Annotated in this window: 72 protein-coding genes, 7 tRNA genes and 1 riboswitch (1 of these 80 running past the window's edge); of the genes, 15 read left to right on the forward strand and 64 right to left on the reverse strand. The window is 61.1% G+C overall.

Translation table 11 applies throughout. The annotated features are described in order from the left end of the window. The 4 genes from cheD to MKD49_RS10020 all read right to left on the reverse strand — a co-directional run. Positions 1-358, reverse strand: partial view of a chemoreceptor glutamine deamidase CheD gene (gene cheD / locus MKD49_RS10005; protein WP_039788508.1) — the 5' portion only. It extends 248 nt beyond the left edge of the window; the window shows 358 of its 606 coding nt (coding positions 1-358); it begins with the start codon at positions 356-358; its stop codon lies off the left edge, out of view. After that, positions 355-1,227: a CheR family methyltransferase gene (locus tag MKD49_RS10010; RefSeq protein WP_034329518.1), complete on the reverse strand. Its 873-nt coding sequence runs from the start codon at positions 1,225-1,227 to the stop codon at positions 355-357. The genes cheD and MKD49_RS10010 overlap by 4 nt, the downstream gene beginning before the upstream one ends. Before the next feature lie 262 nt (positions 1,228-1,489). Next, positions 1,490-2,569, reverse strand: a complete 1,080-nt coding sequence (locus MKD49_RS10015; protein ID WP_121039707.1) for a glycosyltransferase family A protein — start codon at positions 2,567-2,569, stop codon at positions 1,490-1,492. A 412-nt stretch (positions 2,570-2,981) separates the two neighbouring features. Continuing rightward, a complete protein-coding gene (locus tag MKD49_RS10020) occupies positions 2,982-4,652 on the reverse strand; it encodes a methyl-accepting chemotaxis protein (protein WP_252696182.1) in 1,671 nt (556 codons plus the stop codon). A gap of 247 nt (positions 4,653-4,899) precedes the next feature. On the opposite strand from MKD49_RS10020, the gene MKD49_RS10025 reads away from it, so the two are divergent. Both MKD49_RS10025 and dmeF read left to right on the forward strand, forming a co-directional pair. Next, entirely contained in the window at positions 4,900-5,175 is a 276-nt protein-coding gene (locus MKD49_RS10025; protein WP_034330055.1) for a metal/formaldehyde-sensitive transcriptional repressor, read from the forward strand. A gap of 16 nt (positions 5,176-5,191) precedes the next feature. Then, positions 5,192-6,160, forward strand: a complete 969-nt coding sequence (dmeF, locus tag MKD49_RS10030) for a CDF family Co(II)/Ni(II) efflux transporter DmeF (RefSeq protein ID WP_252696183.1) — start codon at positions 5,192-5,194, stop codon at positions 6,158-6,160. Positions 6,161-6,249: 89 nt separating this feature from the next. On the opposite strand, the gene MKD49_RS10035 is transcribed toward dmeF, so the two are convergent. The 5 genes from MKD49_RS10035 to MKD49_RS10055 form a co-directional block, all read right to left on the reverse strand. Beyond that, positions 6,250-6,492 (reverse strand): hypothetical protein, encoded by a 243-nt coding sequence (locus tag MKD49_RS10035; RefSeq protein WP_034330072.1) that lies wholly within the window; start codon positions 6,490-6,492, stop codon positions 6,250-6,252. 118 nt (positions 6,493-6,610) lie between these two features. Beyond that, positions 6,611-7,906 carry an acyltransferase gene (locus tag MKD49_RS10040; protein ID WP_252696184.1) on the reverse strand — a complete coding sequence of 432 codons (1,296 nt, stop codon included), beginning with the start codon at positions 7,904-7,906 and terminating at the stop codon, positions 6,611-6,613. Positions 7,907-8,078: 172 nt separating this feature from the next. Further along, a complete protein-coding gene (locus tag MKD49_RS10045) occupies positions 8,079-9,719 on the reverse strand; it encodes a GMC oxidoreductase (RefSeq protein ID WP_252696185.1) in 1,641 nt (546 codons plus the stop codon). A 13-nt stretch (positions 9,720-9,732) separates the two neighbouring features. After that, positions 9,733-10,950, reverse strand: coding sequence for a glycosyltransferase (locus tag MKD49_RS10050; RefSeq protein WP_209580706.1), 1,218 nt, complete (start codon positions 10,948-10,950; stop codon positions 9,733-9,735). 64 nt (positions 10,951-11,014) lie between these two features. Continuing rightward, the gene (locus MKD49_RS10055; RefSeq protein WP_252696186.1) at positions 11,015-12,031 is read right to left on the reverse strand and encodes an NAD-dependent epimerase/dehydratase family protein; all 1,017 of its coding nucleotides are present in this window, start codon (positions 12,029-12,031) and stop codon (positions 11,015-11,017) included. A gap of 560 nt (positions 12,032-12,591) precedes the next feature. Here MKD49_RS10055 and MKD49_RS10060 point away from each other — a divergent pair. After that, positions 12,592-13,605, forward strand: a complete 1,014-nt coding sequence (locus MKD49_RS10060) for a sialate O-acetylesterase (protein ID WP_252696187.1) — start codon at positions 12,592-12,594, stop codon at positions 13,603-13,605. A gap of 95 nt (positions 13,606-13,700) precedes the next feature. Here the strand turns inward: MKD49_RS10060 and MKD49_RS10065 are convergent, their stop codons facing one another. The 5 genes from MKD49_RS10065 to MKD49_RS10085 all read right to left on the reverse strand — a co-directional run bounded on the left by MKD49_RS10065 (position 13,701) and on the right by MKD49_RS10085 (position 19,138). After that, positions 13,701-14,783, reverse strand: coding sequence for an acyltransferase (locus MKD49_RS10065; RefSeq protein ID WP_252696188.1), 1,083 nt, complete (start codon positions 14,781-14,783; stop codon positions 13,701-13,703). Positions 14,784-15,084: 301 nt separating this feature from the next. After that, the gene (locus MKD49_RS10070) at positions 15,085-17,199 is read right to left on the reverse strand and encodes an acyltransferase family protein (RefSeq protein WP_252696189.1); all 2,115 of its coding nucleotides are present in this window, start codon (positions 17,197-17,199) and stop codon (positions 15,085-15,087) included. 426 nt (positions 17,200-17,625) lie between these two features. After that, positions 17,626-17,702, reverse strand: a tRNA-Pro gene (locus MKD49_RS10075). A gap of 139 nt (positions 17,703-17,841) precedes the next feature. After that, a complete protein-coding gene (locus MKD49_RS10080) occupies positions 17,842-18,597 on the reverse strand; it encodes a hypothetical protein (RefSeq protein WP_240733885.1) in 756 nt (251 codons plus the stop codon). A gap of 286 nt (positions 18,598-18,883) precedes the next feature. After that, a complete protein-coding gene (locus tag MKD49_RS10085) occupies positions 18,884-19,138 on the reverse strand; it encodes a hypothetical protein (RefSeq protein ID WP_227022623.1) in 255 nt (84 codons plus the stop codon). A 291-nt stretch (positions 19,139-19,429) separates the two neighbouring features. Between MKD49_RS10085 and MKD49_RS10090 the strand changes: the two genes are divergently transcribed. Next, on the forward strand, positions 19,430-20,587 hold the full coding sequence (locus tag MKD49_RS10090) for a glycerate kinase (protein ID WP_252696190.1): 1,158 nt from the start codon (positions 19,430-19,432) through the stop codon (positions 20,585-20,587). A 29-nt stretch (positions 20,588-20,616) separates the two neighbouring features. Here MKD49_RS10090 and MKD49_RS10095 read toward each other — a convergent pair whose 3' ends face one another. Further along, positions 20,617-21,699, reverse strand: a complete 1,083-nt coding sequence (locus MKD49_RS10095; RefSeq protein ID WP_252696191.1) for an acyltransferase — start codon at positions 21,697-21,699, stop codon at positions 20,617-20,619. A 1,188-nt stretch (positions 21,700-22,887) separates the two neighbouring features. On the opposite strand from MKD49_RS10095, the gene MKD49_RS10100 reads away from it, so the two are divergent. Beyond that, on the forward strand, positions 22,888-23,445 hold the full coding sequence (locus tag MKD49_RS10100) for an FxDxF family PEP-CTERM protein (RefSeq protein WP_121039665.1): 558 nt from the start codon (positions 22,888-22,890) through the stop codon (positions 23,443-23,445). 120 nt (positions 23,446-23,565) lie between these two features. Here MKD49_RS10100 and galE read toward each other — a convergent pair whose 3' ends face one another. Together galE and MKD49_RS10110 are read right to left on the reverse strand one after the other, a co-directional pair. Continuing rightward, complete coding sequence (galE, locus tag MKD49_RS10105) at positions 23,566-24,591, reverse strand: UDP-glucose 4-epimerase GalE (RefSeq protein ID WP_209580722.1); 1,026 nt, start codon at positions 24,589-24,591, stop codon at positions 23,566-23,568. Positions 24,592-24,683: 92 nt separating this feature from the next. Continuing rightward, entirely contained in the window at positions 24,684-25,205 is a 522-nt protein-coding gene (locus MKD49_RS10110) for a serine acetyltransferase (protein WP_252696192.1), read from the reverse strand. Between the two features lie 373 nt (positions 25,206-25,578). On the opposite strand from MKD49_RS10110, the gene MKD49_RS10115 reads away from it, so the two are divergent. Genes MKD49_RS10115 through MKD49_RS10125 form a run of 3 tightly spaced genes read left to right on the forward strand, consistent with a single transcriptional unit; the run spans position 25,579 to position 28,834 of the window. Beyond that, complete coding sequence (locus MKD49_RS10115) at positions 25,579-26,913, forward strand: lipopolysaccharide biosynthesis protein (RefSeq protein ID WP_158601242.1); 1,335 nt, start codon at positions 25,579-25,581, stop codon at positions 26,911-26,913. Positions 26,914-26,957: 44 nt separating this feature from the next. Next, positions 26,958-27,908, forward strand: coding sequence for a polysaccharide pyruvyl transferase family protein (locus MKD49_RS10120; RefSeq protein WP_252696193.1), 951 nt, complete (start codon positions 26,958-26,960; stop codon positions 27,906-27,908). Continuing rightward, positions 27,905-28,834: a beta-1,6-N-acetylglucosaminyltransferase gene (locus MKD49_RS10125; RefSeq protein ID WP_158601240.1), complete on the forward strand. Its 930-nt coding sequence runs from the start codon at positions 27,905-27,907 to the stop codon at positions 28,832-28,834. Before MKD49_RS10120 ends, MKD49_RS10125 begins: the two co-directional genes overlap by 4 nt. A 120-nt stretch (positions 28,835-28,954) precedes the next feature. On the opposite strand, the gene MKD49_RS10130 is transcribed toward MKD49_RS10125, so the two are convergent. From MKD49_RS10130 to MKD49_RS10150, 5 genes are all read right to left on the reverse strand, one after another. Then, positions 28,955-30,292: a lipopolysaccharide biosynthesis protein gene (locus tag MKD49_RS10130; RefSeq protein ID WP_252696194.1), complete on the reverse strand. Its 1,338-nt coding sequence runs from the start codon at positions 30,290-30,292 to the stop codon at positions 28,955-28,957. A gap of 710 nt (positions 30,293-31,002) precedes the next feature. Next, positions 31,003-32,430 (reverse strand): mannose-1-phosphate guanylyltransferase/mannose-6-phosphate isomerase, encoded by a 1,428-nt coding sequence (locus tag MKD49_RS10135; protein WP_252696195.1) that lies wholly within the window; start codon positions 32,428-32,430, stop codon positions 31,003-31,005. Beyond that, positions 32,430-33,563, reverse strand: a complete 1,134-nt coding sequence (locus tag MKD49_RS10140; protein WP_039788631.1) for a sugar phosphate nucleotidyltransferase — start codon at positions 33,561-33,563, stop codon at positions 32,430-32,432. The genes MKD49_RS10135 and MKD49_RS10140 overlap by 1 nt, the downstream gene beginning before the upstream one ends. Before the next feature lie 133 nt (positions 33,564-33,696). Next, complete coding sequence (locus MKD49_RS10145; protein WP_252696196.1) at positions 33,697-34,857, reverse strand: WecB/TagA/CpsF family glycosyltransferase; 1,161 nt, start codon at positions 34,855-34,857, stop codon at positions 33,697-33,699. Positions 34,858-34,867: 10 nt separating this feature from the next. Further along, positions 34,868-36,058, reverse strand: coding sequence for a glycosyltransferase family 2 protein (locus MKD49_RS10150; RefSeq protein WP_252696197.1), 1,191 nt, complete (start codon positions 36,056-36,058; stop codon positions 34,868-34,870). Positions 36,059-36,569: 511 nt separating this feature from the next. Here MKD49_RS10150 and MKD49_RS10155 point away from each other — a divergent pair. Continuing rightward, positions 36,570-37,973 (forward strand): Atrophin-1 multi-domain protein, encoded by a 1,404-nt coding sequence (locus MKD49_RS10155; RefSeq protein WP_252696198.1) that lies wholly within the window; start codon positions 36,570-36,572, stop codon positions 37,971-37,973. 59 nt (positions 37,974-38,032) lie between these two features. Here MKD49_RS10155 and MKD49_RS10160 read toward each other — a convergent pair whose 3' ends face one another. The 8 genes from MKD49_RS10160 to epsL all read right to left on the reverse strand — a co-directional run bounded on the left by MKD49_RS10160 (position 38,033) and on the right by epsL (position 48,130). Next, positions 38,033-39,448, reverse strand: a complete 1,416-nt coding sequence (locus MKD49_RS10160) for an O-antigen ligase (protein ID WP_252696199.1) — start codon at positions 39,446-39,448, stop codon at positions 38,033-38,035. Positions 39,449-39,526: 78 nt separating this feature from the next. After that, positions 39,527-41,170, reverse strand: coding sequence for an exosortase B (gene xrtB / locus MKD49_RS10165; protein WP_252696200.1), 1,644 nt, complete (start codon positions 41,168-41,170; stop codon positions 39,527-39,529). A gap of 30 nt (positions 41,171-41,200) precedes the next feature. After that, complete coding sequence (epsG, locus tag MKD49_RS10170; protein ID WP_051156604.1) at positions 41,201-42,079, reverse strand: chain length determinant protein tyrosine kinase EpsG; 879 nt, start codon at positions 42,077-42,079, stop codon at positions 41,201-41,203. A gap of 48 nt (positions 42,080-42,127) precedes the next feature. Beyond that, positions 42,128-43,525, reverse strand: a complete 1,398-nt coding sequence (epsF, locus tag MKD49_RS10175) for a chain length determinant protein EpsF (protein WP_252696201.1) — start codon at positions 43,523-43,525, stop codon at positions 42,128-42,130. A 72-nt stretch (positions 43,526-43,597) separates the two neighbouring features. Continuing rightward, positions 43,598-44,383: a polysaccharide export protein EpsE gene (epsE, locus tag MKD49_RS10180; RefSeq protein ID WP_039786590.1), complete on the reverse strand. Its 786-nt coding sequence runs from the start codon at positions 44,381-44,383 to the stop codon at positions 43,598-43,600. A gap of 77 nt (positions 44,384-44,460) precedes the next feature. Then, positions 44,461-45,429, reverse strand: coding sequence for an EpsD family peptidyl-prolyl cis-trans isomerase (locus MKD49_RS10185; RefSeq protein ID WP_134135226.1), 969 nt, complete (start codon positions 45,427-45,429; stop codon positions 44,461-44,463). 90 nt (positions 45,430-45,519) lie between these two features. Then, positions 45,520-46,929, reverse strand: a complete 1,410-nt coding sequence (locus tag MKD49_RS10190) for an undecaprenyl-phosphate glucose phosphotransferase (protein WP_051057491.1) — start codon at positions 46,927-46,929, stop codon at positions 45,520-45,522. A 10-nt stretch (positions 46,930-46,939) separates the two neighbouring features. After that, a complete protein-coding gene (gene epsL, locus MKD49_RS10195) occupies positions 46,940-48,130 on the reverse strand; it encodes an XrtB/PEP-CTERM-associated polysaccharide biosynthesis outer membrane protein EpsL (RefSeq protein ID WP_134135224.1) in 1,191 nt (396 codons plus the stop codon). Between the two features lie 446 nt (positions 48,131-48,576). Here epsL and MKD49_RS10200 point away from each other — a divergent pair, with 446 nt between their 5' ends. Next, positions 48,577-49,179: a phosphatase PAP2 family protein gene (locus MKD49_RS10200; protein ID WP_209580736.1), complete on the forward strand. Its 603-nt coding sequence runs from the start codon at positions 48,577-48,579 to the stop codon at positions 49,177-49,179. An 81-nt stretch (positions 49,180-49,260) separates the two neighbouring features. Here MKD49_RS10200 and MKD49_RS10205 read toward each other — a convergent pair whose 3' ends face one another. The 16 genes from MKD49_RS10205 to MKD49_RS10280 all read right to left on the reverse strand — a co-directional run bounded on the left by MKD49_RS10205 (position 49,261) and on the right by MKD49_RS10280 (position 64,400). Next, positions 49,261-50,343: a collagen-binding domain-containing protein gene (locus tag MKD49_RS10205; protein WP_252696202.1), complete on the reverse strand. Its 1,083-nt coding sequence runs from the start codon at positions 50,341-50,343 to the stop codon at positions 49,261-49,263. Positions 50,344-50,568: 225 nt separating this feature from the next. Beyond that, the gene (locus MKD49_RS10210; protein WP_252696203.1) at positions 50,569-51,093 is read right to left on the reverse strand and encodes a GNAT family N-acetyltransferase; all 525 of its coding nucleotides are present in this window, start codon (positions 51,091-51,093) and stop codon (positions 50,569-50,571) included. 159 nt (positions 51,094-51,252) lie between these two features. Beyond that, positions 51,253-51,654: a MerR family transcriptional regulator gene (locus MKD49_RS10215; protein WP_034331538.1), complete on the reverse strand. Its 402-nt coding sequence runs from the start codon at positions 51,652-51,654 to the stop codon at positions 51,253-51,255. 3 nt (positions 51,655-51,657) lie between these two features. After that, positions 51,658-52,071 carry an integration host factor subunit alpha gene (locus MKD49_RS10220; RefSeq protein WP_051057415.1) on the reverse strand — a complete coding sequence of 138 codons (414 nt, stop codon included), beginning with the start codon at positions 52,069-52,071 and terminating at the stop codon, positions 51,658-51,660. A gap of 64 nt (positions 52,072-52,135) precedes the next feature. Continuing rightward, positions 52,136-54,562, reverse strand: coding sequence for a phenylalanine--tRNA ligase subunit beta (gene pheT / locus MKD49_RS10225; protein WP_252696204.1), 2,427 nt, complete (start codon positions 54,560-54,562; stop codon positions 52,136-52,138). 71 nt (positions 54,563-54,633) lie between these two features. Continuing rightward, entirely contained in the window at positions 54,634-55,662 is a 1,029-nt protein-coding gene (pheS, locus tag MKD49_RS10230; protein WP_034331543.1) for a phenylalanine--tRNA ligase subunit alpha, read from the reverse strand. A gap of 188 nt (positions 55,663-55,850) precedes the next feature. Beyond that, entirely contained in the window at positions 55,851-56,213 is a 363-nt protein-coding gene (rplT, locus tag MKD49_RS10235; RefSeq protein WP_006712690.1) for a 50S ribosomal protein L20, read from the reverse strand. Positions 56,214-56,238: 25 nt separating this feature from the next. Then, positions 56,239-56,436, reverse strand: coding sequence for a 50S ribosomal protein L35 (gene rpmI / locus MKD49_RS10240; protein ID WP_006712688.1), 198 nt, complete (start codon positions 56,434-56,436; stop codon positions 56,239-56,241). Between the two features lie 295 nt (positions 56,437-56,731). Continuing rightward, a complete protein-coding gene (gene infC / locus MKD49_RS10245; protein ID WP_083859511.1) occupies positions 56,732-57,253 on the reverse strand; it encodes a translation initiation factor IF-3 in 522 nt (173 codons plus the stop codon). A gap of 73 nt (positions 57,254-57,326) precedes the next feature. Further along, positions 57,327-59,234 (reverse strand): threonine--tRNA ligase, encoded by a 1,908-nt coding sequence (gene thrS / locus MKD49_RS10250; protein WP_252696205.1) that lies wholly within the window; start codon positions 59,232-59,234, stop codon positions 57,327-57,329. Between the two features lie 478 nt (positions 59,235-59,712). Beyond that, a complete protein-coding gene (locus MKD49_RS10255) occupies positions 59,713-60,120 on the reverse strand; it encodes a response regulator (RefSeq protein WP_121039606.1) in 408 nt (135 codons plus the stop codon). Between the two features lie 336 nt (positions 60,121-60,456). Next, positions 60,457-60,533 (reverse strand) — tRNA-Val (locus MKD49_RS10260). Positions 60,534-60,638: 105 nt separating this feature from the next. After that, positions 60,639-60,715, reverse strand: a tRNA-Val gene (locus MKD49_RS10265). A gap of 138 nt (positions 60,716-60,853) precedes the next feature. Then, positions 60,854-63,106 (reverse strand): bifunctional (p)ppGpp synthetase/guanosine-3',5'-bis(diphosphate) 3'-pyrophosphohydrolase, encoded by a 2,253-nt coding sequence (locus MKD49_RS10270; protein WP_209569113.1) that lies wholly within the window; start codon positions 63,104-63,106, stop codon positions 60,854-60,856. Between the two features lie 3 nt (positions 63,107-63,109). Further along, on the reverse strand, positions 63,110-63,460 hold the full coding sequence (locus MKD49_RS10275; RefSeq protein WP_008328017.1) for a RidA family protein: 351 nt from the start codon (positions 63,458-63,460) through the stop codon (positions 63,110-63,112). Positions 63,461-63,533: 73 nt separating this feature from the next. Further along, positions 63,534-64,400 (reverse strand): alpha/beta fold hydrolase, encoded by an 867-nt coding sequence (locus MKD49_RS10280; protein WP_134224070.1) that lies wholly within the window; start codon positions 64,398-64,400, stop codon positions 63,534-63,536. A 16-nt stretch (positions 64,401-64,416) separates the two neighbouring features. On the opposite strand from MKD49_RS10280, the gene MKD49_RS10285 reads away from it, so the two are divergent. Next, positions 64,417-64,578: a hypothetical protein gene (locus MKD49_RS10285; RefSeq protein WP_166675540.1), complete on the forward strand. Its 162-nt coding sequence runs from the start codon at positions 64,417-64,419 to the stop codon at positions 64,576-64,578. Positions 64,579-64,707: 129 nt separating this feature from the next. Continuing rightward, positions 64,708-64,794: transfer RNA gene (locus MKD49_RS10290), tRNA-Leu, on the forward strand. Between the two features lie 106 nt (positions 64,795-64,900). Here MKD49_RS10290 and MKD49_RS10295 read toward each other — a convergent pair. Continuing rightward, positions 64,901-65,074, reverse strand: coding sequence for a hypothetical protein (locus MKD49_RS10295; RefSeq protein WP_227022621.1), 174 nt, complete (start codon positions 65,072-65,074; stop codon positions 64,901-64,903). Positions 65,075-65,402: 328 nt separating this feature from the next. Here MKD49_RS10295 and MKD49_RS10300 point away from each other — a divergent pair, with 328 nt between their 5' ends. After that, positions 65,403-65,963: a DUF2242 domain-containing protein gene (locus tag MKD49_RS10300; RefSeq protein WP_121039598.1), complete on the forward strand. Its 561-nt coding sequence runs from the start codon at positions 65,403-65,405 to the stop codon at positions 65,961-65,963. A 111-nt stretch (positions 65,964-66,074) separates the two neighbouring features. On the opposite strand, the gene MKD49_RS10305 is transcribed toward MKD49_RS10300, so the two are convergent. From MKD49_RS10305 to MKD49_RS10350, 10 genes are all read right to left on the reverse strand, one after another. Further along, the gene (locus MKD49_RS10305) at positions 66,075-66,392 is read right to left on the reverse strand and encodes a hypothetical protein (protein ID WP_252696206.1); all 318 of its coding nucleotides are present in this window, start codon (positions 66,390-66,392) and stop codon (positions 66,075-66,077) included. Positions 66,393-66,616: 224 nt separating this feature from the next. After that, positions 66,617-67,141 (reverse strand): 6,7-dimethyl-8-ribityllumazine synthase, encoded by a 525-nt coding sequence (locus MKD49_RS10310; protein WP_121039592.1) that lies wholly within the window; start codon positions 67,139-67,141, stop codon positions 66,617-66,619. Between the two features lie 86 nt (positions 67,142-67,227). Further along, a riboswitch (FMN riboswitch) is annotated at positions 67,228-67,396 on the reverse strand. A 100-nt stretch (positions 67,397-67,496) separates the two neighbouring features. Further along, complete coding sequence (gene ybaL / locus MKD49_RS10315) at positions 67,497-69,137, reverse strand: YbaL family putative K(+) efflux transporter (protein WP_134135214.1); 1,641 nt, start codon at positions 69,135-69,137, stop codon at positions 67,497-67,499. A gap of 202 nt (positions 69,138-69,339) precedes the next feature. Beyond that, positions 69,340-70,218 (reverse strand): protease HtpX, encoded by an 879-nt coding sequence (gene htpX, locus MKD49_RS10320; RefSeq protein ID WP_252696207.1) that lies wholly within the window; start codon positions 70,216-70,218, stop codon positions 69,340-69,342. A 147-nt stretch (positions 70,219-70,365) separates the two neighbouring features. Beyond that, entirely contained in the window at positions 70,366-70,791 is a 426-nt protein-coding gene (locus MKD49_RS10325; RefSeq protein WP_134135213.1) for a hypothetical protein, read from the reverse strand. Positions 70,792-71,100: 309 nt separating this feature from the next. Continuing rightward, entirely contained in the window at positions 71,101-72,075 is a 975-nt protein-coding gene (locus MKD49_RS10330; RefSeq protein ID WP_252696208.1) for a GGDEF domain-containing protein, read from the reverse strand. Continuing rightward, on the reverse strand, positions 72,072-72,695 hold the full coding sequence (locus tag MKD49_RS10335) for a chemotaxis protein CheC (protein ID WP_252696209.1): 624 nt from the start codon (positions 72,693-72,695) through the stop codon (positions 72,072-72,074). The genes MKD49_RS10330 and MKD49_RS10335 overlap by 4 nt, the downstream gene beginning before the upstream one ends. Beyond that, complete coding sequence (locus MKD49_RS10340) at positions 72,692-73,075, reverse strand: response regulator (protein ID WP_034334120.1); 384 nt, start codon at positions 73,073-73,075, stop codon at positions 72,692-72,694. The genes MKD49_RS10335 and MKD49_RS10340 overlap by 4 nt, the downstream gene beginning before the upstream one ends. Positions 73,076-73,285: 210 nt before the next feature. Next, positions 73,286-73,471 carry a CstA-like transporter-associated (seleno)protein gene (locus MKD49_RS10345; protein ID WP_034334124.1) on the reverse strand — a complete coding sequence of 62 codons (186 nt, stop codon included), beginning with the start codon at positions 73,469-73,471 and terminating at the stop codon, positions 73,286-73,288. A 55-nt stretch (positions 73,472-73,526) separates the two neighbouring features. Beyond that, positions 73,527-75,596, reverse strand: coding sequence for a carbon starvation CstA family protein (locus tag MKD49_RS10350; RefSeq protein WP_252696210.1), 2,070 nt, complete (start codon positions 75,594-75,596; stop codon positions 73,527-73,529). A 278-nt stretch (positions 75,597-75,874) separates the two neighbouring features. On the opposite strand from MKD49_RS10350, the gene MKD49_RS10355 reads away from it, so the two are divergent. Together MKD49_RS10355 and MKD49_RS10360 are read left to right on the forward strand one after the other, a co-directional pair. Next, positions 75,875-77,266 (forward strand): cache domain-containing protein, encoded by a 1,392-nt coding sequence (locus MKD49_RS10355; RefSeq protein WP_121039580.1) that lies wholly within the window; start codon positions 75,875-75,877, stop codon positions 77,264-77,266. After that, positions 77,259-77,906 (forward strand): response regulator transcription factor, encoded by a 648-nt coding sequence (locus MKD49_RS10360; protein ID WP_034334115.1) that lies wholly within the window; start codon positions 77,259-77,261, stop codon positions 77,904-77,906. The genes MKD49_RS10355 and MKD49_RS10360 overlap by 8 nt, the downstream gene beginning before the upstream one ends. Here the strand turns inward: MKD49_RS10360 and MKD49_RS10365 are convergent. The 7 genes from MKD49_RS10365 to MKD49_RS10395 all read right to left on the reverse strand — a co-directional run bounded on the left by MKD49_RS10365 (position 77,903) and on the right by MKD49_RS10395 (position 82,169). Next, positions 77,903-78,520: a histidine phosphatase family protein gene (locus tag MKD49_RS10365; RefSeq protein ID WP_252696211.1), complete on the reverse strand. Its 618-nt coding sequence runs from the start codon at positions 78,518-78,520 to the stop codon at positions 77,903-77,905. The two genes, MKD49_RS10360 and MKD49_RS10365, sit on opposite strands and share 4 nt — an antisense overlap. A 3-nt stretch (positions 78,521-78,523) precedes the next feature. Continuing rightward, complete coding sequence (locus MKD49_RS10370; protein ID WP_252696212.1) at positions 78,524-79,354, reverse strand: adenosylcobinamide-GDP ribazoletransferase; 831 nt, start codon at positions 79,352-79,354, stop codon at positions 78,524-78,526. Next, positions 79,347-80,381, reverse strand: coding sequence for a nicotinate-nucleotide--dimethylbenzimidazole phosphoribosyltransferase (gene cobT, locus MKD49_RS10375; RefSeq protein ID WP_252696213.1), 1,035 nt, complete (start codon positions 80,379-80,381; stop codon positions 79,347-79,349). Before cobT ends, MKD49_RS10370 begins: the two co-directional genes overlap by 8 nt. Positions 80,382-80,533: 152 nt before the next feature. After that, a complete protein-coding gene (locus MKD49_RS10380) occupies positions 80,534-81,508 on the reverse strand; it encodes a chemotaxis protein (protein WP_121039568.1) in 975 nt (324 codons plus the stop codon). A 327-nt stretch (positions 81,509-81,835) separates the two neighbouring features. Continuing rightward, positions 81,836-81,911 (reverse strand) — tRNA-Gly (locus tag MKD49_RS10385). A 53-nt stretch (positions 81,912-81,964) separates the two neighbouring features. After that, positions 81,965-82,040, reverse strand: a tRNA-Gly gene (locus tag MKD49_RS10390). A 53-nt stretch (positions 82,041-82,093) separates the two neighbouring features. Further along, positions 82,094-82,169: transfer RNA gene (locus MKD49_RS10395), tRNA-Gly, on the reverse strand. Position 82,170: the final 1 nt, after the last annotated feature.

An 82,170-nucleotide genomic window follows, 5' to 3' on the forward strand; every position in this document is an offset into this window, starting at 1 on the left:
AGAAGCCGCGCAGCACATTGCCGCCGCCGAACACCTTGGCCTCCAGGTTCTCGCGCCGCGCGCCGGACTTGAGCACTTCGTTGATCAGCACTTCCATGGCATAGGTGCCGTAGCGCGCCGAGGCCGACACCGGGCTGCCATCGTCGCCGCCGCCATCGGGCAGCATGAAGTGATTCATGCCGCCGATGCCGGAGACGCGGTCACGGATGCAGGCCGAGACGCAGGAGCCCAGCACGGTGACGATCATCATGTCCTTGCTGGTGAAGTAGAACTCGCCCGGCAGGATCTTGGCCGCATCGCAATCGAAAGTGCGGTCGTAGTAGAGATTGGTCGCAATCTGCTCCGAGGCGTGGCTCATGGCTTGGCCCTCGCGACGCGCTGGTTGGCATTGAGCTCATAGACCGTCTTGCCCTTGAGCTTGAGGGCGTCGGAGACATACAGGAAGTTCTCCGAGTGGCCGGCGAACAGCAAGGCGTGAGGCTTCATCAAGGGTACGAATCGGGACAGGATCTTGCTCTGGGTAGGTTTGTCGAAATAGATCATCACGTTGCGGCAGAAGATCACGTCGAACTGGCCGCTGAGAGGCCAGCCATCGCCCAGCAGGTTCAGTTGCTTGAAGGTGATCAGCTTGCGCAATTCGGGACGCACGCGCACGTAACCCTCATGGCTGCCCTTGCCGCGCAGGAAGAACTTCTTGACGCGCTCGGGCGACATCTTCTCGATGCGCTCCATGGGATAGACGCCATTGGCACCGGTAGCGAGCACGTTGGTATCGATGTCGGTGGCCACGATCTGTACGGGCGGCGTCATCGAGCCATAGGCTTCACAGGCGGTCATGGCGATGGTGTAGGGTTCTTCTCCGGTGGAGGCAGCCGAACACCAGATGGTCGCGGGTTCCTTCAGGGTCTTGAGGAAGTCGGCGAGGATGGGGAAATGGTGCGCCTCGCGGAAGAACGAGGTGAGGTTGGTGGTCAGCGCATTGGTGAAGGCTTCCCACTCTTCGGAGTCGTGGGTGCGCTCCAGCATGTCCAGGTATTGCTGGAAGGAAGTGATGCCGGTGGCGCGCAGGCGTCGCGCGAGGCGACTGTAAACCATTTCCTGCTTGCTGTCGGCCAATGCGATGCCGGCCCGCTGGTAGATCAGGCCACGCACTCGCTCGAAATCACGGCTGTTGAAATCGAACTCCTTGCCGGATGATTCGCCCTTGCCTGGTACCGTCGGCTTCACTGTCTTCCCTTCCCTGGCGCAGCGCACGTCGCGGCGCTGCTTGCTATCTGTCGCCCGCCCCATCTGGGCGGACATCCCCTTGGCGCATAATCTATCAGCCGCCTGGCGGGGTCAAGCGAATCAGCCTTGGAAATGAAACGGTTTTACCCCCCTATTGCGACAAGTCAATCGGGGGCAGCCGTGCATAGACTTCTCAATCCTTGGAAATCCTCACGGGAAGCGTGGGACGGAGCGGGCTGGAGCGGCCCCGCCCGGTGCAACATCAGGCCGGAACACCTTCCGGCAGGACACTCATGCGGCGCTTGCCGGGCAGGCGGCGAATCAGCCAGGAACGGATCGCGTTCCACTCGCCGGTCTCCGGCACTTCGCGCGACTGGAACAGGAAGTAACGCCACAGCAGCAAGGCACTGTTGCGGGTGTCGGCGATCTTGCGGAAACGCAGTTCACGCTCGACCTCCGGCGATCCCTCGAACCCGGCACGTACGCTGGCTGCCATGCGTTCGAATTCCGCCGAGAAATCGCTGCGCCCTTCCAGCTCGAACAGGATCCCGCCATGATTGCAGAAAGGCGCGGGATCGAAATAAGGCTGCTGCTTCATCTGCGCAAAAGCGCGGGACAGATACCGCGAGATCTGCAGCGAGACTTTCATTTGATCATCGAAGCGACGCGCACTGACGTTGTTACCGTGCCAACGATATTTGATCAGCTTGTGCGGCACGTTGTTGCACTTGCCCTGCACGGCCAACTGCCCGAACAAGAAGTAATCTTCCGCCAGGTTCTTGACGACCATCTGCTGTTCGGGCGCGAACACGCCCATGAAATCGCTGCCGTAACGGATGCCGGCCTTCTGCACCTGGGCGAAATCCAGCATCGCCGTGGGGTGTGCAATCGGATTGCGGAACAGGCTGGCGGCACCGACGCGCAAGCGGCCGATGGGCATCGACATGTCGCCGATCGGCGCGCCGGCGGCATTGATCACGTCGGCCTGGCCACCGATGGCCACGCACTGGCGGTCCTGCTCGAAGGCTGCCAGCGATAGCGCCATGCGTTCCGGGTAGCAGACATCATCGGCATCATGCCGCATGACATAGCGGCAATCGCTGATCTCCAGGCCCTTGTTGAGCAGGCCGGACAAGCCATCCGCCTCGGGGAAGGAATGCAGTTCGATACGCGGATCGGCCTCGTGATAGCGCGCGGCCATTTCGGCGCTGCCGTCATCCGAGCCGTGATCCAGCACCAGGACACGCCAGTCCTTGAAACTCTGTGCCTTGAGGCTGTCCAGGGACTCTGCCAGGAAATCCACGCCATTCTTCACCGGCAACAAGACGTCGATGGTGGCCATCGTCACACTCCATAATCAAATGATTGAGATTCATCCGCGCACAAGACCTGGCGCGGGACAGTCGGCGCATTGCCCCGCCAGTCATCCTTGCAATGAGAGGCTTGGACGAGCCACCTGGCCAACAGTTCAGGGATGAGCTGACCAGCGCAAGCCATCATGCGGCAACCGGAGGCATCGCCGTCCTCACCCCGCTGGAGCGAAGCGCGATGCACCTCGGCCCCGAGGCTGAACAGCAGGCCGCAGACGCAAAAAGACAGCCACGCTGACCTCATTGCGATGGCGCAACAAGCAACGCGGCCTTCTGGCGGGCGGTTTATGCTGCACTGCAAATACTTGTCGAATAGTCTATCAAGCTCTACGGAGTGTCAAGCAAATCTGACGGGGTGAGGCATGGCCCCGCCAGGTCCCGCCCTCAGCGCCGCAGCGCGCGCGTGCCCGCGGACGCCAGCCGGGGTGCGGCTGCGGCAGGCACCGGCGTTTTGGCCGGCACCGTGTCGCCGGAGGCCGGTGCGTGGCTGGAGCGATACCCCACCCGGAAGCCGCCCCAGTGCTTGCCGTTCACGTAGATCGGCACCGACAGGTCGTGCATGACCTCGCCAGTGTCGCGCTTGTAGGTCTGCAGGAGGAAGGGCCTGGTATTGGCTCCGCAGCGCTTGCCGGTGCGGTCGCTGAAGATGCGTTTGGTGCGGTTGTTGACGAGATCGGTGTCGTAGTCGCCGGTCAGGGGCTGGGAGAACTTCTTGTTGTGGGTCGGGAAGTAGCCGTTGTTGTCCACGGCACCCGCGTAGGCCAGTTGCGGCATGCTGGCCAGCAGCGCTTCCTGGATCGCTGGCAGCACCCGATCGGTAAAGCCGTCGAACTGGCTGGAATGCTTCTGCGGCGAGGTGTTGGGGATAGGCTTGTAAGTACGGTCGAAAAGAGCCGCCTCACTGATCTGGCCGGAACGGATCGCGGTCTCGAACAGCTTGCCTACGGCCTGCGCCCCACCCGTGGCGGCGACACGGATATCGTCGTGTCCGCTGCGGGCGCCGCCATCGATGATGGCTTCGAACACCGCTTCGGCACGCTCTGACAACAACATGGCGGACGCCGCCACGCGCGGCAGTTCCTGATCGGTGTGCAGCATGCCGTTGCGGATGTCGGTGATGGCCTCGGCGATCTCCTGCGTGGTCTGCACGTGTTCGCGCGAGGCCACCGCGATCTCCTCGATCTGCTCCTGCGACTGGCTGGAAGAGCGTTCGATGCTGTTGAGCAGGCCGTGTACCTTCTCCACATTCTGGGCCGCCTCCAGCACCCGGCTGCTGAGCGAATTCATACCGGTCGCCGCGCGCTCGGCTTCTTCGGTGATGGCCCGCACCATCACGCCGATATCATCCGTGGCTTCCTTGGTCCGCTGGGCCAGCTGGCGCACTTCGCCCGCCACCACGGCAAACCCGCGCCCCTGCTCACCAGCGCGCGCCGCCTCGATGGCGGCGTTCAGGGCCAGCAGGTTGGTGCGGGCCGCGATCTCGCTGATGACTTCGGTGATGCCGTGGATGCGGCGCGACTTTTCCTGCAGCTGCGCCATCATCGAAGAGGCTGACAAGGCATCCGTGCGGGCCTGCCCGATCTGCTGCAGTCCGCGATCTACTTCAGAGCGGCCGCTGACACTCTCGGTACGCACCTCCGCCGCGATGGCCGAGGCGCGCTCGGCATTGGCGGCAATCTGTTCAGTGGTAGCGGCGTTCTGCTCCGCACTGGCCGCCATGCGGTCGGCGGCGACGACGTCCTTGCTGATCTTGGTCTTGATGGTATCGACAAAGAAGGAGGTCTCCGCCGCCCCGATCATGATGTGATCGATCTCGCCGCTGATCTTGTCGACCAGTTGTCCTTCTCCGGGCTGTGCACGCCGCTGCGCCAGGGCAAACCCGGCCAGCCCCAGCACCACGGCCACACCGCTGCAGCCTGGCGCACTCAGCCATTGCGCGGCACCGGCCGCATGCAAGGCCAAGGCCCCTGCCCCGCCCAGCACCAAGCCCGCCACCCAGGGCAATCCACCAGTCCATGCCCGGGCGGATGCACCGGCTCCCTTGTTCTTCCCCATCCTTGTCTCCTCGCGGATTTTCCGCTTTTCTTCACCTGATCCACTACAGGTTTGATTGCGGACGAAACACACCGCATTGTCCAGAGGCTATAGCGGCCAGCTTACGCGTAACTGAATGAACAAAGCTTCATATAGCCATATTGCCACAGCACAAGAGCGCCGGTACCCCTGCTCCAAGGCCAATTGCACTTGTCCAACGCAATGACGCTATAATCCCCTCCTTTAATAGGATAGGGGGGTATTGTATATGGCCCATCTCACACAACAGACGGATGCCCTGCTCAAGCGCGTGCGTCGCATCGGCGGCCAGGTGCAGGCACTGGAACGCGCACTGGAAGGCGAAGCCGACTGTGCCAAGACCTTGCATCTGGCGGCAGCCATCCGTGGCGCCGTGCATGGCCTGATGGACGAGCTGATCGAGGCGCATGCGCGGGAACACGTGGCCGCCCCCGGCCTGACCGATGAACAACGCCAACAGGGACTGGAAGAAGTCCTGGAGGCAATTCGGCGCTATGCCAAATGAAGTCGAAGGAGACGCCATGACCAGTCCCGCCACTTACCGCCACGAGCACATGTATCTGGGTGCCAACCATGACCGCAACACCCGTCGTACGCTGTGGGTGGTGGCCTTGACCGCCGTGATGATGGTGGCCGAGATCGCCGCCGGCTACTTTACGGGGTCCATGGCCTTGCTGGCCGACGGTTTCCACATGGCCACCCATACCGGCGCGCTGGCCATTGCTGCCGGCGCTTACGTGTTTGCACGCCGCCACGCGCATGATGGCCGTTTCAGCTTCGGCACCGGCAAGGTCGGCGACCTGGCCGGTTTTGCATCGGCGCTGGTGCTGGCGGTGATCGCCATCGGCATTGGCGGCGAATCAGTGTGGCGGCTGGCCAGTCCGAGCACGGTGGATTTTGGCGAGGCGATCCCGATTGCCATCGTCGGACTGATCGTCAACATCGCCAGCGCCTTGCTGCTCATGGAAGGACATCATGGACACGAGCATGCCCACGATCATCCGCACGGTCATGCGCATCACGGGCATGCGCACCAAGAACACCATGACCATCACGGCCATCACCATGACGGCCACGACAACAATCTGCGCTCTGCCTACCTGCACGTGGTGGCCGACGCCCTCACCTCGGTGCTGGCCATCGCCGCCCTGCTGGCCGGCCTCTACCTGGGCTGGACCTGGCTGGATCCGCTGATGGGCGTGGTGGGTGCGGTGGTGATTGCGCGCTGGTCGTGGAGCCTGCTGCAGAGCAGTGCTGCGGTGCTGCTGGATGTGACCGATGCACAGGTCGCGGCACGCATCGAGCAGGCGCTGGCGGACGAAGCGGTGCACATCGAGGACCTGCACGTCTGGCGCATCGGGCCGGCGGCGCGTGCGGCCATCGTCAGCGTGTCCGGAGGCCAGTCCGTCACGGAAGCACGCTTGCGGGAAAAGCTGGCGACAGTGAGCGAGCTGCGCCATCTGACGCTGGAACTGCATCAGGCCGGATGAGTGAGCGGCAGGCTGGCGTGAAACGATGAACAAAAAATGACAGCGGCCGAGGCCGCTGTCTTTACATCTGCCGGGTGCAGCGTGCTGGCTCAGCGCCAGCCGCGATGCCAGCCGTAGTGCGGGTGATGCCAGCCCCAGCCATAGTAGGAGTGATATTCCCAGACCCAGCCCGGACCGGGCGAAGCATAGGTGGGCTGCACGTACACCACCCCCGGCGGCGCAACGTAGGCCGGCTGGGCCACATAGGCCGGGCGTACCGTGGGCGGGGTCACCACGCAGCCGCTCAGGCCGAAGGCCGCGGCCAGTGCCGGGATCAATAGTAGGGATTTCATGGTCTTGCTCCTGATCTTGTTTGGCGGAATGTGACGGCGTGAGCAGACGCCGTTGACCACGATGGTGGTGAACAGATAACGAGCCAAATCAGAAGCGGGCGGACCTGAAATTGTGTGTTTATGTAACCTGCCGGGAGGCGGGATGTGTTTCTGCGCGCCACCATCTTTCCGCGAGACGCCGCGACCTGGCGCGCAATGGAGTTTCCACGAACCGCTGGACCAGGGCGGAAATGACCAGCACGATCGCGATCAGCAGCCCCCACGCAATGATCACTTCCACGACCGACAGCTGCGGCGTGCTTCGTTCGCCGATCATGGCTTCCGGTTTTTTCAGCACCACCCGCATGACCTGGCTCAGTACCCAGATCACTGCCACGTGCGACATGTATACGGCGTAGGAGACGGCACCCAGCCAGGTCAGCGCCTTGAGGTTGAGCAGGCGATTCAGGTAGCCATCCTTGACGGCGACCACGCTGGCGATGAGCAAGGCGCTGAGCAGATAGATCACCGCATCGTATCGCTCCGACGTCTTCCAGTGAAGAAACGCGACGATGGCGGCAAAGAGGATCAGGGAAAGCGCCCGCGGGAAAGCCAGCGGCAACCGTTGAACGGTAAAGGCTGTCAGGCAGCCGATGAAGAAACCCGCCAGACACTTCAGCAGATCACCAAACCCGAACGTGGCGTTGGTCACCAGCATCAGCAAGGAAGCCATGGCAAGCAAGGAAAACAGCAGGTTCTTGATCCGTGGCAGGCACAGCACGATCGCGCCAAAGATCAGATAGGTATAGAACTCCACGCTGATGGACCAGGCTGGCGTATTGAAACTGGTGGGATGACCGGCCGGCCCGATGGCCTGCACCAGGAAGATCTGCTGCACCAGGGCCGTCAAACTGTTTTCGCGGAACGGCTGCGAGTTGGGACTGACGATCCCCAGCCTGGCCTGGCCGACGTACTTGGCGACCTCGAACAGCACATAGACCAGCAGGAAGAGCAGGTGCACCGGATACAGCCGACCGAAGCGCAGGAACTGGAAGCGCATCAGATCCTGCGCACTGCCGATCCTGGCAGCATAAGCGTTGTAGATCACGAAGCCCGACAGCACGAAAAACAGGTGAACCATCAGGTAGCCGCTGCGGACGATGCCGATGTCAAACAGCGGGTTCCAGTTGGGGATGTGGTAGAACACCACCAATAAGGCGGCCATGCCGCGGATGCTTTCCAGCTCTTCGATCTTTGCCTGCCCCTGATACAGCGTCTGGACTGCCTTGTTCATGACTCCCCCCGGGGTGAAGTCCAGCTTGCACCCTTGCGTGCCGGCTGGAATTACGTGTATGAACTTCTCTGGCCAACGTTGCACTACGGTGTTCAGACTGCTTTGCCCCTCCCCCCGATATCCCTGCCGCCAGCCGGACAAGCGCTGTCGGAAACGGATACATGAAGCTTTTTGCAGATCTTGTGCCTAAGCCTCCGGCTTGTTTTATGGTCCCCTCACTGGTCCGACTGATTCACTGCTTCTCACTGCATTTCCACCTGGCCCGGATGCATGTCGTCGCGCGCTTGCGGACATGGCATCCAGTCCGGCATGCTCACTGCCCTCTACGCAAATGCTCCGCCATCCGCAAGGCCATCGCCACGATGCTCAGGGTCGGATTGGCATGCCCGTTGGTGGGGAATACCGAGGAACTGAGCACCAGCAGGTTGTCCACGCCATGCAGGCGGCAATCGGTATCGACCACACTGTCACGCACCGACGTTCCCATGCGCGTGCTGCCGATGTGATGCCCGCCCACGGGCAAGGCGCGTGTCACCTGCTCCCGGAGCTCACCCGGATCAAAGTCCAGGCGGCAGTGCCGGGTCTTGGCCAGCAGCGACTGCATGGTCGTGAAGGATTGGATACCGGACTCGATATCCTGCGCGGTCAGCCGCCAGTGGACATCCACCCGTCGCATGCCGTAGCGGTCGGTCGCATCGAGCAGGCGGATGCAGTTGCCGGCATCGCCCACCTGCTCGCTGTTGAATTCCAGCGGATAGGTGCCGTTGCGGTTGGGGATCAGCGTGTAAGGCAGCTTGCGCTTGGCCAGCTTGCGCTTGACCACCATGTCGTAGGCAAAGCCGAACACCGAACCCGCATCGAATATCACGTTGCGCAGATGCGCCAGCCGACGCGGATCAGCGGCTGCACTCTGGCTGCCGTGATTGAGAATGTCCTGATGTTCGGAAGGCAGAACCGACTTGGCGAGATAAATCGCCGACAGCACGCCACTGCCATGGCCCGGATCGCCATAGGAAGGAAAATGCAGCCGCAAGGTCGAATTGAGCAAACCCAGCTGGTTTTGCCATTGCGGCGTGAACTGCAGCTTGCGGCGTGCATAGACGCCATCCTGCGTCTTCTGGAAACTGAAGCGCGGCTTCTCGCCGGTGAGACGCATCTCGCCGAAGATCAGGTCGAAGTGGCAGGCGTAATAACGTCCCAGGCTGCCATCGAAGCGCTGCCAGGCAGGCAGCTCCTCGCGCGTACACAACAGCAGGCGGGTCGCCTCGATGGCACCGCCCGCCAGCACGAACTGTCCGGCCCGCACCGGAACCTGCTGCTTGCCATCGTGCAGCACGATGGACTCGATGTGCGAACCGTCGGCGCTGGCCACCAGCCGCGTGCAGCGGGCGCGCAGTACCACGGTCACCCGATCGGAGGCTTTCAGTTCCTCGGCGAACTTCGCCGCAAAATCGGTTGGAAGACTGTAGCGCTCGATGTATTCGGTGAGGGCCTCCTGCAGCTGAGGCAGCTCGGCAAACATCGGACCATTGCCCCCGGCCAGGCTGGCCGGCGTAAAGTCAGCCGCGCCCGCATCGCAGTACTGCATCGCTTCCGGAAGATAGCGTGCGTATTCTTCATAGGAAATCGGCCAGCCGCTGAGCGGGACGTGCGGGCGCGCCGCAAAGTCCGCCGGATCCAGCGGCACGCAGCGGCCACCCCACAAATGCGTGGTGCCGCCAAAACGCTGACGGCGGTATTCGGTGGTCGCCGGGTGTGGCGCAGCGGCGCTGCCCTGGTAGGCGTCGTCGTCGACCTGCTCTTCACGCCAGTCGCCGCCATCGACCAGCAACACCCGCTGGCCCTGGCGCGACAAGGCCACCGCCAGGCTGAGGCCGCCGGGGCCGCTGCCGACCACACAGACCGGGTAATCCTGCAGGCTTGCGCTGTCGCAATCGGAGAGATATCGGATCAAGCTGGCTCTCCCTTCAGGCCTGCGGGCGGCCGTGCGCGGCAAACAGCTGTTCCAGCTTGCCCACTTCGGTACCCAGATGATGCTTCTGCCGGACTGCCCGGGCGCCGTGCTGGCCCATCGCTTGCAGCTGCTCCACCGATGCCGAGGTCACCTCGTCGATGGCCGTGACCAGCGCATCGACCGAGCCGGGTGCCACCACCCAGCCATTGACGCCATCTTCAACCAGTTCGGGAATACCGGCGATGCGCGTACTGATGACCGGGCGCGACAAGGCCAGCGCCTCCATCACCACCACCGGCAGGCCTTCGGCAAAACTGGGCAAGACCAGCGCACGGCTGCGCTCGATTTCGGCACGCACTTCGGCACTGCTCTTCCAGCCAAGAATACGGATCACATTGGCCAGCGGACCGCCCGCCATGGCTTTCTCGATGAAGGGCCGCAGCGGGCCGTCACCGACCAGCACCAGTTCGCAGGGCTTGCCGGCGTTGACGTGCCGGGTGACCGCTTCAATCAGCAGCGGCACGCCCTTCTCTGCACACAGGCGGCCGACGAAGACCAGGCGCGGCACTTCCGGAATCGGCAAGGCCGGCGCATCCTCAAACGCGGGGCCGACGCCACAGCGCACCACGTTCAGACGCGGCCAGGCCTCGACCTCGGAAAACAGCATGCACTGGCTCTTGCAGAAATGCGTGATGGTGGCCGTGAAGGCCGAGCGCTGCACCTTCTCGCCCAGCGCCCAGGCCACCGGATGAAAGAAGATGCCCGGTCCGTGCACCGTCATGCTGTAGGGAATCCCCGAGAGCATGGAGGCATACATCGCCACCGTGGCCGAATTCTCGGCGATGTGATTGTGCAGGATCTCGATCTTCTGCTCGCGCAGTCGCCGTGCCAGGTAGCAGGCTTCGATCAGGTACAGCACGTGCAGCAAGGCAGGACGCAGACCGGCTGCGCGCGTGCGGCGGGCCAGCTTCAACACCTCCAGCACGCGGCCCGGCGATTGCAGCAAGGTCGTCAGCGCTACACCGAGCAGACGCGGCAGACCGTTTTCAAGGATGTAGTCGGTGCTGGCCTGCTCGCTCTTGACGTCGGCACTCACGGCGGCGTCACCGGCTTCACGGCGGATCGAGAAGGTATGCACCTCGTGACCGCGGCGGCGCAGTTCCAGAACTTCGTTGCGGATGAAAGTGTCGCTGGCGCGCGCGTAGATGCTGGTCAGGTAGGCTATTCTCATTTTTCAGTGTTGCAGGCAGGTTGAGGGGGCATCAGGGGACGCAAACGAGCGTTGCATGCATGGATCATCCGGGCGCCCGTGCGGTTCCAATTCCTTCACTCCGCGCCCATTGCGCCGACTCCGCCAACCCTTGGGCATAGGGACGCGGGGCAAACCCGAGGTCGGAGCGCGCACGCTGGCCATCAAGGCGCAACTGCTGCTGCCACAAGCGCAGGAAGGACGGCGACAGCGCCACCGGCAGGCCCCGGCCGGACTTTCCCGCCGCGCGCGCGAGCCGCTGCAGCACACGAATGAAGAGCGTACCGAGCCTGGCATCGAGCTTGAGGCGAAGCGGCGAGATCCGGGGGGCTGCTCCCGCACCCAGGGCCAGGGCCAGGTCGACGAAATAACGGTTCCAGCGCGGACTGTCATCGCCGGTGAGGTTGAAGACGGGCGCCGGCACCGGGCTTGTATCAGGAGAACGGGACGCGTATTGCAGCGACAGCAGCACGGCCGCGCAGACGTCATCGACGTGGACCAGATTGGACCAGCCCTCGCCGCTCGCCCCCAGATCACCCAGCCTGCCGGCGGCCACCAGACGGGCCATCTGCTCCACCCACATGTCGCTGCCGGGCCCGTACACGCAGCCAGGGCGCAACATGACCAACGGATGCCCCGCCGCTGCATAAACCTTCATATGTTCTTCGGCCTCGCATTTGGCCTGGGCGTACCAGCTGGCTGCGGGGTCCAGCTGGCTGTCTTCGTTCAGACACCCTTCCTGATTGCCATAGACGGCCATGGAACTCATGTGCACGATGCGCGGGCGAGAGGTCTGCAAGGCGGCCTCGACCAGCAACTGTGCGCCACGGCCAATGGCATCGCCGTGGCCGGCCACGCAATTGACGACTGCGTCGATATCGCCCAGCGCCTGGCGCAGGCTGGCGGCGTCAAGGGTATCGACCTGGCGGAACACCAGACAATCGGTCCGAGCGGCGGGCGCGCGACGCCCTGCCAAAACCGGCGTGGCCCAGCCACTGTCGCGCAGGCGCGTAACCAGCCGCTGTCCGATGAATCCGGTTGCTCCGAGCACTAGCACTTTCACATGGGCTCCCGTTGACTTTTTCAAAAATGAATGAGGGGTTATTGCGTTGTAGTTGCCTGCATAGTCAGCGTATGCAGGCCAGCCTGTTGCTGCAGGTGCCGCCAGGCCCGATGACGCCGAGGCACGCGGTCGAGGCCATGACGCTTGTTCTTGATTCTTTCCGACAGCCATGATGCGGCCATGGGCCGCTACCGGCCTGCAGCCCTCCGTATGAGACGCACCAACGGACAAGGTTTTTTGCGCCGCATCATTTTGAGTTGCCAATATTACACGGCTGACAATCTGTGAGCAATATTGGACACGAGGCAAACTGATCTACCGCATGCGGCCTGCCTTCAGCACTCAAGCTCCGCAGGATGCAGAATTTTATATTGCAATGCATCATTTAAATTCCTCGCATCAATATTTCCATAAGTCCATACCCATAAAGACTTTCCGCTTGACAATGCGATTGACAAAAGCCCTGACTTCGAGAGTTTTTATTGCAGACGCACAAAGCGAATGTTAGAGTTTCGACATCTTCTGCTCGGTGCAGTGGCAATGCGAACAGAAGGCGCTTGATGAAGGACCTGGCAGGTCCCGCGAGGGGTCGGCCGCCGTATCCGACGACCCGGGGGGGGCAGATGGAGAAAACACAAGCGGGCGCGAGAGCGCTCAAATACGCAGGTTTGGCCACCTTGCTTGGGCTGGCATGCCTGACGATGCTGGTCCTGGGCATCCAATCGGCCCTGAGCCAGAACCAGTTGTTCAACCTCGCGGTGAAGATCAAGCGCCATTTCGTGCCGCCGCAGACCTTGTCCTTCGGGTATACCCACACCCAGAGCAATGCGCTGGACCAATTGGTCAGAGACTCCTCTAAAGTGCCCGTCCCTGCGCCTGTTCTCACTGACAGGAGCATGGTCGCGTTCGCCTTTGGCCAAAGCAATTCGGCCAACAGCATCGGCGAGCGCCAGCAGGCTGCCACCGGCAAGGTTTTCAACTATTTCGAAGGCCGCTATTACAAGGCCGCCGATCCGCTGCTGGGCGCAACCGGCAGAGGCGGCAGCCTGTGGACCACACTGGCCAACAAGCTCATCAGCCAGGAGATGGCCGACCAGGTCGTCCTGATCTCAGCGGGGGTCGGCGGCAGTTCGGTGGCACAGTGGCGCAAAGGCGGCAACCTCAACGGCATGCTGGAAGCGCGGCTGCAGGACGCGCAGAAACAGGGGCTGAACGTGACCCACTTCTTCTGGCATCAGGGCGAGATTGACAACAACAATGCCTATCGGGACTACGCGGCAGGACTGACCGAGATCATCCAGCTGACCCAGCGCTACTTCCCGAATGCCCGCTTCTTCGTGGCGCAGGCATCGGCATTCTGCCCGCTACCCTCCTCGCGCGAGATCCTGGACAGCCAGCGCGCGGTGACACGGCTCAAGAATGTCTACCTGGGCCCCAATACGGACCTCATCGGGCCGGAAGACAGGTCGGATGGCTGCCACCTGTCGGGCCGCGGGGCGGAGAAGGTGGCATCAGAATGGGTTGAGCTGATTCGTCATCCGCAGAAGGCGGTGGGAAGTGCGGCGCGAAGCTGAAGCGCCAGCGATAGATTGGATTTTCGAAGAAAGCAGAAAAAGGCGCTGAGAATCTCGTGATTCCCAGCGCCTTTTTTCTGAGTCAGAACCGGCTGCTACGCCTGTGAGGCGTTGATCTTGGTCTTTTTGGACGAGATTTTCGTCAGCCACCTGCCGAGTGCATTGCGCACGGGTTCATCGTAGAAGTGGTGAAGCAACCAGGCGAGCAGTATCAGGAAGACGAGGATGATCACGCCACCCAGCGGCGCATAGGACTCCACACCTCGTCCTGTCACCGAAGGGAAAAGATGCCTGATGTTCTCAGCCAAGGGACTATGGATGATGTAGACCGGATAAGAAACCACCCCCAAGCACTCGCACAGCAAAGCCAGCAAGCCTGTGGGCTGGAAACGCATCCCTACATAGACCAGTGCCGGAAAGCCGATGGCCACGGCCAAAGCATCATAGACCGGCAGCATGCCGCGGGGGAACGTCGTACATAGCAACAGCGCCACTCCTACGAGACTCAGGAAGGCATTGCGGTTGCTGAACATGATGCCGCTTGCTCGGGTTGCATACCAGCGATACAAGACCACACCGGCTGCAAAAGAGAATCCGACGCGCAGGAAGCTCACGTAATAAGTGTTTCTCATGAACCCGGCGTCAAAGCCGTGAGCGGGCGAGATGACGGCAAACGCCGCCAGACAGAGCATGCAAACAGCCATGATGGAGAGCAGGACACGATTGCTGAGGCAACGAATTTTCCAAGCGTAGAGCAAATTGACGATCAGCTCGGCGGAGAGGGACCAAGCCGGCTCGTTGAGCGGAAAAAGTACCTTGTTGAATAAGGAAGGAAGGAGCAAGAAGCTGCATATGGCGGTGGCTGAAACAAACGCCTTGTGCGAAGCGGCCCAATCGGAAGCGGCGATCAGCCCTATGCAAATTCCGAGGAAGTAAAGCGGATACAGCCGCAGCAAACGAATCCTCAAGAACGCCCCAAGCCGCATCCCGTTCAGGAGTCTGGATTCATAAGAGCGACACAGGACAACGCCGCTCAACAAAAAGAAAAGATCTACAGCCAGATAGCTGGAAAAAAACGGGTTATTTCCGAAGAAAGGGGTTGTGTGTCGCAAGACAACCAGAATGGCAGCTATCCCCCTGAAACCGTCCAGCGTCAGGAAATGGTCCTTTTTGTTCATACGCTGCCCTTAAGTTGAGGATTAACTTTTCAACAAATTGAGGACAGACGATGAGCTCTTATAGTTGCAGTGAAACTTATGAAAATTGGAAGGGAACCGAGGCGCTGACGAGCGCCCTCGGGTGGAAGATGACGTGGACCTATATCCAAAGAAGCGCGTAGTACGCACATCTTCAGTAATTATCGATATTTATCAAAAGGCAATTGTCCGCGTTCTGAAAATGAATTTCCCATCGCGGCAACACACATAGCCAGTCACTTCGAAAAAGAGTGACCACACCTAGAGGAGCCGTTGGGAGTTGCTATGAAGACTTCAGAATCGCCATGATTTTTTCCGAGACCAACTCCGAACCCGCAGGTGTCAGGTGTGTCTCATCGCGATACATCAGCGTGCCGTTCAAAATACCGCGGCAAGCAGATTCGTCACAAAATGGCTCAGCCGCATCAACCAATTGGACATTGGGATACCGCTTGGCAAGCTCCATCACGCGCTGCCTGTAAAGTTCGTTGCGTTGATCAAAAATTGTGCGAGGGATTGAACAATCGCTGGATTTAACGCCTGATGCGTTGAAGAAGTGCATTGGCCGTGTATCGATGCAATCGCGCGTGTGGAAGCCCAATTCAGGATTATCGAGTACAAAGACGATGTGCTTTGATGCGTGGGTTAGCAACTGAAATGCCGATTCCAGGCTAGCCATGTAAGCCTCCTGATGCGACAGGCGGGGATTGGAAACTAAAATGGCACCGTATTGCTTATCCTTGGCCTTCTCAACCTCACCGAAGGCTTTTCCAAGCATGTAAATAGGCCCGCGGCCCGCCAAGACAACGGTCTTGGCGGGCGACCTGGCAGCTATTTCGAACGCAGCGTCCGTGTATTTCTGGCACTCCAGCTTCTGGAACCGCACTCCTGGCAATGGAGGGCAACCGTTGTTTCCCAGTAAAAGCAGCGTCTTGCCAGACTGATCCATAGCTTCAGACAAAGCGAGATAGGTGTGATCGGCATGGCTGTCGCCAATTATCACAGCATCAGGATTCGTATCGATGTGGCGACTGCGGCAGAGATCGCCATCGAACCTGTATCTTTGCTGGCAGGCAGCTTGCGGGGATGACTTCAGATCGAAAACGGCCGAACGTTGAACTACCGCACCGTCAATATGCCCAGGAAAACCTTTCTTGACTACTAGAAGTGTGCCGCCTCCAATCACCAACAGCGACACGATCAGCAACACAAGAGTCGCATTGCGGCGGGCAGTACCCCGCAACTGGCGAAGGGGCTTCTCCAAAAGAACAAAAGTCAGTATCGCCATCAAGAACGATAAAGCGATCGCCACGATACCGCTAGTGGGCGTCAAATCCCTATCCGCATTCCGCAGAAAAGCCATGATTGGCCAATGCCAGAGATAAAGGGGGTAACTGATCAAGCCTATTGCGACCATCAAGGGAGCCGCCAAGATGCATCGATTAATCAGAGCAGATGGCCCGGCAAGAATCAAGCAGACCGCACCAACAACGGGCAAAAGCGCATACCAGCCGGGGAACTCCACGTCAGCATCGAGTCCGAAAATCGCCACCAGCAATAGCGACAGTCCCAACAATGCAGCAATATCCGCATTCGAAATGGACTTTCCGTTAAAGCGCATGAGCGAATTACTCAGGAAATCGCGCACCCTTGCAGAAGGCAGATACCAGGCGAGAATCCCTCCAGCCATCAATTCCCAAAACCGAGTGGGCAACAGGAAAAAAGTGGCAACGGGCTTCAACTGCATCAAAACGATATTGCAAACAAACGACAGGACAGCCAAGCCGATCGCCATCCGAATCACCCGCATTTTCCAGCGCGCGGCACAGAGGACAATTACGGGCCAAAACAGATAGAACTGCTCCTCTACGCCAAGCGACCAGAGATGCAGCAGAGGCTTGAGCTCGGAGGTGACATCAAAATAGCCACTTTCGCGCCAGAGAAGGATGTTGGAAACGAAGACGACGCCCGCAACGACATGCTTGCCCAGCGTCGCGTACTCTTCAGCCAATAAGACAAACCAACCGGCCGCTGCCGAGCAAACCAGGACCAGCATGAGCGCAGGGAAGATACGGCGTACTCGGCGGGAGTAGAAGTCAGCAAACGTAAAAGTACCGGCCTGCACTTCGCGGAAGATGATGCCCGAAATCAGAAAACCTGAAATCACGAAGAAGATATCGACACCAACAAAGCCGCCAGGCAGCAGCGACGGAAATGCATGAAAAACCAATACCGAAAGAACCGCGACGGTGCGAAGTCCATCAATGTCCGCCCTGTACGCTTGGTGACCTCCGCCATGCATATCCGCATACGCGCTGACTTTTGGATTTTTAGCACCAGCCATCCCATCAGCCGTGGACACACGAAAGCGCCAAGCCCCCATTAATCTTTTCATCATTTCCCCACCCCTGTGTGTCGCGAACCCGAATGCGTTGGCGACTCAATCAGCGAGAGAGCAACGCAGAGGTTTACGCAAATTTATTGTTGGTATTTTAGTCACACTTCGCCGCTTTCGCGGGATTTTTTGCGATGCAATATCGCCACTAACACTCCCCGCGACCAATCGCCAAGAGCAGCGTTGCAATCGGCATCCGCCCTGCAATAGCAGAAATTATCTGGACCACGTCAGCATCCGATCTGTAACGATCCCGGCTGTGGCAACCAGCATGTCGACGCGGCCGCAAGGAAAACGTAGAAGTCCGGCAGCTACTACCCCTGATTTGAGTGATCAATTCTTCGGCACAAAGCAAAACGGCAGTGATATTAGAAAACTAATATCACTGCCGTTGTTCATGCAGCTTTCGCCGCAACTGCTTGATTCTATTGGTCGGGACGGTGTGATTCGAACACACGACCCCTTGCACCCCATGCAAGTACGCTACCAGGCTGCGCTACGCCCCGACTGAAGACAAAGATTATAGAGCGCTTATGTTATTAAATCAACTGTTTCTGCAAAACATTTTTCATCATTTCGCGAAACACCCCGGCCCGCCCTTCCCTGACAATTCAATCGCCATCGCCGCAGCGACATCACGCTCCGTCACCGCCCGGAAAAGAACTCATTGAGCAGGAAATTCTGCAGCCCCTTGGTATCTTCCTGCCGCGCCGACAAGGTCACCACGCGGCCCAGCTTCTGTGAATCGAAATTGAAGTCGCCCTGGTAGTAGCGGCGGATCAGCGCAATCATGCTGTTGACCACGGCCAGCTGCACATTGCCCCCAAACCCTGCGTCGACTTCGATCAGCTGGTTCTGGCTGCGGCGCTGGTCGGTGGTCCAGCCACGGAAACTGTACTGCGCCACGCGCGGACCCATGCTGATGATCTGAAATACGCCATTGGTGCCACGGCCACGCCGTTCCTGAAAGGCGATATTGGCGCGGGCAATGTCGTTGGCAGAGGGATTTTCCGCGGCACGTGCCGCAGCATTTTCCTGGGCCGCAGCCTGCTCGGCATCTTCTCGCTTCTGTTGATTGCGCTTCAACGACGCCATGAAATCTTCCGCAGGAGCCGCCGGCGCAGCGGCAGCCGCATTGCGGCTGGGTGCCTCGGTCACCGGCAACGGGGTCCGCTGGGGAACCGAAGGACGCGCCACCGGGGCGCTACGGCGAGGCGCCGGCTTGGCGACCGGCTTCTTCTGGACCGGCTCCGGCTTCTTGGGCTCCGGGGCGGGCTTGGGCGGTTCCGGTTGCACCACGGGTGCCGCAGGACGGATGAAGCTGACCTGCAAGGGCGCATCGGGACGGCCGGGAGACTCCAGCCTCGGAGGCGTTTCGTTCAGTTTTGCGCGCACGAACATGAACAACACCGCATGCACTAGTATGGACGAAGCAATACCCAGCGCAGTTCTGCGCCGGGAGCGGGCAAGGATGTCTGTTCGGGTCGACGAAACGATAAAACTCATACGGTGTGAAGACAGCGGCGAATAAGCGACTGCGGTCCATGCCCGCGCGCCCCGGATCAGGCCACTACTCATGCGCCCGTCCGCTCCAGCCCTGCCATGCTAACCCTTCAACAAAGGCGACATTTTAGCCGGTTTTGAACTGCTCACCGGCCTGATATCGCCCAGTTTCTCTGCATAACTCTCAGCGCCAGCGCCCGCGGCCACCCCATCCGCTGCTGTATCCGAAATAGAAGGACGACGACGGATAGCTATAAGCCGGATAGGCGGGATACGCCGGATAAGCAGGATAGGCGTAATACGGTGAATACACCGGCTGCGCCGGGTAGACCGCCGCTCCATTGTAGGGACTGGCAGGGACGGCCACACAGCCGCCCAGCAGCAATGCGGCGGGCAGCACGGCCATCAGCAAGGCAGAACGCGGTAAGGGCTTCATCATGAACTCCAGCGGCGCAACGGCACCAACATGACACTATGGCCCGGCGTCGCCGTGCCCGCCAATCTCCTTACCATTTGTTACTCGCTTCATTCATGTCGACGCGAGAATGCAGCAATCTTCACCAAGCGTTATTACTGCCTATACCAGTGTGGCCATAATGAAGCGCAGCGCTGCTTATATAATGTCGCGGCACCAAGCCGAGCCGGGCCACCCTCCGGCACCACAATCAAAACGAGACCCTCCGGCGCGCCCTGCCCTGCAGCGCGCCTGCATCAGGACAAGCCGATCATCATGACCACCCCTGCCTCCCGTCGTGCCCCCATCGTCGTCATCGCTCCCGACTCCTTCAAAGGTTCACTCTCCGCCGAGGAAGTGGCTGCGGCCATCGGTGCCGGGATCCAGGCAGCACTTCCCGAAGCTCAGCTCCGGCTGTGCCCGATTGCCGATGGCGGCGAAGGCACGCTCGACGCCCTCATGCACGCCGGCGGCGAGCGTCTGACCGTCGACTGCCGCAATGCCGCCGGCCAGCCAGCCTCGGCTCCGGTGGGCATCCTCAAGGACGGCAGCGCCGTCGTGGAATCAGCCGCCATCGTCGGCATCACTGATGCCGCCGGCATGGCCGTCGCGGTCAACCAGCGCACCACGCTGGGCGTCGGCGATGCCATCGGCCAACTGCTGGACCGTGGTGCCCGTCATTTCCTGGTGGCGCTTGGCGGCAGCAGCACCAACGATGGTGGCGCCGGGCTGCTGGCAGCGCTGGGCGTGAAGTTTCTTGACGCCTCCGGCGCGATCGTGCCGCCGGTGCCGGCACAACTGCAGCGCGTGACGCAGGTGGATGCTTCGGGGCTGGATGCACGGGTCAAGGAGGCCCATTTCGTGGCGATGTCGGACGTCGACAATCCCTTGTGCGGCGAAGAAGGAGCGACCGCCGTGTTTGGTCCGCAAAAAGGCGTGCAGCCCGCGCAGGTGGCCTTGCTGGACGGCGCACTGGCACACTTCGCCGGCGTGCTGGAACAGGCGCTCGGCCGCCATGCCGCCGACCAGCCCGGCGCAGGTGCGGCCGGCGGACTCGGTTACGCACTGCTGATGCTGGGCGCGCAATTCCGCTCGGGGGCCGAGACCGTGGCCGACCATATCGGACTGGATGAGGCGCTGGCGGGCGCAGACTGGCTCATTACCGGCGAAGGCCGCAGCGATGCACAAACCCTGCACGGCAAGGCCCCCTTCATCGCCAGCCAGCGCGCGCGCCGCGCCGGGGTGCCGACCACCCTGCTCTCGGGCGGGATCGATCGCAAGTCGCTGGAGAAGCTGCAGACCAGCTTCTCCGGTTGCTTCTCCATCACCTTCGGACCGATGAGCCTGCAGGACGCCATCGCCCAGGCACCGGGCTTGCTCAAGGAAAGCGGCGAACAGCTGGCACGCTTGTGGCAGGCTGCAGCCCCGCGTTGAGCAGGGGCTGACGCATCAGCGGCCCACACTCAGACCGGGGCCGCATTCTCGCCGGAGGCAACCGTCCGCGCTCCGCCGAAGCGGGCCATCAGGCGGCGTGTCAGGGGCTTTTCCAGCAGCAGGTAAGACAGGCAACCTACGGCCGTGGCCGTGAGCACGGCGGCCAGGCAGATCAGGCCGTAGGCATGCGGCATCCATTTCAGGCCGACGATCACGACGGAGGGCATGATGAAGCCGTGGGCGAGATAGGTGGAATAGGAGGCATCGCCCAGCAAGGCCAGGCGGCCGGCCTGCCGGCGCACCCATTCAAAACGCTCCATCCAGGCCAGGCCCAGTACCAGCATGGCGGACGGCACACCCAGAGCGATGAAGCGGTCTACCTGCAGCCGATGGACAAACAGCGCAAATACTGCCACCGCAATCAGCACGACCGGCACCCACACTGGCGGCTGCCTGAACTGCATCCACAACCGTGCCACCGCCATGCCCAGCAGGAATTCGAAGAGGACCGAGCGTCCGAAGAACTGCGCCAGGACGCCGGCACCCCAGGCGTGGGCCACGATGAAGAGCAAGCCGAGGATCACGGTCGCCGTCTTCAGGCGTGGCAGCCGCAATGCGATCACGCCAGCCAGCACGGCGTAAAACAGCATCTCGAAACTGAGGGTCCAGCCGGACTCCACCAGTGGCAGGAGCTCGCCACTGGCCGGTGAGACCATCGGGTAAAACAGCAAGGAGCCGAGCAGATACAGGAACGGCAATCCCTCCGCAAAGGCCCTGGACCCGATGGTCAGCACGATGGCCGCCTTGGACAAGGTATAGAACCAGTACATCGGCACAATACGGATCAGCCGCCGGCGAAAGAACATGCTGGCCGTAGCAACCGCATCCGCTGGCGCTGGCCTGCGGCGGGTCGACAGGTACATGACCAGCCCGCTGATGACGAAAAAGATGTCTACCCCTACTCCGCCAAACTCGTGCCAGTAGGACAGCAAGTCGCCCTGCCCGCTGCGCGCCCGCAGTTCCAGCGCCGCGTGCTGGGCCACCACCAGTGCGGCGGCCACACAGCGCAGGAATTGCACCGTCAACAGATGATTGCCCGATGATGTCAGCATGTTTTTCCCCGATTGAAGTCAAGCCTTCAACGTTCAGCCCCGGTTGCATGATCTGAACCGGCTGCGTGAACGCCCCCTGATGCCTTCCCGCAGCAAGCGGCCGCCCGGATGCGGTTGCCGGAACACCCCCACCGCTCGCCAGCCCCGCCCCCGATTCAGCGGCGAGGGACGAGCGAGCTCTGCACGGACCTGGCGGGCAGATCCTTGCGACGATGCGTTTCAGGGGTTTCCAGAGGTAGTGGCTCGCACTTTGAATGTCCGCCACTCCTCCCCAGGGGTGTCGGGCCAGCGTGCGCTACCAGTCAACAACGGCGATCAGGCAGACTTTGCTGCGGTGTAATGCATTCCTTTATTTTTCGAAAATGTAGATAAGCGGCAATTATTAACCATCAACAACGCGCAAAACACCTTCTTCGTCTGTCTACTATATTGCGCAGAGCAGCATTTGTCGATTTCATTTTATGCAATACAGCATAATTATTTTACAACAACACAAAACCGCCGTTCCGAGCGGTGGCGGTTGAATGCCGATAGCTGCCCGGCATCAATATCTCTTCCCAACTTCCCCTTCAACCTGATCCGCAAATAAGCAACGCAGCTTCCTGAACTCAGTAACGAGCTCCGCATGTGATTTTTTACGACAGTTTTGCAATGAGCTCTGACCCATGCCAGATCTGAACGAAAAAGATTGCAAATAAGTAATTAAATTCCGTCAGGAAAATGTAAGCATCATTTCCCCGCCCCGTGAAAATTCACGAACAAACAGCGCTAAATCATTGATTTTTAAACAATAAAATTGGCCATTTTTTGTTATTCAAAAGATAATTTTATTGCCGTACGGATCAGTTCATTTCCGCAGTGCACTACTCATCAGTAGTGCGCTGCGGAAACAGTGGAAATCCTTTACTGGCGCGGCTTTCCGGCCGATTAAAAAAAACGGGAAGTTTGTGTTTTTTGTCGTTTTTTTATTGCTTGCGCGAGAAAGCAAATGTTATAGTTCCGACATCAACGCATGTTTTGTTACAAGTGTCAGAGGTTGTCAGCAGAAATTGCATATCTGACAATTAGAAGATTGACTGCGACACAAGAGTCACGGGCAATCCAGCATCAAGTGAGTTGATTTGTTTGAATGGAAAGCGCCACGCGCAATCCTCTTCATTAATTGCCGCATCCCTAAGGATTGATCCCATGAAAAAACTTCTCGCTGCCTCGGCCATCGCAATGGCCCTGAGCTTTGCCGGTACCGCCGCGCAAGCTGCCCCCCTGACTTTCTCGTCCAATGGCGTAGCCACGTTCAGCAACGTCATCACGACCGGTGCTGGCTCGACCTTCAGCGACAACTACACCTTCTCGCTGCCTGGCAACAGCAGCGCATCGGGCTCGCTGACCACCATCACCCTGGGTCAACTGCTGGGTCTGGCCATCAACAGCGTCACCCTGACCAACACCACGACCAATACCGTGTTCAACGCCGTGCTCAATTCGAGCAGCTCGTCGACCGGCACCAACTACTCGATTCCCGTCACGCTGCTGACCGGTGGTTCGTACAAGCTCAACATCGCTGGTAGCGTGTCCGGCATCAGCGGTGGCTTCTACGCCGGCGGCCTGAACGTTGCAGCCGTGCCGGAAGCCTCGACCACCGCCATGATGCTGGGTGGCCTGGCACTGGTGGGCTTCGTGGCCCTGCGTCGCCGTCGCAACGAAGACAGCAAGTCCTTCGCAGCCTCGCAGATGACCGCTGCCTGACCTGCAAGACTGGCCTGCCAGAACTGCCAAAAGAAAACGCCCGATTCATATCGGGCGTTTTTTTGTTTGGAGCGACGCTGCTTAAAGACAGCGCCGGGAAGGACGCTGCCTCCCCGCTTCCTACTCTTCCGTAGCCAGCTTCTTGGCCAATGACTGCCAGCGCCAGGTATCGGCACACATGGCATCCACGTCACGCACGGCACGCCACCCGAGCTCACGCTCGGCGCGATCGGTGGCCGCATAGCACATGGCGATGTCGCCGGGACGGCGTGCGGTCAGTTGATGGGGCAGTTTCTTGCCACAGGCCTTCTCGAAGGCCGCCAGCATTTCCAGCACGCTGTTGCCGCGTCCGGTACCGAGATTGTAGATGCGCACGCCCGCGCCCTCGCCCAGCTTGACCAGCGTCTTGAGATGGCCCAGCGCCAGGTCCACGACGTGGATGTAGTCGCGCACGCCGGTGCCGTCCACCGTGGGATAGTCGCTGCCATAGACAGCCAGGCTGGCGCGGCGGCCATCGGCCACCTGCGCGATGAAAGGCAGCAGGTTGTTGGGAATGCCGCTCGGATCCTCGCCGATCAGCCCGCTCTCATGCGCGCCGACCGGATTGAAATAACGCAGCAAGGCAATGTGCCAATCGGGGTCCGAGACATGAATATCGCCCAGAATCTGCTCCACCATCAGCTTGCTGCGGCCATAGGGGTTGGTGGCCGACAGGGGAAAATCTTCCGTGATCGGCACCGAGGCAGGATCACCATAGACCGTGGCCGACGAACTGAACACCAGCTTCTTGACGCCGTGCCGTGCCATCGCGGCAAACAGCAGGTTGCTGCCGTTGACGTTGTTGTCGTAATAGCGTACCGGCTGCTGCACCGATTCGCCGACTGCCTTGAGACCGGCGAAGTGAATCACCGCATCGATGGCATGCGTGCTGAAGACCTGGTCCAGCAGGGCCGCATCGCGGATATCGCCTTCGATGAATACCGGCGCCCTGCCCGAGATCTGCGCCACCCGATCGATGACGCTGCGGCGGCTGTTGCAGAGGTTGTCCAGCACCACCACGTCGTAGCCCGCATGCAGCAGCTCCACGCAGGTATGAGAGCCGATGTAGCCGGCACCGCCGGTCACCAGGATCGTTTGCTTGGCCATCTTGTTCCTTGTAGTTCAGTGAAGAAGTCTGTGAAGCATCCATGGCCGGGCACATCCGCACCCGGCAGCGGTGCCTGAAACGCAGCGGCAGGTCAAGCCGCCGGCTCGCGCGCAACGACCTTCGCGGGCGCGCCCACGACGGTGGCACCGGCCGGCACGTCATGCAGCACCACCGACATGGCACCGATCTTGCTGCCATCGCCGACGTGAACGCCGCCGAAGACCTGCGCATAGGCACCAAACTCGACGTTGTCGCCGATGACCGGAACCGGACCATCTTCCCTGCGGTTGCCGATGGTCACGCCCTGGCGCAACGTGCAGTCCGCGCCAAGCACCACGTCGGCGTGCAGGAAGATGTTGCCAAAGTGCCAGATGCGCAGTCCTGGTCCGATGCGGGCAGTGCGGGGCAGGCTGATACCAAAGGCGGTTTCCACGAAACGGAAGGCCGCCCAGTAGAACACATTGCTGAGCTTTCTCTTGAGCCCGGGCGGGGCGGCTTCGATGCGGCGGCCCCAGCGGTAGACCCAGATTGCCCAGATCGATTGCTCTTTCAGGAAAGGACGGCGCATGTTGTAGCGACGAAGGTCGGCATCCCAGTCAGGATCCTTGCTCATCGGAAAATCCTTTCATATAGCGCTTGGCAAAGCTGCATGTTGTTTTGTCTGCTGCACCGAGCCTTCAAATGAAAGAAAGTTCTCTTTCAGTGCAGCAATTTTTTAAAATAATCTGGTTGAAATCAGCGCCATTTACACATCACAATATTATCTGTGCGCCGCAACAATATGATAAATTCGACGCGCTGGCTAGGGGCAGGACACAGGCCACACGTGCGTTTCCGGGCGGAAAGCTCATCCGGACAACGTGAAAATATAACGGAGGGCATGAACCCTCTTCACCGGTAACTCCCCCGACGCAATGTCCAAGAACAGCGTGCTGTGCGCGCTGCTCTTGTATTTGCGACCAGACCATTACAACTCGTCCAGACCGATGTCCTTCAAAGAGATAGTCAAATCCTCAGGCAAAACACTCCTCACCACGGTCGGCGTCACCGCGATCGGCTTCATCATCTCCGTACTGACGGCACGCATCCTTGGCCCTGAAGGCCGCGGCCTGCTCTCCGGTGCCCTGCTCATCATCAGCCTGTCCAGCTCCATCGCCACTTGCGGACTGGCTTATACCTACATCTACCATCGCGGTGCCGGGCAACAATTCGCCCAGAAACGTTTCGTGTTCCTGTCGGCGCTGTTCATCGGCCTGCTGGCCGCGCTGCTGGCCCTCGTCGGACTGATGTTCAACCACAACGTCGAACTGCGCGAGCACCTGCCGCTGATCATCGGCTTCGCCCTCATCACGGCGCTGCAAAATTACCTGATCAACCTGACGCAGATGCAACCGAGCCTGAGTTTCCTCAACGTCACCCGCATCGCCGGTGTGCTGCTCAACGTGACGGCGCTGGGCTTGCTGTACCTGCTGCTGCGCCCGGTAGATTTCGTCCAGATCCTGATCGGGCAACTGGTATGCGCCCTGCTGCTGATCGGCCTGTGCCTGAACTGGGCACGCAGCAACGTGTTCAGCACTGCTGCGCCGAACCCGCAGCAAGCGGCCGCGCCGCAGGCAAAAACCAGCCAGATGCTCAAGTACGCCTTCAACCAGCACGGCACGGTGCTGGTCGGGCTGGCGCTGACCAATTTCGACAAGGTCTATCTGCTCAAGGTGGCGACCATCGTCGAGTTCGGCTACTACTCGCTGGCCTTTACCACCTCGCGTCTGATCGGGGTGCTCTACGACGCCATGAACACCGCACTTTATTCGCGCTATGCCGGCAAGGAAGAAGGAGAACTCAGCCGCAGCATCAACATGGCCTTCCGCTTCACGCTGCTGCCCATGCTGCTGCTGGCCGCGCTCGGTGCGGTACTGGCACCGTGGCTGATCCACCTGGTCTATGGCCCCAAGTTCGCCTCGGTGACGCCGACCTTCATCATCCTGATGTTCGAATGCGTGATCTCGGGTGCCGGCTGGACGCTGGCCCAGCGCTTCAATGCGGCAGGCCGGCCCGGACTGGTGCTGGTGCGCCAGCTCATCTCGATCGTTCCGGTAGTCGCCCTGCTGCCCTTCCTGCCGAGCGAAAACATCGCGGTCTACCTGGCGCTGCTGATGTTGCTGGGCGCGTCGCTGCGCATGGCCATCACCCTGGTGATCTATCCCTACGTCCTGCATGAACCCATTCCACGCCTGTTCCCCTCGGCCGATGAAGTCCGCAAGGTCATCGCGATGGCACGCGCACAGTGGCAACGCCGTATGCATAAAGGAGAATCCGCATGAACCGCTCATTCCCCCTCTCGATCTCGTCACAAGAAAGTCAAGTAATGAACAAGCATTCTGAAGTCATGGAAGGCCTCAAGGCACATCACGCAATCATCGCCGGGATGCTCAAGGGGAAGCGATTCCATTACATCGACATCCCGATTCACGACAACATTGGGGACTTGCTCATCATGCTGGGGACCCTGCGGTTCTTCGAGACCAATCACCTGAAGCCCGCTACCATCTCGACCACGCATTCCTTCAAGCACGAGTGGGTCAAACCTGGCGATGTCCTCGTATTCCACGGGGGTGGCAACTTCGGTGACCTCTATGGCCACATCCACCAGGATCGTGAAAAAGTGATCATGGACTTCCCCGGCAACCAGATCATCCTGATGCCGCAGACGCTGTTCTTCTCGTCCGACGCGGCACGGGCACAATCGGCAGCCAATCTCTCCAGGCACCCGGATCTGCATCTTTTCGTGCGTGACCTGGTTTCCCAGAAGATGGCCTACGAGTTCACCCCCCACGTCTATCTCGTTCCGGACATGGCGCATCAGCTTTACCCTGTCGCCACCCCGGACAAGCAAGGCCAGGGCATCGTGCGCATTCAACGTGTGGACAAGGAAAAGCCCAACACTCCTGAAAGCCTGCGCCAGCTGTCGATCCGGACCACGACCGATTGGATCGAAGTCATCGGGGAAGATCGCAAGCTGATCAATCTCTTCGAGAAGCTCGAGTGGCGACTCAATCATCACGGCTGGCATTCCGGCCTGACCGCCCTGGCCAAGTGGTACTGGGCTCCGGTTTCGCGGCGCTACGTGAAGAAGGCAATCAAGGTGTTCGCCGACCATGAAAGCGTGGTCACCGACCGGTTGCACGGCCACATCCTGGCCTGCCTCATGGACAAGAAACACGTCGTCATCGACAACAGCTACGGCAAGAACTCCACCTACATGAACCAGTGGACCATCGAAAGCCCGCTGACCACGCTGGTGCGGGAGAGCACGTGAAAATCGCCTACCTCATCCTCGCGCACAACAACCCCAGGCTACTGGAACGGCTGATTGCCGAACTCTCCAGCGAGCGTGCCACTTTCGTTCTGCACATCGACAGCAAGGCCGATATCACGCAGTTCGAACGGCTGCGCGCGATGCCGCGGGTCCTGTTCTGCGACAAGCGCATCAACGGGGCATGGGGTGATTTTTCGCTGGTGCAGGCCACCCTGAACATGATGGAACTGGCCCTGCAGCACGAGCCGCAAACCGGCCGCGTAGTTCTGCTCAGCGGCAGCACCCTGCCGATCCAGCCAAGGTCGTACATCGAAGATTTCTTCCAGCGCCAGGCGGATGCGAACTTCATGGAAGCCTACCCGATGCCCAATGAAGAATATGGCAAGCGCATTGGCCGGCTGGCCCATTACTGGGTGCGCCGGGCCAGACCGCTCATGCGTTACCGCTGGAAGTTGCAGGACCTGATCATCCGCTACGCGCCGCTGCGCGATTACCGCAAGGCGCTGGGCGAACTGCAGCCCATGGCCGGCTCCCAATGGTGGGCAGTGACGGGCGAGGCTTGCCGCTACATGCTGGACTACCACCGGCGGCACCCCCGGCTGGCGTCGTTCTGCAAGCATGTCGACTGCCCTGATGAATTCTTTTTCCAGACCATCCTGGGCAATTCGGAGCATGGCAAGGATCTGCAGCCAAGCATCACCTATACCGACTGGCAGCCGAAACGGGATAGCCCGGAAACCTTGACGCAATCCTACCTGGCGCATTTCGCGCAGCCCGTCGTGATGGCTTCGGAGCGGCACAACTGTCCGTTGCCGGGTGGCGAAGTGCTGTTTGCACGCAAGTTCAACGAAGAGCCATGGCAGGTCGTCGAAACCCTGCTGGAGAACAACCAGCGCAAGGCGCAGACTACCCTCTCCCCTCACTGAACACCAGACAGCCAGACAGCCGATCTCAGCCCTCCGCCACTGCGCCGAGGGCTGTTTTTTCATGTCCGCCAGTTGCAGTGACTCTCCCGGGACAGGCACGCAACCCGCCCGGGAACTGACTCAGGCAGACTCATTGCCGCCCAGGCGGCGACGCTCCCATCGGGCCTTGATCATGCCGAACAGCTTGCGAATCTCGGCCATGGTCGGGACCAGGCGCGGAACCGGTTGCTTGAGCACGTAGGGATACATCGCCAGCGTGATGATCATCCGCAGCACCGCACCCAGCAGCATCAGCAGGGCCAGATAGACGGAGATGTTCTCCTTCGGCAGGAAGGGCAGCATCAGGACCAGCGGGATGAGCGACAGCACATGGCGTCGCAAAATCAGGCCAGGCTTGCCGCCGGCATTGAAACGCTGGGCCAGGGTCCAGGCAGCTCCCGACAGCACGCATTCAAACATCAGGATGATGAAGCTCGGCGTCACCGAGTCGAACTTGGGGCCGTAAGCCAGGCGAATCAGCCACGGGGCCAGCACCGAGCCAATCCCTGCCAGCACCAGCATGGGCACGAGCGTGAAGCGGAAAGCCGTGTTGATGCTGGAATTCAATTCCCCCTCCTCCTTGCCGGCATAGCGCGAATAGAGGGCCGTATTCATCGCCTCGTGGATCGCACCGATCAGGCGCGAGGTGGTGAAGGCCAGCGTGTAGTAGCCGAACTCCTCGATGGTACCGACCTTGAGCAGGTAGACCTTGTCGAAATAGGTCATGGCCAGCGCCACCAGCCCGGTGCCGTGCTGGTTCAAGGCGTATTTCACCATGTCGGAGGTGCGCGCCCGGGGCAGGCTGGCCAGCTCGGCCGGTGCCGGGCGGGCGCTGAACAGGTAGAGGCGGCACCACTGCAGGCACATGGCGATGAGCACCAGCGCACACACCATTTGCCCGATCAGGATGTATTCGAATTGCACTGGTCGGCACAGCCAATACAGCACACCCAGCGCGGCCAGGTTGAAGATCGCTCCGGAAATGCGCGTTAGGTTCAGGAAGGCCAGCGAGGTTTCCAGCTGCGACAGGTTGAACAGGTAATTCTGCAGGCCCGTGACCACTGCAAAAGCGGTAATGAGCGCGATGTGCTGGTGCAAGATGGCGTTGTCGTTGATTCGGACACCTACTGCGGCCAGCAGCAGTGTCCCGACGCCGATCACCAGCGCCGACAGATATACGAAGCGCCGCTGACGGAAGTACAGCCCGGTACCGCGGAAGTAGATGTAGCTGTACGCCAGATCCCAGCGCCCCAGCGCCGTCGACAGGCCGATGATGAGCAATGAGCCCGACAGCAGTCCGCGCCCCTCCGGACCCAGCATGCGCGTGGTCAACACAGAAATGGCAAAACCGAGCACCGTCACGCCGACCGTGGTCAGCAGGGTTCTTCCGGAAGACTTGACTATCTCTTTGAAGGACATCGGGTATGGATTTGATGGGATCGAAGACCGCGTGCAGCGGCGTCAGAAACAAGCAGAAGCCTTCAGCTGCTGCGCAAGGTCGGCAACGAAGCCGGCAGAGCCACGAAGCGCGTGGCACGCAACGGACATCGACGCCAGGAGTCCTGTGAACGGCGGCAGCTCATCTGTAAAGAGCGGTAAGGAATTTACCATAATGCTGCGACGCACAGTAAAGAATTCGTGGTCATAAAAACAAACTTGACGCATTGTTATGCTCGCATAAAAAACGGTCCAGAAACAAATAAAAAATCACTTGGATCGGTTTTTATACGCACTGTTACCTCTTGAAACACACTTCCTGACAAAGCACTGACAGCGCACTGACGTGCCACTGACGCCGCAGCCAGTAACGCGCAAATTAATAAAACTCGCGTTTTCCAGGTACGCATTTACTGACAAAAGACTGACAAACCTTCATTTATATATTGCAGTGCAACATGTAAAGATATGCGCAAGCGGTGATCGCCACCAATCTGGCGGCTGTGGGGGCGTCAAGCAAAAGAAAGTTGGCGGGAGCACAAAAGAAAACGCCCGATGGCAGCCATCGGGCGTGATGCAGTTTCCTGATGCCACTGCCGGAGAAGCCGGCTGCAAGGCAAAAGAATCAGGGCCTGTTCACCTTGAATCTGCGAGATTTAAGGTGAACAGGCCCTGGTAACGGTCCGGCGACCTCAGGCGCGCTTGTAGACGTCGTCGAAACGGACGATGTCGTCTTCGCCGAGGTAACTTCCCGATTGCACCTCAATGAGGTGCAGCGGCAGCTTGCCCGGATTTTCCAGGCGATGGGTCACGCCGATAGGCAGGTAGATGGACTCGTTCTCGCTGAGCAGGGTGACTTCCTCGCCGCGCGTGACGAGGGCCGAGCCGCTGACCACGACCCAGTGTTCGGCGCGGTGATAATGCATCTGCAGCGACAGCTTCTCGCCCGGTTTGACGATGATGCGCTTGACCTGGAAGCGCTCGCCGGAATCGACGCTCTCGTAGCTGCCCCAAGGACGGAAGACGCGCTTGTGATGGACGTGCTCGGTACGCTTGGCATTCTTGAGCTTGTCGACGAAGGCCTTCACTTCCTGCACCTTCTCACGGTTGGCGACCAGCACGGCATCGTCGGTTTCCACCACGATCAGGTCTTCCACGCCAAGCACCGCCACCATGCGGCTTTCCGCGCGCACCAGGGTATTTTTGACCTGGTTGAGGTGAACGTCTCCGCGTACCACGTTGCCCTCGGCATCCGCCGGCAGCACTTCGTGCAGCGCACTCCATGAACCGACATCGCTCCAGCCGATGCTGGCGGGCACCACGACGGCGCGCGAGGTGTTTTCCATCACGGCGTAGTCGATCGACTCGGAGGGGGACGCGGCGAAGGCGGCCTCATCCAGGCGACAGAAATCGAGGTCGTTGTAGGCCTTGCCCACCGCCTCCTTGACGGCCGCACCGATCAGCGGACGATGGGATTCCAGTTCGGCGAGGAAATCGCGCGCCTTGAACAGGAACATGCCGCTGTTCCAGTAATAGCCGCCCTGCTTCAGGAAACCGGTGGCGGTCTCCAGATCCGGCTTCTCGACGAAGCGATCCACCAGGAAGTTGCCGGTATCGGCACCGTGCGCGCCACCGCGCAGGATGTATCCGTAGCCGGTTTCCGGCTGCGTGGGCTCGATGCCGAAAGTGGCCAGCGCACCCTGCTGCACCGAAGCCATGGCGCGGCGGACTGCCTCATGGAAGGACAGCACGTCCTTGATCACGTGGTCGGCCGGCAGCACCAGCATCACCGCCTCCGGATCGAGGCGCTGCAGGTGCAAGGCGGCGGCGGCGACGGCCGGGGCGGTGTTGCGGCCCTGCGGCTCGAGCATGATGCCCAGCGGGCGCACGCCGATTTCACGCATCTGCTCGGCGATCATGAAACGGTGCTCATTGCCGCAGACGATCAGCGGGGCTTGGACTTCCGGCCAGGAACCGACACGCGTGACCGTCTCCTGCAGCATGGTCTGTTCGCTCACGAGCGGCAGGAACTGCTTCGGATAGGCGGCACGCGAGAGCGGCCACAGGCGGGTTCCCGAACCGCCGGACAAGATGACGGGATAGATTTTGGTGATTGACATTAGGTGCTCCTGTTATCCACGCCAGTCCGTGGTTTGAGACGGCGGTCGCGCGCGTCGTTCCACTGCTCGTCCGGCTGATCGGACGTATGCTTCATTGCGCCATCATGGGTGACGCTGTAGGCACCATAGACCACGCTGTCTTCAAAGGTGGTGCCACTGGCTACGCGAGTATACTCGAACAGCACGCTGCGAATGACCTTCGCGCCGCTGCAGATATGGCTGCCATGGCCGATCCAGGCCGGTCCGATGATGGTCGAGCCGGCTGCGATATGAGAACCGGCTCCGATGTAGACCGGCCCTTCGATGGTGGTGCCTTCCCACTCGATGCGGGTGTTGAGTCCGACCCACACACCTTCCTGGATCTGGGTGCCGGGCACGTACATCTGCGCCACTTCCCCTTTCAGCACGCTCTGCAGCACCGACCAGAAATCGGTGACGTTGCCGATGTCGATCCAGTTGAAGAAGCGCTTCTGGGCATAGAACGGCAACTGCTTTTCCACCAGCAGCGGGAACAGGTCGGAGCCGATGTCGAAGAACTTGTCCTTGGGGATGAGCTCCAGGGCTTCCGGCTCCATGATGTAGATACCGGTGCTGGCCAGATTGGACAGGGCTTCTTCCTGCTTCGGCTTTTCCTGGAAGGACTTGACCTTGCCGTCGGGCTCGGTCACCACGATGCCATAGCTGGAGACCTGCTCCATCGGCACCTCCTTGGTGATCACGCTGACCAGCGCGCCCTTGCGGCGGTGCTCGAACAGGGCCGAATGGATGTCCAGATCGATCAGCGCATCGCCGCAGATGACCAGCGTGGTTTCGTCAAAGAAGCCGCCGAACTCCTGAATCTTCTTCATGCCACCGGCCGAACCGATGGGATCCGGGAAGACCTGGCCGTCGTCATCCACATAGCCTTCGAAGGAATAGCCGATGCGCGCGCCGAAACGCTGGCCTTCGCCAAAATAATTCTCGATGCGGTCATGCAGGTAGCTGACGTTGACCATGATGTCCTGGATACCGAATTTCACCAGGTGCTCGATCAGATACTCCATCACGGGCTTGCCCAGAATGGGAATCATCGGTTTGGGCAGCGCGTAGGTCAGCGGCCGAACGCGGGTCCCCTTGCCCGCTGCGAGAATCATCGCTTTCATGTTTGCCTTTCTTGCTCTATGGAGTTGAATCGAAAAACGGGTGCCCGGCACAGGTCGCGGCACGAAGATCGCTCATGCCGCAGCCCCTCTGTCCAGGACAGGAATAAGAACAGCGGGGACGACGTCACCGCAAGGGCTCAAGCAAATACTGTGCGCACATCAGCTCGAACTGCCGCCGCAGCGACGCCGACGGATTGATGATCGCCCAGGGACGCTTGGCAGCCATGCAGGCTGCATACAGCAGGATCAGCGAACCGACGGCGGCGCTGTCGATCCAGGTCAGTTGCGCGCAATCCAGCACCACCGGCCCCTGCCCTTGCGCGGCCTGGGCCAGCAGCGAGCGCCAGCGCCCGATGTTGGGCTGGCCGATGGCACCGCTCAGCAGCAATTCACTGGTGCCATGATCCAGCCTCAGTTCCATGCCGGCCGCATCAAATTGCGCGGCGGCAGGTGCCGGACGGCGCGCCGCCCGCGCGGCCGGGATCACGACGCTCCACAGCAGCTTCAGCAAGGTGCGGCCATCATTCCAGTAGCGCCGCCACAGCGCCGGCTCTTCCTTGATGCGCCAGGCCCATTCCAGTCCGGTTTTCTGGACCCAGACCGGAGCGCGCGACACGGTTCCGGCCACGAAGTTGATCACGGCCCCCAGGTGGCCCATCAGCGGCACCTGCAGGGCATCGCGATTGCGTTGCACCCATTGCTGGCCCTTGCGGGCGGCCAGCGCCACAACGAGAAAATCGGCACCGCTCTGGTTGATCGCTGCGATGGTCTCGGGGCTGCTCATCTCCTCGACCGTGCCGAAGCCCGGGGTTTCATAGCCGACCGCCTGCATGCCGCCGCGGTCGGCGTTGATCTTCTCGCAGGCCAGCTTGGCAACGCCGGGCAAGCCGCCGAAGAAATAGATGCGCATGGGATCGACACCGTCCCGGCCGGCCGTACTGCGCAGGGCGTCGAACAAGGTCGAGCCGGAGACGCGTTCGGTGAAGGGCAGTCCCAAGGCGCGGGCAATCCACACGATGGGCATGCCATCGATCACCGACAGGTTGCTCTGCAGGACGGTTTCGCGGAACTGCAGGTCCTGCAGGCAGGCGATCACGAAGTTCAGATTGGGCGTGGACAAGAAGCAGCGGCGGCGTTCCTTGCTGGCCAGATGCATGCGCGCGCAGGCTTGCTGCACATCGACCAGGTCGAACGGCAAACCGAGGATGCAATACACCTCGCGCGAGAAATCCGGCCCCGGATCGATCACTGCGCCGGGCTGCGCAGCCACTGGCGCGGACGCCACTGCAATAGGCTCATTCAGAGTCACGTTTGGACCTCACCCACTCTACCTGACGATTGAAAAGAAACTTCACATACAACGGCACCTTGCGTGCTACATAGCCCACGGCGCTGAGCAACTGGCGCAGATTGATCACATCGCGCGCAAACCCGGACCAGGCCAGCAGCACCGACGACACCAGCGCGGCCAGCATCAGGCTGGCCAGCCCAAGGGCCGCCGTACCGCCCAGGACCAGCGCGGCCAGCAAGGCCAGCAGCCACGCCACGCCGGTGAGCATGACCAGCAAGGCCAGCGGCGGTACGCTCAGGTCCAGCGCCAGCGCCGCCAGGGCTCCATTGCGCAGGCGCAGCGACTGTCGCAGCAGCTTGGGCACATAGGTCTGGATCACGCTCAGGTGGCCGTGCTCCCAACGTGTGCGCTGGGTGCTTACACCGCTTTCGCTGACCGGGAAGTAGCTGTAGACCAGCGCGTCCGGACAGAACAGCGGCGGCTGTCCCACAGTGGCCAGGTCGACACCCAGCTTCATGTCTTCGACGATATGACCGGTGGCCAGATCGACCCGTCCGATCTGCTGCCAGCCAAATGCCATCCCGGTGCCCATCAGCTGGCAGGGTTGGCCGAGGCGCTGGAAACCCAGGGGCCGCACATGATTCTTCACCACCCACGCAAACTCGGCGATCTTGCGCATCGGGCCGGATTCCTGCGGCACATGCATCAGGTACAAGGCCTGCACCGGACGGCCCGACTGCACCGCGGCGCGGCTGACCGTGTCCAGCGCATCGGGACCCAGGAAGCAGTCGGCATCCACGATGATCACCACGTCGGGCGGATCCTGCGACAGCTGCCGGATACCGTGGTCCAGCGCATAGCCCTTGCCGCGCAAGACATCGTGAAAACGCTCCGTGACCTCGGCACCGGCTGCGCGCGCGATGGCTGCAGTGTCATCGGAGCAGTTGTCCGCCACCACCAGCACACGGTCACCCTGCGCCAGCTGGGCACGGATGCCGGCGATGACCTCGGCAATCCCGCCCGCCTCATTGTGGGCCGGCACCAGCACCGCGATGCGCGGACGCAGCGGACTCAGCACCGTCGACCGGGGCCGCGCGAACCGCGCCGCCAGCACCTGCACCAGCAATACCGTCACCGGAATGGCCAGCAGCACCAGGAATAGCAGCAGTATCGTTTGCAATAGTCCTATCAACATCGTCTCTTTCCGTCTCGTCCGATTCAAAATCCTTCATGCGCCGTGCGCCACTGGCCAGCCGCCGGCCCCTGCCCGAAGGCCTTGCCAAAGCCAAGCGGCTCGCATTTCCAGACGCAGCCCAAGCCACTGGCCTTGCTGCTGCGTGCTCCTGATGAGCCTGGGGTGCGGCACGCAACCGGCAGCCAATGAACCAGTCAAAATGTGCATTGCCACATCACATCAATCCAGTCCCATCAAGAGGGAGAGCTCACCTTATCTTTCACATTATGCGGCATCCGCCCCACAAATTTGCTGCACTTGCACACATTTTGTTGCTGCGCTTCGAGAGCCCATCAAATGAAAAGTTCGCATTCAACTGAACCTGGCCTGTCAGCTTTTTTTACGCCATGAACAGCGACAGGCTCGCTATACTTTTCAGGGGCACCGAACCGTTGAGCGCTTTGTGCGTCAGACTGATTCCCAAGGCAGCATCTTGCCCTGCGGCACCACCACTACTTCATAGGAAATGCTCATGCAACGAAAATTCAGCAAGCTACGCCAAGCCCAGTTATTCCTGGCGCTCGGATGCACAGCCCTGGCCAGTGCACCGGTCTGGGCTCAGGAATGGGGCAGCTACCTCAAACCCTTCGCTGCGGATTCACTGTGGAACAGCCGGCCGGTCAATCCCACTTTTTCCAACGACGTCATCCCTACCTCGACCTATTCGCCGCTGATCACCAACGGCGATTACTCGACCGGCGTGTTCCTGGCCAGTCCGAATGATCCGGCGGTAACCGTGACCGGGCCGACCGGCAGCAACAGCCTCAAGATCGCTGACGAAGAGGTCTTCCGCGACATCACCATTCCCCACTGGCCGGCAGCGACCAAGCCGGGCCCGGGCGGCGATGCTCACGCCGATATCGCGGACCCGTCCACCGGCATCATCCATTCCTTCTGGGGCCTGAAACAGCAGGACGGCAAATGGACTGCACGACTCTACGCATGGACCAAGATGAACGGCACCGGCTGGCCTGATCCTGCGCATTACTACCAGGGCGCGCGTGCGGCGGGCGTACCTGCTTCGGCCGGGCTGATCCGCATCCACGAAGCTGCCGCCAAGCCGGAGTACTATCCGCACGCGCTGGCCATGACCATGACCTACAACGGCCTGAGCGCCAAGCCCACCTACGTTTTCCCGGCCACCTCGGCCGACGTCAATGCGGCGAAGGTCAACAGCGGTCCATTCCCGGAAGGCGCGCTGATGATGCTGCCGCCTTCCTTTGACACATCCAAGATCACCAACGAAGAAGTGCGCCGCATCGCTGAAACGCTCAAGCGCTACGGTGCCTACGTCATCGACGCCAACGACGGCACGCCCTTCGCCATCTTTGCCGAGATCGGATCGAGCGCCAATCCTTCCCCGGGCGGCTGGAATGCCACCGTCTCCAACGAACTGCAAACCATCCGTGCCGCCCTGCGCCGCGTGACCGGGGCCAGCGGCTGGATCGATGGCAACGGCAAGGCCTTCACGCCCAACCAGAATCTCAACCTGCTCTCCATGCGCGGTGCCTGGACCCTGCAAGCCGGCAGCGGCCAGGCCATCTTCGACTCGTGGCAGCAATCGGTGGTGATCTCCGGCGCCAGTGCTTCCACGATTGCCGTCAATTACTCCAATCGCGGCATGCAGCCGGTCGATTGGGCCAAGCCGGTCATGGGTGCCAAGTACAAACTGACAGCGCGTGCCACAGGTGGCGGCAAGCTGCGCTTGACCATCTATGACAAGCTGGTCGGCAAGGTGGTTACCGACTCCGGTTACCTGGCCAATGGCCAGAGCACGACCTTCGTCTGGAATGCCAACACCCCGCAACTGATCATTTACGCGCAGAGCGGCGGCGCTTCTTCGACCGTCGGAGCGGAGCTGATCAAGGCCGAATAACGGCCAGGCCCGCTGCGGTGGGCTGCACCTGCACGGCGCAGCCCACCCATCATGGCCCCTCAGGCAGCAGGGGCTGCGGGCAGGCGCGACGCTTGCCCCGCCCTTTCCTTGTCTGTCGGCTGTCCATTCAGATAGAGCGACCAGCCCATGCCCATCGCCATCCAGAAATACCAGTTGAACGCCAGATAGCTGAGCATGTTGTCGGAGGCCGACACGACCAGATATTGAACCAGTGCGCAAATCAGGATGCCCGCACCCAGGCGATCCCTGGGATAGAGCCGGAGCAGCGCCCGGAAGGCCTGATAGAACAGCACCAGGTAGGCCACCAGCCCGATGACGCCAATATCGAAAATCAGCTGGACGAACACATTGTGTGCCTTCCACTCGAAGTTGCCTGACAGCGGGAAGAACACGTTCGAGTAGTAACCGAAGGCTTCCACGCCATAGCCCGTCAGGTAGCGGCTGGGCGACATCCAGTTCAGCGCGCTCTCCCACAGCAGCACGCGCCAGGCGAACGAATTGAGCTTGGCGTAGTTGCCTACCACCGTACCGCCTCCGTCCAGATCCATGATCCGCTGTTGCACGCTGGGGATCAGCAAGGACAGGCAGCACAGCACCAGCAGGTAGATCAGGTAGCGCCGTTCGAACATCAGCCCGTACAGAACGAACAGCACCAGAACCGCCGCCCATGCACTGCGAGTCTGAGTCAGCAGCAGCAAGACCATCAGCACGCCCAGATAGCCCGTGAAGGCAAAGCGCTGCAGCTGGCTCAGCTTGAAGGTCGGGCTTTTCAGGACGTACAGACCCAGAGAAATGATCAGGGTCAGGTAGAAGGCCAGGATGTTCGGGTGCGTAAAAGTACTCTGCAGGCGGAAGCCGCCGGACACGCCACCGGCCATCGCCACGCTGACCAGCCCGTAGATGGCGGGAATGACTGACGAGCCGATCATCAGGCGCACCATGAAGCGGAAGTCATCCTCGGTGCGCACGATATAAAACGCGCAGACGAACACGGCAAAGTAGGAGCACAGCGAGAGCGCGGTTTTCAGGCCAACGGCAGCATTGGGCGAGACCACTACGCACACCGCCTCCCATGCCAGGAAGATCAGCCAGGCCACGGCCGCCTTGCGCGGCAGCAGGCGCGGCCGCTCGATGAAGAAGAGCAGCGCGATCAGAATGATCAGAGCATTGATGGCCCCGCCGAGGCCGGCACCGCCGCCGCCGGCCCCTACCCGCGTGGACTCCAGCACGACGTCGCCGGAGGCGCGCAGCAGCAGGATCAGCAACAGCAGCAAGCGCTTGTTGAAGACGAAGATGGCGCCCAGCAGGAACAGCGCCGGCACTGCCGCCAGACGTCCGACGCTGTCGCCCAGCAAGGTTGCCGCCACCGGCAGCACCATGCCGACCAGCACGGCCACCATGACGCCGGCTGCCAGGATGAGCAGCTGGGTCAAGTCCAGATTGATTTTTCTCATTTCATTGTCCTTCGCTGCAAGCCGAGCTTGCCCGTTGCGCGACTGCTGAACATTCCACGCCGGTCATCACCCAGGCGCTCACGCCGGCACCAGCAGGCCGGGGTTGGCCGCACCCACGGCTGACTGCAGGTCTTCCAGGAAACGCTGTTGCAAGGCGAACTCGTCGGCCTGCGATGCTCCCTCTTGCACCAGGGTGGAGGCGCGCACCAGGATGCCATCGGAGATCCGGCCGGCCATGCCGTCTTCAAATATCTTCAGTCGTGCGGCCAGGCCACCGTTGGGGAATCCATCGCCGATGCGCACCCAGTAGGTGACCGCCTCGACCCGGTTCTGGCGGGATGCAACGAAGCGCGAGCCCATGACGGGCTGGCTGCCCGCCCGCACCGGGATGGCGGCCCGCTCCTTGCCGCTCAACACGAATCCTTGTGCCACATAACAGACTTCGGGCAGGTGGATCTTCACGTCCTGGGTCTGCTCCTTGGCGTAGGCCAGCGCCAGCATGACCATCTGTCCCTGGCTGTTGACGTAGGTGCGTCCAAGCACGTCGTCGTAGGGCTGGTCGGTGCTGCGGTCAGTCCCATCCTCCAGACCCACGTTGACTTGCAGGAACGGCGACGGCACTTCCTTCCACTGCCCGAACTGGGTGGGAATGACGGTAGCAAAGTTGCCCTTCTTGACGACGTTGACCTCACGCGGCACCAGCAACTGCACCAGGCCCACCGAGACCACCATGGCGATCACCACGGCAATGGAGAGCCGCAGGTTCATGGAAAACTGCGTGGTGTCCTGCGCGGCCGCAGCGGCGCGCTGGCGCGGCACGGCCTCGGGCGCCGGCAGCCCGCGCCAGGTCGCATGGCGCACGGCAATCCAGCGCAAGAGGCTATCCAGCGCGATGATCAGGCCCAGTGCCACGAAGAACAGCAGCATCCCGGCGAACCCGTGCAGGAAGCCCTGGCCGGCGGCATCGCCAAGGTAATAGGTGATCAGGGCCAGCACCATGACGCGCACCGTATTGGCCGTGAAGGAAATCGGAACGATCAGGACCGCCAGCACCAGATTGCGGAACAGCGACTGGTGACGCACCAGGTTCATGTACAGCAAGCCGAGCGCTTCCAGGGTGAACAGCGAGTTCAGCCCGGCGCAGGCATCGGCGACCAGCAACTGGTAGGGGCCGATGTAGAGAATCACGCCGCTCCGCGCGATCGGATAACCGAACTGACGCAGGATCAGTTCGGAGGCGTAGGAGACGCCGATCTTGAGCGGCTGGGTGAGCAGGTCCACGACCGAGGCCGGTAGCGGCACCATGAACAACATGAAGAAAAAGGCAAACCACAGGCGGCGGCAGGTACGGATCCCGAACTGCAGCAACACGATGCCGATCAGGATCGGGATCAGCGATCCCGCTTCCATGAAGAGCACGGTCTGCGAGCGGCCCAGCACGAAACACAGCAAGCCCAGCAACAGGAACACCATGCCGGCGATGGGTGCCGGACGGCGCTCGATGAGCCCGTCCTGATGCAGCTGGCGCACCCGCACGAACAGATAGCAACACGCGACGGCCAGCACGATCGGGCCGTGCGCATTGCGCTCGGTGCCCCACACGCCATGGAACAGGTCAATGAAACTGGGGACGTACATGGCCGCCAGGCCCGCCGCCACCACCAGCCAGGGCAGGCCGGAGAATGGCTGTTGACGCATGGGGCGCAGGGTCTGGGCAGTCATCTTGCAGTTCTCGTCAGGAGGGTCGGGAGATCAGAACTCGTTGACGACGCTGCCGACGACGGCCACGTGTGCGCTGGTCAGGTTGTCGGTGAGCGTACGGACGGCCGAGATGTGGGTCATGTTGGTGCGCACTACCACCAGGCTGGCACCGGTGCGTGCCGAGATCATGTTGCCGTCGGCATACTGGCCGCCAGACGGGGTATCGACCAGAATCACATCGAAGTCCTGTACCAGGTCGCCCAGCAACTGCGTGAAGTTGGGACGGCCCAGCAATTCCTGCGGGTTCGGTGGGGTCGGACCGGCGGGCAAGACCGACAGGTCCAGCAGATCCGGCACGCGCTGGAGCGCATCGGCCGCGCTGCAGCGGCCGGCGATCACGCCCGACAGGCCGTTGCGGTTATCCAGGCCAAACAGCTCGTGCTGGCAGGGCTGACGCATGTCGGCATCAATGAGGAGAGTACGCTCGCCCAGCTGCGAGAACACCACGGCCAGGTTGGAGGCGATGAAGCTGCGCCCTTCCCCGCTGGCCGGGCTGACGATGGACAGCGCCTTGTGCTTGCCGTCGATGTCGAACCAGCGGACCATGAGCTGGCTGCGCAGGGCGCGCAGGGCTTCCACCTGTTTGCTGAACGGATTGTAGGCCGCCACCACCTTCTCGCTGACCTTGCTTTCGCCTTTGAGAAGATAGGGATAGTCGAACTGGCGCGACAAGGCCTGATCGATATCGGACTGCGTCAGCAAGCCGAGCTGGATGGCGGCGTCACCGAAGCGCATGCCGCGCTCGCGCTGCAGACGCAGAATGCGTTCCGCATTCTCGGGAGTCAGCTTGCCGCTGTCGACCAGGATGGCGCCGATGGAGCGGTTCGGCAGCGAGGTGCCTTCAGTGAATGTCAACGTTGCTGTAGTCATGTTATTCCCGCGGTATCTGTTTTTATTGGCGATGAAAACGGGCCCGGATCAGGCAGGCTTGCCGCGTCCGAATCCGAAGCGGCGGCGAGACGAGCTTGTCACCGGGCGAGTGATCGAACCCAGCACCGGCAGCCCCAGCTCTTCCACCAGGTCCTGCTCGGAACGTACCCGGCGATTGGTCAGCTCCAGGCCCAGCGCAGTCATCACGCCAAGGATGCCGCCGACGAACATGGCCAGGATCAGGTTGATGAGGATGCGCGGGCTCGACGGATTGACCGGCGGGACGGCGGCCGACAACAACGAGATATCCGACTGGTTGGACTGGCCTTCCAGGCTGGTCTGGGCGAAGCGCTGCGAGGTCATCTCGTAGGCGCGCTGGGCGCTTTCCAGTTCACGGCTGAGCACGGCGAGTTCGTCACGGGTGCGGTTCATCTCCAGCACCTTGCGTTTTTGCGCTTCGAAATCGGCGCGGATCTCGGATTCGCGCTTGGCCAGGATGGTGGCATTGCCGCCCACCGAGGCGGAAATGGCGGCGCTCGCATTAGCCAGTTGCGCGCGCAATCCATCACGCTCGGCCTTGGCCGCCAGATAGTCCGGGTGGTTCACGCCCAGACGCTTGGAGGCTTGCTCGAAACGGGCTTCCGAGATGGCCAGGTTGGACTTCAGGGTCTGGATCAGGCCGCTGGCATTGACGTCCGGCGATTCGGCAGCGCCACCGGCCTTGGCCTGGCGGCTGCGAGACTGCGCCTCGGCCAGGGCCGACTGGGCCATCACCAGCTGGGTCGACAGGTCGTTGAGGCGGTTGTTTTCGACATCGGTACGGGTGTCCAGATTGGTGATGCCATGCTCTTCCTGGTACTTCGACAGCTTGGCCTGCGCCTGCTCATAGGCATCGCGCAACAGCTTGGTCTGGTCGTTGAAGTAGGACGACGCCTTGCGGGTCGGGTCCAGCTTCAGCTGCATGCTGACCTGCTGGTAGGCGGCCGCGAAGGCATTGGCCACCAGTGCCGCAAACTGCGGATCATCAGCGCGGAAGGTGATGTCGATCACGCTGCTTTCCTTGGAGGCCACCGCATCCAGTTTTGCCAGCAGCACGCCGGCCAGCCAGTTGCGGATATCCATATCGCCATGATTCTGGGCGTCGAAGGCAGCCTTGACCGCAGGCTGTTGCGCCAGTTTCAGGTTGTCCACGACAGCCAGTGCCACCGACGGGCTGTTGATGATGGCTACCTGGGTCGGCATGAAGCCGGGCAAAGCCTGGGGCGCGACCACCAGGCCGGTCACCGGATCGGAGGCCTTGTAGTTCAGCACCACCGACGAGGTCGCCTTGTATTGCTTGGACTGGGTCAGGCTGATACCGAGCGCCACCAGAACGGTGATCGACAGGATCAGCAGGATCACCCGCAGGTGGGCCTGCAGGATCAGAACAAATTGAGAAAGATTCATGGGATCACGCCTCCTGGTTGGCGTTTGCGATAGCAAAATGGGAAATCATGTGCGTTGCAGCCGGGTGCCGGATCAGAACCAGCTTTCCTTGACATAGACGACGTCGTCGGCCTGCAGCGGGTCGTCCTTGTTCAAGTGCAGCTCCTCCAGCTTGCCATCCACCTGGCGCTTGACCACCAGCCCGCGTTCGGTACCGCGCTGGGTCAGGCCGCCCCCCACGGAGAGCGCCTGCAGCAGCGTGGTGCCGCGTTCCAGCTTGTACATGCCCGGACGCTGCACTTCACCGTAAATGTAGAAACGCAGCGAACGCTCCACATAGATCACGTCATTGGCTTGCACCTCCGGCAGTTCCGAGGTGTCGCCGCTGTGCGTGATGCTGTAGATGTCCACCAGCTGCTTGCTGACCGCACCGCCGTTCTTGCGCACGATGGTCACGGCGTCGCCGCCATCAGGCGTCACGCCACCGGCCAGCGCGATGACGTCCGCCACGTTGCGCTTGCCATCCAGCGGGTAGCGTCCCGGCTTGGACACCTGTCCCAGCACAGACACCATCTGGCTCTGGGGAACGGTGACCAGAATGTTCACCTGCGGGTTGACCAGATAGCCGCCCTTCTTGAGCAGACCGGCGATCTTGGTCTCGGCCTGGGCGGTGGACAGGCCACCAATCTTCACTTCGCCCACCAGCGGGAAGCTGATCACGCCGGCTTCGCTGATGCGGGTCTCCAGGCTGAGGTCATCGCTGCCATAGACCTTGACGCGAATCACGTCGCCCGGCCCGAGCAGGATATCGTCGGCCTGCGCAAGCAGGCTCACGCTGGACAGCATCAGACCGATCAGCAGGAATACTATTTTTCTCATCATCGTCATTACTCCGCAATACATCAGGTTCTTGAGGTTCTTGATTCAGGCGCTGCACGCCCGTTGTTGATCCATGCTTACTTGAAACCGGCGACGCCGCGCTTGATCGCCTCGCTGTCCGCTGAAGCAGCATCCTTGCCAGGGCTACCCTGCGCGGCTGCGCCATCCTTGTCCGCCGGGGCCGCCGCGCTCAGATCCTTGAACGACTTGGCCTGCTCGGTGAGCTCGATCTTGGCGTCCTTCTTCAATCGTTCCACCAACTGCTCGGATGCCTGATTCTGCTGCAGGGTCACCAGATACTGGGCGATCTGGGGCGAGGCCACCGCCAGCGTCATGGGCACATTCTTGACGTCCTGCAAGGAGGTCAGGATGGCCGTCGGTCCTTCGATCACCACGAACATGGTGCCGCGCTCCATGGTCTTGAGGCTGGCATTCATCTGCTGCGGCAGATCCGCCGAAGTCTTGACCACCTGCTGGCGCGCATACTGCACCCGGTGCGAATCCAGCCAGCCGACCACATCGTCCAGGCGCTTGCCGGGCTGGTCCATCAGGGCGTTGAGTTCGGGGGTGAGGCTGGTCCCCGCGATGATCAACTGGGCAAATTCATATTGTTTGCGCTGGGCAAACCAATCGGGATTCTTGCGATAGAAATCCTCGATCTCCTGATCCGACGGGCGAACCGGGGCTTTCAGCTTGCCGGCCACGTAGCTCTGCGCCAGCACCAGGTTGCGTGCCCGCTCCATGTCGGCCACCACGGCCGGATCGTTGTCGAGCTTGTCCTTCCTGGCGGCATTGATCATCAGCTGGCGCGCCACCAGTCCGTCAAGCAGCTGCTTGGTGACCTGCGTGCCGCCGGTCTTGGCCAGCTCATTGTTGACCTGGTGAATGGTGATTTCCTGACCGTCCACAATGGCCACCACCTGGCTGGAACCTGACGCGGCCTTCTTCTCGCCGCAGGCGGCCAATGCCACCAGAAGCATCGCGGAGACCAGCGCCTTCGCCGCGACATTGTGCTGCCATGAAACTGTTGCCTTCCCGATTTTCATTTGACCAAGCTCTCTTCTTTTCTGTGTCACTTGTTGCCGGCTACCGCGGCCGGTGCTTGCTGCCCCTCCCCTGCGAGAAGGCCTTGTCCATCAATAAGCGTTGTCGCGCTTGATCACCATGCGCACGGTCTGGAAGATGATCCACAGGTCAAACATCAGCGACCAGCGGCGCAGGTATTCCAGGTCGAATTCGATACGCGCTTTCATCTTGTCCAGCGTCTCGGTCTCGCCGCGCAGGCCGTTGACCTGGGCCCAGCCGGTGATGCCCGGCTTGACCTTGTGGCGCAGCATGTAGCCCTTGATCTGCTTGCGGTACAACTCGTTGTGAGCCACTGCGTGCGGGCGCGGACCGACGATGCTCATGCGTCCCTGCAGCACGTTGAAGAACTGCGGCAATTCATCCAGCGAACTGGAGCGCAGGAAGCCGCCGATCTTGGTCAGGCGCATGTCGCCCTTGGTGGCCTGGGTGACCTTGCCGCCGTCCTCCATGACCGTCATGGAGCGGAATTTGTAGACCACGATCTCTTCCCCATCCAGCCCGTAGCGGCGTTGCTTGAAGATGATGGGGCCAGGCGAGGTCAGCTTGACGCACAGGGCAATGACCATCATCACCGGCAGCAGCATGAGCAGGATGCCTGAGGCCAGCACCAGGTCGCTGATGCGCTTGACGATGTTGTTGGTACCGGTAAAGGGCGTCTCGCAGATGGCCATCACCGCCATCCCGCCGACATAATCGAAGCGCGCCTGGATCAGGTTGAAGATGTAGATGTCGGGAATGAAGTAGATCGAGGCCGTGGTGTCCTGCAACTCGTCGATCATCTGCAACACGCGCGGCTGCGCCGAGATCGGCATGCTGATGTAGACCATGTTGATGTTGTTCTCGCGCACGTACGCAGCCACGTCCGACATTTTGCCGTGCAGCGGCGTGAAGGTACCTGCCGGCTGGCGATTGAGCTCGCGGTCGTCGAAGAATCCCATCAGCTTGATCATCAGCGAAGGATATTTCTCGACGCGATCCGCCAGCTTCAGCGCGGCCGGATTGACACCGATGATGATGGCCTTGCGCACTTCTCCCTTGCTGTGCAAGTCGCGCATCACGCGCGACTGCAATTGCTGGGAGATGATCAGGCCCACCGGCGTGGTGACCACCCAGAAGAAAATCGCGCGCAGCGAAAACTGCTGATAGAACTCACAGATATACGCCACCACGACCAGCACCGCTGCCACCGCCAGCCAGTCCAGGACGGGCGAAATGATCGACGGCCCCTTGGGGTTGCGGCGCAGACGCCGCTCGTGGAATTCGGTGAAGAAATAGGAGGAGAGGAAAAACGCCATGATGGCCAGCACCCAATAATCCCCGTTGAATGCATGACCGTGCAGGCGCACCAGCACCCACAGGTAAGCCACGATCAGGGCTGGTTCGACAAAGCGCTTGAATACCATCGTGATGGTATTGGCCTTGACATTGGCCAACGGCAGACCGTCATGCAGGTCACTCATTTTTGGAGCCTCAGAATTCATAGCGCGAAGTCAGTGATACGCCGTTGGACACATAGCCAAAGTTGCTGATGTTCGATTGCAAGTTCTCACGATAGACCGCCAACAAGATCGACAAAGAGGTCGTCGGCGCATACGTCAAGCTCAGACTGGCCTTCTCGTAGCTGTCCCGGCGGCTCGATGGCGTCACGCCGGTGACGATGGAGGCACCGTTGTAGTTGCGCCGTTCGACATCCACCAGACCTTCCACGCGGAGTTTGGCCGTCGGCAGATAGGTCGCACCGAGGCTGGCACCGGTGGTCAGTGCGAAATTCGCATCGACGTCGTTGACGCCGCCAATTTCACGCCACAGGTTGGCCACGAAACCGGTCTTGCCGGTGACGGCCCAGTCGCCGACCAGACGCGCATTGAAACCGCGGTAACCGCCGCCACCCGTGGGCGACTTGCGATCCCGCTGGGTCAGGCCGCCCAGGAACTGCAGCTTGGTCTTGGCGCTATACAGCCAGATCACCTTGAGCTTGTAGTCTTCCTGAGTAAATGAGTTGTTGATGGACTCGGTACCCACCAGCACGTCATTCGGATACCGCCCGTCGGTCTTGCGCACCTGCACGCCGACCACGCTGCCGCTGCGCGGGTTGTAATCCAGACCCAGTTCAGCCAGGTTCTGACTGAAGTTGTTGGCCTGCTGCGTATTCAGGTCGTAGCCCAGCGCGAAATGCGAGACCTGGCTGCGCACTGTCCAGTCCGGGTGCAATTGCCATGCCAGCGTTGCATATTTGGTCTGCATGGTGCGAATGTTCAGACCCAATATCCGGAAGTTCTGGAAGGGCGTGAGCGACTTGGAATACACATAGCCGATGTCGCCCGAAAAGCGTTCCCCCAAAAACCAGCTCCAGTTGGTTTTCAGATCGCGCGCATCATTGTCAAACTGCGAGAAATAATCGTACGTATTCTTTGTCGCGCTGGCGTCCAGCGTCACGTGCTGGCGACTCAGCTCACGGTCCAGCTTCAGGCCGGCAGTCCGGCTCTGCACCGAATCGGACAACTTTGGCGCACCGAGCGCCGACACGGCGGCGTCGGGTCCGCTCAGGCGCAGCACGTTGTCATCATGCAAGTAGCTGTACTGCACATACGGCACGACCACCTGGCCCGGGTCGGCTGCGTACGCCAGCGGGCATGTCACGGACACCAGCAGAGCGCACATCTGCACTTGAGTCCTGCGCCCGCTGCTAATGCGAAACTGCCATGGCTTCACGAATCAGAGCCCTTTCTTTTTCTAGTTTTACTTTTAAAACAATGGCAATATTTGGAGTCCGTATTGTTGCAGTGCAACACGAAAAAAATTAGAAGTAATCATGCATCATTTTCGAAATTTAGGCAAAAATTTATGCAAAACATTGCCGGTCAGAAAGCAGACCAACAAGGATACACGCCCGTCCAAAAGCGGCAATCAGACAAGGTAGCGTGACTTTGTAGGAGAAACGGTAAATGTAAAGATTGGCAACAAACTCATGAAAATTCGTAAACGATATATATCGCACCGCAACAAAAAACTGAACGTTTATAGGACAGCAATAGTCCTAGCGCTTTCTCCGCACCGCGCAAGCGAGTAAGATCGCTGACGCAATCGCTCCGCTGATCCCCCTTTTCATGAACTGGCACACCATCACTTTTCTTGGCGACAGCGCCATCACCGTTCCCGGTGCATGCATCCTGGCACTCTGGCTGGCCGTCAACCGACTGTGGCGGCCGATGCTGGCCTGGCTCATTTCATTTGGTGGTGCGATGTTGATCGTGGTGATCAGCAAGCTGCTCTTCATGGGCTGGGATATCCGGCCACCTTTGCTCAATTTCACCGGTTTCAGCGGTCATACTGCTTCCTCCTGCGCACTCTATCTGTCCGTCGCTCTGTTGCTGACCCGACGCAGCACGCCGGCTTGGCGCACCACCATCCTGGCCATCACCGCGCTCCTCGTGACGGCAGTCGGGCTGTCCCGGCTGATGATCAAGGTGCATTCGGAATCGGAAGTGCTGCTGGGACTACTGGTCGGCGCCAGCGCGGCCTGGACCTTTGGCCTGTCGCTGCGCGAGCCGGCACCGGCTTTGCGCCATTTTCTGCTTCCATTCGCCCTCGCTGCAGGCCTCCTGATGACCGGCTTCGACAAGCCGGCACCGACACAAAGTTTCCTGCAGGAACTGGCCAAGAATCTCTCTGGCCGCACCGAGGTCTATGTCCGCCACGACCCCCTCTGACATTTTGAACGGCTCTACGAGAAAAAGGCCGCTCAGTCCATACTGAACGGCCTTTCCGCTGATGCCTCCCCCGGGCCGCAATCAGGCGAGCCGCAGGGCGGGCAGCGCCACGCGCCGACGCCGCAGCGCCGCCACACCGATCACGATGGCTAGGCCGCCCAGCATCATCAAATATTGCTCAGGCTCGGGGACCGGGGCCACTGCCGCCAGGTTGCCGGTGAAGGATTGCAGGTGCAGCTCGGCGTTCTGCGTCAAGCTGTTGACGAACACTCCACCTTCGATGTTCTGGTTGTTGGTCAGGCTGGCGTGAGTAGCCAGGATCGATCCGCCGAACTGATTGTTGATGATCAGGCTGGTCGCATTGTAGAAGTTCCAGACGATGGACTTGCCCAACGACTGCGCTTGTCCACCCAGGAAGTTGGCACCGATGACCGCCGAGCTCACGCTGGAATTGATGATGATGGTGCTGGCACCATTGGCGGCGAAGGAAAATTCACCTACCGAGAACACCGACGCACTGGTGGTGTTATCCAGATTGAAGACCGCGACACCCTGGTTGTTGGCCACGGCATTGAAGGTGGCCTTGTTGTTCGCGACGGAGACCGTGCTGTTGGCGGTGGCTGTCTTGAGGCTATTGGACAGACTGGTCAGCGTGTTGCTGAAATTGGTCGAGCCGGCAGCATCGGCATTGGTCTGCATCAGCGTGCTCGGCGACGACGAGCGGCCGCCATTGAAGTTGACCCCGCTGGTGCTGCCCGCCACATAGGCAGGGCCATTCAGATTGCTGCCGCTCGCCGAACCGGCGATATAGCTGGAACCGCTGTTGACGGTGGAGCCGACGAAGGAGCCTCCAATATAGGAGCCCAGTCCGTTGACATGCAGACCGCTCGCCGTCCCCCTCACGGTCAGACCGGCATAGTTCGATGCGGGCGTGCTGCCGGAGTGCTGCACGTAGTCACCGCCCGTCACCGAACCGCCAATCCAGGCCCGGCCATCGACGTGCGAATTGGAGGTGGCATTACCCAGCACCACCAGGTTGAACTGCTGCAGCGCTTCAGCGCCAGTCAGCGGGGCCACGGCGGCCTGCGCAGCGGCACTCACACCAAGGGAAAGGAAAGGCAAGACAGCAACACCGGCCAGCACCGACCTGGAAAGACGCGACATGGAACGTTACCCCTTATAACGGATGCCGCCTTCGCTTGTCAGATCAGGTGGCGGAAGTGAATTGATGTGCTTGGAAAACGCAAATCCAAGCAAACTGTTGTAAATTTTTCATTAATTTTAAGACAACAGTTGTCGATTGATCAAGTGAAAAACTCGTTAACGCGTGAGCGTCAACTTTTTGCCACAGTGACAACAATCAATCTTCCGCCAAGGCAAGCACCGGTATTAGCGTAACCGCCTGGACATGTAGAGCGCGCCCTCGCCATAGCTGGCCAGACTCCCGCCCTTCCCTGCCAGCGCCTGCCCATCCTCGGCAAATCCCGCTGCCCGCCAGTAGGCACTTGACGCATGCACCGCCACCAAGGTCGCCATCGGCAGTCCGGCCTGCTCAGCCACCCGGCACAGATCGTCCACCAACTCCCGCCCGAGCCCGGAGCCGCGTGCCGCCGGCAAGAGCGCGACATCATGCAGATGCAGGCAATCGGCCGCAGTATCCAGTCCGTTCAGCAAGCTGTTGAGGGATGGCGGCACACCGAGGCGAGCGGGATGCATGAAGGCGTAACCGATGACCTGCTCGGTGCCGTCCGCTTGCCCGCCGCGCACGGCGATCCGGCAGCCAGGCGCAAACAAGGCCAGACGTTCTGCGAAGACTTCTTCTGCTTCGAAATAGCCAGCGTGAACCAAGTCAGCGATCGCCATCACGTGCGGCAGGTCAGCCGCCCGCATCGGACGCCATTGATAAGGACTCATGGTGGGATCTCCGTCTGTTGGCCGGGAGCACCCCGGAAATGAACACGCCACACGGTGGCCGATGAGGACCAGCGTGTGGCGCGTAAAAATAAAAACCGGGAAGCGAGAAAGCTTATGTTGGTCGGCAAGATCTCCGGCGCAACAACCCTGGCATGTAAATCAGGCTGCAGCCCCGGGCTTCAGGGTTTCCAGCACGGCTTGCAACTCCGTCCGCAAGGCATCGATGGCCGCCTCGTCCAGGCTGATGACGGGACGCTGCGGCTCTTGCGGCTGCTCGGCCTCGTGCGTGCCGTCGAGCTTGTTGCGGGCACCGCTGATGGTGAAGCCTTGTTCATACAGCAGTTCACGGATGCGGCGGATCAACAGCACTTCGTGGTGCTGGTAATAACGCCGGTTGCCGCGGCGCTTCACCGGTTTGAGCTGGGTGAATTCCTGTTCCCAGTAGCGCAACACGTGCGGCTTCACACCGCACAGTTCGCTGACCTCGCCTATCGTGAAATAACGCTTGGCCGGGATGGGCGGCAAGACGATGGCCGCCGGTTTGTTGACACGATCGTTCATAGATTAGACGGACATTTCAACGGCGTCGCCGCTGGAGAGTTCCACCATTTCCTTCAATTTCTGGCTGGCGTGGAAGGTCACGACGCGGCGCGCAGTGATGGGGATTTCCTCGCCAGTCTTGGGATTGCGGCCAGGCCGTTGCGGCTTGTCGCGCAGCTGGAAATTACCGAAGCCGGACAGCTTGACGGCCTCGCCACGTTCGAGAGCGTTGCGGATCTCGTCGAAGAAGGTTTCCACCATGTCCTTGGCTTCGCGCTTGTTCAGACCGACCTGCTCGAACAAAAGTTCGGCCAGCTCGGCCTTGGTCAGCGTCGGCAAGTTCTTGTCGGCCTGCGAACGTGCCTGGGATTCCAGTACGGCACGATGCAGGTCGGCGTCCAGCACGGATTGAAATTCGTTCGAATTCACGTTGTTCATGGCGATGAATGACTGGGCCTCAACCGATTCCGGTCTGTAATTATTTTCGCTCTCGGACATCACATCAGGCACGCAACCTGGCACCGAGCTTGGCGCTCGCCGCGGCCACCAGTGCATTCACCGCAAGGTCAACCTTGTCATCCTGAAGGGTGTTTTGAGTATCTTGCAAGGTGCAGCGGAACGCAAGGCTTTTTTCGTCCGCCTCGAGACCCTTGCCTTGATATTCATCAAATAAAACAAGGGCTTGCAAGATGCTGCAATCCGGATTGGCCTGCTTTTCAGCGGCAAAGACGTCCAGCAGTTGCTGGGCACCGACCGTGTGTTTGACCACCAGCGCGATGTCGCGGCTGACCGCCGGGAACTTGGAGATTTCCGAGTAGGACGGCAGATCACGCTCCTGCAGCGCCTCGGCGTCCACCTCGAAGACCACGGGGGCCAGCGGCAGGTCGTACTTCTGCTGCCACTTGGGATGCAATTCTCCGATCACGCCGACCACCTTGTCACCCAGCAGTACATGCGCAGTGCGCCCCGGATGCAGCGCCGGATGTTCGGCCTTGACGAAACGCAGCGCGCGCGGCGCGAACAGCGCTTCCAGGTCGGCCTTGACGTCGAAGTAATCGACGTTGCGGGTCGGCTGGCCCCACTGCTCCTCGGCCACCGGACCATAGGCCAATGCGGCCACGCGCTTGGGTTGCTCGAAACCGGCGACAGCCAGCGGACCATCGGTGATGGCGGCGTTCTTGTGGAACACGGCACCCGCTTCGAAGACGCGGATACGCGCTGCCTTGCGGTTGACGTTGTAGCGTGCATTGGCCACCAGTCCGGCGATGAGCGAAGAACGCATCACGCTCATCTGGCTGGCGATCGGGTTCAACAGCTTGATGGGATCGGTGTTGCCGGCGAAGTCGGCTTCCCAGGCGCTTTCCACGAAGCTGAAGTTGACCACTTCCTGATAGTCCTGATCGGCCAGCAGGCGACGGATGGCAAACAGCGAACGGGTGTTCTCGGGCGCGATGCGCATGGCATTGGCGGCCACCGGCGGCAGCGCCGGGATGTTCTCGAAACCGTAGACGCGGGCGACTTCCTCGATCAGGTCTTCCTCGATCTCGATGTCGAAGCGATAGGACGGCGGTGTCACCGAGAACAGGCCAGGCTGGTAGTCGAAAGACAGGCCCAGACGCTTGAAGATATCCGACACCATCTCGTCAGTGATCTCCACGCCGATCACCTTGGCCGCACGCGCGGTGCGCAGCGCGACCGGCTCACGCTTGGGCAGGTTGACGATCTGGTCGTCGACCGGGCCGACGCGGGTCTCGGGCGTACCGCAGATTTCCAGCAGCAACGCCGTGATGCGCTCGATGTGATCGACCACGGTGGCGAAGTCCACGCCACGCTCGAAGCGATGCGCGGCATCGGTCGAGAAGTTGTAGCGGCGCGCACGGCCCTGGATCGCCTGCGGGAACCAGAATGCGGCTTCCAGGTAGATGTTGGTGGTGTCCAGCGAAACCGCAGTGGCATCGCCCCCCATGATGCCGGCCAGGGATTCGATTTCCTTGTCGTCGGAGATCACGCCGACCCACTCATCGACTTCCACGGTATTGCCGTTGAGGAGCTTCAGGGATTCGCCCTTGCGGCCCCAGCGCACGTCCAGGCCACCATGGATCTTGTCGAGGTCGAACACGTGCGAGGGACGGCCCAGCTCCAGCATCACGTAATTGGAGATGTCCACCAGCGCCGAGATCGGCCGCTGGCCGCTGCGCTCCAGGCGCTGCTTCATCCACTGCGGGGTGGCGGCCTTGGCATTGAGGCCACGGATCACGCGGCCGGCAAAACGGCCGCACAGGTCGGGTGCGGAAATGCGCACCGGCAGCTTCTCGTCCAGGTTGACGGCGGCGGCCTGATAGGCCGGGGCCTTCAGGGGCGTACCGGTCAGGGCCGAAACTTCACGTGCCACACCCAGCACCGACAGGCAATCCGCCTTGTTGGGGGTCAGCTTGATGGTGAACTTCAGATCGTTCAGTTGCAGGTAGTCGCGGAAATTCTGGCCGACCGGTGCATCGTCGGGCAGCTCCAGCAGGCCGCCGTGATCTTCCGACAGCTTCAGTTCGCGGGCCGAGCACAGCATGCCTTGCGACTCCACGCCGCGCAGCTTGCCGACCTTGATCTCGAAGGGCTTGCCATCGGCACCCGGCGGCAACACGGCACCGACCATGGCACAAGGCACCTTCAGACCGGCGCGCACGTTGGGCGCGCCACAGACGATGTTGAGGATGGTGCCGGTATGAACATTCACGCGGCACACGTTCAGGCGATCCGCATCGGGGTGCTTGGAGACTTCCAGCACTTCACCCACCACCACATTGGTGAAGGGAGGCGCAACCGGTTCGACTTCCTCAACTTCCAGACCGGACATGGTCAGCAGGTGCGACAGTTCATCCGAGGTCATGGTCGGATTGACCATGGTACGCAGCCAGTTTTCAGAGAATTGCATGATTCAGACTTTCAGCTATCGGCTATGAGCCGGAGGCACGCCGCGACAGCGCGGCGTCCTGCGTGATCGAATTAATTGAATTGCTTCAGGAAGCGCAGGTCGCCTTCGTAGAACAGGCGCAGGTCGTTGATCCCGTAACGCAGCATGGTCAGGCGCTCCAGGCCCGAGCCGAACGCGAAACCGATGTACTGTTCAGGATCCAGACCCATGTTGCGCACCACCGTCGGGTGCACCTGGCCAGCGCCGGAGACTTCCAGCCAGCGGCCCTTCAGGGGACCGCTGCCGAAGGCGATGTCGATCTCGGCCGAAGGCTCGGTGAAGGGGAAATATGAGGGGCGGAAGCGCACCTGCAGGTCGTCGGTCTCGAAGAAGGCCTTGACGAAGTTGAGGTACACGCCCTTGAGGTCGGCGAAGCTGATGTCCTCGGCGATCCACAGGCCTTCGACCTGATGGAACATCGGCGAGTGGGTGGCATCGCTGTCGACGCGATAGGTGCGGCCCGGTGCGATGACCTTGATGGGCGGCTTGTTCATGCGGGCGTAGCGGACCTGCATCGGGCTGGTGTGGGTACGCAGCAGCAGCGGCTTGCCCTGGGTGTCGTTGCCTTCGATGTAGAAGGTGTCCTGCATCGAGCGCGCCGGGTGGTTCTCGGGGCTGTTCAATGCGGTGAAATTGGTCCAGTCGGTCTCGATCTCGGGACCGTCGGCGACATCAAAACCGATGGAGCGGAAGATTTCCTCGACGCGCTGCCACGAGCGCATCACGGGGTGGATGCCGCCCACGCCACGGCCACGGCCCGGCAAGGTGACATCGATGGCTTCCGCATTCAGGCGCGCCTGCATCTGGGCATTGGCCAGTGCATCGCGGCGTGCGGTCAGCGCGGTTTCGATCTGTTCCTTGGCGACGTTGATGATCGCCCCTTGTACCTTGCGCTCTTCCGGCGCCAGCTTGCCCAGTCCCTTCATCTGCTCGGTGATCTGGCCGGTCTTGCCGAGGTACTTGGCCTTGGCGTTTTCCAGTGCGGCGGCGTCGGGCGCGGCGGCGAAATCAGCCTGCGCCTGCGTGACCAGTTGGCCCAGGAGTTGGTCTAGGGGATTCATGCGGTAAGTCTCGCTCCAATCGAAAATCCGACGACGAAGTCGAAAAGGAAAAAAATCCACGAAGCCGTGGATCAAAAACATACGGGGCATCGGTGTATCACCTCTGCCCCGCAGGATTTTGCAGCGCCGGCTGCTCGTTCTGACTTGCGTCCGATGTTGCGGCCGGCTACCGCAAACACGCTGTCGATTTAGGCGGCAGCGATGTTGGCCTTCACCTGGTTGACGATGGCAGCGAAAGCAGCCTTGTCGGTGACAGCCATATCGGCCAGGACCTTACGATCCAGTTCGATCGCAGCCTTCTTCAGGCCGTTCATGAACACGCTGTAGGTCACGCCGTGCGAACGCGCAGCGGCGTTGATACGGGCGATCCACAGTGCGCGGAACACGCGCTTCTTGTTACGACGGTCACGGTACGCGTACTGACCAGCGCGCATGACTGCTTGCTTGGCGATACGGTAGACGTTTTTGCGACGGCCGCGGTAACCCTTGGCGAGTGCGAGGACTTTCTTGTGGCGGGCACGTGCTGTTACCCCACGTTTGACTCTAGGCATAGTAGCTCCTTAGTGTATGGTGAGGTTAAGCGAACGGCAGCATCGCGCGAACGGAATTCAGGTTCGTCTCATGGACGCCCTCGGTACCGCGCAGTTGACGCTTGTTCTTGGTGGTCTTCTTGGTCAGGATGTGACGCTTGAAGGCTTGACCGCGCTTGACGGTACCGCCCGGGCGGACGCGAAAACGCTTCTTCGCGCTGCTCTTCGATTTCATCTTAGGCATAGCAACTCTGTCCTTTCGGACAGCTCCATTTTTTGATGATTGCAGGTGGCAGCACGCTCGCTGCTCTTGGATGCCTGCTCTCACTTATTTGACAGCGGGTGAACCCGCTGCTTTTGCCTGGCGCAGTTGCCTGCGCCCAGCAAATCCTTTGTCGGCCCTACACTGCCGCCACCGCCTGGATTGCCCCGGCTGCTGCGGCATGGACGACACCGGAGGGATGTCGTCCTGATACGGCTAGACTGAAACTGCGACGCACAATCTGGAAAACGAAAAATATATAAACGTTATAAACGATTTATTTCTTTTTCTTGGGCGCCAGCACCATGATCATCTGGCGGCCTTCCATCTTGGGAAACTGCTCGACCTGGCCATACGGCTCCAGATCAGCCTTCAGACGCTCCAGCACGCGCATGCCGATTTCCTGGTGAGCCATTTCACGGCCGCGGAAACGCAGCGTGATCTTGGTCTTGTCACCCTCTTCCAGGAACTTGGTCAGGTTGCGCAGCTTGATGTTGTAATCGCCATCATCGGTACCCGGGCGGAACTTGACTTCCTTGACCTGGATGACCTTCTGCTTGAGCTTGGCCTCGTGTGCCTTCTTCTGCTCCTGGTACTTGAACTTGCCGTAGTCCATCAGACGGCAGACCGGAGGTTGCGCAGTGGGCGCAATCTCGACCAGATCGACTTCAGCCTCTTCGGAAAGCCGTAAGGCTTCGGCCAGGCTGACGATGCCCAGAGGCTCGTTGTCGACACCCGAAAGGCGCACTTCCGGTGCAGTGATCTCGCGGTTGAGGCGATGCGACTTGTCAGTAGCTATTGCAGTTTCCTTTTAAAATCCAATGAATTAAGCCGTGCTCTTGCGCTGGGAGGAAGCCCTAGGCTTCCCCGTCTCAGGCTTTGGCGGCCACCTCATCCTTGAGGCGTTCCACCAAGGTGTCGATGGGCATCACGCCCAGATCGACATTGCCCCGCGCTCGCACGGCCACAGTGTTTGCATCCCGTTCTTTATCGCCGACAACCAGGATATAGGGCGGCTTCTGAATGGAATGCTGCCGTATTTTATAGGTAATCTTCTCGTTGCGCAAATCGGTCTCGACCCTAAACCCTTGTTTTTTCAGCGTTTGTGCAACGTTCTGCACATAATCCGCCTGCGCATCGGAAATATTCAGGATGACAACCTGCGTTGGCGCCAGCCACAAGGGCATGGCACCGGCGTGGTTTTCGATCAGGATGGCGATGAAGCGCTCCAGCGAGCCAACGATGGCTCGGTGCAACATCACGGGGACCTTGCGGTTGTTGTCTTCGGTGACATACTCCGCCCCCAGGCGCGCCGGCATGGAGAAGTCCACCTGCATGGTGCCGCACTGCCAGGAACGGCCGATCGAATCCTTCAGGTGGTACTCGATCTTGGGACCATAGAAAGCCCCTTCGCCCGGCAGCTCTTCCCACTCCGAACCGGAGGCGCGGATGGCTTCACGCAGGGCGTTCTCGGCCTTGTCCCAGACTTCTTCCGCGCCGATGCGCTTTTCCGGACGCAGGGCCAGCTTCACGGCCACTTCCTTGAAACCGAAGCAGTCGTAAACTTCACGCACCACGCGGTTGAAGGCAGCCACTTCTTCCTGGATCTGGTCTTCGGTACAGAAGATGTGACCGTCATCCTGGGTAAAGCCGCGCACGCGCATCATGCCGTGCAGCGCGCCGGAAGGCTCGTTGCGGTGGCACTGGCCGAATTCGCCGTAGCGCAGCGGCAGGTCGCGGTAGCTGTGCAGACCCGAATTGAAAATCTGGATGTGACCCGGGCAGTTCATGGGCTTCAGGGCATAGGCGCGGTTTTCCGACTCGGTCGTGAACATGTTTTCACGATAGTTCTCCCAGTGGCCGGTCTTTTCCCACAGCGAGCGGTCCAGGATCTGCGGCGCCTTCACTTCCTGATAGCCGTTGTCCTGGTAGACGCGGCGCATGTACTGCTCCACTTGCTGCCAGATGGTCCAGCCCTTGGGATGCCAGAAAATCAGGCCCGGGGCCTCATCCTGGAAGTGGAACAGGTCCAGCGCACGGCCCAGCTTGCGGTGGTCGCGCTTTTCAGCCTCTTCCAGCATGTGCAGGTAGGCTTCCTGGTCTTCCTTCTTGGCCCAGGCGGTGCCGTAGACACGCTGCAACATCTCGTTGTTGGAATCGCCACGCCAGTAAGCACCAGCCAGCTTCATCAGCTTGAACACCTTCAGCTTGCCGGTGGAGGGCACGTGCGGGCCGCGGCACAGGTCGGTGAAGCTGCCTTCGGTGTACAGCGACACGTCTTCATTCTGCGGAATCGAAGCAATGATCTCGGCCTTGTAAGCTTCGCCGATGGACTTGAAGTAAGCCACGGCCTCATCACGCGGCAACACCTTGCGGGTGACCGGCTCATCCTTCTTGGCCAGCTCGGCCATTTTCTTTTCGATGGCTTGCAGATCTTCCGGCGTGAAGGGACGCTTGTACGAGAAGTCGTAATAGAAACCATTGTCGATGACCGGACCAATGGTCACTTGCGCCTCAGGGAACAGCTCCTTGACCGCATAAGCCAGCAAGTGAGCGGTGGAGTGGCGAATCACCTCCAGACCGTCCGGATCCTTGTCGGTGATGATGGCCAGGTCGGCATCCTTGTCGATCAGATAAGAGGTATCAACCAGCTTGCCATCGACGCGGCCAGCCAGGGCCGCCTTGGCCAGGCCGGTGCCGATGTTGGCGGCGACCTGCGCCACGGTGACCGGGTTGTCGAACTGGCGTTGCGAACCATCGGGAAGACGAACTGAAACCATTGTGCACTCCATGTCGGCAGCCTTGCTGCCTTGCCTGTTGAGGGTAATGTCGAAAAGAAGGACGAAAAAAAACGCGGACCAGCCGCGCTTTTTCAAAAGACGAAAAAGAACCCGACTAGCGTCGCGTGAAAACCTCGGTGGTAGTTCGCGGTGTCATAACCGGTTTGCCTTTCTCGCTCTTACAGATGAGGGGATGAATTCTGGAGGCCGCTGCCGACAAGGACAGATCAGACCGTGGCCGCGCATTATAGCAAACTTTGCACGGGCATCGTCACCACTCCCGCATGGCACCGCCGGGGACCGCCGTCACCACGGCCCTGCAGGTCGCCGCGACCTCCCGGGAACAGCGATGACAAGCAAACTCCGTCATCTTCGACAGCCGGAAACTGAAGCTTGATCCCCAAACGCAAAACAGCATCCGAGGATGCCGTTATTACGTCCCGGACCAGCTGCACCCAAATCCGGATTCAGCCGGCGATTACGCGCTGACCATCGTAGCGCGCCGCGCCAGGATCTTTTCGATCTTTTCCTTCAAGGTTGCCGCCGTAAAGGGTTTGACGATATAGCCATCCGCGCCGGACTGCGCCGCCATGACGATGTTTTCCTTCTTGGCTTCGGCCGTGATCATGAGCACCGGCAAGTGCGCCAGAGAAGGCGTTGCGCGGATCTTCTTGAGCAGCGTCAGGCCATCCATGCCCGGCATGTTCCAGTCGGTCAGCACGAAGGTCACCGGCAAGGCACCCGCCTCCAGGATCTTCAGTGCGGAAGAGCCATCATCGGCCTCCACCATCTTGGTGTATTCGAGCTCCTTCAGCAGGCCGCTGACAATGCGACGCATCGTCGAAAAGTCATCAACCACGAGGAAATACTGATCATCTGCTGCCATAGGAAAATTCGCTGAACCGTGAAAATGAGGATTGGAGATGTTGTTGCCGAAAAAATTCGACGCAAGTGTAAAGCATTTTTAGATGCTTCCGCGAAACATCTGGCATATTCCTTCATGCGATGCGCTTTTTTACACCTGCGATTGACCCTTCGCAAAGCCAGGCGCGCAGCCGGAGCGAGATCAGCGTCAGCTGCAGTCAGAACACAGGAAAGGTGGAATGAAGTGAAAGAAAAGGGATGCAGAAAAACAAAAAGGAAGCCGCCAATGCGCTTCCTTTTGTTGATTTCTGCAGTTTTCTTCAACCAACTCCTTTACCCCATCAGGAAGCAAACGAATTGGTAGGCACGATTGGACTCGAACCAACGACCCCTACCATGTCAAGGTAGTGCTCTAACCAGCTGAGCTACGCGCCTATCGAAGACTGCAAGAACTTGATAAAACAAAAAAGGAAGCCGAGAACGCGCCTCCTTTTGTTTGCTTCGCCCCAACTCACCCGCTCCGAATGGAACCAGAAGAATTGGTAGGCACGATTGGACTCGAACCAACGACCCCTACCATGTCAAGGTAGTGCTCTAACCAGCTGAGCTACGCGCCTAACGAAGAAGCGAGAGTATAGGAGGCTTTTCAAATTTTGCCAAGGGGTAAATGATGAAAAATTAAAAATAGTTAGCATATTTCGCCAAGCATCCAGCCTCCCTGCCCTCCCCTGACTGCACTAGCGGACGCCCGAGCATTACTGCCGCTTGGCCTCGATCACGCCCTTGACCTCGCGAATCACCGTAAGCGCTTTCTGCAGCTGCTCGGTCGAGCCGATCTCGGCGGTGAAGGCCATGCGCGCATGCCCCTTCACGCTTTGCGTGCTCACCCCGATCACGTTGATCTTGTCGCGCAGGAAGATATCGGAGATATCGCGCAGCAAACCCTGGCGATCGCTGGCCAGCACGAAGATGTCGACCGGATACACAGTATCGCGGGCCGGTGCGCCCCAAGTGGTCTGGATCACCCGTTCCGGCGCATGCAAGCTCATCTCGGCGAAGTTCTTGCAGTTGACCCGATGGATGGACACCCCCTTGCCGCGCGTGACAAAGCCGGCGATCACATCCGGCGGTGCCGGCTTGCAGCAGCGCGCCAACTGGGTCAGCAGGCCATCGGTACCCACCACCAGTACGCCCGACTTGGCGCCTTGCACGATGCTCGATGCACGGCTCTTGCGCGTGATGAGGGCTTCATCATCGATCTCGGGCTTCTTTTCCTCGCCCTGATGCAGCGCCTGCTCCACGTGCCGCAGGCTGAATTCTTCCTTGGCCAGTGCCAGGCACAGGTCATCGACCTTGGCGAAGCCCAGCTTCTGGGCCAGCTCTTCGAGGTTGACGGCGGTCTTGCCTTCGCGCTGCAAGGTCTTTTCCAGCAAGCCGCGCCCGACGGAAAGCGTTTCCTGCTGCTCAATGGCATTGAACCAGGCGCGGATCTTGGAGCGCGTACGCGAACTGGCGGTGTAATCGGCACTGAGCCAGTCGCGCGACGGCCCCACACCGGGACCGCTCTTGGCCGTGATGATCTCGACTGTCTGGCCGTTCTTGAGCGTGGTGTTCAGCGGCACCATCACGCCATCCACCCGCGCCCCGCGGCAGCGGTGGCCGACATCGCTGTGCAGGTGATAGGCAAAGTCGATCGGCGTGGCGCCGCTGGGCAATTCGATCACGCGCGCCTGCGGTGTCAGTACATAAATGCGCTCGTCCAGCGTGGCCGACTTGAGCTTCTGCACCCAATCGCGGCGTACTTCTTCCTGGTCCACCACGGCATCGGTGACTTCGTTCTTCCAGGCCAGCAGCTGACGCAGCCAGGCGATCTTCTCGTCATATTTCTGCGCCGAGAAATTGGAGCCGCCGCTTTCCTTGTAGCGCCAGTGCGCCGCCACGCCGTATTCGGCGAAGTGGTGCATTTCGTGCGTACGGATCTGCACTTCCAGCGCCCGGCCATCTTCGGCCATGACCACCGTGTGCAGGGACTGGTAACCGTTCTGCTTGGGACGTGAAATGTAGTCGTCGAACTCTTCGGGAATCGGCGTCCAGATGTTGTGCACGATGCCCAGCACTGAATAACAAGTCTTCACATCATCAACGATGACGCGGAAGGCTCGCACATCGTAGAGCTCGGAGAAATCGATGGACTTGCCACGCATCTTGTTCCAGATACTGTAGATGTGCTTGGGCCGGCCGCTGACCTCGGCGCGGATATCCTGCGCCGCCATCTCGGTGCGCAGGCGCGTGATCGCGTTGGCCACGAAGGCTTCGCGCTCCAGCCGCTTTTCTTCCAGCATCTTGGCGATGCGCTTGTAGGTCACCGGCTCCAGGAAACGGAAGGACAGGTCTTCCAGTTCCCACTTCAGTTGCCAGATGCCCAGCCGGTTGGCCAGCGGCGCGTAGAGATCGAAGGTCTGGCGCGCATACTGGGCGCTGGCTTCGTTCTCCTGCTTGGTCTCGGCGAAGTAGCGCAGCGTGGCCACGCGCGAGGCCAGGCGCACCAGCACCGCGCGCATGTCGGTGGCCATGGCCAGCAGCATCTTGCGCAGGGTTTCCACCTGGGCGGCGGCCTGCTGGGCAGCGTTCTTGCCGCGCAAAACTTCCTGGTTCTGAGGCTGGAAGCTCAGGCTGTGAAAGCGCATCAGCTGGCGCACATTGCCCACCAGCTCGGCGATTTCCTTGCCGAAGCGTTCTTCCAGCTTTTCTTCCAGCTCGGGATGCAGCATCTGGGCTTCGAAGGCCAGCCCGGCGATGCGGGTGGCGGCATCGACATTGAGCGCCGTCAGCACGGTGGCCACCGAGACCGCGAATTGCAGTGCATTCTGCCCGGACAGGATCTGCCTGTCGGCATACAGCGGCTCGAGTTCGGCCAGCGCCTGCTCGACCCGTGCGACATCGTCAGGACCGAGGCCGGCGGTAATGGCCGCCAGGCCTTCGCCCTGGGTACTTGCAACCGAAACCATAAATTACTTCTGTGCAGCGACGATGATGATTTCCACCAGCAGTTCGGGACGGGCCAGCTTGGCTTCGACGGTGGCGCGCGGGGGCGCATTACCGGGGGCGACCCACTCGTCCCAGACGGCGTTCATGCCAGCGAAATCCTTCACGTCAGAGAGGAAAATCTGGCACGACAGGATCTTGGTCTTGTCGCTGCCGGCTTCAGCCAGCAGGCGGTCGATGTGACCCAGCACTTCGCGGGTCTGGCCTTCGATGTTCTGGGTGGCGTCTTCGGCGATCTGGCCGGCCAGGTAGACGGTACCGTTGTGAATGGCGACTTCGGAGAGACGCTTGCCGACGTGCAGACGTTGTACGGACATGAAATTTCCTTCCTAGTAAAACCCGGCGGCAATGCGCGCCGGTGATGAAAAACGTAATCGGATCGGGAGCCGCTCAGCCCAGCAGGAACTGGCGCGCCACCTCGATCTGCGGGGCATGCATGAAGGTGGGAGCGTGCCCCACGTCGGGCAGTTCCACCAGTTTGGCCTTGGGGCCGCGACGGGTCATCTCCTGTGCCACTTCCGGCAGCAGCAGGTCGGACTGGGCGCCGCGTACCACCAGGGTCGGACAGCGGATCGCATCATAGGCCGCCCACAGCATCTGCTCGGCCGCGCTGGCCGCTTCCGGCGTGGTCAGCTTGAAGGGGACCGCCAGGCCCAGGTCGTAATGGCGCACCCACTTGCCCTCTTCATTCTGGCGCAGCACATCCTTGGCCAGCTTGTGCCATTCTTCATCGCTGTGCTGACCGAAACTGACGGAAATGGTACGGATGAACTGGGCGGCCTCCTCGAAGGTATCGAAGCGCACGTCCTGGCCGATGTAGTCGCCGATGCGCGCCAGGGCGGCACCGTTGATCGAAGGGCCGATGTCGTTGAGTACCAGGCGGCGGATGGGATTGCCCGGCAGCGAGGCCAGGCCCATGCCGATCAGGCCACCCATGGAGGTACCGAACCAGTCGACGATCTCGGCATCGGCGCGTGCCAGCAGGGTCACCATGTCGCTCACGTATTGCGGGACCGTGTAGAACTGCGGATTGGCCAGCCGTCCGGAACGGCCGCGTCCGACCACATCCGGGCAGATCACGCGATAGGTATCGCAGAGCTCGCGGGCCATGCGGTCGAAATCGTCGGAGACCCGGGTGACGCCGTGCACGCACACCAGCACATTGGGATTGCGCGCATCGCCCCACTCCTTGTAGGCCATGGTATGCAGGCCGGCGGGCGAAATGCACTGCACTGTCTTGACTACCGCTTCAGTCATGGTGAGGGCCTTCCAGATGAAAGAAGTCGTCATTCTACCCTTTCAAGACAGCTTGTCGGCCGGAAATGGCACCCTGGAACAGGAGGGAATGCTGTCTGCCGAAGGTAAACGGCGCGACGGACGCGCCGGCCTCCGTCGCAAGAAAAATTCAGAAATTTCCGCAGGAAAAAACAAATGATGCGGCGCAAGTCGCTGCTATAATGCGTCCCTTTTCCGGCGGCCCTCGCCGGCATCGCGGCAGCACAGGCGATGACCAAGACAGTTCAGCCAGCCCACCTGCGTGCGGCATGGCGACGACTGCAAGACCGGGGGTATGGTGAAATTGGTAGACACAAGGGACTTAAAATCCCTCGGCCGCAAGGCCGTGTCGGTTCGATTCCGACTACCCCCACCACATGATTCAAAAGAGATGACGAGTAAGGCAACGGGACACGGAAGTGTCCTTTTTGCGTTGGACTTGACCAAGTGAGCCAGCCAGGTCAGCCGACAGCGCCCGGCCGTCAGCGCTTGAGCAACTCCAGCGCATCCTCCGCCACGCTGCGCAGATTGGTGATGGTGGCATTGAGGTCGGCCAGCTCGGCCGGGGTGGGCGGCTGGTCCATGCCGTTCTTGACCAGCGAGGCCTTGATGATCGTTGCGGCCATCTGCCACGCAGCCTTATTGTGTGCGTCCACCAGCTCCTTCTGGATGCGCTCCAATTCCGCTTTTTGATTTTTATCCATGTTCCTTGACGAGGCCGTTTGCGAATGTGCACGGCTTGCCGCGCAGATTCATGATCGTCCCGATGGAAGACCACTCCCTAGAATTTCCTAACATTACTTTCAGTCAGGCAATTCGACAAGTGATTTTACCTTCATGGCGCCGCCCTGCGCGCGTCTTCATGGACTGTTCTCATCAGGTGATACTTCATCTGTTACGGATCTTTACCATCCGCCCAAACTCTGTACCAGCTGAATCCTTTACAATTCACGCCACCCCTCACTGTTGCTGGAGATCCGCTGCATGCCGCGCCCGCGTTTTTCTGTCCCGTTTTTCGTCATCACTGCCGCCACGCTGGGCCTGACCGCCTGCACCACCGGCAAGACCGCCTTCTATCATCAGGAGGAATTCAACGATACCAGCGCCTTCTCGCGCAGCTTCCCCGGCAGTGAAAAAGCCGTCTGCGAAGCCGCCCGCCGCGCCTTGCTGGGCCAGGGCTACGTCATCAGCAAGTCCACCGACAACACCCTGGATGGCAACAAGAGCTTCCAACCCGCCAGCGACAAACACATGGAAATCGCCTTCCACGTGGTCTGCGCCTCCAATGGCAACGGCAAAAGCTCGACCATGTTCGCCAGTGCCACCCAGGATGGCTACGGCATCAAGAAGAGCAACAGCTCGGCCAGCCTGGGCGTGAGCGTGTTGGGGTCGGTGTCGATGCCCTTTGCCGCCAGCGATGATTCAATGGTGCGCGTCTCCAGCGAAACCATCCGCTCGCCGGACTTCTATGATCGCTTTTTCGGCGCGGCCGAGCGCTATCTCCTGGTGGATGTCGATGACGACACCGCACCGGCGAAGAAATGAGGGATGCCTGATTTCAGCAGTGCACGATAGCAGAGCGTTGAATGAACGCGTTGTAGGAACGAAAAAATGGCGGCCTTCAAGCCGCCATTTTTCTTGCCTGCTGCCCGGGGATCAACGACCCCAGTAGCCGTAGCCCGGAGGCGGCGGCGGCGGACGGTGCCAGTGACGATGATGGCCGCGATGGTAGTACTCGCGCTCCACATACACCGGGGCCGGTGCGTAATAGACCGGTGCCGGGCGCACATACACCGGCGGCGGCGGGGCATAGACCGGGGCCGGCTGCACGTACACAGGCTGCGGAGCCACGTAGGCCGGGACGCCGATATTGACGCCGATGGAGACATGTCCGGCCATGGCCGGTGCTGCGGACAGACCGGCAACGGCAGCAAAGACAGTCATGCCGGCAATCAGGGAAATCGACTTTTTCACGATAGCTCCTCGTTGTTCTGAATGACGTAGCGTGACTATATCCCCCGAATCCTGACAACTCTAGGCGAAAGCCGTAAGGGTTGTAAGCAAATGCTTCACAAATGTTAATCACAATGTGAAGCAAAATTTGCCCACTTCCGCGCCCGGCGGGCGTTACCGACGGATCGCCCGAAATCGCTGCTTCAGCCGCCTGCATCAGAAGCGCAGACGGCCGGGGCCGGGCCTCAGGCCGCGTTCAGGCTGCGCTGCGCAGCATCGGCTGCGCGGACTTCCGCCAGCTTGGCGACCGTGGTGGCGCAAGCGTGCGCGGCTTCACGTCCCTTGACCAGGAAATGCTGGTGGAAGTAATCGTGATGCTCGCTGTGCGAGTGGAAGTGATGCGGGGTCAGCACGGCCGAGAAGACCGGCACTTCGGTCTCCAGCTGCACCTGCATCAGCGCCGAGATGACCGATTGCGCCACGAAGTCATGACGGTAGATGCCGCCATCGACCACCAGGCCGCTGGCGACGATGCCGGCATACTTGCCGGTCTTGGCCAGGACCTTGGCGTGCAGCGGGATTTCGAAGGCACCGGGCAGTTCGAAGAAATCGATGCTGGAGGTGGGCCAGCCCAGCTTGGCCATTTCCTCGGTGAAGGCGATGCGGCACTGGTCGACGATGTCCTTGTGCCAGCTGGCCTGGACGAAGGCGATACGTTGACCGTGGTGGGAAGGGACGGCAGACAGATGCGATTGATGCGATTGCGACATGGTTCAGGACTCCTGTTCGATGAATAAACAGGGCGTGGGAATGCGCGGCCGCGCGCACCGCCAAAAAAGCGGCACGACACCGGACATCCCGTTCTCTTTCATCCGGACTATGACCGTCGGCCCCGGAATCACACCGGGTCTGCTGACCCCGGCTCGTCGTGGCGACAGGCCGGGCGCTCGCGGGCTACACGCAACACCGCCAGGTGCCGCCTGATTACCGCCGGTGGGGAGTTTCACCCCGCCCCGAGAACTTGTTGCCGCGCAGCGGACAAAGAGTCCGCCGCAACAGCAGCCGCGACTTTAGCACGTGAACAAAAATGCTGCAGGCGCGCAGCGCAAATCCGCTCGGCCGGCGTCAGGCACCCTGCCCCACCGACTCCAGCATGCCGCGGGCGATCTCGCGCTCACCCATGATGACGCGCTGGGCACCATGCTTTTCCAGGTGCTCGATCTCGGCATCGGAATGTGCGCGCGCCACTACCTTCAGACCGGCATTGAGTTCCAGTGCATTTTCGATCACCTGCCCGGCCTCGAACACTTCCGGTATCGCCACCAGCAGCCAACGTGCGCGCTCCACAGCGGCGGCCTTGAGCAGCTCGCTCTGGGCGGCATTGCCGTACAGCGCCGGCACACCATCCTGGCGCAATGCATCCAGATGTTCGCGCTGCGCCTCGATCACCACGAAAGGCTTGCCCTGCGCACGCAACTGCTCGCCGATGCCCCGGCCGACCCGGCCGTAGCCGACCAGCACCACGTGATCCTGCAGGTCGACCGTGGGCGGTACATCCTGCACGTCGGCAGGTTCGGCGTGACGCGCTTCGTAGCGATCGAGCAGCGAGAACAGCAAGGGATTGATCAGGATCGACAGGATGGCACCGCCCAGGATCAGGTCGCGCGCCATCGGCGAGAGCAGGTCCAGCGACAGGCCGAGTGTGGCGAGGATGAAAGAAAATTCACCAATCTGCGCCAGGCTGGCGGAAATGGTCAGCGCCGTCGAATTCGGGTGACCGAATGCGCGTACGATCAGCCAGGCGGCCAGCGACTTGCCGACCACGATGATGAGCACCGTAGCCACCACCAGCAGCGGTTCGCGTACCAGGATCGACGGATCGAACAGCATGCCCACGGAGACGAAGAACAGCACGGAGAAGGCATCGCGCAGCGGCAGCGATTCTTCGGCGGCACGGTGGCTCAGTTCGGATTCGGACAGGATCATGCCGGCGAAGAAGGCCCCCAGCGCGAAGGATACCCCGAACACATAAGCCGACCCCAGCGCAAAGCCCAGCGCGATGGCCAGTACGGCCAGGCGGAACAGTTCACGCGAGCCGGTATCGGCGATGCGCTCCAGGATCCACGGAATGACCCGGCGCCCGACGATGAGCATCACCGCCACGAAGGCCACCACCTTGCCCAGCGTCAGCCCCAGGGTCAGCAGCACGGCATTGCCGGAGAGTGCCTCGCCCTTGCCGCCCAGGATGCCGGAGAGCGCCGGAATCAGTACCAGCGCCAGCACCATGGCGATATCCTCGACGATCAGCCAGCCCACGGCGATGCGGCCGCGCTGGGTTTCCACCAAACGGCGTTCCTGCAATGCTTTCAACAGCACCACGGTACTGGCGACCGACAGCGCCAGGCCGAACAGGAAGCCCTCGCCGAACGGCCAGCCCAGCAGCCAGCCCAGGCCCATGCCGAGCAAGGTGGCAATGGCGATCTGGGCCACGGCGCCGGGGATGGCGATGTTCTTGACCGACAGCAGGTCCTTCAGGGAAAAGTGCAGACCGACACCGAACATCAGCAGGATCACCCCGATCTCGGCCAGTTCCTGGGCCAGGTCGGCATCGCCGACGAAGCCGGGCGTGAACGGGCCGATGGCGATACCGGCCACCAGGTAGCCGATCAGCGGCGGCATTTTCAGGCGATGGGCCAGGGTCCCGAAGATGAAGGCCAGGACCAGGCCTCCGACAATGGTGGCGATCAGGGGAGTGTGATGGGGCATCAGTCAGGGTTCCTTTCTAAGGTGGATGAATTTGTTGGAGATGACTGTGTCACTGGCTGCCGGCGGGCTGCATGCCTGCGCGCAAACGCAGGCACGAACCTTCACAAAGACTAACACGCGCATGAATACGCGGGCATGACAGCCACGCAGGCGCCGTCGATGGCGGGCCGCACTTGGCGCGGTACGGCCCGCCACCTGGGCATCAGCGTGCGGCCTGCAGGGCGGCGATGCGCGACTCCAGCGGCGGGTGGCTGGAGAACAGGCCCAGCCAGGATTCACGGCCGGAGATGCCGGAAGCCTGCAGGTTCTGCGGCAGGCCGTCGGACTGCAAGCCGCCCAGGCGGCGCAGTGCATTCATCATCGGCACCTTGGAACCCATCAGGGCGGCGGCACCGGCGTCGGCGCGGTATTCGCGCTGGCGCGAGAAGTACATGACGATGATGCTGGCCAGGATGCCGAAGACGATTTCACAGACGAACACGGTCACCATGTAGCCGATGCCGGGGCCGCTGTTTTCTTCGTTGTTCCTGCGCAGGAAAGAGTCGACGAAGTAGCCGACGATGCGCGCGAAGAACATCACGAAGGTGTTGACCACGCCCTGGATCAGGGTCAGCGTGACCATGTCGCCATTGGCGATGTGGGCCACTTCGTGGGCCAGCACGGCTTCCACTTCTTCCTTGGTCATGCCTTGCAGCAGGCCGGTGGAGACCGCCACCAGCGAATTGCTCTTGCTGGCACCGGTGGCAAAGGCGTTGGGCGGGCCGTCATAGACCGCCACTTCCGGCATGGGCAGCTGGGCACGGGTGGCCAGGGTCTGGACGGTTTGCAACAGCCACAGTTCGGTGGAATTCTGCGGCTGCCCGATCACGCGCGCCCCCGTGGACCACTTGGCGATGGTCTTGGACATGAACAGCGAAATGAAGGAGCCGCCAAACCCCATCAGGCCGCAGAACACCAGCAGCATGCCGAAGTTGAGGCCGTTGGCAGTGAGGTAACGGTTCACGCCGAGCAGGCTGGCGGTGAAGCTCAAGACCAGCATCACGGCCAGGTTGGTGACGAGGAACAGAACGATGCGTTTCATGGTTTTTCCTGATGGACAAAAGTGTGCCGTGCGCACGCGGCGGCACGGCGGGTCAAACGATGGGTTCAGTACAGAGCAGCGCGCTGGCGCACGAAGCGGCCACCGCGCCTGCGCCCTGCCCCGCGGCAGGTGCGCATGTGGCGGGGCTTATGCCAACGGAGGAGGACGCAGCTGGTCGCGCAGGTAGGACGACCAGCTCAGGCTTGCCGGAAAGGCGTGGGGAAACGGAAACCAGTGCAGGCCGGGCGTGGCGATGGCCGCCGGCAAGGCCGGATCTTCCAGCTCGCCCTGGGCGCTGGGCTGGTCATCGTCATCGATGCCAGCGGGTTGGTCATCGCCGGACAGGCTGCCCGATGCGAGAAGGTCGGCAGGCAGATGCAGGGCCGCAGAAACAGCAGCAGAAGCCGCGCAATGATGCGCAGCCGCCGGGTCCTGCGCATGCGCATGCAGCTGCATCGGCGCGGCGACCTGCAACTGCTCGCGCAACTGTTCACGCAGCTGTACCTCTCCCGTGGCTGCCAGCAATTGCAGCGGGATCAGCAGAGTCAGCAGCAGGAGCAGCAGTCGGCGCATCAAACCCTTGGTGAATGAAAAAGTGGAGAAAACCCGTGTGTGCCGTGGAAATCAGGCATCGGCCTTTTGTCAGGCCATTGTCAGCATGAACGGATGCGCATTATACGCAAAATTGCCAGCCCGCCCTGCCCGCCTGTTCCCCCCGGAAAACCAAGCCCTCCGGCAAGTTATCCACAAAAACTGTGAACAAGCCTGTTGATAAGCACACTGACCATTTCTGACATGCTTGCTCAGCAAGGGTTTCCTATAAATTGCCCTTGTTTTACACAAAAGTGAAGAAATTTCCACAAGGCATGCCCACACGCCGAATCAGTCGGTCGCTACCACCTTGTTGCGCCCGCCCAGCTTGGCGCGGTACAGCGCGGCGTCGGCCGCCGACATGAGCAGACGTCCATCCATCCCCTCCGGCACTGCACGTGTGCACACCCCGACACTGATGGTCACGCGGTGCGCCACCAGCGACTTGGCATGGGGCTCGGCGAGGCCGTACACGGTCTCGCGCAGGGCTTCGGCGACCTCGGCGGCCTGACGAGGCGACAGGCCTTCCATCAGCAGGATGAACTCTTCACCGCCATAGCGCGCCAGCAGATCACCGGGCCGCTGCAACTGCCCCTGCAGGGCCGCTGCCACACGCTTGAGGACCTGGTCGCCTGGTCCATGGCCATAGTGGTCGTTGTACTGCTTGAAGAAATCGACGTCGACCATGAACAGCGACAGCGTCCCGCCCGACTGTCCCACGCGGTGCAAGGTCTGGGCGTAATGTTCATCGAAATGCCGGCGATTGTGAATGCCGGTGAGGCCATCGGTGCCGACCTGGCGCTTGAGCACATCGGAATGCGACTGCAGCATCTTCTCGCGGCGTACCGAGTTGCTGGCATCGCTGATCTGGATCAGGCACAGGCGCTCGCCCTCGGGGCTGTCGAGGGGCGTGAGCACCACCGACTGCACCATGCGGGCCGGTGCGGCCAGCGCGCCTGCCGCCGGGGCTGCGCCATGATCCGGATAAAGCGGCAACGGGGCCCGGTGCAGCGCGCTGGAGAGAACGGCCGGCAAGCCGTAGCCCAGGGTGTTGTCGATGGCCCGCAGCAGCGCCGGCGAGACGCGCTCGTCAAACACGTGTTCGAAGCGTGCGCCAAGCGCCTGTTCCGCCGGCACGCGGCTGTGGCGCGCCACCCAGGCATTCCAGAGCAGAATGTGCAGGCCGGCGTCCAGCATGATGAGCCCGCCATGCAGCTGGTCGAGTACGTCCTCTGCGCGAAAGCGGGGTACCACGGCGGTGCTCATGCCAGACCGATCTTGCCCAGGTAACGCTGCACGTACTCCACCAGCGCATGCAGCGAGGAGGAACTGAGCAGGAAAATAAGATGGCCGTCAGTCTGATGCTTCTCGATCACCAGGTCGATGTGCAGCACCAGCACATAGCTCTCATCGCCCTGCGCGCTCGCCAGCCGCGCCGAGATATCGTCGGGCGACGACACCAGATACTGCGGGAGCGAACTGTTGAGGGTGATTTCCAGCATGTCGGCCATGGCCGAGAGGCAGGCATTGAGGATGATGTTGCCCAGTTCGCACATGGCTTCGCGCTCGAACTCGGCGAGCTCGTCCAGGCTCATCTGCGAGCCCATCATGTCACGCACGATGGACAGCGCACGATCCTCGGTGAACAGCAGCACCGCTTCCGCATCGAAGGGGCCATCGAAATTCTGGCTCACCGTGGCAAAGCGCCCGCGCGTGCGCGGCAGCACCTGTTCGTCAATGGCACCCGAACGCAGCACTTCCACTGAGGGCACCGACAGTCTTACCTCGTCGCCCACGATCTCGGACAGGCTCTGCGCTGCACGTCCGGCACCCACGTTGAAGATTTCCGTGAGGGCGTCGCGTTCGATCTCGTTGAGGATGCTCACAGCGGGCCCCGGAAATGCAGCAGGGCCTGCCCGATCGATTTTTCCGTGACCGGCTTGGCGACGAACAGTGCCCCCAGTTGCTGCGCGCGGGTCTGCACGGCTTCCTGGATGTTGGCCGAGAAGATGGCGATGCGTACCGACGGATGCGCCTGCAGAATCTGCGCGGCGGCATCGGTGCCCAGCATGCCGGGCATGTTGATGTCCATCGTGCAGTAGTCGGGCACGGATTGCCCGACCAGGGCAATGGCCTCTTCGCCGGTGCCGGCTTCCATCACTTGCCAGTCCGGGTGGACGGCCAGCACGTTGGCCTTGATCACCATGCGCGAGACCTTGCTGTCGTCGACGATGAGAAGGGTCTTGCCGCTATCGTTGCTTGCCATCTTGAATCACCTTGAACATCAAAAAAAATGAAGAATGCTGACGTCTTGCCATGCGTTCAAAAATGATAAGTCAAAAGCAACATCCTTCGTATGAGGGAATTCCTGATAAGAAATAACCTGCATCATGGAAACGCCATAAAAAAAGAGACCCGAAGATCTCTTTCTCATTGGCCTCGGTGGCACTTCTGGCCAGCGGGAAAATGGCGTTTTTCAACAGCACCGCCCCACCCGCCCCTTGCCGCCATAGCGCGCTTCCTGCCGCTCGCGGAAGAACTCTTCATAGGTCATCACGCAGTGATCCGGGTGAGCCGCCTTCATGTGCGCCACGTAGGTGTCGTATTCGGGCATGCCCACCATCAGGTTCAGCGTGCGGCCGACCTGGCGCCGCCAGGCCATCAGTTGCGCCAGGGCGCCAGGTTTGCTCATGCTGTTCTCCTTGCTGCAAAAAGCTTCATTGCGGGGCTACGGCACTGGCGGGCAATGCTTCGTAGGCCGATTCCTTGACGCTGGGCTGGTGCGCCGCACGCGCCTTCAACACGGTACGGATGCCGAACACCAGCACGCTCACCACCACCAGCATGAACATCGCGGCCAGGCCGGCATCGACGTAGTCGTTGAAAATCACCTGGCGCATTTGCTCGATGGACTTGGCCGGGGCCAGCAGCTTGCCTTCATCCAGCGCTGCCTGGTACTTCTGCGCATGCGCCAGGAAGCCCACGCGCGGATTGGCATCGAACACCTTCTGCCAGCCGGCGGTCAGGGTGCAGATCAGCAGCCAGGTGGTGGGCACCACGGTGACCCAGGTGAAGCGGTCGCGCTTCATCTTGAACAGCACGCAGGTCGCCAGGATCAGGGCGATACCGGCCAGCATCTGGTTGGAGATGCCGAACAGCGGCCACAGGGTATTGATGCCACCCAGCGGATCGACCACGCCCTGGTACAGGAAGTAGCCCCAGCCGGTCACGCACAGGCCGGTGGCGATCAGGCTGGCCGCCCAGGAATCGGTACGCTTCATCGGCGGGATGAACGCGCCCAGCAGGTCCTGCAGCATGAAGCGGCCGGCACGGGTACCGGCATCCACGGCCGTCAGGATGAACAGTGCTTCGAACAGGATGGCGAAGTGGTACCAGAAGGCCATCATCGCTTCTCCCGTCACGCCGGAGAGAATCTGGGCCATGCCCACGGCCAGGGTAGGCGCGCCGCCGGCGCGCGAGATGATGGTATGTTCACCCACGGCCTGGGCGGTGTGGGTCAGCATCTCGGGGGTGATGTGGAAGCCCCATTGCGAGATCACCTGGGCCACGTTCTCGGGCGTGGTGCCGATCAGCGCAGCGGGACTGTTCATGGCGAAGTAGATTCCCGGCTCGATGCAGGACGCCGCAATCAGCGCCATGATGGCCACGAAGGATTCCATCAGCATCGCGCCATAGCCGATGAAGCGGGCGTGCTTCTCGTTTTCCAGCAGCTTGGGGGTAGTGCCAGACGAAATCAGCGCATGGAAGCCCGAGACCGCACCGCAGGCGATGGTGATGAACAAGAACGGGAACAGCGAACCCGACCACACCGGACCACTGCCGTCGATGAAGCGGGTCACCGCATGCATCTTCAGGTGCGGGGCGATGAAGATGATGCCCAGCGCCAGCGCCACGATGGTGCCGATCTTCAGGAAGGTGGACAGGTAATCGCGCGGCGCCAGCAGCAGCCACACGGGCAGCACCGAGGCGACAAAGCCGTAGCCGATCAGCATCCAGGTCAGCTGCTTGCCGTTGAAGGTGAACATCTGCCCCAGCACGGCATGTTCCTGCACATACTGGCCACCGACGATGGCCAGCATCAGCAGCACGAAGCCGATCCACGAGACTTCGCCGATGCGGCCCGGGCGGATGTAGCGTGAATACACGCCCATGAAGAGCGCAATGGGAATGGTCGCGGCCACGGTGAAGGTGCCCCACGGCGACTCGGCCAGGGCCTTGACCACGATCAGCGCCAGCACCGCCAGGATGATGACCATGATCATGAAGGCACCGAAGAGCGCAATCACGCCCGGCACCTGGCCCAGTTCGGACTTGATCAGGTCGCCCAGCGAGCGGCCGTCGCGGCGGGTGGAGATGAACAGCACCATGAAGTCCTGCACGGCACCGGCAAAGACCACGCCGGCCAGGATCCACAGCATGCCCGGCAGATAACCCATCTGCGCGGCCAGCACCGGGCCCACCAGCGGACCGGCGCCGGCGATGGCGGCGAAGTGGTGGCCGAACAGCACGTACTTGTTGGTGGGCACGTAGTCCAGGCCATCGTTGAACTTGTAGGCCGGCGTCATGCGTGCGCCATCCAGGCCCAGCACGCGCTCGGCGATGAATTTGCTGTAGAAGCGATAGGCGATCAGGTAGACGCACACCGAGGCCACGACCAGCCAGACGGCATTGATCGATTCGCCGCGCTGCAATGCGACGTAGGCGCAGGCCCCGGCGCCGCCCAGGGCGACAGCCAGCCAGCCCAGTCTGGAAACCAAGCGGTTCATTGTTCTCCTCCTTGCGGATATGAATTGTTGTGGGAAATCTTGTTGTCGTCAGTGCGTCCCCGTCCGGGTCCACGTGAATGAAACCGATTGAACGGACGCACTGCGCAGGATGCCCGCCAGTATCGGCATGCCCCTCCTGCCCCACAAGCGCAGCACTACGCAGAGCCGCTACGTAGAATTACGCAGGGTGAAGGGATTTTCTTTCGGGGTGATAAGCGGCGGGAAAACGATATGAAGATTTACGCGGGCACCCAGAGGCTTTGGGTAGAATCGCGGGCATGAAACTGCGCCAGAAAATCATCTTCCTCGCCATCGTCCCGCTGTGCCTGGCCTTTGCGGCCATCGCGCTGGTGGTGCGTTACCAGGCGGTGGAACTGGCGCGCCAGCAGCGTTCCACCATCGAGGCCGCCTACCTGGCCAGCAAGAATACCGAGCTGCGCCACTATGTGGATCTGGCCCAGCATGCGCTGGCCCATCTCTACGACACCGGACGCACCGATGACGCCATCAAGGAAGAAGCCCGGCGCATCCTCTCCGACCTGGCCTTCGGGGATGATGGCTATTTCTTCGTCTACGACGACCAGGGCCGCAGCATCATGCATCCGCGCCAGCCGGAACTGGTGGGACGCGAGATGTGGGACTGGCGCGATGACTCCGGCAGCCCGACCATCCGGCATCTGATCGAACGCGCCCATCAGGGTGGTGGTTTCGAACGCTATCTGTGGCGCAAGCCTTCCAGCAAGACGGTGGCACCCAAATTGGGCTACGTGATCGCCCTGCCGCGCTGGGGCTGGGTGATCGGTACCGGCATCTATCTGGATGATGTGGAAGCGGCACTGGCCCAGGTCGATCACCAGAATTCCGGCTACCTGCACCAGACCATGCTGCTCATTGCAATCATCGCGTTGTCCAGCGCGCTGGCGGTGGGACTGGCCGGCCTGCTGCTGAACCTGAGCGAGCATCGCGTGGCCGATGCCAAGCTGCGCCAGCTGGCCCAGCGCGTGGTGCGTTCGCAGGAAGAAGAACGCGCGCGCCTCTCGCGCGACCTGCACGACGGCATCAGCCAGTGGCTGGTCTCCATCAAACTGCAGATCGAAGCCGCGCTGGAACGCCTGCGCGGCACGCCCGAACAGGCGGCGGCAGCCCGCGCCGGCTTTGAAAAGACCGCCACCCAGATCAACGGCGTGCTGGCCGAAGTGCGCCGCATCTCGCATGATTTGCGGCCGGCCATCCTCGATGATCTCGGACTGGCGGCGGCACTGGAACACCTGTGCGGTGAGTGGCGCGAAAGCAGCCCGCAGACACAGATCGTCTTCGAGCACGAGCGCCAGCGTGAGGACGGCGCTGCGCTCCCGGACGTGGTCAACACCGTGCTGTTCCGCGTGGCGCAAGAAGCGCTGACCAACATCGCGCGTCATGCGAACGCCAGCCAGATCAGCATGCGCCTCTATGACGGCCACAACCTGCTGATGCTGCAGGTGCAGGACAACGGCAGCGGCTTCGATCCCGGCCAAGTCGACGATCATTCGCGCCATGGTATCGGCCTGCGCAACATGCGCGAGCGCATGGAAGCCGTAGGTGGCGAACTGGGCATCGATTCATCGGCTGCCGGCACCAGCATCAGCGCCATCATTCCCCGCTCTTCTCTTTTGCCTTCACCCCATGTCTGATACCGCCCCGCCCATCGCCCCTGCCACGACGCGCATCATGCTCATCGACGATCATCCGCTGGTGCGCGACGGCTTGCGCGCACGACTGGAAACCGTGCCCGGACTGGAAGTGGTGGCCGAGGCCGGCAATGCGGAGGAAGCATTGGCCGCCGCTGCCCGCCATCCAATCGATCTCACGCTGATGGACATCAACATGCGCGGCATCAACGGCATCGAGCTGACGGCGCGCTTTCATGCGCTGCATCCGGAGATTGCGGTGCTGATCCTGAGCATGCATGACAAGGCCGAATACGTGATGCAATCGATCCAGGCCGGTGCGCGCGGCTATGTGCTCAAGGACGCACCCAGCCAGGACATCGTGCATGCCATCGAAACGGTGCGTTCGGGCGGGATCTACTACAGCGCCGCACTGGCGCGCCAGCTGACCCAGCCGCTGCCGGTGCGCGAGTTGCTCACGCAGCGTGAACGCGAAGTGCTGCAGCACATCGCCAATGGCGAATCCAACAAGCAGATTGCCCGCGAACTGGACCTGAGCGTACGCACGGTGGAAACCCATCGGCTCAACATCAAGCGCAAGCTCAATATCGATGGCCAGGCTGAACTGATCAAATTTGCGGTGGAGTCGCGCGGGGCAGGCTAGCGCTTCGGACTGACGGAGACGTCCAGTGCGAGCAGGCGGGCATGGGGGATCTCGGCGCGATGGGCTGCGGCACGCAGGGCGATATCACTGAGGGCTGCGGCATCGGGTCGTGCAGTCGCGCCCTGCCCTGCACGCCATGCGGCACAGGCGTGCAGCATGCGGATGGTGCCGGCATGACAAATCACGATGACGCCTTCGGCGGGCGTGGCCAGCAGGTCGTTGAAGGCTTGCCACATGCGGCTTGCCACCTCGGTCAATGTCTCGCCGCCGCCGGGTGCGTAATGCGCAAGATCGGCATTCCAGGCCTCGACCTCGGCCCAGGGGATGTCATCCCAGGGGCGCAGCTCCCACTTTCCGAAATCCATTTCCTGCAGTCGCGGATCGATGTCCGGTGCGGGTCGCTGCATGGCCTGCGCAAGGGACTGCGCCAGCTGCGCGCAGCGCTGCAGCGGACTGCTTACCAGCGGCCATTCAGGTGGCAGCGCCTGCAACTGGGGCAACAGTTGCGCCACGCTCTGCGCCAGCATCTCGGGCGCGACCGCGATATCGCTGCGTCCGTAACAGGTGCTCTTGTCCACCAGCGGCTGGGGATGGCGAATCAGATTCAGCAGCATGGCTCAGGGATTCCACCAGGACGGCAGCGAGGCAAGCGCACCGAGATAAAAGACGGTCTCGCTCAACTGTTGAACCGCGCCCAGGCAATCCCCGGTATAGCCGCCGAGGCGACGCCGGAACCGCGCGGCCAGCCAGAGCGTCGCCACGGCCGCCAGCAGCACGCCGACGGCAATGCGCTGCCAGGACATCATGCCCAGCGCGATCACCCCGATCACCGGCAGCACCGCAAACAAGGTCGCCAGCAGGAATTCGCCATGCCCCATCTGCTGCGCCAGCGGCTTGGCCTTGCCCTCTTCGCGCACGTACTCCATGCGCCAGATGAGACAAGTGGCCAGCCAGCGCGACAGCGGATGCGCCATCCCCAGCACGGCCAGCACCTGCAACGGCAGCAGCGCCTGCAAGGCTGCCAGCTTGGCCAGCAACAGCGCGACGATACCGATCACGCCATAACTGCCCAGGCGCGAATCCCGCATGATCTCCAGCGCACGCTCGCGGCTGACTGCGCCACCGAGGCCATCGCATACATCGGCAAAACCATCCTCATGAAAGGCGCCAGTGAGCCAGATCCCGGCTACAGTGGACAGCAGCACCGCCACCATCTGCGGCCAGAACTGCACGGCCAGCAGGTAGACCAGGGCGCAGGCCCAGGCCACGATCCAGCCGACCAGCGGGAAATAGCGCGTGGCATGTTGCAGCCAGTGCGGCTGGAAGCCCACCCAGCGCGGGATAGGAAGGCGTGTGAAGAATTGCAGCGCCGTGAAGAACAGGCGCAGCTGGTACAGCGGGCCGTCGTTGCGGGGCGGTGGCGGTGATGTGAAGTCTTTTTCAGACATGCTTTTCACTGACGCTGGCCGAGGAGAAGGTCGCCATGCGTTCCAGGAAATTGATCGCCGCACGCAGCAGCGGCAAGGCCAGTGCGGCGCCGGTGCCCTCGCCCAGGCGCAGGTCCAGCTGCATCAGGGGCGTCGCACCCAGGTACTGCAGCATGCGACGATGGCCGGCCTCATCCGAGCAATGCGAGAACACGCAGTACTCCAGCACGGCCGGCTGCAAGGCGGCTGCCACCAGCAGGGCCGAGGTGACGATGAAGCCATCGATCAGTATTACCTTGCGGCGCTGTGCCGCACCGAGCATGGCCCCCGTCATGAAGGCGATCTCGAAGCCGCCCAGGGCCGCCAGTCGCTCCAGCGGTGCGCTCGCTTGCGCATGCAGGCGCAGCGCACGCGTCACCGCATCGGCCTTCCGGGCGACGCCTTGGGCATCGAGGCCGGTGCCGGCCCCGACGCACTCTTGCACCGGCACGCCCGTCAAGGCGGCCATCAATGCGGCGGCGGCGGTGGTATTGCCGATTCCCATTTCACCAAAGCCCAGCACATCGGCCTGCAGCGATTCAGCGAACTGGAGGCCAGCCTGCAGCGCAGCCTGGCATTGCTGCGCCGTCATCGCCGGGCCTTGGCAGAAGTTGGCGGTACCGGGGGCGATCTTGCGGTCCAGCAGGCCATCGCGCGGGCCGAAATCGTGATTGACGCCGGTATCGACGATATACAGCGCACATTCATTCTGGCGCGCGAAGATGTTGATCGCGGCACCTCCGGCCAGGAAGTTCTCCACCATCTGCCAGGTCACGCTTTGCGGGTAGGCCGAGACGCCCTCGGCAGTGACGCCATGGTCCCCGGCACAGACCACGATGGCACTCTGGCGCAGCACCGGATGGTCGCTGCCCTGGATCAGGCCGATCTGGCGCGCCAGGCGTTCCAGTGCACCCAGGCTGCCGAGAGGCTTGGTCTTGTCATTGATGCGCGCTTCCAGCCGGGCGGCAAGGCTGGCATCGAACGGGGAGGCAATGGCGGGAATCTGCATGAGAAAAGGCTCTGCGCCGCTGGCTGCGGCAGGATCAAGGGAGCGCCAGTATACGAGATCGCCGCTGGCTGCGGCAGGACAGATAACGGCCGAGGACAAAAAGAAAGGGAGCCCGGAGGCTCCCTTGATGATGAGTGCAGCGTGTGTATACCTCAGGCCTTGGCTGCAGCGCGGTCGAGCACGCCGAAGATGGTCGAGGCCAGTTCATTGGCTTCGAACTTGGCAACGTAGGCATCCCCGCCCACGCTCTTGACGTGGTCCTCGTTGGCCGAGCCGGACAGCGAGGAGTGGATGATGACCGGGATGTTCTTCAGGAAATCCTCGCGCTTGATGTTGCGGGTGAGCGTAAAACCATCCATTTCCGGCATTTCGAGGTCGGTCAGCACGAAGGAGATCTTGTCGGAAATCGGCTTGCCCTCGGCGCGTGCTTCCTTGGCCAGTTTCTGGATCTTGTCCCAGGCATCCTTGCCGGTGACATGCATCTCGAAGGGAATCTCCATGGCGCGCAAGCCCTGCTCGATGAGCGAACGGGCCACCTTGGAATCGTCGGCGGCAATGGCCACCGCACCGGGGCGCATGCCATGGCCGGCGCTCTTTTCCAGGTTTTCCATTTTCATGTTGCGGTCGCTGGGCATGATCTCGTGCAGGATCTGCTCCACGTCCAGCACCTGGGCCAGGCGGCTGGTGTCCTTGTCCTGGTCGAGGCGCGCGATGCTGGTGACGAAGGCGCCACCACTGCTGGTTTCCGCCGACAGGACCTGGCTCCATTCCAGGCGCACGATCTCGTCCACCGACTCGACCGCAAAGGCCTGCGTGCTGCGCGCGTATTCGGTGACCAGCAGGATGTTGAGGCCGGTCTTGGGCACACAGCCCACCACGGCCGGCAAGTCGATCACCGAAATGATCTGGCCGCGGATGTTGACCATGCCCAGCATCGGCGATTGCGTACCGGCCGCCTTGGTCACAGGCGGCATGGGCACGATTTCGCGGATCTTGAAGACGTTGATGCCAAACAGCTCGGAGCGCTCGCCATGTGGATCCGCCCCCAGACGGAACAACAGCAGCTCGAACTTGTTGGATGCGGTGAGATTGGTTCTTTCGTCAATCTCTTTCTGAAAATTGTCCATGCCCCCTCCCCCGGATGCAAATGATGGTGACAGGCGAAAAGCCTGACTCAGCAATGTAGTGGGGAAACATGGCCGTGGCAATCAGGCAATCGCCTATAGCCGACATTTTTGATTTTTGCCAATGCTGCGTATACCGAAATACCACGCTGGCCGCGCCAGGAGAGACGCACCGTCCCGCCTGGGCCGAAACGGCGGCACGGTGAGACTAAAAACAGGCGCGTAAACAATATGCAGCAGACGGGAGGAATGGCCGGCTTGCCTGCAGGAAAAGCAGGAAATGCGGCGCAGAAATGAAAAGAGGAAGCCCGAAGGCTTCCTCTTTCAATTTGGAGCGGGAGAAGAGTCTCGAACTCTCGACCTATACCTTGGCAAGGTATCGCTCTACCAACTGAGCTACTCCCGCATGGGACTTTTACATCTACTGCCACAGGCTGCCGAAGCTGCCTGGTTTGAAACTGGAGCGGGAGAAGAGTCTCGAACTCTCGACCTATACCTTGGCAAGGTATCGCTCTACCAACTGAGCTACTCCCGCATGGGACTTTTACATCTACTGCCACAGGCTGCCGAAGCTGCCTGGTTTGAAACTGGAGCGGGAGAAGAGTCTCGAACTCTCGACCTATACCTTGGCAAGGTATCGCTCTACCAACTGAGCTACTCCCGCA

This window comes from Herbaspirillum sp. WGmk3 (assembly GCF_023952535.1).
GTDB lineage: Bacteria > Pseudomonadota > Gammaproteobacteria > Burkholderiales > Burkholderiaceae_D > Herbaspirillum > Herbaspirillum huttiense.

What these genes read in the sequence shown, in the direction of transcription:
- htpX (WP_252696207.1), bottom strand. Translation starts at nt 70,218, where the DNA reads ATGAAACGCATCGTTCTGTTCCTCGTCACCAACCTGGCCGTGATGCTG.
- pheS (WP_034331543.1), bottom strand. Translation starts at nt 55,662, where the DNA reads ATGAATCCCCTAGACCAACTCCTGGGCCAACTGGTCACGCAGGCGCAG.
- MKD49_RS10160 (WP_252696199.1), bottom strand. Translation starts at nt 39,448, where the DNA reads ATGAGAAAAATCAATCTGGACTTGACCCAGCTGCTCATCCTGGCAGCC.
- MKD49_RS10190 (WP_051057491.1), bottom strand. Translation starts at nt 46,929, where the DNA reads ATGAGTGACCTGCATGACGGTCTGCCGTTGGCCAATGTCAAGGCCAAT.
- epsG (WP_051156604.1), bottom strand. Translation starts at nt 42,079, where the DNA reads ATGACTACAGCAACGTTGACATTCACTGAAGGCACCTCGCTGCCGAAC.
- MKD49_RS10080 (WP_240733885.1), bottom strand. Translation starts at nt 18,597, where the DNA reads ATGTTCGTGCGCGCAAAACTGAACGAAACGCCTCCGAGGCTGGAGTCT.
- MKD49_RS10020 (WP_252696182.1), bottom strand. Translation starts at nt 4,652, where the DNA reads ATGGGGAAGAACAAGGGAGCCGGTGCATCCGCCCGGGCATGGACTGGT.
- MKD49_RS10220 (WP_051057415.1), bottom strand. Translation starts at nt 52,071, where the DNA reads ATGAACAACGTGAATTCGAACGAATTTCAATCCGTGCTGGACGCCGAC.
- MKD49_RS10150 (WP_252696197.1), bottom strand. Translation starts at nt 36,058, where the DNA reads ATGTTGATAGGACTATTGCAAACGATACTGCTGCTATTCCTGGTGCTG.
- MKD49_RS10350 (WP_252696210.1), bottom strand. Translation starts at nt 75,596, where the DNA reads ATGAACCGCTTGGTTTCCAGACTGGGCTGGCTGGCTGTCGCCCTGGGC.
- MKD49_RS10285 (WP_166675540.1), top strand. Translation starts at nt 64,417, where the DNA reads ATGAAAGAAGTCGTCATTCTACCCTTTCAAGACAGCTTGTCGGCCGGA.
- xrtB (WP_252696200.1), bottom strand. Translation starts at nt 41,170, where the DNA reads ATGACTGCCCAGACCCTGCGCCCCATGCGTCAACAGCCATTCTCCGGC.
- MKD49_RS10325 (WP_134135213.1), bottom strand. Translation starts at nt 70,791, where the DNA reads ATGCGCCGACTGCTGCTCCTGCTGCTGACTCTGCTGATCCCGCTGCAA.
- MKD49_RS10085 (WP_227022623.1), bottom strand. Translation starts at nt 19,138, where the DNA reads ATGATGAAGCCCTTACCGCGTTCTGCCTTGCTGATGGCCGTGCTGCCC.
- MKD49_RS10110 (WP_252696192.1), bottom strand. Translation starts at nt 25,205, where the DNA reads ATGAGCAAGGATCCTGACTGGGATGCCGACCTTCGTCGCTACAACATG.
- MKD49_RS10345 (WP_034334124.1), bottom strand. Translation starts at nt 73,471, where the DNA reads ATGGCCTGGCGGCGCCAGGTCGGCCGCACGCTGAACCTGATGGTGGGC.
- MKD49_RS10380 (WP_121039568.1), bottom strand. Translation starts at nt 81,508, where the DNA reads ATGGACAATTTTCAGAAAGAGATTGACGAAAGAACCAATCTCACCGCA.
- epsF (WP_252696201.1), bottom strand. Translation starts at nt 43,525, where the DNA reads ATGAATCTTTCTCAATTTGTTCTGATCCTGCAGGCCCACCTGCGGGTG.
- MKD49_RS10270 (WP_209569113.1), bottom strand. Translation starts at nt 63,106, where the DNA reads ATGGTTTCGGTTGCAAGTACCCAGGGCGAAGGCCTGGCGGCCATTACC.
- MKD49_RS10035 (WP_034330072.1), bottom strand. Translation starts at nt 6,492, where the DNA reads ATGAAATCCCTACTATTGATCCCGGCACTGGCCGCGGCCTTCGGCCTG.
- thrS (WP_252696205.1), bottom strand. Translation starts at nt 59,234, where the DNA reads ATGGTTTCAGTTCGTCTTCCCGATGGTTCGCAACGCCAGTTCGACAAC.
- MKD49_RS10090 (WP_252696190.1), top strand. Translation starts at nt 19,430, where the DNA reads ATGACCACCCCTGCCTCCCGTCGTGCCCCCATCGTCGTCATCGCTCCC.
- MKD49_RS10065 (WP_252696188.1), bottom strand. Translation starts at nt 14,783, where the DNA reads ATGAACAAAAAGGACCATTTCCTGACGCTGGACGGTTTCAGGGGGATA.
- epsL (WP_134135224.1), bottom strand. Translation starts at nt 48,130, where the DNA reads ATGTGCGCTCTGCTGGTGTCCGTGACATGCCCGCTGGCGTACGCAGCC.
- MKD49_RS10215 (WP_034331538.1), bottom strand. Translation starts at nt 51,654, where the DNA reads ATGAACGATCGTGTCAACAAACCGGCGGCCATCGTCTTGCCGCCCATC.
- ybaL (WP_134135214.1), bottom strand. Translation starts at nt 69,137, where the DNA reads ATGCCCCATCACACTCCCCTGATCGCCACCATTGTCGGAGGCCTGGTC.
- MKD49_RS10300 (WP_121039598.1), top strand. Translation starts at nt 65,403, where the DNA reads ATGCCGCGCCCGCGTTTTTCTGTCCCGTTTTTCGTCATCACTGCCGCC.
- MKD49_RS10280 (WP_134224070.1), bottom strand. Translation starts at nt 64,400, where the DNA reads ATGACTGAAGCGGTAGTCAAGACAGTGCAGTGCATTTCGCCCGCCGGC.
- epsE (WP_039786590.1), bottom strand. Translation starts at nt 44,383, where the DNA reads ATGAGAAAAATAGTATTCCTGCTGATCGGTCTGATGCTGTCCAGCGTG.
- galE (WP_209580722.1), bottom strand. Translation starts at nt 24,591, where the DNA reads ATGGCCAAGCAAACGATCCTGGTGACCGGCGGTGCCGGCTACATCGGC.
- dmeF (WP_252696183.1), top strand. Translation starts at nt 5,192, where the DNA reads ATGACCAGTCCCGCCACTTACCGCCACGAGCACATGTATCTGGGTGCC.
- cobT (WP_252696213.1), bottom strand. Translation starts at nt 80,381, where the DNA reads ATGCAGATTCCCGCCATTGCCTCCCCGTTCGATGCCAGCCTTGCCGCC.
- MKD49_RS10185 (WP_134135226.1), bottom strand. Translation starts at nt 45,429, where the DNA reads ATGAAAATCGGGAAGGCAACAGTTTCATGGCAGCACAATGTCGCGGCG.
- MKD49_RS10120 (WP_252696193.1), top strand. Translation starts at nt 26,958, where the DNA reads ATGAACAAGCATTCTGAAGTCATGGAAGGCCTCAAGGCACATCACGCA.
- MKD49_RS10100 (WP_121039665.1), top strand. Translation starts at nt 22,888, where the DNA reads ATGAAAAAACTTCTCGCTGCCTCGGCCATCGCAATGGCCCTGAGCTTT.
- MKD49_RS10155 (WP_252696198.1), top strand. Translation starts at nt 36,570, where the DNA reads ATGCAACGAAAATTCAGCAAGCTACGCCAAGCCCAGTTATTCCTGGCG.
- MKD49_RS10275 (WP_008328017.1), bottom strand. Translation starts at nt 63,460, where the DNA reads ATGTCCGTACAACGTCTGCACGTCGGCAAGCGTCTCTCCGAAGTCGCC.
- MKD49_RS10210 (WP_252696203.1), bottom strand. Translation starts at nt 51,093, where the DNA reads ATGAGTCCTTATCAATGGCGTCCGATGCGGGCGGCTGACCTGCCGCAC.
- MKD49_RS10310 (WP_121039592.1), bottom strand. Translation starts at nt 67,141, where the DNA reads ATGTCGCAATCGCATCAATCGCATCTGTCTGCCGTCCCTTCCCACCAC.
- MKD49_RS10205 (WP_252696202.1), bottom strand. Translation starts at nt 50,343, where the DNA reads ATGTCGCGTCTTTCCAGGTCGGTGCTGGCCGGTGTTGCTGTCTTGCCT.
- MKD49_RS10115 (WP_158601242.1), top strand. Translation starts at nt 25,579, where the DNA reads ATGTCCTTCAAAGAGATAGTCAAATCCTCAGGCAAAACACTCCTCACC.
- rpmI (WP_006712688.1), bottom strand. Translation starts at nt 56,436, where the DNA reads ATGCCTAAGATGAAATCGAAGAGCAGCGCGAAGAAGCGTTTTCGCGTC.
- MKD49_RS10330 (WP_252696208.1), bottom strand. Translation starts at nt 72,075, where the DNA reads ATGAGCACCGCCGTGGTACCCCGCTTTCGCGCAGAGGACGTACTCGAC.
- pheT (WP_252696204.1), bottom strand. Translation starts at nt 54,562, where the DNA reads ATGCAATTCTCTGAAAACTGGCTGCGTACCATGGTCAATCCGACCATG.
- MKD49_RS10015 (WP_121039707.1), bottom strand. Translation starts at nt 2,569, where the DNA reads ATGGCCACCATCGACGTCTTGTTGCCGGTGAAGAATGGCGTGGATTTC.
- MKD49_RS10140 (WP_039788631.1), bottom strand. Translation starts at nt 33,563, where the DNA reads ATGATTCTCGCAGCGGGCAAGGGGACCCGCGTTCGGCCGCTGACCTAC.
- MKD49_RS10360 (WP_034334115.1), top strand. Translation starts at nt 77,259, where the DNA reads ATGTCTGATACCGCCCCGCCCATCGCCCCTGCCACGACGCGCATCATG.
- rplT (WP_006712690.1), bottom strand. Translation starts at nt 56,213, where the DNA reads ATGCCTAGAGTCAAACGTGGGGTAACAGCACGTGCCCGCCACAAGAAA.
- MKD49_RS10200 (WP_209580736.1), top strand. Translation starts at nt 48,577, where the DNA reads ATGAACTGGCACACCATCACTTTTCTTGGCGACAGCGCCATCACCGTT.
- MKD49_RS10340 (WP_034334120.1), bottom strand. Translation starts at nt 73,075, where the DNA reads ATGGCAAGCAACGATAGCGGCAAGACCCTTCTCATCGTCGACGACAGC.
- MKD49_RS10355 (WP_121039580.1), top strand. Translation starts at nt 75,875, where the DNA reads ATGAAACTGCGCCAGAAAATCATCTTCCTCGCCATCGTCCCGCTGTGC.
- MKD49_RS10025 (WP_034330055.1), top strand. Translation starts at nt 4,900, where the DNA reads ATGGCCCATCTCACACAACAGACGGATGCCCTGCTCAAGCGCGTGCGT.
- MKD49_RS10135 (WP_252696195.1), bottom strand. Translation starts at nt 32,430, where the DNA reads ATGTCAATCACCAAAATCTATCCCGTCATCTTGTCCGGCGGTTCGGGA.
- MKD49_RS10050 (WP_209580706.1), bottom strand. Translation starts at nt 10,950, where the DNA reads ATGAGAATAGCCTACCTGACCAGCATCTACGCGCGCGCCAGCGACACT.
- MKD49_RS10095 (WP_252696191.1), bottom strand. Translation starts at nt 21,699, where the DNA reads ATGCTGACATCATCGGGCAATCATCTGTTGACGGTGCAATTCCTGCGC.
- MKD49_RS10130 (WP_252696194.1), bottom strand. Translation starts at nt 30,292, where the DNA reads ATGTCCTTCAAAGAGATAGTCAAGTCTTCCGGAAGAACCCTGCTGACC.
- MKD49_RS10070 (WP_252696189.1), bottom strand. Translation starts at nt 17,199, where the DNA reads ATGATGAAAAGATTAATGGGGGCTTGGCGCTTTCGTGTGTCCACGGCT.
- MKD49_RS10060 (WP_252696187.1), top strand. Translation starts at nt 12,592, where the DNA reads ATGAAGGACCTGGCAGGTCCCGCGAGGGGTCGGCCGCCGTATCCGACG.
- MKD49_RS10365 (WP_252696211.1), bottom strand. Translation starts at nt 78,520, where the DNA reads ATGCTGCTGAATCTGATTCGCCATCCCCAGCCGCTGGTGGACAAGAGC.
- MKD49_RS10370 (WP_252696212.1), bottom strand. Translation starts at nt 79,354, where the DNA reads ATGTCTGAAAAAGACTTCACATCACCGCCACCGCCCCGCAACGACGGC.
- MKD49_RS10255 (WP_121039606.1), bottom strand. Translation starts at nt 60,120, where the DNA reads ATGGCAGCAGATGATCAGTATTTCCTCGTGGTTGATGACTTTTCGACG.